Here is a 115,343-nt window from a genome sequence, read left to right as displayed (position 1 = left end):
GGTATGCCAATTTTTGCAAAATTAAAATGGTCAGATCTAAAGAAGTAGCCTTTTTCAGCTTCAGGATCTGGAATAATGTATCTGCCTTGTTTAGTGGCTGCTTCTTTGGCATATTCATCCATTTCAGATTGACCATAACCTGTAATGGTTAAATCTTTCATTTTTCCAGGACTATCAAGTGCATCGATATTAATATTCGCCACTGTTTTTTTAGGATCGAAAATAGGATTTTCAGCATAAAAAGCAGAGCCTAACAACCCTTGTTCTTCAGCAGTTACAGCAATAAAAGCAATAGAGCGTTTTGTTGGATTATCTTTCTTAAATGCTTCAGCAATAGCTAATAATCCTGCGGTTCCAGAAGCATTATCTACAGCACCATTGTAGATGGAATCACCTTCTATAGCTTTACCAACACCAAAATGGTCCCAATGTCCTGAATAAATAATAACTTCGTCTTTTCTGTCTGTACCAGGAATCATGGCAACTACATTCTTAGACACATCTTTTTTAATACTATTACTAATACTTACTGAAACGTTTAATCCTAATGGAACAGGCTTGAAGTCTTTATTTCTAGCTAAAGTTTTATAATCTTGCCCTTTCATAGATGAAATTCCAAACATTTTATTGGCACTTTCACCACTTATCCAAGATTCAACATTTAGCTGAGGTAAATCACTTTCTATAATTAATCGAGCACCACTCCAACCAGATTCTACAACATTCCAACCATAAGACGCTGGTTCAGTATCATGTATAATAATAAGTCCATCTGCACCTTGCTTTGCTGCTTCTTCGTATTTGTAAGTCCAACGACCATAATAGGTCATTTCGTTTCCTTTAAATAATGTTGAGTCTCCCGATTTAAAACCTGGATCGTTTATTAAAACGACTGCTGTTTTTCCTTTCCAATCTATACCTTCATAATCATTCCAATCATATTCTGGTGCTACTACACCATAACCTGCAAAAACAAGTTCGGAGTTTTCAAGACCAACATCAGTTACTACCTTGTTAGTTGTAGCTACAAAATCTTTTAAGGATTCTAAATTAAAATTTCCATTGTCTCCAGAAATCACCATGTTTTCTGAAGGTGTTCCAGTAATTTCTACCATAGGCACATTTTGAAAAAAACTATCGCCATTTCCTGGTAAAAGCCCTAATTTTTCAAACTCATCTTTTAAATAGTTTATGGTTTTTACTTCGCCCTCTGTAAATGGTTTTCTTCCTAGAAATTCATCAGATGCTAAACGTTTAATATGGTTACTGATAGTTGTTTGTTCAACTTCAACTAAGTTTGTGGCGTCTTTTTTGTCGTTTTCACAACTAATGAATAGTATAATTACTAAGATTTTTAAGAAATTCTTCATGAATAGTGTTTTAATAAGTATTGTAATGAAACGAAGTTCGACAATTTTTTATTCAATGTCAAATAAGAACTTTGTTTTAAAAGCTTCTATTTTCTATTCATGAAATAATTTAATGTGGTTGATCTATAATATTATAGCTTTACCATTTTTTTAGTTTCTATTCCTAAAGATGTTTTAATTTGTAAATTATAAATTCCAGAATTAAGATTAGAAACATCAAGATTATATTTGGTAACTTGATTTGAAAGGGACATTTCTACTATAAGTTTTCCTAACATATCATACACAGAAATTTTTTCAATATTATGATTTGAGTTAATGGTTACGTTTTTTAATGTTGGATTTGGAAAAACCTTGTTACTCATTGTAGTTTCTTTTTTAAGTGAAAGTAAAGGATGATTTAAGTCTACTCTTAATATTCTTCCACCATCATTATAACTTGTGATAAATAAATACTTTTCGCCAGTGTCATAAGATTTTACTTGTATTTTGCCTAGACTTTCATAATCTGAATCAGAAACTAAAAGCTCCGAAGTTGGTACAGCCTCTATTGGATTTATACGTTTTAATCCTTCATCATCAGTAAAGTATAGTAGGCCTTCAAACAGTAGTAAATCGTTAATAACACCAACACCTGTGAATTTCGACACTTCTGGTGTTCCTAAAAACAAGTTTTTAAAAAATATTTCTCCGTCTGTAATAGGTCCTGTATATATTGATTCTGAAAAATACATAGTGCCACCAGATATGGTTAACGCAGTAGTTTCTCTTTCTTCAAAAACTGAAAGAGTAGTGGGAAAAGTAGCTAAGGTATTTAGCCTGCTTAGATCTGGATACCCTCCAAAATAGCCTAGTCTAGTTAGATATAGCCATGCACCCGAAAAATCTATATCTAATATCCAGTGACCATAGTCTGTATAAGCCAAAACAGGGTCTAAGTCTAAATCAGTTAAATCAATTTTATAAACTCTACTATTGGTTAAAAACCACCCTACCGAAAAATATAAGTTATCATCTGTAACCCCTAAAGATGTTACCGATTCGCCACCATCAAAACCAGGTTCGTCCGCATCAAAAATTAAAGTGGAAGGAGGAGCAACAAATAATGGACTGGAAATATCTGCTCGTTTTATTTTGTAATTAGAATCCAAAAAATATAAATAATCATTATCTATTACAATATCTAATTGATTTACACTTGGATAGAAAATTTCAACTTGTGAGTATGTTAAATTAAAGCATACAAAAAATACTGTAATAAATAGATACTGTTTTCTCATGATTATATAGGTTTTATAGTAGATTTATTATTAAAATCGAAAGTATAAAAATGAAAAAATGCGATGTCCTGATTCTTTAACTACTTAATAAATCAGGATATATTATGTTGTTTTTTATACTCTAAAGGTGAGATACCAGCTGATTTTTTAAATGCAGAATAAAAGGCAGATTTTGAGTTGAAACCAGACTCCAAAGCAATGGCAACTATTGTGTAATTTTTATAATTAACATTAGTTAAAATACGTTGCGCTTCAACAATTCTTAAACTGTTAATGTAAGTTGAAAAATTGGTATTGGTGTGCTTATTTACAAGTTGAGATACATACCCTTCACTAATATTAAAACGTAGCGCTATGGTTTGTAAACTAATAGATGGATTTGTATATAATCTTTCTTTTTTAATAGCGCTATCTATGTCATTAAATTTATCAATACTTCCATTATAGGGCTTGAAATTTAGTGTTATTTTTTCAGAAACAAGTTTAACTCTTAGATCTTGTCTTTGATTAAATATTCCTACATGATAAATTCCTGCGTAGCATAGCCAATAAACAAATATGGAAAGAATAGCCCACATAAAATCATCATTTATTGGTGAATCGATATAGATTGAGCTCTTGGTGTTTGCTGTTTTATATATTAAAATAATCATAGATAATAAGCTAAACGCAAGGGAAGCTATTAACAGTTGTTTAAGCCATTTGGTCTTTGCAGTGATAGTATTTTTACTATTATTCTTTATCTCTTTTTCATAATCAAAAATTAGTTTAAAAATTTTATAAACCACAAAAACAGCAAATAGGAGAGAGAAGTAATTTGTGAGTAGATCGTATATATAAATTACTTTGCCATAATCTTTAAAGAAACTCTCATTCGTAAAATCGCCAACTACAATAAAAACATGAACGATAACTGTGATAAAAAAGGGGTATTTATAATATTTGGCATTTTTTAGGCTCTTGCCAAAGTATGAAGCAACAAAGTACATGTACATTGGAAGTATTAATAAATCCCAAGAAATAAATAGTGATTTATAACACTTCCAACCTAATGCAACCCATAAATTTGTGCTAATAAACCAATAGTAAAGATTGTTTATTGATATCAATAGTATGGTATAGTTTAAGTACTTGCTAGGTTTGTTTTTAAACCTTTTTGAGCATAACAAAACACTACTGAATAGTAGCCCCAATACTGTAGCACTAATCATGAAAATATTAAAAACGTTAAAGTTTAAAATAGTGGTCATCTACTATAATCTCAAAATAGATACTTTTTTCTAGGCTTAAATATTTAATATAATAAGAAGTGATAAAACTAGGTCATATATATTAAATAGGAAATAGATTTTAACAAATTTTATCACAAAATCAATCAAAGTCAAGGACGTAGCATAAATTAGGCTTAACTTTGCAGCTTAATAGAAAAATGACGCTATAAATAAGAATGTCATTTGTACAATAATTTATATGTCATTTAATTCTCTAGGCTTATCTAATGGCTTATTAAAAGCCATCGATAAACAAGGCTATATAACACCATCACCAATACAGCAAAAAGCAATTCCTTTAATTTTAGAGGGAAAAGATGTTTTAGCATCAGCTCAAACAGGAACAGGTAAAACAGCAGGTTTTACATTGCCAATGCTTCAAAAACTATCTCAAGGACAGCAAATGCGCAAACGACCTATTCGCGCTTTGGTATTAACACCAACACGAGAATTGGCAGCGCAAGTACATAACAATGTAAAAGCGTATAGTGAGTTTTTAGATATTCGTTCGGCAGTTATTTTTGGAGGTGTTAATCAACGACCACAAGTAGCTACTATTAGAAATGGTGTGGATATTCTTATAGCAACTCCAGGGCGTCTTATAGATTTACAGAGTCAAGGTTTATTATCGCTCGCTAAAATTGAAATTTTGGTATTGGATGAAGCTGATAGAATGCTCGATATGGGCTTTTTAAGAGATATTAAAAAGATTATTAGTTTGATACCATCAAGAAGACAGAATCTATTGTTTTCGGCAACATTCTCTAAAGAAATAAAGAAGCTGGCAGGGGAGTTTTTACATCATCCAGTTTTGGTGGAAGCAACTCCTGAGAATTCTACGATTGATGCCATTGAACAAAAAGTATATCGTGTAGCAAAGGCAAAAAAAACCGATTTAATTATTAAATTAATTTCTGATGGTAATTGGAAACAAGTTTTAGTGTTTACAAGAACAAAACATGGTGCCAATAAATTGTGCAAAAAAATGGTGAGTACAGGAATTTCGGCAGCTGCTATTCATGGCAATAAGAGTCAAGGAGCTCGTACAAAAGCCTTAGCTGGATTTAAAAGTAACTCTGTTAGAGTGTTAGTGGCAACTGATATTGCAGCTAGAGGATTGGATATTCCCTTATTGCCTCATGTAGTGAATTTTGAATTGCCTAATATTTCGGAAGATTATGTACATAGAATAGGACGAACAGGTAGAGCAGGAGCAAGTGGAGAAGCTGTATCGTTAGTTTGTGGTGAAGAACGAGGTTATTTGCACGATATTGAAAAACTAGTTGGTTTAAAAATTCCAGTAGAAATAGTAGAAGGTTTTGAACCTGACCCAAATGCGCCAAGTGCGCCACCAAAAAAGAAACAGCAAAATTCGCGTAATTCTAGAGGTTCGAATTCTAGGAGGTCTAGTAGTACAAGGAACGACGCTAGCAAAGGAGGAAACCAATCTGGAAGACAACCTAAACGTAATAGAAATAAAAATAGACGTTAATTATGACTGCCGAATTACGAAACAAAATTATTGACGTTTGTAATAAGAAAATAGCTCAAAAAGGGGACAATGTAGGTGTGTCCTTCTATGCGTTTTTTGCAAATAAAAATGATAATCCAAAGCTATTGATGGAAGCCGCTACATGGTGGATACAAACGCATCAGTTAGACCATTTTGAAAAAGCTGTAAAAATAAAATCGCTTGCACAATAATGTCATCTCAACCTAATAACCCTTTGCATGGTATAAAACTCGAACAAATCATTAATGATTTGGTAGATCGCTATGGTTGGGAATATTTAGGCTATAATATAAACATACGTTGTTTTACTCACGACCCTTCCGTAAAATCGAGTTTAAAATTTTTACGTCGTACACCTTGGGCACGAACTAAGGTTGAAAACATGTATTTAGAGATGTTGAAGAAGCTGCGAGATAGAGAGTGATTTTTTGAGTTTCGTTTAACGTCCACTGTGTATGGCGTAGTGAGGCGCGCCTCACGGAGAGCCATAAATGCGCCTCATTCGCTATACACGCTGATGTGTGTAGTTTCGTGAGGAGTTCTCGTAGACTCGAATAAATATACAATTAATTTGGCGAGGTGCAATTAACAGTGGACGATGGTATGTAATTAGTAGAAAGGAAGCGTTTGCAAAACGCGATTCTACGTGCCGCAGGCAATTACATACCATTATTTTTACGGATATGCGTCGTTTTAATGACTCATATCCGACGTTAAACGAAGTTCGACAATTTTTCTTACAAAGTCAAATATGGTGTTTATCAATTAGCATTAAAGCTCACAAGCATCAGCTCGTAGTTTAACTTCATTTAGCGTTTCCCAAACAGCATTATCAAATGGTTTTGGCGAATATCTAAAAACCATAATCGTTTTCTTTTGAGTCTCACAGTAGTGGTATTCAACAAGTACATTTAAGGTCATTGGTAGTTTGGTGTAGCGTGTATCAATAGTCTTAACTTTGCCTATATATTGTGTGCTTCCTTTTTTGATAAAAACGGCGTTTGTTTTGGGTGTTTTAACGTCATTAATTTTGTAAAAATCAAGACCTAATAAACCGTCAAAATAGAGTTGCACATTTTTTTCTAAGTCACTTTCAGATGGCTTTTCTGTACTATTAATACTCCAAGCCCAAACATAAGACCAAAAGTTTGGACTCTTTTGATTTGACCATCCTTGAGGAAATCTTAAATCTTCAAAACCTTCATAGTTGATGTCTTGAGCAAAATTAATTGGGAATTTTATAATTTCTTTTACCCAGGTGCTATCTGTTGTAAATATTTCAAGACTTTCCTCTTCTTGACTATATGATAGCATGCAAAAAAATAGCAGCAAAATTGTAACTATATGTTTCTTCATAAGTTTTAGTCTAATAATTTGTACTTAATATTAAGGCTTAACAACCCATTAATCCAAAGGAAACCACAAGTTCTTGATCTACTTTTTTACCTTCAAAATTTTCAGCAGGTTTCCATGTTCCTGGTGAATTTTTTATTAACTCAATCATAGTTTTATCAACTAAAGGGTAGTTTGAGGTTCTATCTAACCTAATATTTTCAATAGTGCCTTTTTTAGTTACCGTAAAAAGCAATTTGGCTGCTTGTAGTTTTTCAGGATTTATATTTGCTTTATCTCTAGCTGCTTTGCTATTTTCTTTAAGATATTTTTTAAGTGCATCTTTACCTTCTGAATATTCAGCTTGTTTTTCAGGAACAACTGTAAAGTAAGGACTCCAATGCGTATTTTCTATAGCTCCAGTTTCTGGATTCTTCTCTGTTAAATATGCCGAAAACGTTAGATTGGTTGAATAATTTGAAGCCTGTATAAATTCTAATTGTATGTTAGTTAATGTGTTACTGTTTCCGGTTTCACGAATATTAGATTCTTTATCATCAATAATTTTAATAACACTTATAGATTTGTAGTCAACAATTCGTTGTACATGCTCCAAGTCTATAAGGTCATTAAATGATCTTATAGCATCTAAGTCTGTTTTTTTAATAGGATTAAACCTTGGACCTACATCGTAGATAAAATCAGTAAAGATTCTATTTGCCATGTTATTATTGACCTCCGTATTCATGACAACTGGATTGTTTTCTATTAGTGTTGTTTCGTTGCTTTTTAAATTATTAAAAGACATAACACTAAATACTGTTATGCTTATTGTAATAACTGCTGCTGAAATAATTAAAACTTTCTTTTTCATTTTGTTTGTTTTATGATTAATAATATACTTCATGTAAATTGATGATGCTAAACTAGAGCTAGATTATCTTAAAAATGTCAAAAGAATGTAAAAGAAGTGTCAACAGTTGTAAAAAGTCATGAAATTGTATGTTATTTACAAAAGTTATGAGTAGAAAAAAGATTTATTTATATAGTGGGTTAGCAATTATTGCTTTTTTTGCGTGGATATTTTCAGGCTCTAATGAGCAAGATGTAGCCTTTTCAGAAACTGCAAAAATTGCATTACGAGAGGTTGGACACAAATTATTACTTACAGAAAAAGATTCAACGTCTTTAGTACTACCAGTGATTAAATTAGACGAATCAAAGTATAAACTGTCATTTCAAAATCAATTTTCAATCAATCCAGACAGTTTAGTTTCAATTGTAAAAAAAAGTTTAAAAAAAGCAGTTTTATCAGAGTTTTATATAGTAGAAGTGATTCAATGTTCCGACGGAGAAGTGGCTTATAGTTATAAAATGAGAAATGAAAAGGATAAGAATATTATTCCTTGTGCTGGAAGATTTTTACCAAAAAACTGTTATACCATTAATGTGCGATTTTTAAACAGAAGCACTTCTGTTAGTCAGCAAATGTTTTTATATGCGCTAATAGTCATTGTTTTAATATTTCTAACCGATTTGTTTTTTAATAAAAAGAAGCAAACTACAGCGTTACTAAAAAGCAATGAAAATGTTGCGTCTATTGGTAGTTTTCAATTTTACCCAGAGCAGAATAAATTAGTAAAGCAAGCGATAGAAATTAGCCTTTCTAAAAAGGAATGCGAATTGCTAGAAATTTTTGTTGCAAACCCAAATCAAATTATAAAACGAGAAGAATTAGAAAAACGCGTTTGGGAAGATAATGGTGTAATTGTAGGTAGAAGCTTAGATACTTATATATCAAAACTGCGTAAGAAATTAAAGGAAGACGATTCTATTAAATTAGTAAATGTTCATGGTGTTGGTTATAAGCTTGAAGTGAATTAGGAATCTTATAAATAAATGCAAAAGCACAGTTTTTAACTGTGCTTTATTATTTTTTATGTTTTAGTTTAACGGTCTCAGTCATTGATTAATACTTTTATTTTATGAGGTACAAAACCACAATGAATTATAGCCATTGTTATGGTACATTATTTTATGAATTCTGAAAGATCTTCGTTTATCATATTTAAATATGATTTATAAATCTTTTTTTGCTTTTGGTGATTAGATTTTAAATTCGTCAATAAATTCCGCCCCTCATTTAATTTGTCATTGATGCTTTCTGTCGAATCTGATTCTAAGATTTCAATTTTTTCTAACTCTTGAATGATATTAAAAGATTCAGTGTTCAGTTGATCTAACACTTCAGTGTCAAAATCATAAAACATATGAATATGGTGGTGTTCAAATGAGATCGGATTAACTGTTCTCTGAGATATTACTTCTATTGTCTTTTGGATAGTTTCATATAGAGTCCCAGGTCCGTCTTGGCGCAAAACGACATCAATTTTATGGATCATCAAACTAAGTAACTCCTGATGGTCATAATAATATTCTGACGCTTTTTTGGCAGCATTAATTCGTTCAGTCCAATAGATTTTTTTAATTTCTTTTTTAAATCTCTTACCTTCTAAAATAGCGTCTATCCATGTTTTGAAAATAAAACCTATTGCAGTAAAAGTAGTAGCAATAAAGAGAGCGCCTATCTCAGGATTTTCTCGTAATATTTTAAATATGAATTCCAAATGCTAATGTTTATTTGTAATGTACGACAACTTTTAGTGTGTGCAAAATCGTTTTAATACTGAAACTAATTTAGCGAAAGTAAACGAAGGTAGTTGTTTTTTCTTGTAAAGTCAAGCAAGGTTTTTAAAATACCAACCCTCTTTTTTGTTTATTCTATTTACCTTTGTATTTAGAAAAATAGTTGATTAATGCAGTTAAACTTAACAAAGCCTATTTGTTTTTTCGATCTTGAAACAACAGGTGTAAATATTTCTAAAGATCGTGTTGTTGAAATTTCAATTCTAAAAGTATATCCAAACGGAACAGAAGAAAGTAAAACGTGGTTAGTAAATCCAGAAATGGTTATTCCTAACGAGGTGATTGCAATTCACGGTATTACTAATGAGAAAGTAGCCAACGAACCAACTTTTAAAGAAATTGCCAAGGATGTACATAACATGATTAAAGATTCTGATTTAGGAGGCTTTAATTCTAACCGTTTTGATATTCCGTTATTAGCCGAAGAAATGTTAAGAGCAGAGGTCGATTTCGATATGAAAAATCGTGTGGCTATTGATGTGCAAACCATTTTTCATAAAATGGAACAACGTACTTTAAGTGCTGCGTATAAGTTTTATTGCAATGAGAGCTTAGACGATGCGCACAGTGCCGAAGCAGATACCAAAGCGACTTATGAAGTGCTTAAATCTCAATTAGATAAATACGATACGCTAGAAAACGATACTAAGTTTTTAGCAGAGTTTAGCTCTAGGAAAAAGTTTGCTGATTTTGCAGGTTTTATCAATTATAACAAAAAAGGAGAAGAATGCTTTTCTTTTGGAAAACATAAAGGGAAACTTGTGGTTGATGTATTGAATGAAGAGCCAGGGTATTTTGGATGGTTGTTAAATGCCGATTTTCCGCTATACACAAAAAAAGTATTGACAGCAATTAAGTTGCGTAGCTTTAATAATAAACTATTCTAGACAATAGAAAATAGAAACGAGAATATAGATTAAAAATGTTAACAAAAAAGTCTAGCATCTAAAAGCAGAGCGATTTATATACTAATATCTTATAAAAAATATGAAACTCATTTGCATAGGTAGAAATTACACCAAACATATAGAGGAATTAGAAAACGAAAAGCCTAAAGACCCAGTGGTGTTTTTAAAACCAGATACGTCTATCCTTTTAAAAAAGCAACCCTTTTTTATTCCTGATTTTTCAAACGATGTACATCACGAAGTTGAAATACTAGTTAAAATAAATAAAGTAGGGAAGTACATAGACAGAAAATTTGCTCATAAATATTATGACGACATTGGTTTAGGTATAGACTTTACAGCAAGAGACTTACAAAGTCAACTAAAAGCTAAAGGCTTGCCATGGGAAAAGGCAAAAGCCTTTGATGGTGCAGCAGTAATAGGGAAGTGGCTGCCAAAATCTGGGTTTAATGATGTTAATAATATAAGGTTTAGTTTATATAAAAATGATGCCATAGTTCAAGATGGAAATACCAACCTAATGCTTTGGAAGATAGATGAGTTAATCGAATATGTGTCAAAATATTTTACTTTAAAGATTGGAGATATTATCTTTACAGGCACGCCAGCAGGAGTTGGCAAGGTAGTTGCTAACGATAAACTAAAAGGATTTATAGAAAACGAAGAAATGTTTTCAATAACAGTTAAATAAATGGAACAATATTACAAACTCGATAGAGTAAGAGAATTGGCTGATAATGATGCTGAATTTATTAAAACTTTGGCTATGACATTTTTAGAAGAAGTGCCAGAAGACGCACGTCTTTTGCAAACAGCTGTTGTAAGTAAAGACTATTTGGCTGCCTACAAATCTGCCCACAAAATGAAACCTACTATAGACTTATTTGAACTTGGTGTTCTAGATGACCTTATAGAAGTACAGGATTGGGGTAAATTGGAGCAGCGAGATAAGGATGTTTCTGAGAAATTAGAGATTGTACTTAACGCAGTTGAAAGAGCAGTAGAAGAGATTAGGTCAGACTTCAATTTATAATGCAAGCAGAAATAATTACTATTGGTGATGAGATTCTCATTGGTCAAGTAGTTGATACCAATTCAGCATTTATTTCTAAAGAGCTGAACAAAATTGGAGTGTCTGTATATCAAATTACGTCTGTTCAAGATGATAAAGAGCATATTTTAAAATCTTTAAAAGAAGCCGAAGAAAACGCTGATATCATTATCATTACAGGAGGATTAGGGCCTACAAAAGATGATATTACTAAAAATACTCTTGCCGAATATTTTAATGATACTTTAGTACAAAGTGATGCTGTTTTACAAAACATTAAAGAGCTTTGGAAAAAATATATCAAGCAGTCATTATCGCAAGTTAATATCGATCAAGCTTTAGTCCCTTCAAAAGCAACCGTTTTAATGAACCATTTTGGAAGTGCTCCAGGAATGTGGTTAGAAAAGGAAAACAAAGTATTTATATCGCTTCCAGGTGTGCCTTTTGAAATGAAGGCTTTAATGAATCATGAGGTATTGCCACGACTTCAAAAAGAATTTGTGCTGCCTTTTATACTGCACAAAACACTATTGGTCTATGGAGTAGGCGAAAGCAAGTTAGCCGAAAGAATTGAAGATTGGGAAGATAATCTTCCAGATTTTGTAAAACTTGCCTACCTTCCTAATCTAGGCATGGTAAGATTACGTTTATCTGCAAAAGGGACTAGTGAGGAACTTGTCATTGCTGAAATGAATAAGCAAATAGAGTTATTACTCCCTCAAATAGAAAAAGAGTTTGCTGGTTTTGAAGAAAATGGCGCACTTGAAGTTTTAATTGGGAAAAGACTCACAAATCTTGGTAAAACATTGGCAACAGCAGAAAGTTGTACAGGAGGAAAGATTGCAGAAAGGATAACAGTAAATTCGGGAGCATCAGTATATTTTAAAGGTGGTGTAGTGAGTTATGCAACCGAAGCAAAAATAGAAGTATTGAATATTGATGAATCTGTTATCAAAGAATATTCAGTAGTGAGTACTCAAGTAGCTGAAGCTATGGCTAAAAGTGTGCAAAAATTGTTTAAAACAGACTATGCGATTGCTACCACTGGAAACGCAGGACCAACAAGGGGAGATGAAAATGTTGAAGTTGGTACTGTATGCATTGCTATAGCTACGCCTAATAGGGTTTTTTCAGAAATATTTAATCTAGGAAACCATCGTACAAAAGTGATTAATAAAGCTGTAAATAAAGCTTTTGAAATGATTCAGAAAGAAATTTTTAAAAATTGATAAAATAAAGTTTGTCAAACACTAAAGAATTCGTAAATTTGCACCTCGTTTTAAAATAAACAATTTTTTAAAGTTAGATATCATGTCAAGAGTTTGTGAACTTACTGGAAAAAAAGCGATGGTTGGGAACAACGTTTCGCATGCAATGAATAAAACTAAACGTAAGTTTAATGCTAACTTACTTAAAAAACGTTTTTACATTCCTGAAGAAGATAAGTGGGTAACTTTAAAAGTTTCTGCTGCTGCATTAAAAACTATCAATAGAGTTGGTATTTCTGCTGCAATTAAAGACGCTAAATCTAAAGGATTTTTAAAATAATAGCCTCATAGTTTAAATAGTAGTACAATGGCAAAAAAAGGAAATAGAATTCAAGTAATATTAGAGTGTACAGAGCATAAAGAATCTGGACAACCTGGAACTTCTAGATATATTACAACAAAAAATAAAAAGAACACGCCTGATAGAATGGAGATTAAGAAATTTAATCCAATCTTAAAGCGTATGACAGTTCATAAAGAAATTAAATAATTTAGAGATTTTACGTAAGTAAAATTTCAAATGTAACACATTTGAATCATGGCAAAGAAATCAGTAGCATCATTACAAACTGGATCTAAAAGATTAACAAAAGCTATTAAAATGGTAAAGTCTCCAAAATCTGGAGCCTATATGTTTGTTGAATCAATTATGGCACCAGAACAGGTAAACGACTTTTTGAATAAAAAATAAGTTCTATTTTTTATTATCAAGATATTTAAAGCTGCTTTCTTTTAGAGAGCAGCTTTTATTTTATATTTACATGAGTTTTTATGACATTTCTTCAGACTTTCTTAAAAGGCAAGGATTTTGCTAACATGAAGATAGTTGAGTGTTCATTAAAGCACTAAAAAATAAGTAGAGTAGATGAGTTTTTTTAAAAAAATATTTTCTTCAGAAAAGAAAGAAACACTAGATAAGGGTTTAGAGAAATCTAAAACATCATTTTTAAATAAATTAAATAAAGCAGTCGCTGGAAAATCTAAAGTTGATGACGATGTTCTCGATAATTTAGAAGAAGTTTTAGTAACGAGTGATGTTGGTGTTAATACAACCTTAAAAGTTATTGATCGCATTGAGGCTAGAGTTGCAAAAGATAAATATCTAGGAACATCAGAATTAAATCAAATTTTAAGAGAAGAAATTGCAGGTTTATTATCCGAAACAAATTCTGGTGAAGCCACCGAGTTTACAATTCCAGATACTCAAAAACCATATGTAATTATGGTTGTTGGTGTTAATGGCGTCGGAAAAACTACAACCATTGGTAAATTGGCATATCAATTTAAAAAACAAGGACTGAATGTTGTTTTAGGAGCAGCAGATACCTTTAGAGCTGCAGCGATAGACCAATTACAAGTTTGGGCAGATCGTGTGGATATTCCTATTGTAAAACAATCTATGGGAAGTGATCCTGCGTCTGTGGCGTTTGACGCATTAGAATCTGGAGTGTCGCAAAAAGCCGATGTGGTTATTATTGATACAGCTGGACGCTTACATAATAAAGTTAACTTAATGAATGAGCTAACCAAGGTAAAACGAGTGATGCAAAAAGTGGTTGACGACGCGCCTCATGATGTATTATTGGTTCTTGATGGTTCAACTGGTCAGAACGCTTTCGAACAAGCAAAGCAATTTACTGCAGCAACTGAAGTAACATCGTTGGCAGTCACTAAATTGGATGGTACAGCCAAAGGAGGTGTAGTTATTGGTATTAGTGACGAGTTTCAAATTCCTGTAAAATATATAGGCGTTGGTGAAGGTATTGAAGATTTACAAGTGTTTAATAAATACGAGTTTGTAGATTCCTTTTTTAAATAATATATTTTCCTACTGATAAGGCAGTAATCCACTTTGAGATGAGTTATAACATCTATCATAATCTAACAATAAATGCTTCTCCAAAAGAAGTCTTTGATGCGGTATCTTTGCCGCAACATTTAGATAATTGGTGGACCTTAAAAAGTTCTGGTAAGCCAGAATTACATACTGAATACAACTTAAATTTTACCGATGAATATGATTGGTATTGCAAAGTATCTAAAGTAGAACCAAACAAATCCTTTCATTTAAAAATGACAAAATCTGATGACGATTGGAATCCTACTACATTTGGTTTTGATTTGGAAGAAACAAAGAATGGTACGTTGCTAAAGTTTAGTCATATAAATTGGCCAAAGGAGAACCATCACTTTAAACATTCATCGTTTTGTTGGGCTTTACTACTTAACGGCTTAAAAAACTATCTTGAAAAGGGAGAGATTATTCCTTTTGATAATAGGGATTAAACTTTTCATTATTCCTGAATAGGCAGGAAGCAACTATTATTACTTACACAATTTCATTTAAATTTTTACTATTTTAGTGGAAAACACTAACCATGCGTAACATCTTATTTTTTCTTGTAATTGCCCTTGTATTTTCTTGTAAAAATGACACATCTTCAACTGTAATAACAGAGAGGGAAATTCCTCCAGTTGTTAGAGACTCAACCGATTTTAGAGAGTTTCGAGTTTTAGATTCTAGATACATTAGTAAAGACGAGTTATGGAAATCTTTCAATAAGGATTTAGAAGATTTTTCGGAAGAGACTTATAATAATTTAAAATCTCTAATAATAGAGCAAGATATTCCAACGCTTCAAAAGCATATTGCTAATGGTGATTTATCTTATGAAACACTTACTAAGTTTTATTTGTATCGTATTAGAAAGTTTGACAGAGAAAATGAGTTGTCGTTAAATTCTGTTATATCATTAAATCCAAACGTGATTGAAGAAGCTAAAAAAGCGGATAATACTAGATTTGTAGCACCACCACATCCAATTTTTGGAATGCCAATTTTGTTAAAGGATAATATTAATACTTCAGGAATGAGAACAACTGCTGGTGCAGTAGCATTACAAGATAATAATGCGCAAGACGCTTTTATTACCGAACGCTTAAAAAGTAATGGCGCACTTATTTTAGGAAAAGCCAATTTAAGTGAATGGGCTTATTTTTTCTGTGGCGATTGTCCAAGTGGGTATAGTGCCATTGGTGGACAAACATTAAATCCTTATGGAAGGCGAACTATGGATACTGGAGGATCAAGTTCAGGAAGTGGCGTGTCTGTCGCTGCTAATTTCAGTGTTGGTGCTGTTGGCAGTGAAACGTCAGGTTCTATTTTGTCACCTTCCAGTTCTAATTCTATAGTTGGGTTAAAACCTACTATTGGTTTGTTGAGTAGAAGTGGAATTGTGCCTATTTCGTCAACTTTAGATACACCAGGACCAATGACTAAAAATGTGATTGATAATGCTATACTTTTGGATGCTATGAGTGGTTTTGACGATTTAGATTCAAAAGCAATTAAAAGTCAGGTTTTGAGTTATTCTGAATCACTTACTGAAAGTAGTATTAAGGGAAAACGATTTGGTGCTTTTAAGAGACTTATGGAAGATTCTTTATATGTGAATGCAATTAAAGTGTTACGTGACAATGGTGCTGAAGTTGTTGAAGTTGATGAAATTGATGTACAACGTTCAGGATTTATTAGCTTGTTAAATCTAGATATGAAAAAGGATTTGCCAGAGTATCTAGCTAATCATGCTGCAAAGGTTGTAGAAGTTACATCTGTTCAGGATGTGATAGATTTTAATAATTTAGATTCCTTAGATCGCGCACCTTACGGACAAAGACTCTTTAAGGGTATTGTAGACGACTCAGGAAGTTTGCAATATCTAGATTCAATTAAAACCGATTTAAAGACAAAGAGTAGATTGTATTTTGATACACCTATTGAGAAGCAAAATATTGACGGATTTTTATCAATCAATAATTTTCACGCAGGTTGGGCAGCCACAGCTGAATATCCAGCGTTAACGGTTCCAATGGGTTATCAAGAAAGTGGGCGCCCTAGAGGGTTAACGTTTATTTCTAAACCTTTGAGTGAAAAAACGTTATTGGAATGGGCTTATGTGTACGAACAAGCATCGAAGAAGCGAGTACCTCCAGTAAATTATAACTAGTTAACTAAGGTGCTTATCTTTTCCCAAAGGTCATTGTCAAAAGAAGAAAGCGCAAAATTTACATTATCAGCGGAGTTTCCCATTCTAATAATGACTAATTTCTTGCTAGGTACGATGTATATTTTCTGATCGTTTTTCCCCAAAGCACTATACATGTCGTTTGGAGCATTAGGTATTAATTTACCGGAAAACTCTAATTGACTTTGTGGTAAATGATATGTTGATTTTCCATTAAGCCACCATAAATACCCATATGCTTCATTAATATTTTGAGAAGTATTTATAGCGTCATTCAAATAATCTTCAGGGATTATTTGTTCATTTTCCCATTTCCCTTTAGCGTAGATTAAAAGTCCAAAACGAGCCATACTTTTTGCATTACTCCAATAGACATTAAAATCGTTATTCTGTACCCAAAATCCAGACATGCCAATTTTATTCTTTAGTTTAGAATTAAAGTAGTTCGTCCAAGTTTGATTGCTAGTTTGGGCGATCACATCTTGCAGCTTTACATATACATTATGGTATGCCCAACGGCTTCCAGCATCAGCTATATATTGTAAATCTTCAGGAGATGTACTATCACCTAAACTGTCATCTAAGCCAGAAGTCATAGATAGAAGGTTTTTGCAAGTAATAAGGTTTTCTTTATCTAGCGGAGCACTTGTCCACCCAGTTCCTATATAGTCTGATACTTTATTGTCAATATTTATTAAACCTTCCTCTTCAGCAATGCCAACAATAGCAGTGGTAAGTGTTTTTCCTGCACTAGCCCAATACCATGGTAAAGTTGAATTATGATCATTAAAATATTCTTCTACTACTATTTTGCCGTCGTGAAGTATTATAAAACTTTTAGTGTTTTTTTGTTCTAAAAAATCAAGAAGTGATTGTAAATTAGCTTCATTCCAATCTAATTCTTCTAAAGGCGTTGTTTCCCATTCATTTGATGTAATCGATGGAAAATAAATTTCAGAATTCGTTATTAAGTCTTCATTAATTATATCAGAATCATTGCTTGAAGAGCAATTAAATAATAGTACAGAACAAATAATAAATAGATAAAACTGCATATTTTTCATAAGTAGGGTTTTTAATAAGACTCTCAAATATATGAAAGGTTTAAATTAGATTGTATCTTTGCAAACCAAAATTAAGGCATGAGGACAAAGTCACTTAAAAAGAATAAAATCAACGTTGTAACATTAGGATGCTCTAAAAATGTTTACGACAGTGAGGTGTTGATGGGACAACTTAAAGCAAACAATAAAGACGTTGTACATGAAGAAGAAGGCAATATTGTAGTGATAAACACCTGTGGTTTTATTAATAATGCCAAGGAGGAAAGTGTAAATACCATCCTTGAATATCTTCAAAAAAAGGAGGAAGGCGATGTAGATAAAGTGTTTGTAACAGGTTGTTTAAGCGAGCGTTATAAGCCAGATTTGGAAAAAGAAATTCCTGATGTCGATCAATATTTTGGAACTACCGAATTACCTAGTTTATTAAAAGCTCTCGGTGCAGACTATAAGCACGAACTTATAGGTGAGCGTTTAACAACTACACCAAAAAATTACGCTTATTTAAAGATAGCTGAAGGTTGTGATAGACCTTGTAGTTTTTGTGCGATTCCTTTAATGCGAGGAAAACATAAATCTACACCTATTGAAGAGGTTGTAATTGAAGCTGAAAAACTAGCAGCCAAGGGTGTTAAAGAACTAATACTTATTGCTCAAGATTTAACCTATTATGGACTTGATTTATATAAGAAACGTAATTTAGCCGAACTTCTTGAAGCTTTAGTAAAAGTTGATGGTATCGAGTGGATTCGTTTGCATTATGCATTTCCAACTGGTTTCCCAATGGATGTGTTAGATGTGATGAATAGAGAGCCTAAAATTTGTAATTATTTAGACATACCATTACAACATATTTCCGATAGTATTTTAAAAAGCATGCGTCGTGGAACGACTCAAGAAAAAACGACAAAGCTGTTAAAGGAATTTAGAGCAAAAGTTCCTAATATGACGATTAGAACCACACTTATTGTTGGGTATCCTGGAGAAACCGAAGAAGATTACCAAAAGCTTAAAGATTGGGTAATCGATATGCGTTTTGAACGCTTAGGTTGTTTTACTTATTCACATGAAGAAAATACACACGCTTATAATCTAGAAGATGATGTGCCACAAGAGGTGAAGCAAGAGAGAGCAAATGAAATCATGGAAATACAGTCTCAAATTTCTTGGGAATTAAATCAAGAAAAAATAGGACAGGAATTTAAAGTAGTTATCGACAGAAAAGAAGGTGATTACTTTGTAGGTCGTACAGAATTTGATTCACCAGATGTAGATAATGAAGTCCTTATTGATGCTTCAAAAACATATCTAAAAACAGGAGAGTTTGCAACGGTAAAAATTACTGATGCTGCCGATTTTGACTTGTATGCAGATGTTGTTTAAACTATCTCTCTTTCTTTTTGTCAATTTTTTCAAGCTGCTTTGAAATCTTGAGAATTGCAGATTGAATTGATTTTTCAGGTTCAATAATATTGTATTCTCCCCAAAATTCTGGATCTGAAAATCCTGAAGCTTCATCAGTTAAAATAATTGTTGGCCTAATTTTATTATCTCTGTTTAGAGCAGTAGTAATGTTTTTTGTCCAATCGGTCACTGCCATTTCAATATTCAAAGTATAAATACTGCTAAATAGTTTTTTTCGCCATTTTACCCTAAAAGCCAATTGTACGTTGCTATAACTATAATACCACTTCCCATCAGGTGTCGTTTTATAATCAACACGATATGAAGCCTCTTCAGCTTCTACTCTAACCAATCTAGGTTTTTTTCTAAGAAATAGCTTTACTGCTTCATCTTTGTTTTCAACATTTAAGCTATAATTGGCACTTACTAAAGCAAAAGTTTCAGCATCAATATAAAGTTTGCCTCTATATAATGGTGTTACTATATTTGGTTGTTGCTCAAAATTCACAACATATACTTGACGGTCATTTATTTGAGTTGAATTACCAAAACTAAAATTGTAGTAATCAAATAATTCTTCATCAAATATATAATCTTGGTATTTAACTATGTCGGAATACAAAGCACTATAAGGACCTCCTTGTAGCTTTACAGCTAAAGTATCTAATCTAGAATAATTTGTGTTTTTTCTTGACTTTACTAACTCTACAGCATCTCTTTTAGAAGTTGAGTAAGGCTCTTTATAAATTTTAACAACAGCTTCGGCCAAAGAAGCATTTTTGTTGCGTTTTTTTATAGTCTCTCTATAAAAAGCAGTCATGAGAGTTTTGTTGTTTACATATTTTTCTTCACGATTTTCTAAGGTAGCTTTTACTAATGCACGAGCATCTTTTGGCACATTTATATTTACTTGTGATAGCTGTGTAGTAATAACATTTAAGGCAATAATAGTATTATCGCCTTTAAGACTTTGCAGTGATACTTCTTTAGTTTCATATCCAAGGAAAGATATTTTAACATTCTTTTCAGATAATGACTTAGGTACTTTTAAAGTAAATTCACCTTCTTTATTTGTTATAGTGCTAATATTTGAGTCCGTAACTGAAATATCAGCAAAAACTAAAGGGTCTTTAGTGTCGTTGCCAATAATACGACCTTTATACTCATCGAAAGACTGCGAGGTGTCTTGAAAATTTAAAGCATAAGAATTTTGATTAAAAACCAAAAAAACTAAAAGTATTAGTGATGAAGCGAGGCTTGTTTTACGTAGTTTTAAGTATCCTTTTTTCATGATAACTTTATTTAAATTTATTGTGAGAAGTAATAACTTATAAGTTACTAATTTTTAAATTTTTAACCTAATACATTCAAAAAATTAACACCTTAAAATTTAAAAGCTAACCCAATTTGTAGTGTGTTAAATTTTCTGTAGCCAGAATCATCTTCAAGAAACTTCGATAAGGCAAAATATGGTCTACCTTCAATATAAAAATTTGGAGTGATTTGATACCTTGCTCCAAACGTAAACCCAAACATAAACGAGTTATATAAATCGCTGTTTTCTGCCTCATCTAAATCTAATAAAACTTGACCTTCTGGACCAACAAAACCTGTAAAATCATTTCCTAAATCGAAATTTAATAATACAGGAAGGTGTAATAAATTTATGTTGTTTCTGCCTTGAAATTCAGTTGAAGAATAAATAATTTCTGGTTGTACACTAAAAATATCTGAGGTTGGAATGTTTACAAAAGCGCCAATATAGACACCAGATTTTTTTTGAACATTATCACTGGATTCATTGACCGTTTTATTATGCATAGAGTTTAAGCCTGCTTTTAGCCCAAATCCTATTTCTGGTATAATTATCTCTTCGTCTTGTGCAGAAATGTGTCCAACAAAAAACACTAAAACTGTTGCGAGTATTATTTTTTTCATAATTATCATTTTCAAGTTGAGTAAAGTTATACCATTAATTATTTTCTACAATGGTTCTAAAAGTTAAATTAACTCTTGGGTCTTTAATTTTTTTTGTTGGAGGTAATCGATGTAGCCAATGTTCTTGAGTTTTTCCTGTCATCACTAGTAGACTCCCATGTTCTAATAAAAACTCACATTTTTCTTTAGTTTCTTTATGTTTAAAAGCAAATTTACGTTCTGCACCAAAGCTTAATGAGGCTATAGCTCCATATTTTTTTAAATCTTTTTCGGCATCACTATGCCAACCCATTGTTTCTTCTCCATTATGGTATAGATTACATAGGCATGAGTTAAAAGTTTCCCCAGTTTTTAATTCAATTAGTTGTTTTAATTTTGATAACCCAGGTGTAAATGGTAAGGCTTTTTTAGTTTTTCCTGAATAGGTGTATTCAAACATTTTGTCTCCATACCAAGCGACTTTACGTTTGGTTATATAGTGTTTACCATAAACTGTAGCTTCGTCATGTTTCCAGTCTAAATTCTCTAGAAGATTAAAAAAAATGGTGTTAGCCAATTCTTCTGGAATAATTTGTCCATAATAATTAACCACACCATCTTTTGGTAGTAAGTTTTTTGTTTCGTCTATTGTATCATTAAAAAGTTTCACAGTTATTACTATTATATATTTGCTGGTAACGTATTTCTTATTTTAAATTTTCAATAAACAATAATGTAGATAATCGGTAATATTCTAATTCAAAGTCTTCTGCTGTTAAGTACTTGGTTGTTGTAATTGCAATCATTGTAGGAGTAACTCTATGGCTTCTTAAGGATTGTGACTCTTGATTGAATTTATAGAGTTTGGATTTTAAATACTTTTCAGTTTGAAAAACTTCATTATGGCAATCGAAAAAAATGTTATTATCCTCAGGATTTTCTCTATTTAAAAAACTAATTTTTTCTGAAAAATTGAATTCATTTGAGAAGTCATAAGTTCCTGTATCAGCTATTTTTTTGTAAAAATTCCAATAACCTTCTGGACTTGATGATTCTAAAATTCCTTTATCTATTAAATGCTGCTCAAAGTCTGAAAAAATTGGGTTTACTTTTTCTTTTTCCTCATCTGATAAGGAAATAATTAAACAATTATATAAATCTTTTTCTACTCTATCATATTTACTTAGGCAAGAATTTACCATAAGTCCAATAATTAATAATAGTAGCTTTTTCATAGATTAACTAACTACTGCTCAATATTAGTTTTATCTTCAACGTCATTTAAAAGAATTGGTTTTCCAAAACCTAATGCTTCCAGTTTTTCCATTTGGGTTTTAGCATCACCAACAACCATGTAATTCATTTTATTTACATCTAAATATTTATCAGCAAGTTGCTTAATATCTTCAACAGTCATTGCTTTTACAATAGCCTCTCGTTGTTTTGCATAATCATCTGGGAGATTGTAATTACTAATATTACTTAGCATACCTAATTTAGACCCTAAAGTTTCAAAAGCTCTAGCATTACTTTTAATCATAAATCCTTTGGTAACCTCTAAATCTTTTTCGGTATAATTTTTACCGTAATTTTCTACAATCTCTTTAACTAAACTAGCTGATTCTAATGTTACATTAGATCGAACTCCACTACTAATAGTAAAAGCACCTTTAATATTTGAACCAGAAAAACCAGAACCAATACCATAGGTATATCCTTTGCTTTCTCTAAGTTCTTGTGTTAATTGTGATGCAAATCCACCACCACCAAGGCGATAATTTAAAACACTGGCAGGGTAATAATCGGCATCGGTTGCCGCAAGAGCGGGATAACCAAATCTAATTATTGATTGTTTTGCATTTGGCACATCGTAAAAATATACTTTAGAAACTGTTGGGGCTTCAGGTGATGTAACCTCTGGAATAATTACCTCTTTAGCTTCCCATTTTTTGTTTAGATTTTTTAAAGATGTAACAACATTTTTTTGAGAAATATCTCCTACTATTTGAAAATTTGTAATAGTTGGAGAGATGTTGTTAGAGTAATATGTTTGCAGGTCTTCTATGGTAATGGTATTTACTGATGCTTCGGTACCAATATTATTTTTAGATAAAATATGATTGTCACCATACGTTAATTTTGCATATTCGATTGCAGCAATGCTATTTGGGTCTCCTTTTTGGCGTTGAATTTGGCTAAGTGTACTTTGTTTTAACAAAGCAAACTCATCAATATCCCAGCGAGGTTCTAATAACATTTCTTCCACCAAAACCATTGTCGCTTTATAATTTTTAGCAAGCGAATTACCTGAAATTGTAATAGCTTCATCAGATGCAAATGCGTTAATGGAGGCACCTAGGCTTTCAATAGCATTTTCTAATTCTTCTGGCGTTTTGCTTTTTGTTCCTTTAGTAAGCATGTCGGCCAATAAATTAGATACACCAATTTTATTAATATCTTCTAACAACATACCACCTTTAATTTGCATTCTGAATTGAACCAAGGGTACTTCATTATTTTCAATACCAAACAATTTCATACCAGATGATAAAGATTCTTTCCATACGTCTGGAACTTTTACATCTGGGCTCTCGCCATAAGCTGGTTCTACAGATCTATCAAAGCTTGAGGGTGTTCTTTCATAAGTTGCTACAATGCTTGGATCGAACTCTTCCTCAGCACCATCTACAATTTGTTCTTCAACAACTTCAGCTAAATCAGAACCTGCAAGTGCTAAATCTACTTGCCCTTTTGGTACAAAACTTGTCGCTACATAGTTTTGATTTTTAATATAGGCGTTATAAACACGCATCACATCATCTGCTGTAACTGCTAGTATTTTTTTAACATCTTCATTAATATATGATGGGTCTTCAGCAAATATTTTATATTGTGCCAATTGGAATCCTTTTCCTAAAACACTAGATAAGCCATTATAAAAGGTAGTTTCTTGACCAGCTTTAATTCTATCAAGATCTTTTTGAGGAATTCCTTCAGTTTCAAACTTTGCAAATGCTTCATTGATGGCGCTTTGTACATTATCTAATTTTATGCCATTATATGCAGTTACACGTAAAATGAATTGACCAGCTATTTCAGAATTATATTGAGACATTCGAACGTTACTTGTTAACTGATGTTCTTCAACTAGGGTTTTATAAAAAGGTGCTGATTTCCCTTCTGATAAATAACTTGCCAAAACACTCAATGCGTAAGAATCATCATGGTATTGGTGTACTGCAGGCCAAGTTAAAGTAAGCTGTGGCAATCTAGCAAAGTTATCTTCGTAATATAGTTTTTTAGTTTTTGATAGCTCTACAGGTTGTTTTGCCATTTTAGGAATATCTTCACCGCGTTTTATTTCGTTAAAATACTTCTCAACCCATTGTTTTGCTTGAGCAGTATCAAAATCACCTGCAATTGTTAAAGTAACATTATTAGGGACATACCATCGATTGTAAAAATCTTTCACATCTTGAAGCGTCGCATTTTGAAGATCTTCTAACGAACCAATAACTTGCCAACTGTATGGATGACCTTCAGGATATAAATTTTTATCAATAACGTATTGTGTGTGTCCATAAGGATTATTGTCTACACCTTGTCGCTTTTCATTTTTTACTACTTGTTTTTCTTTAGCTAATACAGGTTCAGTAACTGTATTAATAAAGTAACCTAGTTTATCTGCTTCAGCCCAAATCATTTTTTCAAGTGCATCTTTTGGTACTGTTTGAAAATAATTTGTGCGATCTCTACTAGTAGAACCATTTGCTCCAGAACCTCCAATTCGTGCACTCATTTTGTCTAAGCCGCCTTTTCCTAAGTTTTCCGATTCTAAAAAGAGTAGATGCTCAAATAAATGTGCAAACCCTGTACGTCCTTCAATCTCTCTAGCAGAACCAACATGACTTGTAAGTGCAACTGCAACTACAGGATCAGATCTATCAACATGGAAAATAACGGATAATCCATTATCTAAAGTGAATTCTTCAAATTCTACTTTAAATTCTTTGGTTTCTTCGGAATTATTTTCGTTAGCACAGGATGCAACGAATAAAACGAATATGATTAATAGTGTTTTAATTGATTTCATTTTGATTGATTTTTATTAATTATTTGCAAAGAAAACGGCGTTTACAAAAAATAGTTTTCCGTTTTCCCAGAAACTTCTAAAAAGTGTATTGTCTACCATATATACAATGCTTCCTCTTCCTTGGCGTTCTTCACCAAAAACTAGAGAATTTTTAAGTCCTTTTAAGGCATCCACACCAGCAAAACCAGAAACTTTGGTTACATTATCTCCAATATGAGCAACATTTGTACCTCCATCTAGTAAGCTATAAGATGTTGCGCCTAACTTCAAAGTAAAGTAATCATTAGAGTAACCATAAGCCATTGGATGTGTGTTATCTACTTTGGTTTTAAAAATAGCACCAGTAATCATATTTTTGGCAGATTCACGTTGTCTTTCAGCATAAGGAATTAAGTTGTTTGATTCTTTGTCATCGTCATCATTTTCATTGTATTCTAAACCAAAGCCTTTTTTACCTGCGAAAGTACTTAAAGCTCTTTCAATTGCTATTACTTTTCCACCAGCTCGCATCCAATCTTGTAATTTACTCATGCCACTGTCGTTAAGCATACTTCTGTAGCTCCCACTTGGTAGTATTAGCACATCGTATTCAGCAAGATTTACTCTGCCAAAATCTTCTGAATTAATAGACGTTACAGGATATTGTAATTGTTGCTCAAAGAAATGCCACGTAGCACCATAACTTAACGATGATGTGGCTTCACCAGAAATCATGGCGATTCTAGTTTTATTAATAAGTCTAACAGATGATGAACCCATATCTGGAAATGTATCAGAAAATCCAGTAGTAATTGCTGTTAATGGTTGCTTTTTATTTTGCGCAATAGTATTTAAAACGGATGTAAAATTGTCTATATGCGTATTATCTCGTTGAAGAATAATCAATGAACCTCTGTTAAATGTGTTCCCTTTTTGCGAAAAAGGTTTGTGGTTAAAGCGTACTTTGACGTTTTTATTCAATAAAGCAGTTAAAAATTTAGCGTCTTTTAATGAGTTCCAATCACTTACATAGCCATAAGCATTTGTTAAAGGAACAACTGTTGTTTTATTTATAGTATTAGTAGTATTTACTAAACTAGTACTTGCAATAGTCTCCAGCCCATAAGCATAAGGTAAACTCCATGCAGTAATATCATAAGTTAATGAATCACTTAATTTCGCATTTGGTTCAAATAATGCTTTTATCATTTTCCCTTTTGGTTGATTGGTGCTTACCACCAAATCGTTAGAAGATGTATTCATACTTCCAGAGGTATTAGTAGAATATTTATGTCCAGATATTTTTTTACTTGTTGCATAGCCATAAGCAATTTCATGTTTATCTAGTAAAGATTTTAAGGCACCTATTTTATCTGGATTTCCAGACATCACATAGCTTTTGTATTTTAAACCAGAATTGTCAAAGAATTTTTTAAATTCCTGAGTTAATCTTGTAGCATTTTTAGACGATATTTCTACAGTAGAAAGACCAGTTGTTGTATGATGGGCAACTCTATCCTTTAAAGTTAGTACATGGCCTTCAGCTGTTTTAATACCTAAACCACCACGACCATGACCAGCTTGTTCATATGTCATACCTATAGCTCCCATATATGTTGGATACGTATCTCCATAACTTGGGTATAATAAATCAAAGCTTTCACGTGTAAAATATAACCAGCCTTCGGCATCAAAATATTTAGCATGATTCTTTCCTATTTGTACTTGGAAATCTCTTTGCCAATCACTAATAATTTCATGAAATGGTTCTGCAGCAGGCGCAAAATAATAAGGATTGTTTATTCCTTGTTCATGGAAGTCTACATGAATATGCGGCATCCATTTATTATATACTTTTAATCTAGATTGAGATTCTATTTGAGAAGCCCAAGCCCAATCACGATTTAAGTCAAAAAGGTAGTGGTTTGGTCTTCCTCCAGGCCAAGGTTCAGAATGCTCGCTTGACTGCGGATCGATATCAAAAGGTGTACTTTTAGTTTCATTAAACCAATTAGCATAACGATCACGACCATCTGGATTAATACATGGGTCTATAATAACCACAGTATTTTTAAGCCACTCTTGTTTTTCAGTAAGTAATTTATAAATAGTACTCATAGAAGCTTCCGTACTTGAAGCTTCGTTACCATGTACATTATAGCTCAACCATACAATTGCAATATCATTAGAAGTAGCATTACCAGATAATAACCCAGTGCTTTTTAAATTGTTTTCTCTAATGGTTTCAAGGTTTTTCATATTCTCCTCAGAGGATATATAGGCAACAACTAGAGGTCTACGCTCATAGGTTTTGCCATAGTGTTCTAGCTTTACCTGATTTGGCATAGTAGAAGCAACATGTTTAAAATAATCTACAACTTGATGATTTCTTGAAAATTGAGTTCCTAATTCATAACCTAAAAACTCACTTGGCGTTTTTATTTGTTGAGCCATTGTAATGGAAACAGAACATAAAACGACTAATACGATTCTATAAAATTTTTGCATTATTGGTTGATTTTTAATAATAGTAACTATAAAGATATAAACACAAAGTGAACATTAGTGGTTTTAAGCATTTTTTTTACAAAAAATTAGCGTTTGCTCATGACAATTAAATTTTAGTCTTTTTTTAACCAATTGAAAATTTCAAATAGATGAAAGAGCAGTATATTTACAAAAGATTTGAAAGCTAACTATGCCAACCGATTGTATTCCGTTTAGAGACACTGACTATTTTTCTTCCTTAATATGTGATTACCTTGATGAACATCAAGAATTACAACCTTTTTATAATCGTTTTCCTAAAATAGAAAGTTTTAAAGACCAAATTGATGAGAAAGAAGCTAACTACGGTAATTCGAATCGAGATGTATTAGTTGCCACATTAAAAAAGCAATATAAGGGTGTTGAAGCATCAAAAGCTACACTTGATAATATTGAGTTATTACAACTATCAAATAGTTTTACAATAACTACAGGTCATCAACTCAATTTGTTTACAGGTCCTTTGTATTTTTTATATAAAATTATTTCAACAATAAACCTCACCAAAGAATTAAAAGCTAAATATCCAACATATAATTTTGTTCCAATCTATTGGATGGCGACTGAAGATCACGACTTTGATGAGATTAACTATTTTAATTTTAAAGGCAAAAAAGTTAAATGGCATAAAGAAGCTTCGGGAGGTGTTGGAGAGTTAGATATCAAAGGTTTAGATAAAGTATTTGAAACATATTCTAAAGAATTAGGTCAAGGCAAAAAGGCTGCTTTTCTAAAAGAATTATTTAAAAATGCCTATCTAAATCATCAAAATCTTGCTGAGGCTACAAGATATATAGCTAACGAGTTATTTAAAGATTTAGGATTGGTAATTATTGATGCTAATGACCAAGATTTAAAAAGACTTTTTGCACCTTATGTTAAAGAAGAGCTTTTAAATCAAACTTCTTATAAAGCTGTTTCTCAAACGAATTTAGAAATAAACGAATTATCAAATAACTATAAAATTCAAGTTAACCCTAGAGAGATAAATTTATTCTATTTAAAAGATGGTTTGCGTGAGCGTATTGTTGAGCAGAATGGTAATTATAATGTAAACGACACAGATATTTCTTTTACTGAACCTAAAATTTTAGAAGAACTAGATAAATATCCTGAGCGATTTAGCCCAAATGTGATTATGCGTCCATTGTACCAAGAAGTCATTTTGCCAAATCTCTGTTATATTGGAGGAGGAGGAGAACTCGCTTACTGGTTCCAATTAAAGGCTTATTTTAAAGAAGTTAAAGTTCCTTTTCCAATGTTATTATTGCGTAATTCAGCATTGATAAAAACTAAAAAGCAAACTGAAAAACTAGAAAAATTAGGAGTGTCGCTAAATGAATTGTTTTCTAAGCAAAATGATTTAATTAACCAACAAGTAAAACGATTATCGACTATAGATATTGATTTTTCAACTCAAAAAGAACATCTACAAAATCAGTTTAAAGCACTCTATAAGTTAGCAGAAGAAACCGATAAGTCATTTCTTGGAGCAGTTGCAGCACAAGAAAAAAAACAAATAAAAGGCTTATTTAATCTTGAGAAGCGATTGTTAAAGGCGCAAAAGCGAAAACTAGACAACCAAATTTCTCGAATAACCGAGGTTCAAAACCAATTATTTCCAGGTCAAAGTTTGCAAGAACGAAATTTAAATTTTTCTGAACTTTATCTTGAGTTTGGAGACCAATTAATCCAACAGTTAGTATTAAATTTGCAACCTCTAAGAAGTGAATTTTTAATATTAGAACTGTAACACATGCATAAGATAGATATTGAGCTTGTTGAAATGACCATGGATGTCATGAAATATGCTATCGATAGAATTTCTCACACTAAACAAAAAATAGGTAAACCACAAAAAGCAGAAGAGCTTAAGGCTTTGGTAGGAGAAACTATTACTAAGGAAGGAATTGGAGGAGAATATGCTTTTAATTTATGGAAGCAACATTTAGCTAAAGCCAATGTTCCTGTAGATCATCCACGTAATTTAGCTTTCGTTCCTGCTGCACCTACACGAGCAGCTGTGATGTTTGATTTGGTGACATCGGTTTCCAGTATTCATGGTGCTTATTGGATGGAAGGAGCAGGAGGTATTTTTTGCGAAAATGAAGCTATGAAATGGATAGTTTCATTAACAGGATTACCAGAAGGTGCTTTTGGAGTATTTACAAGCGGAGGAACTGCGGCAAACCTTTCTGCAATAGTAACAGCTAGAGAACATTGGAGAGAAGACGATACTTATAAAAGAGAAAAAGGATTAATTATCACGTCTATAGGAGCACACTCTTCAATAAAAGCAATGGCTAAAGTTGCTGATGTAGATATTCTATTAGTTGATACAGAAGAAAAGTTAACAGGAGCTGCGCTTCGCGAAACCATAGATAATTTAAACTTCCATCAACGTAAGCGTCTCTTTGCAGTAGTGGCAACAGGAGGGACTACTAATGCAGGAATTATAGATGACTTAGAAGGTATAGCTGAAGTTTGCGACACTGAAAGAATTTGGTTTCATGTAGATGCAGCATATGGAGGAGGAGCTTTGGCTGCCGATTCTGTTCGCCATTTGTTTAACGGTATAGAAAGAGCAGATAGTATTACAATAGATCCGCATAAATGGATGTTTTCACCTTACGATTGTGGTGCAGTAATATACAGACGTCCTGAATTTGCAAAAAGAGCACATTCACAAGAAGGATCTTATTTAGATATTTTTAAAGACGAAGGAGCACATGGTTTTAATCCAACCGATTATCAAATACAATTAACGCGTCGTGTACGTGGTTTACCGTTATGGTTTTCTTTGGCTTCTCATGGAACAGATCGTTACAAAGAAGCTGTAGAAAGAGGTATTGAGTTGGCACAAATTGCAGGAAGAATGATTGAGGAAGATCCAAATCTTGAATTGGTTAGGGAGCCAAGTTTGTCTTGTGTGCTTTACAGAAGAATAGGTTGGAAACCAGAAGACTATACGCATTGGACATATAAAAATCATAATAAAGGTTTTGCTTTGGTAACTCCAACAAAATGGAAAAACGGCAATACTTTTGAGACTGTTTCACGTTTTTGCTTTATAAATCCAGATACTACTGAAGAAGATATCCGAATGATTTTAGAGACTATGGCTGAAAATTAATTTTTAGTTCTTGATCATCAGTTAAAGCTAACCATTGATTGTATAGCTTATGGTAAGTTGTTCTTATTTGCTTTAATGTATTCTCATTTAAATTATTTGGAAATTCCAAATTATTGACTTTTAAAATATTTTTAAGAGCTTCAATAAAATGATCATTAAAACCACTATTCAATAATTCAACTTCTAGCATATTTACAATATGTTCGGTAATAATTGCGTCAGGATGTAAATTTTCTACTCTTACTGCAAAAGGACGTTGTTCTTTTGGTAATTCAAAATCTGCAACTGTATAACCATCATTTATGATTCCATAGAAAGCTTTATTGAATTTTAACGTAGACTCAACTGCATAATGAGCTAAATCGTGCGTTTCTAATCCACGATGTAATTTAGACCAAGTTGATGAGCCATCACTTCTAACGATGGTTAAAATAGAAGATTTAGTTGTGCTTTTTTTTAGTGTGATAGTCATCAATTCGTTTGTTAAAAACTTGTAGAAAAGTAATAAAAAATTCCAATTTAAAAGTTGCTAAAAAACAGCAAATGATTACTTTTGCACATGCAACACGACAAGGTATTAATTTTAGACTTCGGATCGCAATATACACAGCTTATTGCACGTCGAGTTAGAGAACTCAACATTTACTCCGAGATACATCCATTCAACAAAGTTCCAACAAACATAGACGATTATAAAGCGGTCATCTTATCTGGAAGTCCATTTTCAGTTAGAGGAGATGAAGCTTTACACCCCGATCTTTCAAATATAAGAGGCAAAAAACCCTTATTAGGTGTTTGCTATGGTGCTCAATATTTAGCGCATTTTTCTGGCGGTAATGTAGCGCCTTCTAATACACGCGAGTATGGTCGTGCAAATTTATCTTATGTAAAAGAAAATGAAGATTTCTTTAAGGGGATTTCTCAAGGTTCGCAAGTTTGGATGAGTCATAGTGATACTATAAAGGAATTGCCTACCAATGGTGAATTGCTAGCAAGTACACACGATGTGCAAAATGCTGCATATAAAATAAATGGAGAAACAACCTTTGCTATTCAATTTCATCCAGAAGTATATCATTCAAAAGATGGAAAACAATTATTAGAAAACTTTTTAGTAAATATAGCTAATGTCAATCCAGATTGGACACCAGATTCATTTGTAGAAGAAACCGTCGAAGCCTTAAAAGCTAAGATAGGCAACGATAAAGTGGTTCTTGGTTTATCAGGTGGTGTTGACTCCACAGTTGCTGCAGTTTTGCTAAACAAAGCAATTGGAAAGAATTTGTATTGTGTGTTTGTAAACAACGGATTACTTCGTAAAAATGAGTTTGAAAATGTATTGAGTCAATATGAAGGCATGGGACTTAATGTAAAAGGTGTTGATGCTTCGGCACGCTTTTTGGATGCCTTAGCTGGAGAAAGCGACCCAGAGAAAAAGCGTAAAGCAATAGGTCGCGCGTTCATTGAAGTATTTGATGATGAAGCGCATTTAATTGAGGATGTTACTTGGTTAGCCCAAGGCACCATTTATCCTGATGTGATTGAAAGTGTTTCGGCAACAGGAGGACCAAGTGCTACTATTAAAAGTCATCATAACGTTGGTGGATTACCAGATTTTATGAAACTAAAAATAGTAGAGCCTTTAAAAGCACTATTTAAAGACGAGGTAAGACGTGTAGGTGCTTCTATGGGAATTGATCCTGAGTTATTAGGTCGCCATCCATTTCCTGGACCTGGTTTAGCGATAAGGATTCTAGGTGATATTACGGCTGAAAAAGTTCGTATATTACAAGAGGTAGATCATATATTTATTAGTGGTTTAAAGCAGTGGGATTTATATGATAAGGTTTGGCAAGCTGGAGCCATGTTGCTTCCTGTAAATAGTGTTGGCGTAATGGGTGACGAACGTACGTATGAAAAATGTGTCGCTCTTAGAGCAGTTGAAAGTACTGATGGTATGACAGCTGACTGGGTAAATTTACCTTATGAGTTTTTACAAAAAACATCAAATGATATAATAAATAAAGTGAAAGGCGTTAATAGAGTAGTATATGATATAAGCTCGAAGCCACCAGCAACTATTGAATGGGAATAAATATATGTGACTAGGGTGTGTCTAAATCTATACAAGCCATAATTAACGTATATACATTTAAAAATAACACATGAAGAAGTTTTTAATCAGTTTAAGTTTTTTAATTCTTTTTAGTATTTCTGCTAAAGCACAAGACTATAAAACACATAAAGTAAAGATTGGCGAAACTATTGAGAGTATTGCAAAAATATACAAAGTAACTCCTTACGATATTTATGCTTTAAATCCTGATGCTAAAAACAGCCTTCAACCTAACATGGTAATTATTATTCCAGAATCTAAGGTGTTAGAAAACCCAGTGGAAGCTCAAGTAACAAAACTGGTTGGTTATAAAACTCACAAAGTAAAGCGTAGAGAAACATTATACAGTATAAGTAAGATATACAATGTTACTGTTGATGATTTAAAAAAGCATAACAATAGATTATATTCTGAAAACCTAAGAAAAGGCGATAGAATCAACATTCCTAAGTACGATAAAGTTACTGCTACCACTAATTTAGAAAATACTATTAGAGGTTACAAAGTAGAACCTAAAGAAGGGAAGTGGCGAATTGCTTATAAATTTGGAATTACCGTTGACGAATTAGAACGTTTAAACCCTAAAATGGCAGATACTTTACAAGTAGGTCAAGAAATTAATGTGCCTAATATTGCTAATAACGAACAAAAGATTGTAGATGAAGAGTTTGGGTATTACACTGTTGTACCAAGAGAAGGTTTTTTTGCTTTACAACGTAAGTTAGGGTTAACTCGAGAAGAAATTGAAATTTTAAACCCTGAGTTAAAGGAGGGAGGTTTAAAAGCAGGTATGATTATTAAAGTACCAAAAGATGTTGATGATAATAGTGGAGAAGAAGATGTAACTCGTTCAGTGTTAATTGATAAAATTAATAATTACGAAACAAAAAATTTAGCGGTAATGCTACCTTTTAGGTTGGATCGTGTTGATATGAATGCTACTGAAGATATAAAGAATATGTTAAGTAACGAAAATTCGTTAACAACCATAACAGTAGATTTTCATACAGGTGTTTTAATGGCTATAGATTCTCTTAAACAGTTAGGTATATCTACCAAGTTGGATGTGTATGACACTAAAAATAGAGAAAGTGAAGTAGCCAATATTTTAAACAGCAAAGATTTTTCAAATTATCATGCTGTAATTGGGCCTTTTTTTCCTAATAATTTTGATCGCGCAGCTGGAATGTTGCGTCGCGATAATGTACCAATCGTGTCTCCAGTAATGCAAGCTAGTAATTTGTATAATAATGTATTTCAAACTGTTCCAGCAAATGAATTAAAACGCAAGCGCATTGTGGAATTTGTAAAGAAATTAGATACAGTACCTAGTCGTATTTTAATTATTTCTGATCAAAAACATCGCCATGAAAACAATCTCTTAGCGCAAGAATTTCCAGGAGCTAAACAAGTTTTTTCTCGTGTTGATGAAGAAACTAAAAAAGACCAATTCTATATTTTGAAGGATGATATAGAGAAAGAATTTAGAGAAGGTCTTAATATGGTATTTCTTGAATCTGATAACGAAGGGTTTATATCTAACGTAACAAGTATGTTATCTGGATTTATTGGCTTTGATGAAGAGTTAGAAATAGAGCGTGAAGTTGTGTTATTAACAAGTGATAAGAGTGGAGCTTTTGACCGTGATAACGTATCTAATATTACTTTATCTAAACTTAAGTTTCATTACCCATCGCCTAATAGACCAATAAATCAAGATCAAACAGATAGTTTTGTAAAAGCATATCAAAAAAAGTTTTACACCACTCCAAATCGTTATGCTATTAGAGGGTTCGATTTGACTATGGATGTGCTTTTGCGTTTGGCAACTGCCGACGATTTATATGATGCGTCTTCCAATGATATTGAAACCGAATATGTCGAGAACAAATTCCGTTATGGTAAAAAAATGTTTGGAGGTTATTATAATGAAGCTATTTATATTGTAAAGTTTGATAATCTTAGAATTGTTGAGGTAAAACAATAATAGTAATTATTCTTGCGTTTTTTCTGTAATTGATTACTATTCTATGTACAAATTATTAATTGCTTGTTTAGTTTCTGTAACTTTGTTTCAAGATAGTCCTACCATTAGTTGGGATTTAGATAACCGATTAGAGTGGAGTGATTTTAGGGGCGAACCAAGACCTAGTAATAATTCAGTGGCTGTTACAGCTTCAGGAATCACTTTTAGTTACTCTACAAAGAAATCAGATACACGATTAGTAGACTATAATTATAATATACGTGCCGATTTCTACCCAAACAGATCTTGGTATTTAAAAGAAAAAGCAGATAATAATATTTTGAATCACGAGCGATTACATTTTGATATTACCGAACTTCATGCACGTATGTTTAGACAGCGTATTGAAAAAATGAAGTTTACAATGGATATTGATAATCAAATGAATCGTTTACATAAGACCATTAACAAAGAATTGGAAGCATTGCAAAATAAGTATGATGCAGAAACAAGACATTCTCAAGACCTCGAAAAACAACAAGAATGGCAAATAAAAATTATTGAAGCACTTAATAAGTTGTCTCGATACAGTTCATAATGCTTAACCAAAACCAAAGCAAACAATTTCTAGTAAAACTAGCCAACACCAAGATGCCTTATGGTAAATATAAGGGTAAGTTCATGATAGATTTACCCGAGTATTATGTGGTTTGGTATAGAAACAAAGGTTTTCCAAAAGGGCAAATAGGTGAGATGTTAGCAACTGTTTATGAACTAAAAGCTAATGGACTAGAAGAGTTGGTAAGAAACATTAGAAGAACGTCTTAATTATCTATAGAGTGTTTAATACTTGGCTTGTTGGTAGAAGCAACATGGTCTATTTTCCATTCGTCGCCATATTTTTTATAAATAGCTGTCCACGAAAAATGGGTTTCTTCCTCAATTATATTTTCAGTTGAATCTTTAAAAGTAACAGTGACTATTTTATCTACAATGGTATATGCCATACTACCATCATCTGAAAATTTAATAATAGGCTCGGACACATCATCCCATTTTACAAACTCTACCGACGAAAAATAACTATTGTATCTAGCAATAGTAGCATCTTTTGTTGGCTTACTGATCTCACCTCTATTAACCGAAATAAAATTTTTAGAGAGCTGATTTGCAAACGCCATAGAATCTTTATTAAAGTGATACTCTCTTTGCGCATGGTGCAACTTTAATATGCTAGCTGTTTCTTTTTCAATAGAGAAGGGTTGCTGCTTGTTACAAGAAACACATACAATAATTACAAGGCTTAATAGATAGGGTTTTGTCATAGCTATGATTTAACTATAAAGTTAATTAATTTAAGTGAATGCAATTTTTGGCGGTTAGTTTAACGTCTATGCATAAATGTAGTAGCAGTTTTAGAAACCATTACTTTCAGCTAATTTATAACTTTTATTATATGTAAGTTTTTTGTTTGTAGCACTTTGTCTGCTATTACATTTATACCTTGTTGGCAACTGGCTTTTTATTATTTTTCTTTCCAATAATCAATTAAGGCATCAATAGACTCTTCTTCATTTTTTTTGTCGTAAAAAATCGTATTATCAAGGACTTTTACTTTTTGAGCATAAATTACGGCTTGGTTGAAGTTTTTACTTTGAGCTAATAACTTAGCCTTGGTCCAATACAAATGCCCTTTAATGTAATCCCTTGGATAGAATTGCTCATTCCATTCAGATCTAGAGTTCATTATTTTTTCAGCTTGATTTATCCAGGACATAGCTAAACTATCATTTGAGCGTATTTGTAACAAATGTTCTGCGCCTTGTAAATATACTATCCATTTGATATATTCGGATTGTTTGCTCGCTCTTAATTCCACTTCTTGCTGAAACTGAATAAGGTAATTAGTTTCAAATGGAATTTCTATTTCTAGATACTCCCAATTTAAAATTATGCTCCCAAATTTAAATCCAACTTGATTAATAGAATAAGTTAAATTTTCTGTTTGATTAGTATTTCTTTTTGGCAAAATATCTATTCTTAAAGCATCTTCATCCTTATTGTATTTAAATGCTCCCCATTGTTTGTGGATTTTATTGAATATTATAGTCCATCTATCGTTTTCTTTTGGAATTTAAAAAATGCATATTTTCCACTATCCAGTGATGTATTATTAATTGTAATGGATGAACTAAACTCAACAGTAGTAGCATTGTTGGCACCAGCTCTCCATACTTTGTTATAAGGAACTAATTCTCCCCAAATCTGTCTATTTTTTAAAGCCGGACTACCATACTTAATGTTCACTTCAGTATAACCTATTTTTTGATATATTGCTTTGTCAGGACTTACTCTTGGTACCAATCCAATTTGATACTGTCCAAACGCTATCTGTGATATAAACATCAGAATTAGGGTTGAAGTAAATTTGTTCATATGTATCTAATAGTTTTTAAGAATATACATACCAGTTATTGCTCAAAATTACGTAATTAAATTATTCTTATCTCTAGAAATTGGTCTGAAAGGATTAAAATTGAGCTTACAATCATAATGATTAGATATGTTGCCAATTGAAATTTCCAACGGAGTGAATACTTTTTTGAAATTTTATATACCAAAAAGAATAAAAGTCCACTAACTATTATTGATAGTGTAAAGGTTCCAATTCCTAAATACTGACTTACACGTCCTTCATCATTCGCGTTTATAAAATTCATTAGTCCCGCTAAAACCCTCATATAAAATGCTGTGAAAAGAAATGGATAAAGGTATTTGTTCCAGTCTCGCTTTTCCAGAATAATAAAGACTACAAGCGCTTGTATTATTGTAATTATTGGGCCTGATATTGAAATGAAAGCCTGATGTAGTTCGATTGGGGTTTCACTTTCTATTGGGTAAGTTACATTTAGTTGCATTATTGTTTTATATCCTAATAATTCACTTGTAAGCCAATGAGTAAATTCGTGAATTAACCATGTAAACATAACAGCTACAATTCCTGCGGCTAGGTATTTTCCATTTATTTTTTGGTTGTTCATCCGTCAAATATTGAAGATTCATTTTTGTGTACATCAATACTCGGACAAATTATGTAAAGTTTAAAAAGTATGATGCCGACAATGTTACGTCAATAATGTGACAATGATTATAACAGGTTGATTTTTAGCTTTATATCTAATTCTGATTTATTTGTTAGACTTATTGCATTTTTAATGGTAATAAAGACATTGATACAAATTAAAGTAATTAAAAGAAAAATAAGTAAAGGAATATTAGTTTGTAGCCAATTTTGTATAAAAGGACTAATTATCAATAGAATACAAGTGACAACAGTCCAAATTACTTGAATACTTAGTATATCTCTTCCAAGTGACTTTGTTTTTTTATTTTTGCTTTTGAACGTTAAAATTGCAGGTAAAATTATGTTTCCAAAAGGAATGATGAAAAATGATAGTGTAGCTATATTGATGATTTTGATTTCAGGTAAATTTAGCTCATTCTTTAGAAGAGTTTCAGGTTTAATATTAAATGCTTTTGCTATAGCTTCTAGAGTAAAACCTTTTAAGCTATTTCCGTTTTCGATTCTTTGGATGGTTCGCAATGATAAACCTGACTTTTCAGCAAGTTGAGTCTGAGTCAAATTATTTTTTTCTCTATAAAATTGAACCTTGTTTTGCATTAGTTAAACTTTGTTTTAGCTTGTTGCCAATGTTTTTTACAGATATGCGCGTTTTAATGACTTATATCCGACGTTAAACGAAGTTAGCTATTTTTTGTCAGAAAATCAATACGTTCACCTGCTTATATATGCCAGTAGAAAAGGTTATTAACAATAGCTTATAAATAACCTAAAGCAAAGCCTAAATAAGTGTAGAAATTTTGTAAATTTGCCTGCGTTTAAAAGCGCAACATGACTACAGCAACTAAATATATTTTTGTAACAGGAGGTGTAACCTCATCACTCGGTAAAGGTATTATCGCAGCATCTTTAGCCAAATTACTTCAGGCTCAGGGTTACAGGACTACCATTCAAAAATTAGATCCATACATAAATGTAGATCCAGGAACATTAAACCCATACGAACATGGAGAATGTTATGTCACTGATGATGGCGCCGAAACCGATTTAGATTTAGGTCATTACGAACGCTTTTTAAACGTACCAACCTCACAAGCTAACAATGTTACCACAGGACGTATTTACCAAAGCGTGATAGAAAAAGAGCGTCGTGGTGAATTTTTAGGAAGAACAGTACAAGTGATTCCGCATATTACAGACGAAATTAAAAATCGAGTTCAAATATTAGGTAATTCTGGCGATTACGATATCGTTATTACCGAAATTGGTGGAACTGTTGGTGATATAGAATCTTTACCTTATGTTGAAGCTGTACGTCAGTTAAAATGGGACTTAGGAGAACATAATGCTATTGTGATTCATTTAACCTTAGTACCATTTTTATCGGCAGCAGGTGAGCTAAAAACAAAACCAACACAACACAGTGTAAAAACTTTGATGGAAAGTGGAGTGATGGCAGATATTTTGGTATGTAGAACAGAACACGAATTGCCTGAAGATTTACGTCGTAAATTAGCATTGTTTTGTAATGTTAGGGAAGAAGCAGTTATACAATCTATTGATGCATCAACCATTTATGATGTACCAAATTTAATGTTAGAACAAGGATTAGATAAAGTTGTCCTTAAAAAATTAGAATTAAAAAGTGATACACCAGACCTAACTCAATGGAATGAGTTTTTATCGCGCCATAAAAATCCAAAAGGCGAAGTTACTATTGGCTTAATTGGTAAATATGTTGAGCTTCAAGACTCATACAAATCAATTTTAGAAGCCTTTATTCATGCAGGAGCCGCAAACGAAGTAAAGGTAAATGTAGAGTCTGTACATAGCGAGTATTTAAATGCTGAAAATATAAAACTTAAGCTATCACATTTAGATGGTATTTTGGTAGCTCCTGGTTTTGGGGAACGTGGTATAGAAGGTAAAATTGCAGCTGTAAAATTTGTTCGTGAGCAAAATATCCCATTTTTAGGGATTTGTTTAGGAATGCAAATGGCAGTCATAGAGTATTCTAGAAACGTTTTAGGTATTGCTGATGCCAATTCAACCGAAATGGAAGAAGCAACTACCAACCCTGTAATTGACCTTATGGAAGAACAAAAAAATGTAACCCATAAAGGTGGCACTATGCGTTTAGGAGCTTGGGACTGTCAGTTACATGAGGGTAGTATAGCAGCTAAAGTGTATGGTACTAACATGATTGAAGAACGTCATAGACATAGATACGAATTTAATAGCGACTACCGAGAGCAAATAGAAGCAGCAGGTATGAAAGCTACTGGTGTAAATCCAGAAACTGGCTTGGTAGAAATTGTTGAAATCCCAACACATCCTTGGTTTGTTGGTGTTCAATACCATCCAGAATATAAGAGTACAGTTGCTAGTCCACACCCTTTATTTGTGGCATTTGTAAAAGCGGCACTTAAATATTCTAAGGCTAAAAACAATGTCAGTATGGCATAATTAAAACAATGGATAGCTTTTTGTTAGGTAAAAACTATATTTGTCCTTCCTTAAAAAAGAAGGAATCTTTTTAAAAAGACAACAGTAATACATGGAAGAAAAAAAATTAGACATTAATTCAATCATAGGTTTTGTACTTATTGCATTGATATTGATATACATGCTCTATCAAAATCAACCTACTCCTGAAGAATTGCAAGCACAGGAAGAAGCAAAACAAGCACAAATTGATGCTCAGAAAAAAGCGGAAGAGGTTAAAGATGAATTTCAAGCAACACCATCCGACTTTACAGCAACGCAAACAAGTGATTCTACAAAACTAGCAGATTTACAAAATAAAATAGGGTCATTTGCTTATTCGGCTTCTTTACCATCTGCTCAAGATGCAACAACTGTTTTTGAGAATGAAGTATTAAAAATTATAGTTAATAATAAAGGAGGCTATTTTGAAGAAGTAAAACTTAAAAAGTTTACAAACTACGATTCTGTTCCTGTATATTTAATAAAGGATAAGAATGCGTTATTCAATCTTAATTTTGGAACGACAGATAACAGAACTTTAAACACTCAAGATCTTTATTTTCAACCAACCCTAACTAAAAATGGTGATAACCAAATACTCTCAATGAAATTGAAAGTATCTGAAACACAATTTTTAGAGTATAGATATGAGCTTAAACCTAACGATTATATGTTAGGTTTTTCTGTTAGATCACAAGGGTTGAGTAATGTAATTAATGGGTCTCAAGATGTTCGTTTAGATTGGAAACTAAAAGGAAGACGACATGCTAAAAGCGGTTCTTATGAAAATCGTTACACACGTTTAACATATCAATATGAAAATGGTGATAAAATAAGTAAGTTATCACAAGCTGGAAATGACGAAGAGGTTGAAGAAGATGTAAACTGGCTATCATACAGACAACATTTTTTTAGCTCAATTTTATTAGCAGATAAACCATTTAAAACAGCATCTTTAAAATCTGAAACGTTGCTATTAGATGAAGAAGTTGATACGCTTTACACTAAAAGTTATGCAGCATCTATTCCATTACAATTAAATGGAGGTGAGTTAAATGAATCTATGAATATGTATTATGGACCAACAGATGGTACCATTTTAAAAACATATGATAGAGACTTAGAAGATAGTATTCCTTATGGATGGGGAATTTTTGGATGGATTAACAAAAACTTATTTATTCCTTTATTTGGCTTTTTAAGCGGTCTTTTTCCTTACGGAATCGCTATTATTATTATGACCATTGTGGTTAAATTAGTTTTATCTCCAGTACTATATAAATCGTATTTATCGCAGGCTAAAATGAAAATTTTAAAGCCTGAGATTACTGAGCTTAGCTTAAAGTACAAGGACAATCCAATGAAAAAGCAAAAAGAAACAATGGCGCTCTATAGTAAAGCAGGAGCAAGCCCAATGAGTGGTTGTTTACCTGCACTATTGCAACTACCAGTTTTATATGCCTTGTTTATGTTTTTTCCAACTGCGATTGAGTTACGTCAAAAAAGTTTCCTTTGGGCAGAAGATTTGGCATCGTATGATACAATTGCTGAATTGCCATTTAGAATTCCATTATATGGAGATCACGTAAGTTTATTTCCAATATTAGCATCTGTAGCTATTTTCTTTTATATGAAAATGACTACTGGGCAACAAGCTGCATCGCAACCAACACAAGAAGGTATGCCAGATATGCAGAAAATGATGAAGTATATGATTTATCTCTCACCAATTATGATGTTGGTGTTCTTTAATAACTATGCAAGTGGATTGAGTTTGTATTACTTTATCTCTAACTTAATTACCATTGGTATTATGTTAGTTATTAAGAATTACATCTTAGATGAAGATAAGATTCATGCTCAAATTCAGGTAAATAAACAAAAACCTAAGAAACAAGGAAAGTTCCAAAAGCGAATGGCAGAAATGATGGAGAAAGCAGAGGAACAAAAACGACAACAACAAAACCGAAAAAAATAAGGTTAATAACTATTGAAAAAGCTACCATATTGGTAGCTTTTTTATGTCTACAATTTTCGTAAAATTGTAACGTTAAACACTTATAAAATCTATGTAAATGTATATAAGATTCACATTTCTACTAATTATTCTTAGCTCTTTTGTATTTGGTCAAGAGGTTAATCAATTTGACTCTGAAGGAAAGCGCCATGGTATTTGGAAAAAGAATTTTGAAGGTACAAATCAAATTCGCTATCAAGGCACCTTTGATCACGGAAAAGAAGTTGGAGAGTTTAAGTTTTATAAACTTGTTAAAAAGAAAAGCGTTTTAACTGCTACTAAGATGTTTAATACTAATGACGATACTGCTGAAGTTAAGTTTTTGGCATCCAATGGAAAGGTGATTAGTGAAGGGATAATGAAAGGGAAGCTATATATAGGTAAATGGGTGTATTATCATAACAAGTCTGATAAGATAATGACTTTAGAAAATTACAATGATAATGGAGAATTAGAAGGAGAAAAGTTGGTGTATTATAAAGAAGGTACAGTTGCTGAGCGTGCTAATTTTGTTGCAGGGAAACAACATGGAAAATCACTTTGGTATTCAGTTAAAGATGTTATTTTAAAAGAGTTTATGTATGATAAAGGGGAACTTCATGGAATTGCTAAATATTATAGCCCAAAAGCAGAATTGCTTGCTGAAGGTAGATATGAGCGTGGTAAAAAAGTAGGAGTATGGAAGTATTATGAAGAAGGAAAGCTTACAAAAGAAACTAATTTTAGCGCTCCCAAAAAGAAAGAAAAACAATAAAAAAAGCTCCTTTATAAAGGAGCTTTTTTCGTAAACCTGACTAGGGCTTACTTCTAACTAAACTAAACTTTGTTTATTCAAATCAATTATAATGTTTTAATCTAAGTTTGGTAATACAACTTTGTCAATTACATGAATGACACCATTTGCAGCTTGTACATTCACTTTAACAATATTGCTAACTCTACCGTTAGAATCGGTTAGAGTAGCTCCTCCTGTAACATTAGCCGTAATGTCACCGCCTAATGTTCCAACAGTCATGTCATCCATTAAATCTTCTGCACGTACATTAGCCGTAGCTACTGCATGATGGTCTAAAGTTGCTTTTAATGTTGGTTCATCGATATCACCTAAACTAGTAGCTCCAAGTTCTGTTAATAAAGACCCGAACGCATCATTTGTTGGAGCAAATACTGTAAAAGGTGCTGGACTTGTACCAATATTAGTTGAAAGCGTTGATACGTAATCAAATGTTAAATCATCTCTTGTTAATGCTGCAACCAAAGTTGTAAATGTTGGATCTGCTACTGCAAAATCAACTACTGTCGGTAAATCTATTACAGCATCTACTGCATGAATTACACCATTTGAAGCAACTACATCTGCAGCTGTTACGCTTGAGTTTCCATTTATAGATACACCACTATCTGTATTAATGTACATACTTAAGTAGTCCATTGTACCATTAAATGTTGCGGCTGTATTTATGTACATGTTTTCTAATCCTGAAGACATTGCTGTGGCACCAGGAATAACATGGTTAGATAATATTTGGTCTAAGCTATTTGAATTTGGATTTGTAAATGCACCAAAGGCTGTGTTGTCTGGAGCAAATACAGTGAAATCTCCTGGAGTTGATAGTAAATCTGTAAACGTTGTACCATAAGAAGTCAATGAACCTACTAAACTTGAAAAGTTAGGATTTGCCACAGCATGATCAACAATAGTAGGTAAGCCTATTACAGCATCTACAATATGAATAATACCATTGGTAGCTTCAATGTCTGGAGTCGATACATTTGATACACCGTTTAAAGTAACTCCTGATGACGTATCAACAAACATGCTTAAATTTAAATTGCTTCCTGATTTTGTTGCTAAAGTATTTATATACGTTGTAGTAAGTTCAGTAGACATTACGCCACCTGAAACTACGTGATTTAATAATACCTGAGTTAATACATTTACAGGAACATCATCTAAACTAGCAAATCCGTTAGCAGATAAAAAGTTCATAAATGCTGTATTTGTTGGTGCAAAAACAGTATAATCTCCAGGATAACTCATAGTTTGTACTAAACCAGCCTTACTTAATGCATCTACTAAAATGCTCAGTTCAGGTGTATCTATAGCAATTCCAGCAATGCTAGGTTGTTGGGGCAATATAACTTTATCAATAACATGAATTACACCATTTGCTGCTTGTACATCAACTACAACTATATTACTTACTCTACCATTCACATCAGTAATAGTAGCACCTCCAGTTACATTTCCAGTCACATCACCACCAAGAGTACTAATTGTCATATTATCTGTTAGAGCTGAGGAACGAACATTAGCACCTGCAATAGCATGCAAGTTTAAAGTTGCTTTTAAAGTTGGTTCGTCAATATCTCCAAGTCCAGAAGCTCCAAGTTCTGTTAATAAATCTCCAAAAGCATTATTTGTTGGAGCAAAAACTGTAAATGGTGCAGGAGCAGTTCCTGCAGGTGTTGAAAGTGTCCCAACAAAGTCAAAAGTTAAATCGTCTCTAGTTAGAGCTGATACTAGTGTAGAAAAAGTTTGATCTGCTAAGGCGAAATCAACAACAGTTGGTAAGCCTATTACTGCATCTACTATATGTATAACACCGTTTGATGCCTCAACATTAGCAGTAGTTACATCTGATACACCATTTAAAGTTACACCTGCTGAAGTATCAATATATATACTAATGTTTTCTCCAGTAGTAGTTTCTCTAGCCATAGTTTTACTGTAAGAAGTAGATAAATCTGATGATCTTAATTCACCTTGAATTACATGGTTTAATAATATTTGAGTCAATACGTCAGTAGGAACATCGCTTAAGCTTGAAAAGCCGTTGGCAGATAAAAATGCCGCAAATGCATCGTTTGTTGGAGCAAAAACTGTAAATGGTCCGCCTGAAAGTGCTTCAGGTAAGTTTCCGTCTGCAGCTAGTAATGCATCTACTAGGATACTTAGTTCTGGTGTTTCACTAGCAATGCCTACTATGTTAAGTGTTCTAATAACCTCTGGATTGTCATCATCTTTGTTACAAGATGTAAATATTATTGACGCAAAAAGGGCAATAAGTAATACGTTGATTTTTTTAAATGTTTTCATTTTATAATTATTTTCATAGTTTTGTTTTACAAATATATAAAAAGATTAAACAAAATATTAATATTGTTTCAAAAAAATAACAAAACTTTAAACAAAATACATTTTATAAATTATTTCCTATAAATCTAATTTGCTTGTGTTTCATTACAATAGTTGTAAATTTGCAGTTCAATTTATTGTGATGAAAAGAGTAATTGTAGGCCTTTCGGGTGGTGTGGATTCTAGCGTTGCAGCTTATGTTCTTAAAGAACAAGGCTACGAGGTCATAGGTCTATTTATGAAAAATTGGCATGATGATTCGGTTACCATTTCTGATGAATGTCCTTGGTTGGATGATAGCAACGATGCAATGCTTGTCGCGGAAAAACTTGGGATTCCTTTTCAGACTGTTGACTTAAGTGAACAATATAAAGAGCGTATAGTAGATTATATGTTTAATGAGTATGAAAGAGGTCGTACACCAAATCCAGATGTTTTATGTAATCGAGAGATAAAGTTTGATGTCTTTATGAAAATAGCCATGGAGCTTGGAGCAGATTATGTAGCTACTGGACATTATTGTAGAAAAGGAACAATAACCAAAGACGGAAAGGAAATTTATCAATTACTTTCTGGAAAAGATAATAATAAAGACCAATCCTATTTTTTATGCCAATTATCGCAAGAGCAATTAGCTAAGACATTATTTCCTATAGGAGAATTAACAAAACCAGAAGTAAGAGCTATTGCTTCGAAACTAGATTTAGTAACTGCCGAGAAAAAAGATTCTCAAGGTCTATGTTTCATAGGTAAGGTTAGATTGCCAGATTTTTTGCAGCAACAGTTAAAACCCAAAGAAGGTATTATTGTTGAAATCCCAGAATCACAAGGCGTTTATTATAAAAATAAACCACAATTCAATTCAAAAGAAGAAGAATTAGCTTATCTATCTCGAAAAATTGAGTATTCAATAAGCGATGGTAAAGTGGTCGGCAAGCATCAAGGCGCACATTATTTTACCAAAGGACAGCGAAAAGGATTGGCAGTTGGCGGCACAGTAGAGCCATTATTTGTGATTGATACAGATGTTGAAGACAACATCATTTATACAGGGCAAGGAAAATCGCATCCTGGACTTTATAAAAAGGCGTTATTTGTCTCAAATGATGAATTGCACTGGATTCGTGAAGATTTAAAACTGGAAGTTGATGAAACAATGGAAGTTTTGGCTCGTATCCGTTATAGGCAACCTCTAGAAAAAGCAATGCTTTATAAAGTAGATAGTGGATTATATGTAGCTTTTGAAAATCCACAGTCAGCCATAACCGAAGGACAATTTGTAGCCTGGTATTTAGATGATGAATTAGTAGGTTCTGGAGTTATTTCTTAAATTGCATAAACCAAATCTCTATATTATATGAAAAAGAGAATATTAATTTTTACTTTTTTATGGCTGCCTTTTATTGTTTCAGCACAAATTGAAGATGCTTGGGTTTATTTTACCGATAAAGAAGATGTTGCTACTAAAATAGCCAACCCACTTACCATTCTTACTCAAAAAGCCATAGACAGAAAAAACAAACATGGTGTTGCAATTGATGCCAGAGATGTTGAAGTAAATGAAAGCTATATTACCAGTTTAAAAAACGCTACAGGAATAACTGTATATGCCAAATCTAAATGGTTTAATGCAGTACATGTTCGTGGAACCGAAACGGATATTGATAATTTAGAAACTACATTTAGTTTTGTAGACCATATAGAGTTTGCAGATAAAAGTTTAAATACTACAAGAGTTTCTATACCTAATAAAAAAGCAAAAGATAAGTTTTCCGTCGAAAACACAAGAGTGGTTTTTAATTATGGAAACACGCAAAATCAGGTAGAAATGATTAATGCTGATGATTTGCACGTAGCAGATTATACAGGAGAAGGTGTTACTGTGGCTGTGATTGATGCTGGATTTCCAAACGTAAATACTATGGGAGCTTTTCAACGCTTAAGAGATAATAGTGATTTATTGGGTGGCTACGATTTTGTAAACAGAACAAGTGATGTATATGCATCAACTGTGAGTGATCATGGTACTAAAGTACTAAGTACCATGGCTGGTTTTATTGAAAATCAATATGTTGGTACAGCACCAGATGCGTCTTATTATTTATTTTTAACAGAAGATGGTCTGGACGAAAACCCTGTAGAAGAAAGCTATTGGGTAGAAGCAGCCGAAAGAGCAGATAGTTTGGGTGTGGATATTTTAAATACATCTTTAGGTTATAAAGATTTCCCAACGTATCCGAGATATGATTATACTTCAGCAGATATGGATGGAAATACTGCTTTTATCACAAGAGGTGCCAATATTGCTTATGAAAAAGGAATGCTTGTAGTGAATTCAGCAGGAAACTCTGGAGTAAATGGCGTGAATGCTCCAGCAGATGCAATAGGTGTATTTACCATTGGAGCTGTTGATGGTAATGGTGATTATGTATCGTTTAGCTCAAAAGGGAGTGTCATTCAACCAACACACAAACCAGACGTTGTTGCTAGAGGAGGTGCAGCTTATGTGATCGATTCTAATAATAATATTGTACAAAATAATGGCACATCATTTAGTTCGCCAATAATGACAGGAGGATTGGCAAGTTTAATACAGGCTTTACCAAACTTTACCAATGCCGAAATTATGCAATTAGTACGTGAGTCTGCATCGATATACAATACACCTAATTTCGAAATTGGTTATGGTATTCCAGATTTGCAACAAGCACTTGGTGCTGTTCTCAACAAAGGTGGAGATATTCTAGGTAAAGAATTTAAAATCTTTCCTAATCCAGCTAAGAGCTTATTATTTGTAAATTTTCCAGAAAATGTAAATTCAGCCGATATAGCCATATTTGATGTTTTGGGTAAGTTGGTTATCAACACCACCATATATCAAAATAATAAGGCTCTTAATATAGAGGCTTTATCTAAAGGTATCTATATAGCTAGGTTGAAAGGCGATAACAAAAAAACAAATACATTTAAGCTCATAAAAGAGTAAATGAATAGAATAACACATCTTTTTAATATTCAATATCCAATTGTTCAAGCAGGAATGATTTGGAATAGTGGTTGGCGATTAGCCTCTGCTGCAAGTAATTCAGGAATTTTAGGACTCATTGGCGCTGGAAGTATGTATCCAGAGGTGTTAAGAGAACACATTCAAAAATGTAAAAAAGCCACTGAGAAACCGTTTGGTGTAAATGTCCCTATGTTATACCCAAACATTGAAGACATCATGAACATTATTGTGGAAGAAGGTGTAGAAATCGTTTTTACTTCTGCTGGAAATCCAAAAACCTGGACCAAATGGTTGCAAGACAAAGGCATTACGGTTGTGCATGTAGTGAGTAGTGTAAAGTTTGCGTTAAAAGCACAAGAAGCTGGAGTAGATGCTATTGTTGCTGAGGGTTTTGAAGCTGGAGGACATAATGGTAGAGATGAAACCACCACGCTTACATTAATTCCAATGGTGAAAGAGCAAATTACAATTCCATTAATAGCAGCTGGAGGCATTGCAACTGGAAGAGCCATGTTAGCAACTATGATTTTAGGAGCCGATGGTGTCCAAATTGGGAGTCGTTTTGTAGCTAGTGAAGAAAGCTCTGCGCATCAAGCGTTTAAGCAAGTTGTGGTTGATGCTAAAGAAGGTGATACACAGTTAACTTTAAAAGAATTAGCACCAGTAAGATTGATTAAAAATAAATTCTTTAACGAGGTACAAGAATTGTATAAAACGTCGCCAACACCAGAACAACTTAAAGAATTATTGGGTAGAGCTAGAGCTAAGCGAGGCATGTTTGAAGGCGATTTGAACGATGGTGAACTCGAAATAGGGCAAATAGCTGGATTGATACACGATATAAAACCTGTTGCAGACATTGTTAATGAAATTGTTGCTGAGTTTGAAACTGCCAAAAAAGAAGTGACGAGTTTATAATTACTTAATAAATTTGCTTTAAAGTAGTTTCTATAATGTCAGTTCGAGTGATTTTTGATAAAAAAAATCGTATCGAGAACTAATTTATATGCTAAATTCTTATTCTCGATACAAATTTCACTCATTTTAATCGTAAAATTTACTCGAATTGACAGAATTTATCAAAATGCACAACGGGTTGCTTAATAAGTTTTGTTTAAAATAAATTGACTTTATAGTAGGAAAATTCTAACTTCGCTTATCACTTGATACAAAACTGTTACTGAGCTTGCCGAAGTATTAAAACGACGTCATATCAATAAAGTTGGCAATAATATAAAATAGATGAAGTTCTCAGAAAGAATAGGGATTATAAAAGCTAAAGATTCAATTCAAATTGATTCTATTGATAGTGAATTAAAAAATGGATTGTGGAATGTATTTCACACTTATTATCTTAAAAATTTAAAAGAACGGTATATTCAATACTGTAATGAACACGAGTTTATTTTAGATATTTGGCACAACTTTTTTAAAAAGACAATTGATGAAATCCCTCCTGAAACAAGAAACGTCAAAAACGAATTAAGAACTTGGTTTTTTCAATGTGAATGGTATGAAACATATGACTTTATTGAGTTTTGTACTAAAAACAATTTATTCGATATTGATTCAATAACATCTTTTTACAATAATATTTTAGAGCGTGAAGTTTCTGGTTATAGGTTTGTTAATGGCCTAATAAGTCCAATTACTAATGAATCTGAAATTAACGAAATTGACCAAGCTATTGAGGATTCTAAAAATAAAAGTTTAATTGGAGTAAAAACTCATTTAGAAAACTCTTTAAGAATGCTTTCGGACAGAAATTCTCCCGATTATAGAAATTCAATAAAAGAATCAATTTCTGCTGTTGAATCTATTTGTAAAGTTTTATCTTCTACATCCAAAAACAGTTTAGGAAGTGCTCTTGATAAAATAAAAGGAAAACTAAATTTACACCCAGCACTTGAAAGAGGTTTTAAACAAATTTATGGTTATACGAGCGATGGAGATGGAATAAGACACGCTCTAATGGAGGAATCTAACTGTGATTTTGAAGATGCTAAATATATGTTAGTTTCTTGCAGTGCATTTGTTAATTACCTAATCGCAAAAGGCATAAAATCTGAATTATTAGAATAAAAATACTATTGCCAACACCGTATAAAAAATGTTATTTTGGCTTAATCTAAAGGACATTGCTTGTTTGTTAGCTTCTGATTTTCCATAGGAAAATCCTCGCGCGTAAACCCGCAACTATTCTTATACGAGACCGATAGCGTAACTTCAATTTAAACCTCAATTTTCTGTTAATAACAATTCTCTAAAACCTCACTCAAATCTGTTATTTTTGTTCAAACTTTAATGCATGAATTCCCGAAAAGATCAACTAAAAGCTTTTGATAGATTGTTAACCATTATGGACGAATTGCGTGAGCAATGTCCTTGGGATAAAAAGCAAACCATGCAAACCTTACGTCACTTAACTATTGAAGAGACTTACGAGTTAGGCGATGCAATTTTAGATAACAACTTACAAGAAATAAAAGGCGAATTAGGGGATTTATTGTTACACATTGTGTTTTATGCAAAAATAGGTAGCGAAACCAAGGATTTCGATATTGCTGATGTGACTAATGCTATTTGTGAAAAGTTGATTAATAGACATCCACATATTTACGGCGATGTGAAAGTGACAAATGAAGAAGAAGTCAAACAAAATTGGGAAAATCTAAAACTGAAAGAAGGAAAAACAAGTGTGTTGCAAGGTGTGCCGAAAAGTTTGCCAGCTCTTGTAAAGGCTAATCGCATACAAGATAAAGTAGCTGGTGTTGGATTTGATTGGGAAGAACCAAACCAAGTTTGGGAAAAAGTAGAGGAGGAGCTAGAAGAGTTCAAAGCGGAGGTTGCCAATGGTAATCAAGATACGATTGAAAGTGAGTTTGGCGATGTGCTTTTCTCTATGATTAATTATGCACGTTTCTTAAAAATAAACCCTGAAAATGCTTTAGAAAAAACAAATAAGAAATTTGCGAAACGATTTCAGTATCTTGAAAAGAAATCAAAAGAATTAAACAAACCATTAAAAGACATGACTTTGGCAGAAATGGATGTATTTTGGGAAGAAGCTAAAACCCTATAATTTGAAAGAAACAGCAATTATTATTGGTGCAGGACCAGCAGGATTAACAGCAGCTTATGAGTTGGTGACTAGAACAAATGTTAAACCTGTAGTTTTAGAGCAATCCGATAAAATTGGTGGAATTTCGAGAACAGAAGTTTATAAAGGGAATCGAATTGATATAGGTGGGCATCGCTTTTTTTCAAAATCTAAAGTGGTTATGGATTGGTGGCAACATATTTTACCAGTTCAAGGATATCCTTCTAAAGACGAGTTGGATATTAAAGACCCAAATTCACAAAAACAAGTTACGCAAAGACTTAGTGCTTCTGGTCCAAATCCTGAGCATACAGATCGAGTGATGCTTATTAGAAATAGGTTATCTAGGATTTTCTTTATGCGCAAATTTTTTAACTATCCTATTACTCTTAATTGGGAAACGATTGCATCATTAGGTTTTTTTAAGATTGTTAAAATTGGTTGGACGTATTTTTATATTCAAATAGTTCCTCCAAAAAACATAGATTCCTTAGAAGATTTTCTTATTAGCCGATTTGGAAAAGAGTTGTATGAAACGTTCTTTAAGGATTATACAGAAAAGGTTTGGGGTGTACCATGCTCAAAAATATCAGCAGAATGGGGCGCACAACGCATAAAAGGACTGTCCGTTACCAAGACCATATTACACGCCATTAAAGCCATATTTGTAAAAGATAAATCAATTAATCAAGAAAGTACTGAAACAAGCTTGATTGAGCAATTTATGTATCCAAAACTAGGTCCGGGACAATTATGGGAAACGGTTACTAAAATAATTGAAGAAAAGGGAGGGGAAGTTGTTTTTAATGCTAAAGTTGACAAATTAAAAACAAAAGATCATCTAATAACTGAAGTGAGTTATGTAAATCAAAGCACAAACAGCCGTAAAATTATAAATGGCGATTATGTGTTTTCTAGTATGCCAGTAAGACATCTTGTTGGGTCTTTAGGTAGTATTGTGCCAGAAAATGTTAAACAAGTTGGTGAAGGCTTATTGTATAGAGATTTTATTACTGTTGGTTTATTGCTTGACAAATTAAAAATAACGGATGCTAACAATAAATTAATTTCAGATAATTGGATATATATTCAAGAGAATGATGTAAAACTAGGTAGAGTACAAATTTTTAATAATTGGTCGCCTTACCTTTTAGAAGATTATAAAAAAGTATGGATTGGATTGGAATATTTCTGTAATAAAGGTGACTTTTTATGGGAAATGGATGATGAGAAATTCATACAATTCGCAATTGAGGAACTACATAAGATTGATATTATAAACAAAGAAGATGTCTTAGATAGTACCATCATAAAAGTGCCTAAAGCATATCCAGCTTATTTTGGAACCTATTCGAGGTTTGAGGAAATAAAAGCGTATACCAATTCTTTTGAAAACTTATTTTTAGTTGGAAGAAATGGAATGCACAAGTACAACAATCAAGACCATTCTATGTTAACAGCTATTACTGCTGTTAATAATATTATTTCGGGGACAACATCCAAAGACAATATTTGGAACATTAATGTTGAAGAAGAATACCATGAAGAAAAGTGATACTTTTTCATTAATTAAGAATTTTAAATTTGCAATTTTATTTGTTGCTGGAGTTTTTATTCTTGCATCTGCATTCCCTTTTAAACTATATGATGAGTCTATATGGAGTTATATTGGATGGCTTTGGAGTAATCAAGGAATTCCACCATATATTGGAATTGTTGAAAACAAAACTCCAGGAATATTTATGCTGTTTGCATTAGCTAATAAATTTAGTGTTGACACTATTTTTATTGTTAGAACCCTTGGTGTATTATTTAGTTTGGGCACTACTATTTTAGTTTATGAAATTGGTAAAAGGTTGGTTGATAAAGCAACTGGAATAATAAGTATTTATATATTTGGATTAACTTATAGTTGGTCTTTGCTTGATGGTTTTGCTTTTGCACAAACAGAAATATTTATGATATTTTTTTCAACATTAGCTTTTTATTTTCTTATCAATAAAAGCAATAGTTTTAGCTATAAATGGCTGATTTTATCAGGACTAAGTTTAGGGTTAGCTATAATGTTTAAGCAAATTGCTATTACAACTGCCTTAGCATTGGTAATTGTTTTTCTTATTTTGAATACAAATTATACCAATAGACAAAGAATCAAAGGTATTGGTTTTATAGGTATTGGTGTATTATTATCAACTCTTTTTTCTTATTCTATACTCTATATGTTTGATGTTACTTTTTTAGAGTATATAAATGGTGCTTGGAAAATTTTACTTAATTCTGGTTCGAAAATTGAAAGTGTAAACACTCATTTTTCTAATTTTATTAAAGTGTTTTTCTATTCGAAATTTATTTTGTTTTTACCAATTTTGGTATTGTTTTTTATGAATAAGAAAATATGTTCTAAAACAATGTATTTGTTTTTAGGAACGTGGTTTATTTTTGATTTTATAGGTGTTAACGCTTCAGGATATTATTATGGACATCAAATAAAGCAATTATTACCATCATTATCTTTAATTATTGCCATTGTAGTTTCTTTCCATATCAATAAGTATTCAGCCAACTTGAAGAAGTATGCTAGTCATCAAAGTAGTTTGTCTATATTAGTTTTAATTATTTTTCTATTTCCTTACAAGCAGTTATATGTTAACGCCAATTCATTGATAAATTATTCAACATATAATAAGGTTTATATTAATGAAGCTAGTAATTGGCTTAAGAGTAATACTGATAATGATGATTTTATTTATGCTTTAGGGGCAGATCAAGAGTTGATTTTTATTTTAGACCAAACACAAAGAAAATCTTCTAGTAAATATTTTAACTCAATTTTTATTAAGGAAGATTTGCAAAGAAATTTGGTACTAAATGATATCAAGCAAAACTCTCCAAAATTTATTTTAAAGCATGGTTCTTTAAAAAATGTAGAAGAAATCTATGGGCTAGAGTTTAATATGTATATGAAATCTAATTACACTTTCCTAAAGAGTTTCGATGATGTCGAAATTTATAAAATTAAGTAAAAGCTATTTTTTACTTTAAAAAAAACATCCAAAACCACATTTTTCTCGTATATAGTATAACTCTATAAATAGAGTGATAAAATTGCTCGGATTAATAGCATAAATCTTTTCTTTTAAACAGAAAAGATTTAAAAAAATCAATTTTATTTAGTTTAGTTAGAAGTTTACATCCTATTTGTTTTGCAAGTAGGATGTGCTTTTTTAGTAGAATTGCTTAATTCTTTTAAGTTTTTCTTTCCAAGTACTTAAGTCGCTTTTGTGCTTGTCTATATTTTTATAGACATCTTTCACTAAAGGGTTGTCATCATCAACATTAGAGAAAAATTGTAAGTTATTTTCTAACTGATTAATTTCTCCTTTAATGTCTCCAATTTTCTTTCTAATAAAATTATGTTCATTATCTAGAGAGCGCTTATCATTAGAATTAGCCATGGTAGCTAATTTGTTATCATATTTTAATAATTCAGTATCCGTTTTGTTCATATTAAGTTTACTATATAAAGCATCAATCGCTTTATTGAATTTCCCATCAATAGAACGCTTGTTATATGGTACACGACCAATGACTTTCCATTCAGCAATTTTTTCTTGTATGATGGCTAAACTTGCGTCAACATCATCTGTAAACTTTAAAGAACTTATACTTTCTAAAAGTTTTGTTTTCTTTTCTAATGCCTCAACTTCTTCTTTATTGGCTGCGTTTTTATTTTCGTGAAATCTATCAAAAAAATGGTTGCAAGCTGTTTTAAATTGTTTCCAGATTTTATCGCTATCTTTTCTAGGGACATGACCAATTTTTTTCCAATCACTTTGAATTTTTTTCATTAAGGAAGTGGTGGTTTCAAAATCATCACTGTCTTTATTGTCTTCAGCAATTTTAATAAGTTCCATTTTTTTCTGAAGATTCTCATATTGGTCCTTCTTTAAACTTTTATAGAAGGCATTTTTTTTACGATTAAAATTTCTAACAGTAGTTTTAAACTTTGCCCAAGTTTCTTCATTTACTTTAATTGGAACTTTACCAGCTTTAAAAAATTCCTCACGTAAAAGCTCAATTGCTTTTATCTTCTTTTGCCATGCACTATGGTTATTGGCTTCATCTTCAGCTATGGTATTTATTTTAGAAATTATTTCATGCTTTACCTCTAAGTTTTTCTCATAGGCTTTGTCCATTTCTTCAAAAAACACTTGTCGTTTTTCATGAATGGTTTTTGTTGCTGCACTAAAGCGTTGCCAAATATCTTCTCTAAACTCTTTATCTACAGGGCCTAACTCTTCTTTCCAAATTTTATGTAGTACTTGTAATTCTCTAAAAGCCCTATTACTATCATTATCTTGAGCCAATTCTTCTGCACGAGCAATTATTTTTTGTTTTTGTTCTAGGTTGTGCTTAAAATCTAAATCTCTTAAATCGCGATTTAGATGTAAGAAATCATAAAAAATTTCTACGTGATGGTGGTAGTTATTCCACACATTATTGTATTTGTCTCTTGGAATAGGTCCAGCATTTCTCCAACTTTCTTGAAGTTCTTTAAAATGCTTGTATGTTGTGTTTATATTCTCTTCAACATTGATTAGTCCTTTAATTTCTTCAATAATCTCTAGTCGTTGTTCAAGATTGGCTTTTAAATTCTTTTCTAAGTTTTTATAATAATCTTGTCGCTTATCACGATATTCTCTATAAATATCATTGAAACGAGTTTTTTCTGGACTTTTAAAATGAAAATCAATGGAGTTGCCTCCACCAGCTATAAATTCTTCTTTTTTCTCTTCTAATAATGCACTAAACTTAGTGCTAAACTCATTTTTTATAGTATCAAAATGAGATTTAATAGTCTGAATCTTTTCATTCCTTACAAGATGTTCTAACTCATCAACTAATTCATTAAGCGACATGGTATGATAATCTTTTTCTTCAATATCATGACGTTTACTATTAGACTCGTCTTCAGCGTCTTCAGCGTTTGAAGCATCTATTTCTTCTAATACTTCATCAGTTTTTTCAGACGAATCATTACTAGTTGAAGGTTCTTCTGTGGTCTCAACTTCTGCATTTATTTCTTCTTTTGAAGATTCTTCTGCTACTTCGGAATCTTTTTTTACTTCATCAATAACTGGAGTATCAGTGGAAGATTCTTCAACAGATTTAGAATCTGCATTTACAGATGCATTGTCAATTTGAGGTACAATTTCTTCTTTAATTCCATCTGCTTCTGGCAGGTTATCTTTCTCAGACATATCTTTCAATGTTTAGGTTCTTAAAGTTTAAAGATACTATTAACACAGGGAATTACAAAGTTATGACCTCTATTTAGACTGGTTTTAGCGTTTTTGCCAAATCTTCCAAGCCTTTTCTGCTTGGAGTTCTAACATTTTAGAGCCATTACTTATTGTGGCTCCTTTTATTTTTGCAATAGTTAAAAACTTTGTTTCTTCTGGGTTATAAATTAGGTCGAAAACTAAATGTGTGTTATCAATAGCATCATAAGGAATATCTACACACTCATTGGTTTTTGGATAGGTGCCAAGAGGCGTACAATTAATAATAATTTGATGTGTTTTTATGTCTGCCTCAGTTAGAGAATCGTAAGTAATTGACTTATTTTCTGTTGCTTTTCTTGAAACATATTTATACTTAATGTCTAACTTATTTAAAGCATAAGCAATAGCTTTCGAAGCACCACCAGTTCCTAAAATAAGTGCTTTTTTATGATGCGATTTTAAATAAGGTTCTATTGATTTTTTAAAACCATAATAATCGGTGTTGTAGCCTATAAACTTCCCTTTTTTTGTTATTTTAATAGTGTTTACAGCACCAATCTTTTTAGCGGTTTTATGTAGTTTGGTGAGATAAGGAATTACAGCTTCTTTGTATGGAATTGTAACGTTTAGGCCTCTAAGTTTTTTTGTTGAACTTATAATTTCTGGAAATAACTCAATAGTATCAATATCAAAGTTTACATAAGTGTGGTGTAAACCTTCATTTTTAAATTTTTCACTGAAATACGATCTTGAAAAGGAGTAGTCAATACCCTTTCCTATAAGTCCAAATTTAGCCATTTATTTTTCTTGTTTTTTTACCATACCATTCTAAAGCTAGAACGATTAATATTCCAAGTAAGATGTACGCTATTGCAATATATGTTTCGCTTTGCATTTCTGGCATAAAGCGACTGTAATTTTCAATAATTTTCTCTCCTCTAGAATCTAGGATTAGCGACCCATTCTCTGCAGACTTATAGATGGTTTCTTTCCATGGCCACACTACGCCTAAAGAGCCAATAATAAATCCCATTAACAAAGAAAGTGTAATGTTTCTATAATGCTTAAGTACATAATTAATTATATGTGAAAAAGTCACTAATCCAGCAACTGAACCTAAAGTAAACACCCCTAAAACTTTTAACATTCTAATACGTTCGGGATTACTTGCAAACGAAAAATCGCCAGTAAACACATCAAATATAGTATCATAGAGCGCATTTACCGAATCTACTAATAACAAAACATAATTACCTAAAAGAATTAATATAAATGAGCCTGAAAACCCTGGAAGAGTCATTCCAGTTATGCTAATCATTCCACAGAAAAACACAAACCATAGGTTGTCATTTTCGGTGGCAGGATCTAAAAAACTAATACTTAAGCCAACAATTATTCCAATGCAAACCGAAATAATTGTTTTGTTGCACCAAGCGTCAAAATCTTTGCTTATATAATAGATGGAGCCTATGATCATTCCAAAAAACACACTCCATACATACAGCTCGTAATGAACAATTAAATAATCTAGTATTTTAGAAACACTAAAGTAACTTACGATCATTCCTAAAAATAATAGGCTTAGAAAACGACCATTTATATATCGATAAAAACTTTTAAAACGACCATTAATTAATAACTTAAAAGCTTTTCCATTTACTTTTTGTAGTGAATAAATAAACTCTTCATAAAAACCAGCAACAAAAGCAACCACACCTCCAGACACTCCTGGAACTTTATTTGCAGCGCCCATACCTAGTCCTTTAATGACTAAGAACAATTTATCTGTAAATGTTCTTGTGTTTTGCATTAACTTAATTTTTTTGACCTATTTTCTCTAAAAGAATTATTGTTAAAAAGCCTATAAACATTAATCCAATTGCAAATATAACTTGTGGTTCTCCTTCAAAAGAAAACGGTGAAATACTTTGCTCTAAAAGAGGTACTTCATCGCCTTTAGAATTTGTTCTCCAGCTTAATACTTTTTTCCAAGGCCAAACTTTGTTTAATGAACCTAAAATAAACCCAGTTAAAATAGCAAGTGTTAGGTTATGATAGGTTTTGAATAACCATTTTAAAACATGACTAAAGCTTAGTAATCCAACAATAGCACCACCAACAAACAATGCTAGTTTTTTAATATCTATATCATTTATTGCATTACTTAATGTTTTGTAAGCCCCCAGAATTACAAGGATAAAAGAACCTGAAATTCCAGGTAAAATCATAGCGCATATTGCCAATGCTCCAGCAAAAAATAAAAAATAAGGACTGTCATTTACATCAGAAGCAGGAATAATAGTAATATAATAAGCTATGGCTGTACCAATAAGAATCATTAAAACAGTAGCTATATTCCAATTGGTAATTTGTTTTCCGACAAAATAAATACTAGCTACAATGAGGCCAAAAAAGAACGACCAAATTAATATTGGATGATATTCTATTAGATATTTTGCAAGTTTCATAAATGAGACAAAACTTATAACAATACCTATGAGCAATGCTGTAATGAAATTACCATTGAGTTGTTTCCAAAAAGCTTTAAATCCTTGTTTTCTGAGTGTTGTTATTAGCGAGAAATTCACACCACTTATGGTGTTTATTAATTCTTCATAAATACCAGAAATAAATGCTATTGTGCCTCCTGAAACCCCAGGAACAGCGTCAGCAGCTCCCATTGCCAATCCTTTTAAAGAAATAATGAGGTAATCTAAAAAGCGTCTTTGCATTACTCTAAATTTTTAAGAAATGTAAAGTTAGGCAATTTTAGCTGGAAGGGTTTCTATATTTTTCTATAATTTCTTGTACTTTATTCAAAGAATAAATTGCAGGAAAAAGTTCTTCAATAATGAAATAGAATTCTGGGTTTATACGTAATGAATTGTTTAAATAAACCTGAGCATCATTTTCTTTGCCTATCATAAAATGTAGACCAGCCAAACGGTATTGTACTTCTTCATTTTCTTGATAAAACTCTAAAGATTGATCTAGATTTAATATGGCTGCTTCATACTCACCAAGTTGTATTAAAATATCAGCTCTCGACAGCCATGTCTTTAATTCGTAATTACCAAGTTCTAGTGTTTTTTTATAACCACGTTCTGCTTCCTCTAAAAAGTTTAGGCGTTGGTTTATTTGCGCATAAAGCTTCCAATAAATGACATTTTCAGTGTCAATATTTATGGCTTTGTTGATATAATAAAGTGCTTTAGGGTAGTTTTGATCCTTGTTATAGAAGCTAGTAATGGCAATCCAACCTTTATCCAATAAAGGGTCTTCTTCAACTGTTTTATAGTAGTGTTGTACAGCTAATTTTTTTTGGTCTAACTTTTCATAGCATTTACCAATTCTGAGTAATGCAAAAGATGTTGGGTCGTCTATAGCTAATGTAATTTTATAATTTTCAATAGCTTCTTCGTAGCGTATTAATTTTTCTAGAACTTTTCCTTTTTCTAGATAAGCTCCTACAAACATATCATCAGAAATAATTGCAAAATCAAATGCTGCTAATGCCTTTTCATAGTCTTTAACTGAAAAGTATTGTTTACCTAATTGATGCCATGCGACTTGGCAATATGGGTTGGTATCTAGGTATGAGTTTAAATAATCTATTGCTTCATTATTTTGTTCTAAAAAGTCGAAACAATAAATAACATTGTATAGTGCCGAATAATCTTCGGTGTCACATTCTAAACACTTCATAAAATAGAATTTGGCATCTTCAAACTTATCTAAAAAAAGATATTCCATCCCTAAAAGAGAATAAATGTCGGCAGAGTCTTCAGTAAGCTCAAGTGCTTTCTTTAAAATGTGAATTGCTTTTAAGTGCTTATCCTTTTTTGAAAAAATATTGGCTTTTTGAATATATATTTCTTCATTATTAGGTTCTATTTCGTATAAATCGTTTAAAATTCCATCTGCTTTATCTAGCTTATTTTCAAACACATAGACTTCAACCTGAAACAATTTTAAATTTATAGAAGCTGGATGTTGTTGTAACCCAAGATTTATAGCCTTTTTTGCTAAAGCTATTTTTCCATTGTCCAGATAATGATGAATAATATTCTCGAATTCATTTGAGTCGAAAAACAACACGTTATTGGTTTTTAACATGGACTCAAATTTTGTGAGTGATAGATTATTGTTGTCGTCGTATTGACTAAACTCCATAGGTGGCATTAAAAGTTCACAAAATAAATTTAATATTCTATTGCTTAGATTTTAGAAAGAGTAATCATTGTTTTCAACAAAGTAATTAACAGCAATTTTCCTACTAAAAAGAAGCTTTTTAGGCTATTTTATTTAATGTCTTTTTTATGATTTCACAACCTATAATTAACTCACTGTCAGATATAGTAAGAGGAGGAGTGACACGAATAGCACAAGGTTCAAAAAGTAACCAGAATAGTATTAATCCTTCTTCTTGACATTGCAAAATAACACGATTTACTATGTCGACAGATGGTAAAATGGCAGCTAACATCAATCCTTTTCCTCTAATTTCTTTAATAAGAGGGTGCTGAAGATGTTCTTTGATTAGTGTTTCTTTTCTTAAAGTTTCAGAAATTAAATTAGTAGATGTAATTTCTTTGAGCGTTGCTAATGCAGCTGAAGCTATTAAAGGGTGGCCACCAAAAGTGGTAATGTGACCAAGTTTTGGATTATCCTTTAGACAATCCATCATAGCTTTTGAGGCTGTAAATGCCCCAATGGGTAAACCACCTCCAAGACCTTTTCCAGTAACCACAATATCTGGAATACAATTGTAGTTTTCGAAACCAAAGAGTGTTCCTGTACGACCAATTCCTGGTTGAATTTCATCTAAAATCAATAAGGCTCCAACTTCGTTACAGCGTTGCCTCACTTTATTTAAGTAGTCATTAATAGGCTCAATAAATCCCGCACCTCCTTGAATAGTTTCTAAAATTACTGCTGCAGTTTTTGTAGTGATTTTTTCAAGCTCATCAGTATTATTAAAAGTAATAAATCGCACATCAGGAACTAATGGTCTAAATGGTTGTTTACGTTCTTCAAATCCCATGACACTTAAAGCTCCCATAGTATTTCCATGATAGGCTTTTTTTGCTGTAATAATTTCTGAACGCCCAGTATAACGACGTGCTAATTTAAGTGCGCCTTCTATTGCTTCGGTACCAGAATTGGTTAAATACGTACTTTCTAATGGCTGAGGTAAATGTTTTGCTAAAAGTTTAGTTAATTCAACTGCTGGTTGCTGGATGTATTCGCCATACACCATAACGTGTAAATACTTATCGGCTTGTTCTTTTATAGCCGAAATAACCTTTGGATGTCCATGACCTAAAGGACAAGCAGACACACCTGCAACAAAATCTAAATAGGCTTTATTATTGGTATCATAAATATAACTTCCTTTAGCATGAGAAATTTCCATAGCCAATGGATGTGGAGTAGTTTGTGCTTGATATTTAAAAAAATCAGTTTTAATATTATTGCTGTTTTGTGATTTTTTTAGAGGGCTTGTTGCCAGTTTTTGGAATCTTCCTTGACGCTTTACTTTCTTCTTTCTTGTTGTTGCGATTTTTATCGGATGCTTCCACACGTTTCATAAGTGCTTCATCAAAAAACTCATCTTGAGGCACATAATCTTCTAACCCTTTAATAATAGGTAGCTCAAGTGGTGGGTCATCTTTAAAAAGATCGTCTACACTTTTTGGTCGTTCATCATCCCTCCATACAAAACCTCTTAATAAACTTTCTTTTTCTGGAAAATCACCTTCTGGAAATACATTGCCATCTACATCTTTAATTTTTCGTACTTCATCAATGGCATTATCGGTAATCCATATTTTAATAATTCCAGATTTCGATTTATCTGTTCCTACAAGTTCATTTTTATCATTTCTCATATAATAAATGGACTCGGCATTCTTTATGATATCTATGGTGCTAAGTTTATTATCTTTAAAAAAACCAAACAGTTGTTTTCCAGACATTTGATGATAACCATCTCCAATAGTATCATTACTTATAATAAAAGCGTTATCGAATACTTTTAAAGAATCTAGTTTTTTAGTTTCTGGATTTGAAATAAGATGTATTGTATCTCCAGTCATTTGGTTGCCAATATTCCATAAAACAGGTGTGCGTTTTTTTGCAAAATTATCGTTAGATGAAAAACGGCCTAGATTAATAAGTTTTGTCAATCCAGTTTTATGATTTACATGAATAGAATCTGCTTTTCCGCTAATATCCGATTTATATATTTTTGCGTTATAATAAGCTCTTGTAATTCTGTTCTCAGGTTTACCTGTCACCATTAAAGTGTCGCTATGTATATAAATAGAATCATTTTCTTGAACAGAAATTGCTAAAGCACGTTTGGTAATAAATACGGAATCTTTTTCTCTAAACACTTCGGCATAATGTCCTTTTATAATAGCCTTGTTTATGGTGTCGGTAATTTTTATATTGTTTGTTGCAGAAGCAAATTTTCTATTTCTATCAAAATATAGACTATCGCCTTCTATAACTCGGTCGTCATAATCAATACGTGACTTTTTTAGAAAATAACCTGTATCGTTTTTAGTATCATAAAACCCCCGTTCACAATAAATTGTACTCGTTTCTCCAGTAATGGTTGTTGGGCCAAAAAGATACGCTCTTCCAGTTTCAGAATAGTAATCTAATTGATCAGAATCTATAACATATTCTGGGTTTACCAATTTTACATTTTGGACAAATTGATATTTTTTATTAGACATATAATAGCGTCCTATTTGACTGGTAATTGTACCTGACGAATCTTTAACAACAGTTCCTCCACTTCTATAATAAGCTTGCTGTTTTACACGATCCATGTAAAGCGTGTCTGTTTTGATGGTTGAAGTAGGGTCGGTTAAAACAACGTCGCCACTAGCATAAGCGAGTTTTGTGATTCCGCTATACTCAACATAGTTAGAGTTCATGTTAATAGAATCTCCTTGCTTTACAATAACATTGCCGTAAGCTTCTACAAAATTTTCATTTTCATAATGTATTGCTTGGTCACACCACATATCAATCCCATCATGTATAATGTGTATTTGCTGAGAATCATCTCTCGTTAGGATTTTGGCTCCAGGGTATTTTTCTTCATTAATTTCTAAATCTCCAGCATATTTGACGTCTATTTTTCGCTTTTGCTGAGCAAATAAACAAGTGGAAATAAAAAAAGTAACTATTACAAGTAGATATGTGAATTTATAAAACTTCAAGGCTTCAATTATTTATGGTAAAAATAACTATTATATTAGTTCTTTATTGCTAGTTAATAAATTTTTAGCATAAAAAAACCTGTAAACAACTAGGTTGATAACAGGTTTTATTTATTGGGTTACTTTAATTTACCTAAAAATAGTTTGTTTTCTATCTGGTCCAACAGATACTATTTTTATAGGTGTTTCTAGTTCTTTTTCTAAAAAGTCTATATAGTCGTTTAATTCTTTAGGTATTTGAGAATCATTTTCCATAGCTGTCAAATCTTCCTTCCAACCTTTAAACTCTTTATAAATAGGCGTTACGTTATGCGCTTCAATATTAAATGGTAAATGAGTGATTTCTTCTCCTTTATATTTATAAGCGGTACATACTTTTAAGTTTTTAAAACCTGATAGCACATCTGCTTTCATCATCATTAATTGCGTCACACCATTTACTTGGCAGGCATATTTTAAAGCCACTAAATCCAGCCATCCACATCGACGACTACGTCCAGTTGTTGCGCCAAATTCATGACCAACACGTCCCATAGTTTCTCCAATTTCGTCAAACAATTCGGTTGGGAATGGTCCAGACCCTACACGTGTTGTATAGGCTTTAAAGATGCCAAATACATCACCAATTTGATTAGGAGCTACACCTAAACCTGTACAAGCTCCTGCAGCTGTGGTATTTGATGATGTTACAAATGGATATGTTCCAAAATCTATATCTAGTAAAGAGCCTTGAGCTCCTTCAGCTAAAATAGATTTGCCATTTTTTTGAGCTTGGAAAATATATTCTTCAGAATCTATGAAAGTCAATGATTTTAAAACGTCTATAGCTTTAAAAAACTCAACTTCTAATTCAGCTAAATTATATTGAATATTTACATCGTAAAAAGCAATCATTGCTTCATGTTTGTCTGCTAAAGTACGATACTTTTCTTTCCAGCCATCTAATTCTATATCTCCAACACGAATACCATTACGACCAGTTTTATCCATATATGTTGGGCCAATACCTTTTAGCGTAGATCCAATTTTAGCTTTACCTTTTGCAGCTTCACTTGCAGCGTCTAATAAACGGTGTGTTGGTAAAATTAAATGTGCCTTTCTTGATATTAATAATGACTTTCTATAATTTACATTTTGTTCCGCTAGTTTATCTAACTCTTTTTTAAATATTACAGGATCAATTACAACACCATTACCTACAAGGTTGGTTGCATCTTCATGAAAAATACCTGAAGGAATTGTGTGTAAAACATGCTTCATGCCATTAAAAACAAGCGTATGTCCTGCATTTGGACCACCTTGAAATCGTGCAATAATATTGTAGTTAGAGGTAAGTACATCAACAATTTTTCCTTTGCCTTCGTCTCCCCATTGTAATCCTAGTAGTAAATCTACTGCCATTATGTAATTAGTTTGTTGGTTGTTTTTTTGTTCCGTAAAAGTAGAGTGAATGATTATGAATATCTATGTCAAAAACTTCTTCGATTGTTTTTTTTATGGACTGAATTCTTGGATCGCAAAATTCGATGACTTCACCTGTATCGGTTAAAATAACGTGATCATGTTGTTTGTCGAAGTACGATTTCTCGTAATGTGCTTGATTTTGCCCAAATTGATGTTTTCTAACTAATGCACAATCTAATAAAAGTTCAATAGTATTGTATAGCGTAGCACGTGACACACGATAGTTTTTGTTTTTCATTTTGATGTATAGAGATTCTATATCAAAATGGTCGTTGCTATCGTAAATTTCTTGAAGAATGGCATAACGTTCTGGCGTTTTTCTGTGCCCATTTTCTTCTAAAAATTTAGTGAATACATTTTTTACAATGTCTTGGTTTTTATTTTCGGTTTTTGCACTCATAAATCCGTAGCAAATTTAAACTATTTTTTAAACTCTAGATACTTTTTCTATACCATTAATTTTTTTAAGTCTGTCCATTAATTTCTTAACCAAATTATTGTTTTTTACAACCACCGTAATTTTTCCATTAAACACACCATGGTCAGTATCAAAACTAATGCTCTTCATATTTACATGCATGTTACTTGAAATTATTTTTGTGATTTCATTAACCAATCCAAGGTTATCAATACCGTTTAATTTAATAATGGCAGTAAATTCTTGTTGCGAAGAATCAATCCATTTTGCAGAAATGATTCTGTAGGCATAATTGGATTGTAAGCTGAGGGCGTTTGGGCAGTTCTTTTTATGAACCTTTATGCCTTCATTTATGGTTAAAAATCCAAAAACTGGATCACCAGGAATAGGATTGCAACAATTTGAAAGTTTATAGTTTAATTTTTCTTCTTCTTTACCAAAAACTAACATATCGTATTTGGCAGTTATTTCATCCTTATCTATATCCTCTTTAGAAGACGAAGGCTTACGCGTAATTTTATTTTTAATATAGCTTACTAAAGCATTACTTCTTGAAGAGGCAAAATCTTTAAGCATTTTACTGTCAATAGCACCAATGCCAACTCGATAGAAAAGGTCGAGACTAGTTTTTAAATTATAATAATTTACAAGTTCATTGATTGATTTCTCATTAAGCGTAATTTTAAGCTGCTTTAGTTTTCGGCGTAGTATTTCCTTACCATCTTCTGCAATAACTTTGGTTTCAGCATTTAAAGATGATTTTATTTTACTTCTTGCTCTTGCTGTTGTGGCATAATCTAACCAGTTGGTATTTGGTTTAGCATTTTCTGAAGTCATTATTTCTACTTGGTCTCCACTTTGTAATTCATGACTTAGAGGTACTAGTTTACCGTTTACTTTTGCACCACGAGTTTTCATGCCTACTTCGGTATGAATACTAAAAGCAAAGTCTAATGGTGTTGCACCTTTAGGTAAAGATTTTAAATCACCTGTCGGTGTAAAAACAAATATTTCTTTTGAATATAAATTGAGTTTAAACTGTTCAACAAAATCTACAGCGTTTCCGTCAGGATTTTCTAGAGCTTCTTGAAGTTTACCAATCCAAACATCAAGTGAATCTTCTTTTTGAGTTCCTTCCTTATATTTATAATGCGCAGCATAGCCTTTTTCGGCTATTTCATTCATGCGTTCACTACGAATTTGTACTTCTACCCAACGTCCTTTAGGTCCCATTACGGTAATGTGTAATGCTTCATAGCCAGTTGATTTAGGAGAAGAAATCCAGTCACGTAATCGAATAGGATTTGGTCTAAAATGATCTGTAACTATCGAGTAAATTTTCCAAGCTAAAAATTTTTCGTTTTCAATATCGGATTTGTAAATAATTCTTACCGCAAATTTGTCATAAACTTCATCAAACGATACTCCTTGCTTGAGCATTTTTCTGCGAATAGAAAAAATAGATTTTGGTCTCCCTTTTATATCGTAGTTTAAGCCTTCTTTGTCTAGCGACGTTTTTAAAATATCACTAATATCCTTTATGTAGGCATCTTGCTGCTCTTTACTTTCTTTAATTTTATGTAAAATATCATTATAGACTTCAGGTTCAGTATATTTTAAACTAAGATCTTCAAGCTCAGTTTTAATATTATAAAGGCCAATTCTGTGTGCTAATGGCGCATAAATGTAAAGGGTTTCCGAAGCAATTTTTACTTGCTTATCCATTCGCATAGATTCCATAGTTTGCATATTATGTAATCTATCAGCAATTTTTATAATAATTACTCGAACATCGTCATGTAGAGTAAGCAGCATTTTTCGGAAATTTTCTGCTTGCATTGACACGTTCATATCCTTTTTTAATGAGGATATTTTTGTAAGCCCATCTACAATTTTTGCAACGGCTTCTCCAAACATTTGTTGAATATCATCAATGGTGAAGTCGGGACTGTCTTCAACGACATCATGAAGTAACGCTGCAGCAATAGACGTAGCGTCTAAACCTATTTCTTGGGCAACAATTTTTGCCACAGCCAAAGGATGGAAGATATAGGCTTCTCCGGATTTTCTACGCTGATTTTTGTGCGCATCAAGAGCCACTTCAAAAGCACTTCTAATAAGCGTTTTGTCGTCTTTAGTAAGGGTTCTGTAGCTAACTTTTAGAAGCTCTTTGTAGGCTTTAGCAATGGCTGCATTTTCTTTTTCAATCTCAACATCTGTCATAGATTAAAAATAGCACAAAGTAAATTAATGAGCAATATGTTTTTAGGATTTAATTTTTGTTGGTCTAATAACTTTGTTGGAAAGTTGCAATGTTTGAAAATACTTTGTTTATGCTTCGAGATTGTGGCTCACCATTAATTTCAAAACTTATATTAATTGAAACCAGCCAATCATCAGCATTTATTTTTGTTCCTTGAATAGTTCCAGCAGTAATTGGTATGCTACCTATGTTTGCACAAAAACAGTATTGATTAAAATATGCATTTGCTTGAATTATATCTTCGGCATTATAAGTAAATTCCGTTACAGAAGGATCAATTTCAAAAATAAGTCTTTCAGAATATTCATCGTCTTGAATATTTGGATTATCAGCTTTAATCAAATTGTATTTAAAAACAAGGTTTTCACCATATACTATATTAGCAAACGTATTTGTGTCTTCTGTTGTCAATGCAATTTTAGATTGTTTAGCAAAGTAATAAGTAGTAATATCATAGCGCTCATCATTATCTGTACTACAAGAAGCTAACAATACTAGAAAAATTAAAGAAAGAGTAAATTGTTTCATAGCGTTATTTATTTTATAGATGCTGCGAGTATTAAAAAGTTGCGTAAAAAATATTTTTTTTTGACTTTGTTTAAGGTTAATTTAATGTCCAATTTGGTATTGTTTTAGTGATTCATATTAGAATTTACTTAAGTAAATTCAGCGCAGGTAAATGAATTTTCAACTACTTTTTTAGAAAGCCAAGTAACTTAAATTTATCTTATTAAGAATTGTTGTTATTTTGCCTCATTGGCCTTTAAAACTCTTAAGAAATTGCTTCCTAGAATTTTAATAATATCTTCCTCACTATAGCCTTTTTCTACTAATGCTTTAGTGATTAATGGGTAGGTTGTAACATCGTCTAATTGTTGTGGTGTAAGATTGATGCCATCAAAGTCAGAGCCTAAACCTACATAATCAATACCTACCAGATTAACAATGTAATCTATATGATCCATGAGCATAGATAATGGTGGTCTCATGGCTGCTGTCTCACTGCTATATTTATTGTATAGATAATCTAAAGTGTACCATTCATCCATTCCACTTTTTATTAGAGAATCACTTTCTGCTGAGTGTTTTTCAAGAAAGGCAGCTTCTTTTCCATCAAAACTACTATCAATAAATCCAGGATGAAAATTCACCATAATCACGCCTTCGTTTTTAGCTATTGCTTTAATTTGCTCATCCTTTAAATTTCTACGACTTGCTACAAGGCTATACACTGAACTGTGAGATGCTATGATTGGTTTGGTAGTGATTTCAATGACATCTTTAAAGGTTTGTTCGCCAACATGACTTATATCTACCATCATGCCCAGTTCATTCATGCGTTTCACTACCTGTTTTCCAAAATCGGTTAGTCCTTTTTGTTCTAAGTTTGGATTGGTTGTTTCATCGGCTGCACTTGTAGCCCAAGATGGCGCAACATTATGTGTTAAGGTTAAATACCTTGCACCACGATTATAAAGTGCTTCTAATTTAGCAAGATCATCCTCAATCATGTGTCCTCCTTCTACACCAAACATGGCAGCGATTTTATTGTCATTCACTGCGGCCATCATTTCTTTATAGTTTGCCACTTTAGCAATCTTATCTGGATTTCGCGATACAACAGCATCTAAACTATCCATTTCTCTGTTAGCATAGGCATAGGCGTTTTCGGCACCACCATCACAATACACAGAAAATATTTGAACATCCAGACCTCCTTTTTTCCAGCGATCTAAATCGCTATGTGTTTTTCCAGTGAGATCTTGATCAAAAATAATCCCATTGTCTGCAGCTTTCATCAGAATATCATTATGAGTATCAACCACGATAGCTTCAGCGTGAATTTCAGCGTAGGTTTTGACCTTAGAGGCTTTCTCAGGTGCAGGTTTACAGGATGCAATAACAATACATAATAGGATTATTTTTTTCATATTCTTGGTGTAAGATGTTTTTAATAATGTCAGTAAAATTTATCCAGCTATTGCTTCTAAAGCGTCTACTAAATAATCGATATCTTTTTTGGTAATAAATATGGCAAACGAAATACGCACACCATTTAAACCATAGCTACTCATTGGTCGTGTGTCGATACCATAATCGTCCGTGAGTTTGCTTTTTACATCTCTCACATTTTTACCAACAACTTCTAATGTTTGAATAGCACACGATAAACCATCATGTCCTGGTGTTTTTAATTTAAATTTTGGATTGTCTTTTACTTTATTTCTAAAGTAATGTTTCAATTCGTATGAACGCTTCGATACTTTTTCCTTGCCAATACTATTTATAAAATCGACTGCACTACCAAAGCCTAATAATTCTGGTAAGTTTCTAGTGTTATAATTCTCTAAACGTCTTATGCTTTTATCGGTATGTCCATTCGCAACTATTAAAGGTTTTAAATGATGTTGACTTTCTTTTTTAGCATAAAACATGGCAATGCCCTTAGGAGCAAACAACCATTTATGAGCGCTTACTGTATAAAAATCGCAACCTAAATCTTTTAAATCTATATCAAACATACCTGCTGCTTGAGCACCATCAACTGCGACTAGAATACCTTTTTTATGCGCCATTTTCGATACTTCTTTTACAGGAAGCACCATACCATTTGTATTGACTGCGTGACACATCGAGATTATTTTGGTGCGTGGCGTAATAGCATCTTCATACACCTTTACAATATCTTCAACAGTTTTTGGAAGTATTGGAATTACTGGGCGCACTAATTTCACACCTCTCTCTTCTTGCCAAACGGTAAAAGGAATCACACTGCTTTTATGTTCGTGGTCTATTAAAATGATCTCATCACCTTCTTTTAAATTGAAACTTCTAGCGATGAGGTTCATCCCTTCAGTGGTGTTGTGTGTTAAAGCAATTTCTTCTTTTGACACTGAAAACAAATCGGCTACTTTTTGTCTTACTTCTTCTTTTTCGTTATACCAACCTCCCCACATATATTTTGATGGAAATGCATCTAAAGTCGCTCTAAATTCATTGGTTGCTTTTTGCACAGCTACTGGACATGACCCTAATGACCCATTATTAAAATATCGCAAATTTGGTGCAAATTTGAACTGAGCTTTTATGTTCTCCCAAAAGGTTTCACTATTATCATTTGTATCTAAAAGTTCTATGGAAAAATCTATATCACTTGGCTTATAAGACGATAATAAAACGGTCCCTGCAACGCCTGTGAAAAGCTGTTTTACGAAGTTTCTGCGATATAAATTTCTCATAAATAGTGTTCTAGTTGGATGCTATTTTCTTTGGTTTTAATTCTTCAAAAAAGAAGTCATCGTTTGGTACATCAAAATCAAATCCAGTTACTTTTAAATTGTTATCTGTATTTATTTTAATCGTGCCAAAACTAAACCATGCATGAGGATGGTCCCAATTGATTTTCCATACATCATGATTCCAATGCGTTAAGGTTGCTGATAGTAATGGTGAATGAGAGAACTGTAGTTTCAGCTCATTATCTTTTTCTACAATACTTATTTTACCATACATATCTGAGTTGTAATCGCCAACAAAATCTTTAGGTTGGGTTATTGGTTTAGTGTTTAAAACTCTAGCTTTTATTCTATCAGAAATTCGTGTGTCATTTTTTGCATTTTTGTTGGTATTATTTAAAAAATCTGTTGACCAATCTTTATTGTTTTCAACACCTAAAAATTTATCTAAGGCATAATATGTTGCAGCCATAATTGGACTTTTTGGTCCATTAGTTAATACAACAACGCCTAAATTTTCATCTGGAATAAGTGTTACAGCTGTAATCATCCCATCGTAACCTCCAGTATGACCAACTCTCATGCGTCCATGATAATCGCTTAATCCCCAACCTAAACCATACGAATTGAAATGCCTATTAAAATCATTTTTAGTGGTGTGGTCTACATAATGATTATTATGAGGTGTCCATACTAAATTTCTAGTTTGTTTAGATAACAATGTATCTTTTTCATGGATGCCATTATTTAAATTAAAAATCATCCACTTAGCAATATCAGATACACTTGAAATTAATCCACCAGTAGCTGCAACATTATCCCATTTTGCCCAAGGAATTGGATAGTTTTTCTCATCTTTTCTAGCGTGTGGTGTAGCGTAATTCCCTTTCTTTTCTAAATCATAAACAGTTGAAATTGTACGATCCATTCCTAAAGGATTTAGGATGCGCTCTTGTACATTATCTGCCCAACTTTTGCCTGTAACTTTCTCAATAATTTCGCCTGCAGCAATAAACATCAAATTGGAATAACCATATCCTGCCCTAAAGTCGTAGGCTTGAGGAACGTATTTTATACGTTTGATGATATCTTCAGCTGGAAGATCTGATTTATACCAAATATTATCACCACTAAATGTGCCTAAGCCAACGCGATGACTCAAAAGGTCTCGAATAGTGACATTATTACTTACCCAAGTATCATAGACCTCAAAATAGGGCAAATGTTTTTTTACTTTATCATTCCAATTAAGCCTTCCTTCTTGAACCAACATACCAATCATTGCTGAGGTAAACGCTTTGGAATTGGATGCAATGGCATATAATGTATGCTCGTTAGGTTTTTGGTTTTTACCAACTTCCATGGTACCATAATTTCCAGTAAAAATGAGTTTTCCATCTTTTACAATACCAATGGTTGTGCTAGGGATATCCCAATCCTTCACCATTTTCTCGTAATAATTATCAAGTTCTTTAAGATCAACTTTTGTTTGTTGTGCTTGTATTTCAGTGGAGATAAGAGAGCACAGAATAATGAGAAAAATAATTCGCTTCATTGGTTGGTTTTTATGTTTTTAATGTTAAAATTAATTATCTTCTATAGAATGACCTTCTTCGCTATATAAATCAACTTTACCGTCTAAAAGTACTGCAATAACGGTAACGTCTTTATCTTGAACATGATTAGGGAGATCGATATATAGTAAACCAGGAACATTACTCCAGTACTGTTTTCCAATAACTTTATGTTCTAGTTTTGTACCATTACCTACAACCCAAATTCTATTAACTTTATTTTTTAAGCCTTTTATTAGTAATGACCCATTAGGATTATTATCAACATATAAATATAAGATATTGCCTTCTTTGTTTAAAGCTGTGTAACCGTTAAAATGTCCATGAGGAATACCAGCACGAGTACCATAAATAGCAGTTTTGTGTTTATTAGTCCAACGACCTAAATCTTTTAAAATAGAGACTTGTTCTTCTGGGATAGTACCATCTGGTTTAGGAGCAATATCTAAGAGTAAATTTCCACCCATACTAATACAGTCTACTAAAATTCTAATAACTTGATTTGATGTTTTATATGCAGTGTCGTTAGGTTGATATCCCCAAGAATTATTCATGGTCATACACAATTCCCAATAGTTGTTTTTTGGTTTTGCCACTGGCACACCTTGTTCTGGTGTTGCATAATCACCATATCCTTGTAATCTGGAATTAATTATGGTATGAGGTGTTTTACTTAGGAGTAAATCTCTAATGTCTTTGGCTTTCCATTTTTCAGCGCTTTGTTCCCAATCACCATCAAACCAATATAAATCTGGATTAAACTTGGTGAGCTCTTCTAGTTGTCCAAAATTGAATTTTGTAAACCTTCGCCATTTTATGCTATCATTTTCATAACGTTTTTTGTCTCTAGTAAAATTTGGATAATCTTCGTGAGACCAATCTAATAATGAATAATAAAGCCCTAATTTTAAACCTTCTTTTCTAACAGCTTCAGCAAATGGTGTTATTAGGTCACGCTTTGCTTTTGTTTTTTTAATAACATTTAGATTACTTTGTTTGGTATTCCATAAAGCAACACCATCATGGTGTTTGGTAGTTATAACTGTATATTTTGCACCACTTTCCTTTATGAGTTTTGCCCAATATTCTGGATTGTATTTTTTTGCATTAAACCCATTGAGCTGTTTCATATATTCATTGTAAGGAATATAACCATTGTAGAAGGACCAAGATTCATCTATACCATTTACACTGTAAATTCCCCAATGAATAAAAATGCCTAATTTGGCATCTTTAAACCACTCTAATCGTTCTTCTTTCGGGATTTCTTTAGTTTGAGAATAAATTTTTATTGAAAAACTTACGAATAGCAGTACTATAAATATTCTAGTGATATTTTTTTTCATTTTATGATTTAGAGGTTGGTTTTTACTCTTCTGCAACAGACGTTCCTTTTTCAACAAAATTTTTAAAATCAATCATATATTTTTTAGATTGTTTTTTAAATGCTCCAGGCATTAAAAACACCATGACTTTCATCATGAAGCCTGAGGGTTGAAATTCACATTTAGATTCCCATTTAGTAAGTCCTTCTGGTGTTTCTTCAAAAAAGTTTTCCTGTATATTATACATACCTTTAGTGCTGTATGTAGCATGAAACTCTTTAGGAAAATTACGTTTGGTAATAGTTTCTATAAGTGATAATTCACGTTTACCCATTTTGTAATTCAAACACATTTTAGCACCAACTTCACCTGGAGTGCCTGAAATATGCTCGCTAGATATAAGCCCCTTTTGCCAATGCCTCATATTGTCTACATTGTCCATTTTTTTAATGACTTCGTTTCGAGGCTTTTCAATAGTGACGTTTACAGAATATTTCATAATATTTTTGTATTTGTGTTTTTAAAGATAGAGTACATTTTTAATAAATAAAAATAATATACCTAAGGAGTACGAATCCTAGTTATGTATCGTTAAGTTATTACTTGTTTAATCTTTTAAATATATTATTTTTGCTACAATTCAATAAAAGCCCATATCTTATGAGAACATACATTTTTTATACGTGTGTTATTTTATTCTCAGCACTTTTTACTAATGCACAATCTAAAAACGAGGATATTCTTTTTACAGTTGGAGATAGTCCTGTACTAGCTTCGGATTTTCTACGAGTTTATAATAAAAACTTAAATTTAGTTAAAGATGAATCTCAAAAAGATGTAGATCAATATTTGTCATTATTTGTTAATTATAAATTAAAACTTGCCGAAGCTAAAGCACTAGATTTTCATAAAAAACCACAATACATTAGAGAGTTAGATGGTTATAAAAAGCAATTAGCAAAAAACTACTTAGTTGATAGTGAGGTGACTGACGCCTTAGTGACAGAGGCTTACGACAGAATTTTATACGATATTAATGCTAAGCATATTTTATTTAGGTTAGATCCATCAAGAAAAGACACTTTAGAAGTCTATAATAGGTTGATAAATCTTAGAGAACGTTTTAAAAATGAAGATTATGATACACTAAAAAAAGAACTTCATAATGGAAACACCATTTTAGTTGAAGATTTAGGATATTTCTCGGCATTTAAAATGGTATATGATTTTGAAAATGAAGCGTTCAATACAAATGTTGGAGAAGTGTCCATGCCTTTTAGAACACAATTTGGTTATCATATAGTTAAGGTGCTAGATAAGCGTAAATCTAGAGGCGAAATTACTGCTGGACATATTATGATTTCTAAGAATCAAGTAGATTCAAGTGAAAATCCTGAAACTAGAATTAAAGAAATATATAAACTTATTGAACAAGGGCAAGAATTTGAATTATTAGCAAAACAATTTTCTCAAGATAAGAGTTCATCTAGTAAAGGAGGAAAATTAGCACCTTTTAAAAGCGGACAATTAAGTTCTACTATTTTTGAAGACATAGCTTTTAATTTACAAGAAGATGAAGCAATTTCTAAGCCTTTTGAGTCGGAATATGGATGGCATATTGTTAAACGTTATAGTCTCAAACCTATTGGTAGTTTTGAGGATATGAAATACGAACTTGAAAATAAAGTAAGTAGAGATTCGCGTTCAAAACTTATTAATGCTTCAATGCAAAATAAGTTAAGGAAACAATATAATGTTAATAGCGAAAATTCTGCAAAGAAGTATTTCGTATCTATATTAAATGACGATTTTTACGCAAGAAAATGGCAGCTTCCTGAAGATTTTGATAAGGCTAAAACAATTTTAACTATTGGTGATAAACAATGGATTTATAAAGATTTTGTAAGCGTTTTAAGATCACAGCAAAAAGGAAATACACATGGTAAAACTTTTGAAGACATTGTAGATGAAGCTTACGAGATATTTTTAAATACTTGTGTTTTAAATTATCATGAAGAAAATCTAGAAAATGTAAATCAAGAATTTGCTCAAATTTTAAACGAATATAGAGAAGGACTGTTATTATTCGATTTAATGGAAACAAAAATATGGAACGCTGCAAAAAGTGATACCTTGGGTATTGAATCTTATTACAATCAAAATAAACAAAAATATAAACAAAGTACTCAAGTAGAAGCAGTGGTAGCAACAGCATCTCAAGAAAAAGATATAAAGATTGTTGCAAGTTTGCTTAAAAATAATGAGACAGTTGAAAGTATTAAAGAAAAGCTCAACACAAATGGCAAGCAAAATGTAATATTTACCTCTGGAACTATGGAGGCAAATCATCAAGCATTACCAAAAGGATTTCAATTTAAAGAAGGTATTTCAAAAATTTATGTTCAAAATAATATGTATTATGTTGTGAAGGTTAGCAAAGTAAAACCAGAATTTTTTAGAACTCTTGATGAAGCTAGAGGTATGGTTATTAACGATTACCAACAACAAGTAGAGCAAAATTGGATAGAAGACTTAAAAAACAAATATGAGGTCACAATCAATCAAGACGTTTTAAGTAAAGTTAAAACACAAATTAATAACTAATTGACAGTTAAAAAACTTATATCGACCTTGTTACTTGTAATGATTATATACTCATGCGATTTTTTTAAAAAATCTCAAGATGAAGACGTAATTGCAAGAGTAAATGATACGTATTTATACAAAAGCGATATAGAAAACTTAGTTACCGAAACTACCTCAAAGGAAGATAGCACTATTCGCGTTAATAATTATATTAACCATTGGGCAACACAGCAGTTGTTAATGGATGGAGCACAATTAAACTTAACTCAAGAAAAACAAGAAGAATTTAATCAACTTGTAGAGCAGTATAAAAACGATTTATTTATTAAAGCTTATTTAGAAGCATTAGTAACCAGAAGTATTGATACCACAGTTACCGAGCAAGAAGCTAAAGAAGTTTACGATAGAAATCAAGAAACATTTAAACTTAACGAAGAGCTAATTAAGTTTAGATATATAAATGTAAACGAAAATATTGTAAATCTAGAGGAGATTGAAAAGCAATTTAAACGATTTAATGATGAAGATAAGAAGGTGTTGGATTCAATCGCAATTCAGTTTAAATCCTATTCATTAAACGATTCTATTTGGATTAGAGCAAATCAAGCTATTTTAAAAATCCCAGCTTTAAATGCAGAAAATAAAAAAGAACTGTTAAAAAAATCTAATTTTATACAACTCAAAGATTCATTAGGTTTATATTTGATGCATACAAATGAAGTGCTATTGCGTAACGAAAATGCACCTATAGAATTTGTAATGCCAACAATTAAGCAAATCGTTATAAACAAACGAAAGTTGGAGTTTATTAAAGAATTAGAAAAAGACATCACAAAAGATGCTATTAAAAACAAACAATTTGAAATTTTTAACTAAAGTGAAATATTTTGTATTAAGCATGTTAATGCTATCGTCATTTATAACAATGGCACAAGAGATTATTGAGGAAAAGAAGGAGGAGGAAAAAGTTAAGAAAAATATAGATCCTTCACAACGAATTAAACTAGATGGTGTTGCAGCTGTAATTGGTGATTATGTTGTATTAGATTCTGATATTGATAAACGCATAGAACAAGCTCGAGCAGCAGGTCAATCTTTAGAAGGACAATCAAGATGCGAAATTTTTGGATCTCTATTAGAAGAAAAATTATATATGCATCATTCTGTCCAAGATAGTATTGTGATTAACGATGCCGAAATTAGTGCAAACGTCGACCAGCAAATAAATGCTATGTCTCAACAAATTGGAAGTCTTGAAAAGTTAATTGCTTTTTATAAGAAAGAGACTGAGCAAGAACTGAGAGACGAAATGTACACGCTTAATAGAAATCAGAGAATGGTTCAGTTAATGCAACAAGATATTATTGACAAAATTGAAGTAACACCAGAAGAAGTAAGACAGTTTTATAATAGAGAGCTAAAAGCTGACCCTCCACAATTTGGCACCGAATTGCGATTGGCACAAATAGTTGTTATTCCTGAGACCACTCCTGAAGAAGAACAAAAAGTTATAGACAGGTTAAATGAATTTAGAACAGACGTTTTAGAAAATGGAGCAAGCTTTACCACAAAAGCAGTACTATACTCTGAAGATGGAGGATCTAAAGGTTCAGGTGGGAAATATACTTTAAACAGAAAGCGTCCCCTAATGGTTAAAGAATTTAGAGAGGTTGCTTTTTCACTTGAAGAAGGCGAAATTTCTGCACCATTTAAAAGCGTTTATGGATATCATATTATCCAGTTAGAAAAAATTAGAGGGCAAGAGTATGATACAAGACACATTTTACTTAAGCCTAAATTAACTAATGCAGACATAGCTAAGGCAAAAGAGGAAATAGAAAATGTTAGAGAGAAAATAATTGCTGGCGAAATTTCGTTTGCAGATGCTGCATTAGAAGTGAGTGATGAAGAAGAAACAAAGTTTGAGGGCGGACAGTTAATTAACCCAGAAACTAGAGATTATGTTTTTCCTCTAACAAAAATAGACCCAGAACTTTACGTTCAAGTACAAGATTTAAAAAATGGAGAAGTAAGTCCGGTTTATACTGAAAGTGATCTTGTAAATCAAGTGAAATTTAAAATTTTAACTGTTACAGATAGGATTGATGAACATAAAGCAGATTTTGCAAAAGATTACCTAAAAATTAAAGAATTAGCCTTATATAATAAACAGTTAGAGATAATTGGAAAATGGCAAAAAGAAAAAATCATGGAAACGTACATAAAAATAAATGGTGAGCATCGTGAATGTGATTTTAAAGCAAATTGGTTAAAAAAAGAAGAAAGATAATTTATGTCTGATGTTGCTGCTATTGAACAACTTGTATCTAGATACAAGGATTTAAAAAAAGAGATTGGTAAGGTAATTGTCGGTCAGGAAGAAGTCGTAAATCAAATACTTATTTCTGTATTTTCAGGAGGTCACTCTTTATTAATAGGAGTTCCAGGATTAGCAAAAACCTTAATGGTAAATACCATTGCACAAGCTTTAGGGTTAGATTTTAAGCGTATTCAATTTACACCAGATTTAATGCCAAGTGATATTCTTGGGAGTGAAATATTAGATGAAGACCGTCATTTTAAATTCATAAAAGGACCAATTTTTGCTAATATTATTTTAGCAGATGAGATTAACAGAACACCTCCAAAAACGCAAGCAGCATTATTAGAAGCGATGCAAGAACGTGCTGTGACAGTTGCAGGACACCATTACAAATTAGATTTACCATACTTTGTGTTAGCAACCCAAAATCCAATTGAACAAGAAGGAACATATCCTTTACCTGAAGCACAATTAGATCGTTTTATGTTTGCTATTAATTTAAAATATCCAACGTTCGAAGAAGAAGTGCAAGTTGTAAAAACAACAACTTCAGATGAAACTGCTACGGTAAACCCACTTTTTTCTGCTAAAGAGATTATAGATTTTCAGCATGTACTGCGTCGTATTCCTGTAGCAGATAATGTTATTGAGTATGCAGTAAGAATGGTTGGTAAAACTAGACCAGATAGTGATTCTGCTTCTGATTTGGTGAAACAATATATTGATTGGGGAGCAGGACCTAGAGCGTCTCAAAATTTAATCCTAGCTGCAAAAACACATGCTGCCATTAATGGAAAGTTTTCACCAGATATTGAAAATGTACAAGCAGTTGCAAACAGTATTCTTCGTCACAGAATTATAAAAAACTACAAAGCCGAAGCAGAAGGTATTTCCGAAGAACAAATTATTAAAAGCCTGTTTTAGTAGGTTTTTTTTATTTTCTAGAGACTTTTACTATTGTTAATTTAATATTTTTTCAACATCAAAATTATTGATTTGATAAAATATTAATTAAAAAACATTGATTTATTGAATAATATTTAGTTTTTGCTCTATATTGTTGTGTATTTTTTAAAATATATTAATATTTTGTACTTTTGCATAAGATTAAAATAGTATAAAAATTTAAAATTAAAGTATATGGCATTCGATATAGGCATGATAAAAAAAGTGTATAGTCAAATGGCTGAACGTGTTGATGCAGCACGTAAAGTTGCAGGTAAACCACTAACACTTTCTGAGAAAATTTTATACAGCCATTTGTGGGATGGAAACCCTACAAAGGTTTTCGCTAGAGGTAAAGATTATGTCGATTTCGCTCCAGATAGAATTGCATTGCAAGATGCTACTGCACAAATGGCATTATTACAGTTTATGCAAGCAGGAAAAAAGAAGGTTGCTGTGCCAACAACTACCCATTGTGATCATTTAATTCAAGCTAAAAACGGTGCTAGTATAGATTTGCAAAGTGCCTTAAACACAAGTAACGAGGTATTTAATTTTTTAGAGTCCGTATCTAATAAATATGGGTTGGGATTTTGGAAACCAGGAGCTGGAATTATACACCAAGTAGTTTTAGAGAATTATGCTTTCCCTGGTGGAATGATGATTGGTACCGATTCGCATACAGTAAATGCTGGTGGATTAGGTATGGTTGCTATTGGAGTTGGAGGTGCTGATGCTGTAGATGTAATGGCAGGAATGGCTTGGGAATTAAAGTTTCCAAAACTAATAGGTGTAAGGTTGATAGGAAAACTATCAGGTTGGACGGCACCAAAAGATGTAATTTTAAAAGTTGCTGAAATATTAACTGTAAAAGGAGGTACTGGAGCTATTGTAGAATATTTTGGACCAGGAGCGACTTCTATGTCTTGTACAGGAAAAGGGACTATTTGTAATATGGGAGCTGAAATTGGAGCAACAACATCAACGTTTGGTTATGACGACTCTATGGAGCGTTATTTACGTGCTACTGATAGAGCAGATGTTGCAGATGCAGCAAATAAAGTGAAAGATTATTTAACAGGAGATGTCGAAGTATATGCAAATCCAGAGCAATATTTTGATCAGGTTATTGATATTAATTTATCTGAGTTAGGACCATTATTAAATGGGCCTTTTACACCAGATTTATCAACACCAGTTGGAAAGGAGATGACAGAAAAGGCAAAAGCTAACGATTGGCCGATGAAAGTAGAATGGGGATTGATTGGTTCTTGTACCAATTCATCTTACGAAGATTTATCTCGTGCTTCATCTATTGCGCAACAAGCTTTGGATAAAGGCGTGAAAATGAAATCTGAGTTAGGAATTAATCCAGGTTCAGAACAAGTACGTTTTACTGCTGAACGCGATGGAATTATCCAGATATTTGAAAAATTAGACGCTAAAATATTCACTAATGCTTGTGGACCATGTATTGGTCAATGGGCTAGATATGAAGATCCAAAAAATGCACCAAAAAATAGTATAGTGCATTCTTTTAATAGAAACTTTGCTAAGCGTGCAGACGGAAATCCAAATACACATGCATTTGTTGCTTCACCTGAATTAACGGCTGCAATTGCTATTGCTGGGCGATTAGACTTTAACCCATTAACAGATAAGTTGATAAATGAAGACGGTCAAGAAGTTATGTTGGATGAGCCAACTGGATGGGAGTTACCTCCTAAAGGTTTCGCAGTTGATGATAATGGCTATTTAGAACCAAAAGAAGACGGTAGTGGTGTTGAAGTAAAAGTGGCATCTAATTCTGAGAGATTACAACTATTAGAACCTTTTACTCCTATAGGAGATTCAATAACTGGAGCTAAACTCTTAATAAAGGCTTTTGGTAAATGTACTACAGACCATATTAGTATGGCTGGACCTTGGTTACGTTTTAGAGGGCATTTAGATAACATTGCAAATAATACATTAATTGGAGCTGTGAATGCTTTTGGAAAAAAAACAAACTTTGTTAAAAATCAATTAACAGGTGAATATGGAGGTGTTCCAGATACTGCAAGAGCTTATAAAACTGCTGGAGTTAAATCTATTGTAGTTGGGGATCATAATTACGGTGAAGGATCGTCTCGTGAACATGCTGCTATGCAACCTCGTCACTTAGGTGTTGCTGCTGTAATTGTAAAATCTTTTGCTAGAATCCATGAAACAAATCTTAAAAAACAAGGTATGTTAGGATTGACATTTGATAATGAAAGCGATTATGATTTAATACAAGAAGATGATACTTTTAACTTCTTAGATTTAAATGAATTTGCACCTGGAAAACAGCTAACAATTGAATTAGCACATGCTGATGGTACTAAAGACACTATTAAAGTAAATCATACTTATAATCAATCACAAATAGATTGGTTTAATGAAGGATCTGCTTTAAATTTAATTAAAAAAGAAAATGCTGCTTAATAATTTGTAGCATATGTTATAAATGAGCCTTTGATATATCAAAGGCTTTTTTATTGAATACATGTAAGGATTTTGAATCTAAAACGACTGCATGAAAATATAATTTAAAACTCCCAAATAGTATGCAGTCAATGTGGTTCTTTGATGATGTTAACCTTTTTAAGGTTTTATGTCCTCATAAGTTTAAAGCTTATAAGAAAGATCATGATTTTGATGCTTATAAGAAAAAAGATTACATCTACTTTGAAGAAGACTCTGCAAACAAAGTATATCTAATTGAAAAAGGAAAAGTAAAGATTGGGTACTATAATGAAAATGGTGATGAAATTGTAAAAGCTATTTTATCTAGAGGCGAACTATTTGGAGAAAAAGCTATCCTTGGAGATAATAAACGTGATGAGTTTGCACAATCAATAGATAACGCGACATCAATTTGCCCTATTGGAGTAGCAACTATGCATGAACTAATGAGAGATAACCAAACCTTTAGTTTTAAGATTTACAAATTTATTGGTTTTAAGTTCAAAAGATTAGAACGTAGATTACAATTACTCTTATTTAAAGACACGAAAACACGTTTAGTAGAATTTTTGGATGAGCTTTGTGTGGATTTTGGTTACGACTGCCCTAAAACAGGTGATCATGTTATAAAGCATCCATATACACAAAAAGATATTGCTTCATTAATAGGTACTTCAAGACCAACTCTTAATATTCTTCTTAATGAACTTAAAGAAGAAAATTATATTAATTTCAATAGAAAAGAGATAAGAATTATAAAAAAAACAGCTTAGTGTTAGATAGCTAACATTTTAAGTGTCATAGGCTTAATACTTTTGAATTATAATAATTTAAAAAAATAAGCGATGATTAAAAAAATGTTTTTAGCGGTTTTAACATTTGGAATGTTAACCACTTCATGTAGTAATGATGATGACAATGCCTTATCAACAAGTGATTTAGTATTGAATTTAAACGGGTTAGAGGACTTAGGAGATGACTTTGTCTATGAGGGCTGGCTAATCGTAGGCGGTAATCCAGTGTCAACTGGAACATTTTCAAGTGTTACCTTTCCACAATCTTTTATAGTAAATACCGATCAACTTAATAATGCAACTACTTTTGTGTTATCTATAGAACCTGCTATTGATAATGACCCAACTCCAGCAGCTACAAAAATATTAGCTGGAGATTTTAATGGAAATTCCGCAAGTATCAGTTCTAATGGTATCGTTGGAGACTTTTCAACTTCTACGGGAAATTACATATTAGCAACACCAACAGATTCTGATAACATGAATGAAGAAAGCGGTGTTTGGTTTTTAGATAATTCTAGTGGCTCTGCAGTCGACGGTTTAAATTTACCTGTTTTGCCTGAAGGATGGAAGTATGAAGGTTGGGTCGTTATGAATGGAATGCCTATAAGCACAGGAACATTTACTGATGTTAGCGATTTTGACGATAATGCTACAAGTTCATCATTTAAAGGAGCCGCAGGAAATGGTCCAGCTTATCCTGGTGAAGACTATTTGCAAAATGCGCCAGCAGGATTAAATTTTCCAACAGATTTAAGAGGCGCAACAATTGTAATATCAGTTGAGCCTAGTCCAGATAATAGTCTAGCACCATTTACATTAAAACCATTAGCACATATGGTTCCAGCGGCGGCAATGACACATACAACAATTGCTATGGGGACAGGACCAGTTACTTCGCTTACTGGTACAGTAACAAGATAATTTAGAATTTATATACTTTATTTTGTTAGATTTGAAGCATAGTTTCTATATAGAAACTATGCTTTTTTTTTATATTTAAGATTGATAAGTATATTTTTTGTATTAGAAATATATATCTTTTTTAAATTATTAAATATCAATATATTAAAGTTATTAATCCATCTGTGCTAAACTAACTATAATGAAAAAAAAATACAATATTCTTGCAATTACCCTTTTATTAATTGTAGGAACACAGTCATTATTCTCTCAAAATAAAGAAAAACCTTGGGTTTTAAACGCTGAAATCAATGCTGTTGATGTATATCCAGTTGGAGAAAATGCGCCTCAAGGTGAATACTTTGATGAGTTTTTTAATGTATCAGATCATTGGAATATTAGTTTCCCTAAAATTACTTTAACCAAATACTTATCTGATAATTTATCAGCAAATTTTTCTGGTTCTTATAATAAGTTAAAGAAATGGGGAGAATTCTCTGGATCACCTAAGCTCAAAGTAAATAATCTTACTTATGTAAGTATTGATGGAATGTTTAATTATTATTTTTCAGGATTATCTAAACAAAGTAAATTAAAACCATTTATAGGTATTGGTGGAGGTTATACTTGGATAGAACAAGGAAGATTCAATACTTTTACTAATGGAATAAATAAAGATAAATTAGTAGGAGCGGGAATAGTTAATGGTGCTATTGGTGCTAATTATTGGATTGATAATAGAATTGGATTAAATATTCAGAGCACTTATAAGCATTCATTTAAAGAGTATTTAGCGAGGCATTGGCAACATAGTTTTGGAGTGGTAATTAAGCTTACGAAAAATGATAATAAGAAAAAGGAAGAAGAGGAAGTAAAGGATAAAGATGGTGATGGCGTTCCAGACGAAACCGATTTATGTCCAGATGTTTCAGGGTTAGAGGAGTTAAATGGATGTCCAGATAGCGATGGTGACGGAATAGCTGATAAAGATGATGTGTGCCCAACAATTTTCGGGTTTAAAGAATTTAATGGCTGTAAAGACTCTGATGGAGATGGATATCCAGATAACATAGATGAATGCCCAGAAGTAAAAGGAACGAGTATGGGATGTCCAGAAATTGAAGAACCAGTAGTAGAATCTAAATATTGTTTTGAAGATTTAGATGACATTAATGCCTACTTTGCTTCATTGCAACGTGATGGGCATATAGAAGTAGAAGGGTTAAAGTTTAAGGTTCAAATAGGAGCCTTTCGTAATCCGCCTAAGGCAACATATTTTGACTTCCTTAAAAATGTTGGAGATATTAATTTGATCAAAGAAGATGCGCTTACAAAGTACAGATTAGGAGATTTTATAACGCTTGTAGAGACTGAAATTATTCGTTTAAGTGTCATTGAGCAAGGTATTAATGATGCTTTTGTTATTGCCTATTTTAAAAATGTTCAAATACCTATGAGACAAGCTATTGAAATGCTTTGTAGTGGAGAATAAGAATAATTCAAAATATTATTTTAGTATATTCTAACTTATACATGTCGCAATAATATACTATTTTAGACCTTAATTAATCTATGTAAAACTAATAACTATGAAAAAGAGTTACAATATTCTTGCAATTACCCTTTTATTGATTGTTGGAACACAATCATTATTTTCTCAAGATAAAAGTAAACCTTGGGTATTAACTGTTGAAGCTAATGCTATTGACGTATATCCAGTTGGTGAAAATGCTCCACAAGGAGAGTACTTTGATGAGTTTTTTAATTTAACAGATCATTGGAGTCTAAGTCTTCCAAAAATCACAATTTCTAAGTATTTATCAGATAATATTTCAGTTAATTTATCTGGATCTTTTAATAAGATAAAGAAATGGGGAGAATTTCCTGGATCTCCAAAAGTTGATGTAGATAAGCTTACTTATTTAGGTGTAGATGGAATGTTCAATTATTATTTTACAGGACTATCTAAACGAAGTAAGCTAAAGCCATTTGTTGGTGTTGGAGGAGGCTATTCATGGATAGAGCAAGGTTTGTTTAATACATTTTCTAATGGAATAAATAAGGATGAATTAGTAGGAGCCGGAACACTTAACGGTGCGGTTGGTGCTAATTATTGGATTAGTAAAAGAATAGGATTAAATATTCAGAGCACATATAAACATTCATTCAAAGAGTATTTAGTTAAGCATTGGCAGCATAGTTTTGGGGTGGTAATTAACCTTACAAAAACGGAGAACAAGAAAAAAGTAGAGGAAAAAATAAATGATAGAGATGGCGATGGCGTTCCAGACGAAACTGATTTATGTCCAGACGAACCTGGTTTAAAAGCATTAGATGGATGTCCAGATGCTGATGGAGATGGTATTGCAGATAAAGATGATGTTTGCCCTGAAATTTATGGATTTAAGGAGTTTTCTGGTTGTAAAGATTCTGATGGAGATGGTTATGCCGATAATATAGATGACTGCCCAGATGTAAAAGGAACAAATAAAGGATGTCCTGAGGTTGAGGAAAAGGTTGCTGAACCAGTAGTGACCAAAAAAACTGTATATTTTGGTTTTGACAAATATAGCATCAGCTCTGAAGCTCAAGCAGATTTAGATGAGGTGGTAAGTATTGCTCAAAATACAGATTATAATATTTCTATAGAAGGTCATGGAGATCATATTGGCACTAAAGAGTATAACTATAAACTTTCAGTAGAGAGAGCCGAAGCAGTTAAAAACTATTTAATATCTAAGGGGTTATCTAGAATATTAATTACTACAAAAGGTGAAGGAGAAAATAAACCAGTTACTTCTAATGAAACTGAATCTGGAAGAGCTAAAAATAGAAGAGCCGAATTAACAATAACAATAATCTCTCAATAGGATTATAAAGTAATAATGTAAGGCGTTATCATTTCTAATGATAGCGCCTTCTTTTTTTGTAAGGTTTAATTAAGTTATCGAACTTAAAGTTATCTACCTTTAGAATTATGAAATTTAGAAAACCCAAAAAAAGCGATATTATATTTTTAGTAATTATTGCATTATTTATTATTCCACAAACACGACAGTCTATTCAAATTGCTTTGCATTCTGTACTGTCAAAATTTGGACCCTCAGTAATTGATAAAGAAGATCAGAAATTGGTATCGTATGCATCTTGGAAATTACGCGATTTAGATGGTAATGAATTAAATTACAAAGACACTAAAGGTAAAGTTGTATTTGTAAATTTATGGGCAACGTGGTGCCCACCTTGTATTGCAGAGTTTCAAAGCATTCAAGATTTATACAATGATTATAAGGATGATGTTTTGTTTTTGTTAGTTTCGGATGAATCTCCAGAAACAGTTGAAAAATTCTTAAATAAAAAAGGATACCATATTACAGTATTTAATCCACTAACCAATTATCCTGATGATTTTAATCCTAGAAGTATACCTAGAACTTATATTGTAGATAAAGAAGGTCGTATTGTAGTCGATAAAAAAGGAGCAGCTAATTGGAATAGTGATAAAATTAGGGCTCAATTAGATATTCTCCTTTCGGAATAATCTCGTTTGAAAAAAATCTATTAAGACTAAATTTGTTAGAATTAAAGTAAAGGCATAAATGCTATCTTCTATTGGAATCGTAAATAGGCGAATTCCAAGATTTTCCTGATTATTATACCAAACCACTTCATTTTCAATGAAACTTCCTGTAAGTAGTCCATTCACAATAAAAAAAGGAATGAGCATGATTAAAAAGGTAATAAAATAGGTTTGTAGTAATACTATTTTAATTTTTAAAACAATGATTATTAGTAGAATGGCATATGTAAAATTAACTAAAGTGTACCATTTATCGTAGTTAAAGGTAGTTACTAATATTAGTATGGTTATTAAGAAATAACATATCTGTTTAACATTTTTTATACTAATTTTTGTATTTGGAAAATAGTACAATAAAGCATAATGTGTAAATACACAAGCATAAGGAATACAAATAAAGAATAGCCATTCCTCAATAGGTAAGCCAAGAATTTTTGTTCCTAAAAAATAAGTATCATTAAACCCCCAAAAGCCATTATTTGTAAAAATTACATCCCACGGAATAAAGATACACATGGTAATAACTATTGCTAAAAAAAGTGATTTCCAATATTTATAAAATTGAAATTTTGGATGAAAACTAAATATAAGCGGAATTGATAATGAACCTAAATTGAGTAATAAATACAAATAGTTCATAACTATTTTTTAAAGTATTTAAAAGGTACTAAAAGCATTCCAAAACATTCACCCTTGTCTTTTCCTAGATGTTTATGATGAATTTTATGTGCTCTTCTTACACCTTTTGCATACCAATTATTTGCATTTCTAAATAGTTTGAAGCGTTGATGAATAAATATATCATGTACTGTAAAATAGGCTATACCATAGGCTAAGATGCCAAGTCCAATTGGTAAACAATACCAAATATCCTCATAGCTAGATAAGTAAAAACAGGTCATACTTACAATAGCATAAAATATGAAGAAGAAATCGTTTCGTTCAAACCAACTGTCGTGATCTTTTTTATGGTGATCCTTATGTAAATGCCATAAAAAACCATGCATTACATATTTATGCGTAAACCAAGCCATAAATTCCATGATGGAAAATGTGCCAAAAAATATTAATATCCAGAAAACTGTTTGCATAATTTAGTTCACAATAAATTTAGTTGAAATTTCACATAACTCCGAGTAAGAAGTTCAATTTTTTTATAATTAGGCACTCTAATTCTCGCACTTTTAATTTCTAAAGCTGGAGTTCGCTTTAGCTTTTTAAGTAGTTGCCTGTAATATCTATATGCCATAAAAACACCAAACTTAGCTTCCATTGGTAGTTTTTTTATACCTTCTAAACCTTCGGCAAAATCTTTTTCAATGTCGTTTATTATATCTTGTTTTGAGATTTCATCTAGATTTTCTAAATCAGTATTGGGGAAATACGTTCGATTTAAATCATCATAATCTGCTTTTAAATCTCTTAAAAAGTTCACTTTTTGAAATGCAGAACCTAATGCCATGGCTGTTTTTGTCAATTCGGTGTATTTTTTTTCGTCACCTTTAACAAAAACCTTTAAACACATTAAGCCAACAACATCTGCAGAGCCATAAATGTACGCTTTGTATTCTTCTTTAGTTAGGTATTTAGACTTATGTAAATCCATTCGCATAGATGTCATAAACGCATCAACCAATGATTTATCAATGTTGTAGCGATGGAATGTATGCTGAAAGGCATTTAAAATTGGGTTTAGGCTAATTTTATATTCTAAAGCTAACTCTAAATCATATTCAAATTTGTTAAACAAATCTGCTTTGTTGTAATCATGAAAAGAATCTACAATTTCATCTGCGAATCTTACAAATCCGTAAATATTATAAATATCTTGTCTTATCGAATTAGAGAGCATTTTTGTAGCTAACGAAAAGGAAGTGCTATACGTTTTAGTAACAATTTTGCTACAATCATAAGATACGTTATCAAAAATTGATTTCATTTTAGTGCTGTGGTTGTAATGTTGTTTTGACTTTGTTTGTTGTAACATGCTTTACAATGAGTTCTGAAGCCAATTTTCCAGAAATTAACGAAGGAGGTACTCCAGGTCCTGGAACTGTAAGTTGTCCTGTAAAGTATAAATTCTTCACTTTTTTGCTTTTTAATTTTGGTCTTAAAAAGGCTGTTTGCAATAGTGTATTTGCCATTCCGTAAGCGTTGCCTTTATATGAGTTGTAATCTTTAACAAAGTCATTTACGCAGAAGGATTCTCTAAAAATAACATCGTCAATGACTTTTTGTGAAGTAACTGCTTCAAATCGTTTAATAATTTTTGTAAAGTATGTTTCTCTTAATTCTGGAGTGTCTTCAAGTCCAGGTGCTAATGGAATTAAAAATATTCCAGCTTCTTTTCCTTCAGGAGCAGAAGACTCATCTGTAATACTTGGAAAACTGGCATAAAACAAAGGGTCTTCTGGCCATTTAGGATTATCATAAATATCTTGAGCATGTATATCAAAATCAACATCAAAAAATAAGGTATGATGATTAACGTTTTTTAGTTTTTTATTGAAGCCAACATAAAAAAGTAAAGAGGAAGGCGCAAAGGTTTTTGCTTCCCAATATGCTTCTGAATATTGTCTAAAGCTTTTGTCCAACAAAGTTTCTGTATGATGGTAATCTGCACCACTTAACACATAATCACTATAATAATTAATTCCTTTTGACCTTAAACCATAAGCTTCCTTATTTTTATTTACTAATATTTTTTCTATTGGTGAGTTGGTTTTAATGGTAACACCTAATGAAGTTGCTAAGTTTTCCATAGCAAGAATTACTTCATACATTCCTTTTTTTGGATGAAAAGTTCCTAAGCCAAAATCGGCATAGTTCATAAAACTATAAAATGAAGGTGTAGCACTAGGTTTAGCACCAAGAAAGAGTACTGGAAATTCAAGGATTTGTGCTAAACGGTTATTATTAAATTCTTTACGTACATCTTTCTTAATAGTGCTAAAAAACTGATTTAACTTACCAATAGTTTTGGCAGTAACAAGTTCTAAAGGTGATACTCCTGGATTATAAACCAAGTCCTTTATAGCAATGTCATAATTGCTTTTGGCTTGGTTTATAAACTTCATGAGTTTTTTAGAGCTTCCTTCTTCTTCTTTTTCAAATGTGTTACAAATTTTTTCCAGTGTATCTTCTATTGTGATACTATCATCTTTTCCAAAATATACACTGTATGCTGGATTTAATTTTTCGAGTGTGTAATAATTTGATGGTTTTTTATTAAAATCTGAAAAGAATCTTTCAAATACATCAGGCATCCAGTACCATGTTGGTCCAATATCAAAAGTAAAACCATCACGTTTTAATTGTCTTGCACGACCACCAATAGTACTGTTTTTTTCAAAAATAGTTACCTCATAACCAGCTTTTGCTAGGTAGCAGGAAGCGGCTAATGAGGAGAATCCTGAGCCAATTATATGTATAGTAGTTTTCATTTTGTTTAACAAATATACTAAAAAAATAAACAAAACAAACAAAAAAATAAAATTTTATAATTCTTTAACTAAATCTTTAATAGAGTTAAATCCTAATATTTCATTTGAATAGCTTGATATATCTACATTTTCAAGCTTTTTTCCTAGTAACCAAAGCTTAGTAGAAGCTTTATTAATTATCTCTTTTTTGAAATCTTCAATGTATTTGATGACATCATCGTTTTCTTCAGGTTTTACAGTAAAATATGAAATAAATGTGACTTCATCAAAGAATTGTAATAAGTCATTAAGGCTATTCATAGGGACACTTTCACCTAGAAAAATAGTATGATAGCCTCTACTTCTAAGTTCATAATTAACAAAAAGAAGTCCAATATCATGAATCTCGTTTTCAGGTAAATAAAGTACAAATGTTCTTGTAGTTGGTTTAGGTTCTAGGTTCTGAAGTTTTTCAATATTCAGTAGTATTTTTTGCTTGATATGTATTGATAAAAAATGCTCATGAGCAGGACTAATGGTATTTGTTTGCCATAGCAACCCAATTTCATTTAATAATGGAAGAAAAACATCATAAAAAATTTCTCTAAAAGTATGACCTTCTAGTAAATTCATATAAGTATTATAAAAAAGTACTTGATCAAAATTGAGCATTGACATTTTAAATGCGTTAATTGCATGATGCTCAACATTACCTCTTGATGCTATTTCTCTAACATTTGCTGGAATTTCATCGTTTGATAGCTTTGCTATTTTAGATATTTTATAACCGTTATTATTTAAATAAGCTACGTTAAGAAGCTTTTGAAGGCTTGTAATGCTGTAATGCCTTATATTAGTATCTGTTCTTTCGGGCTTTAAAAGATTGTATCTTTTTTCCCAAATTCTAATGGTATGTGCTTTAATACCTGAAAGGTTTTCTAAATCCTTTATACTAAAATCAGTTTTAATATTGTTCATTTATAATTAAATTATCTTAAACAAAATTAAGTATAAAAATTTTGAAAATAAAAATAAACGTAAAAAATTAAGAAAATTTTGTGCGCACGAGAAGACTCGAACTTCCACGACCTAATGGTCACTAGCCCCTCAAGCTAGCGCGTCTACCAATTCCGCCACGTGCGCAAAATTTTGAAGTTATCAAAAATAAAAAAAGTTAAGCAATAGGCTTAACTTTTTTTGGTGACCAGTCTGGGGCTCGAACCCAGGACCCTCTCCTTAAAAGGGAGATGCTCTACCAACTGAGCTAACTGGTCATAATGTTTTTCTCTAACGAGGGTGCAAATATAAAATGTTTAATTAATAAAACAATACTTTTTGTATATAAATTTCGTTTTTTTGTAATACAAAAATCTAGTGTTTTAATAATCAATGTAAACATAGAAAATGATTATAGTTTTAATGGGGTATATGGCTTCTGGTAAGTCTTTTATAGGAAAGGTTTTAGCTAAAAAAGTGGGTTATGATTTTATTGATCTTGATGATTATATAGAAGAGCAAGAAGGTAAAACTATTAGCGATATTTTTGAGACTTCAGGGGAAATATATTTTAGAAAAATTGAATCTACTTATTTAAGTCAAGTATTGGAAACAAAAACGAATATTGTTTTATCTCTAGGCGGAGGTACACCTTGTTATGGAAATAATATTAGTTTAATTAAAAACAATCCTAGGATAGTTTCCTTCTATTTAAGTACCAATATTAATACAATTGTTTCGCGTCTTGAAAACGAAAAATCTAAACGCCCTTTGGTTTCTAGGTTCAAATCTAAAGACGAATTACAAGAATTTATTGGTAAGCATCTTTTTGAGCGTAATCATTTTTATAATCAAGCTAATTACGTTATTAAAAATGACGATGTATTAATTGGTGACATAGTTGAAGACATTGTTGTAAAACTATTTTAAAACAGCTTCAAATACTTTTCCTTCGAAGCTTATTTGTACATGCTCATGTAAAGATGTTGATAATGAAATTCCTTTAAAATCTGCTTTTACAGGATATTTTTTATGATTTCTATTTATTAAAACGGCTGTTTTAAACTGCTTAAGAGGGACATTTAAAAAATGCTTAACACCATATATTAAAGTAGTTCCTGAATTTAAAACATCATCGATAAGAACTATAGACTTATTTTTATAGTCTTCAGGTGAAATAGAAGTTTTAATTTCGTTTAGAGGATTTTTTTTATCAATAATCACTTTACACAATAATGGTTCTATGTTCGATATCTTTTTTAGAGCAATTTTTAATTTTTTAGCCAAAATGTAACCATTACTATCTATTCCAGCTAGAATAACTTCCTTTTCATTAGCGTTATATTCGTAGATTTGATATGCAATACGCTTTATTTTATGGTTAATTTCTTTATGTGACAGAATATTGTTTTGCTCTAGCGCCATTATTAGTTATTTTTTTCAAAGATAAAAAACAGTTCTTTACCTTCTCTTGGTTTTATTGAGTTATATGCATTTTCTAAAGTTACAATATTGAAAACAGGAGAAAAAAGATTTAAATATTCAGTTTTGCTTCCTCCAAAAGGAGGCCCTTCGATTGTTAGCTCAAAATCAAAAAGCAATCCAATGAGTTTTCCATTCTTCTTAAGTAATTCATTCATTTTCTTTGAATAGTTTTCTCTCAGACTTGGATTGATAGCACAAAAAAATGTTTGCTCAATTATTAAATCAAATGAATCTTTTAATTTAAAAAAATCTTGATTTATTAGCTGTTTACTTGGGAAGTTTGCCGCTCTTTTTTTAAAGCTAGAAAGAGGCTGATTTGCAATGTCTAAAACGAACACATTTTTAAAACCATTATCCCATAAATACTCAGCTTCATAACTATTACCAGCACCTGGGATTAATATTTTTAAATCTTTATTGTTTAATTGGTCTATATAAGTTTTTATTGGTCTAGAAACGTAACCAATATCCCAACCTGTTTTATTTTCACGGTAGCGGCCTTCCCAGAATATTTTATTCAGCTTCATCATCTAAATAGTCATCAATATTTCTTCTATCTTTTTTAGTAGGTCTCCCAATTCCTTTTTTTCTATAATAATCTTTAGAATATTTTAGTAATTCTTGAGCTTCAAAAGCTTCTTTTGGAGTGGTGTCTGTTCTGTAAATATCTACAAGTTTTGCGCCAACTCTATTTGGAGGAATATCATTAACTGTTAGTTTATAGTTAATTTGGTTTTTCCTTAACTCAATAATATCAGTAGCATATACTTCCCGACTTGGTTTTATTACTTGACCATTAACTTTAACATGTCCTTTTTTACAAGCCGTTGTGGCTATATTTCTTGTTTTATAATATCTAACACACCAAAGGTATTTGTCAATTCGCATAAAAATGTAAAAACTACGTTAATGTTATGATACAAAAATATTATAAAATTGTATCTTGCAGCACAAAAAAAATAGCAATATGAAATTTAGATATTATCTGTTAGCACTTTTAGGTTTATCGCTAATGTTTAATGCTTGTAATAAATCGGATGATGACACGCCAAAAGAACCTGTTGATGTCGTTGATAGAGGAGAGCAACAGATTAAGGATAATGACTCTATTATTGGGTATTTAGAAACCCATTATTATAATTCTGGTGACTTTGTTAGCAACCCTAATCCGTCAATGAACGATTTAGTTATTACGAAACTTGAAGATGGAGAAACAGTTCCAGTTGAGCATACATTATTGATAGATGCTGTTGATACGAAAACGACTGTTTTTTCGGAAACAAACTACGAATATTATGTATTAAAGCTTAATCAAGGTGCAGGAGACACACCAAATTTTTCTGATACTGTTAGATTAAATTACTCTGGTAATTTATTAGATGAAAGCGTATTTGATAACTCTGTCAACCCTGTAGACTTTGACTTAACTAGTTTAATTAGAGGTTGGGCTTTGGCAATTCCAGAGTTTAGTACTTCGGAGTCGTTTGTAGAAAATGGTGATGGTACAGTTAGTTATTATAATCCTGGTGTTGGTGTTATGTTTTTGCCTTCTGGATTGGGGTATTTTTCAGGAGTAAGTCCAGGAATTCCAATTTATTCACCTTTAATTTTTAGGTTTGAACTTTTCCAAACTAGGGTTAATGACCATGATGGGGATGGGGTTCCTTCGTATTTAGAAGATATTGATGGTGATTTGAATGTTGCTAATGATGATACAAATGATAATACAGTACCTGATTATAATGATCCTGATGATGACGGTGATGGGGTATCGACTTTTAATGAGTTAGAGCCAAAAGAATATACAGTAGATACAAATAACGGAGAACAAGAACCTATTTTAGGAAGTAAAGAATTTGAGTATTTTAGATCTGAAAATAATGGCGTTATTACGATTAAAACAGTAACGATCATGGATTCTAATAATGATGGTATAGGTGATTATTTGCAAGAAGGAATTAAGATAGATTATTCGGAAGAATGATAATATTAAAGAATTATATAAATAAAAAGCCGCTTCATTTAGAAGCGGCTTTTTATTTATTTATAATGCTATTGCAAGACTTAGTATTAATTGATCTGGGCGTGTATCAATTCTACTTGTACTAGCGAGCCCATTATTATTAATAAAGGATGCTTCGTTATCGTTAAAACCTCTTTCATAGCGTAAATCTACACCAAAATTATTAAGGTTTAAACCAATTCCAAAGTTAAGTCCAACGGTAAAATCGTTCTTTACATCGTTAATAGCAATACCATCAAATTCAGTATCTAATATGTATTGCAAAGACGGACCACCAAAAACGGATATTGGACCTAAAACTTTAACACCTACTAATAGTGGTGCGTCAATTTTTTGCATCGTAAAATCATCACTATCATAATCACTTTTAGTTTTAGTATATACTAATTCTGGTCTAAAATAAAGTTCATTTCCTATTTTTCCAAAAACACCAATATGATAGCCAATATTTCTATCAGGATGTTTTGCATTATCACCAATTGACTCAAAATAATCACCATTGGCATTGTAATTTAAACCTCCTTTAATACCAAAAGAAGAGCCATTTTGTGCAAATGCAAAAGTGCATGTGGTTGTTAGCGCTACTAATAAAATTAGTTTTTTCATAATTGTTTTCGTTTTAAGATTTGAATGTGTATGTATCAAAAACGTTGCCAAAAGCATATTATTTTTTAATGGTTAAATTAATTTATAAAAAAAAGGTTCTTTTAAATTAATAGAAGAACCTTTTTTAAATATTTTGTCAATTACTATTTTCTGGCAATTACTGCTTTTACTTTTTTAATAATAGCTGCACTATCAAGACCATATTTTTCCATAAGTTGAGCAGGAGTTCCTGACTCTCCAAAAGTATCGTTAGTAGCTACAAATTCCTGTGGTGTAGGATTGTTTAGAGTTAAAACACGCGATACGCTTTCACCCAACCCTCCAAGGTAGTTGTGCTCCTCGGCAGTAACAATACATCCAGTTTTAGCAACTGAATTTAATATAGCTTCTTCATCTAAAGGTTTAATAGTATGTATATTAATTACTTCGGCAGATATACCTTGTTCATGCAAAGCTTTTGAAGCTTCAAGCGCTTCCCAAACCAAATGCCCTGTTGCAACGATAGTTACATCATTACCATCAGTCATTTTAATAGCTTTGCCTATTTCAAATTTTTGATTTTCAGGAGTAAAGATTGGAACAGATGGTCTTCCAAAACGTAAGTATACAGGGCCATTATGTTCAGCTATAGCAAGAGTTGCTGCTTTTGTTTGGTTGTAATCACAAGGGTTAATAACAACCATTCCTGGTAACATTTTCATTAATCCAATGTCTTCAAGTATTTGGTGTGTTGCTCCATCTTCTCCCAAAGTTAAGCCAGCATGTGAAGCACAAATCTTTACATTTTTTCCTGAATAAGCAATGGATTGACGAATTTGATCATAAACACGACCTGTTGAGAAGTTTGCAAAAGTTCCAGTAAATGGAATTTTTCCGCCTATGGTTAATCCTGCAGCAATTCCCATCATATTCGCTTCTGCAATTCCAATTTGGAAAAAACGTTCAGGATTCTCTTCAATAAATTTATCCATTTTTAACGACCCAATTAAATCGGCACATAGAGCCACAACGTTTGGGTTTGTTCTTCCTAATTCAGCTAAACCAGCTCCAAAACCAGAGCGTGTATCTTTTTTTTCTGTATATGTATAAGTTTTCATTTTCGAGTTTATTGAATTAGTAATCTCCTAAGGTTTCAGGATTTTGGTTTAATGCTGATGCTAACTGCTCATCATTTGGTGCTTTACCATGCCATGCATGTGTATACATCATAAAATCAACACCATTACCCATCATGGTTTCTAATAATACGCAAACTGGTTTTCCTTGCCCTGTTTTAGATTTTGCTTCAGCCATTCCTTTTAAAATAGCATCAATATCATTTCCTTCTTTTATCTCCACAACTATCCAATCAAAAGCTTGAAATTTAGCCTTTACATCTCCCATAGCTAATACATCGTCAGTAGCGCCATCAATCTGCTTACCATTTAAATCAATAGTAGCAATTAAATTATCAACTTTTTTAGCTGAAGCATACATAATGGCTTCCCAGTTTTGACCTTCTTGCAACTCACCATCACCATGTAAACTATATACTAAATGATTATCGTTGTTTAGTTTTTTTGCTTGGGCAGCACCAATAGCGACGGACATTCCTTGACCTAAAGAACCAGAAGCAATTCTAATTCCTGGTAACCCTTCATGCGTTGTTGGGTGACCTTGTAATCTAGAATTAATAAGTCTAAAAGTGTTTAGTTCTTCAACTGGGAAATAACCAGATCTAGCTAAAACACTATAATAAACTGGTGATATATGACCGTTTGAAAGGAAGAAAAGGTCTTCACCAATTCCGTCCATATCAAATCCTTCATTTCTATCCATGATTTCATTATAGAGTGTTACAAAAAATTCAGCACATCCAAGAGAACCTCCTGGGTGTCCAGAATTTACCTTATGTACCATCCTCAAAATATCTCTACGAACCTGTACGGTTAAATCCTTTAAATGTTGTGTATTTGGCATGTTAAGTTAGTTACTTTTTAAGGCGCAAAAATAGGTGTTTAATGAGTTTAAAAAAAGCGAAATGGTTTCATTGTTAAAAAGCCATTGCTATTGTTAATAAGTTAATTTAATAACAAATATATCTGTTAGAAATTTGAGTTAATTATCTTTGCTCGTTGTTAAATGAAACGCATGATTTTTAAATTAGAAGGAAAAGATTCTCTGAGTAAAGCAAGAGCTGGAAGGATTACAACAGATCACGGTGTTATTGAAACACCAATTTTTATGCCTGTTGGTACAGTGGCATCGGTTAAAGGTGTGCATCAAAGAGAACTGAAGGATGATATTAATCCTGATATTATATTAGGAAACACCTATCATTTATATCTAAGACCTCAAACATCTATTTTAGAGAAAGCGGGAGGCTTACACAAGTTTATGAATTGGGACAGAAATATTTTAACTGACTCGGGTGGTTATCAAGTGTATTCGCTTTCTAATAATAGAAAAATTAAAGAAGAAGGCGTTAAATTTAAGAGCCATATAGATGGTAGTTACCATACATTTACACCTGAAAATGTTATGGAAATTCAGCGAACAATAGGCGCGGATATTATTATGGCTTTTGATGAGTGTACACCATACCCCTGTGATTATAATTATGCTAAGCGTTCTATGCACATGACACATCGTTGGTTAGATAGATGTATTAATCATTTAGAGAAAGTACCTTATAAGTATGGCTATAGTCAAGCATTTTTTCCAATTGTACAAGGCAGTACATATAAAGATTTAAGAATGCAGTCTGCTGAATATATTGCAAACTCTGGAGCTGTAGGAAACGCCATTGGAGGCTTATCGGTTGGGGAGCCTGCAGAAGAAATGTATGCAATGACCGATGTTGTTTGTAGTATACTTCCAGAAGATAAACCACGTTATTTAATGGGAGTTGGAACACCAATTAATATTTTAGAAAATATTGCTTTAGGTGTCGATATGTTTGATTGTGTTATGCCAACTCGAAATGCCAGAAACGGGATGCTTTTTACAGCACATGGCACTATTAATATTAAAAACAAAAAGTGGGAAGACGATTTTTCGCCTGTCGATGATATGGGAATAACATTTGTAGATACAGATTATACTAAGGCTTATTTAAAGCACCTTTTTAGTGTTAATGAAAGACTAGGTGCGCAAATAGCAACCATACATAACCTAGGATTTTATTTATGGTTGGTGCGTGAAGCCAGAAAACATATATTAGCAGGAGATTTTAGAGAATGGAAAGACAAAATGGTAAAACAAATGGATAAACGTCTGTAGTTAAGTGAAAATACTAGATTGGTACATATTAAAGCGCTACTTAGTAACATTTTTAATGATGTTGCTCTTGTTTATTCCTATTGGAATTACGGTGCATTTGTCTGAAAAAATTGATAAGATACTTGCAAATAATGTTCCTTTTCCTGAAGTAGCTCAATATTTTTTAGATTTCACAATCTATTTTGCTAACCTTTTATTTCCCTTGTTTCTTTTTTTATCAGTAATATTTTTTACATCTAAACTTGCAAATAATACAGAGGTTATAGCCTTTTTAAGTTCGGGTGTTTCTTTTACTAGGTTTTTAAGGCCTTATATTATTGGAGGAATAATAGTAGCTCTTTTTGCTTTAATTTTAGGAATGTATTTAGCACCTAAAGCTAGTAGTGGATACAATGAGTTTATTTATAAATACTTAAGTGGGAATAAAAAAGCTGTTGATGAAGACCAACTTTATAGGCAGATTAATGAGAATGATGTTATTTATGTACAATCTTTTGATGTAAAAAATAATGCTGGGAAGCTATTTACCTTAGAGCATTTTGAAGAAAATAAACTTGTTTATAAAATTGAGGCAAATAGTATTAGATATATTAAAAGAGATAGTACCTATAGAATGAATCAATACGTAAAAAGAATTATTGGAGAAAATGACGATGAAATAATTCAAAAACGAAGGTTAGATACTCTATTTGCATTTGATTTAGAAGATTTAATGCCAGTAAAGTATATAGCAGAAACACTTAGTTATGGTGAACTTACTTCATTTATAGAAAAAGAAGAATCCCGTGGTTCATCTAATATAGGAAGGTATAAAGTGGTACTTTACAAAAAGTGGAGTTTACCAGTCTCAATTTTTATTCTTACCATTATTGCTGTTGCAGTGTCTTCCAAAAAGAGAAGAGGAGGTATGGGAGTAAACTTGGCATTTGGAATCTTTATAGCCATGATTTACGTGTTCTTCGATAAGGTTTTTGGTGTTATGGCAGAACAATCTAACTTCTCTCCAGCCATAGCAGTGTGGTTTCCTAATATACTTTTTGGTATTTTAGCGATCTATCTACTATATAATGCTAAGCGATAAACTAAAAAATTATTTACACCTTCACTTACTTGTTTTTATAGCTGGCTTCACAGCAATTTTAGGAGAACTTATTTCGATTGGCTCTATTCCTTTAGTGTGGTTTAGAATGCTAATCGCTACAGTTTTAATGGTTATTTATATAAAGTTTAGAAAAATTAAACTAACTCTCGATTTTAAAACCATTTTCAAATTCTTTTTAGCAGGAATCATTATTGCTTTACATTGGATTACATTTTTCGAATCTATTGAGCAATCAAATATTTCAATTGCCTTAGCAATGTTTTCAACAGGCGCTTTTTTTGCATCATTTATTGAACCTCTTTTTTTTAAAAGAAGAATTATCTGGTACGAAATAGTATTTGGAGTTATGGTTATTATTGGTGTTTGGCTAATCACTAAAACAGAAATAAGATATACTAATGGAATAATACTTGGAATAATTTCCGCTTTTTTATCCACACTATTTGCTGTTATTAATGGACAATTTGTTAAGCGCTATAGTGCTTCGGTGATTTCGTTTTATGAATTTTTTAGTGGTGTTTTATTTATATCTCTGTTTATTATACTTTTTGGAGATGGATTTAGTTTTGAATTCTTTAATTTAAGTAATTCAGATTGGTTCTACCTTATTATTCTTGGGTCAATATGTACAGCTTATGCTTTTATGGCTGCTGTATATATAATGAAGCACATTAGGCCATACACACTAGTGCTTACCTATAATTTAGAACCAATTTACGGAATAGTATTGGCAATTATTTTATTCCCAATTAAAGAAAAAATGAGTTTAGAATTCTATGTTGGAGCGACCATCATCATTAGTGTTGTCATACTCAATGGAATACTAAAAAACTCTAAGTCATTAAAAAGTAACCTTACTACATAAGCTAAGCCAATTAAAGTTTTTATATTTGTAAGCTAACTAACAAACTTAAATTTCTGTGGAATATTTAGAATTTGAGCTCCCAATTAAGGAGTTGGAAGAACAACTACAAAAGTGCCAACTCATAGGAGAGGAGAGTGATGTTGATGTTACTGAAACGTGTAAGCAAATTGAAAAAAAATTAGCTGAAGCAAAAAAAGACATTTATAAAAACCTTTCTGCTTGGCAACGTGTTCAATTATCTAGACATCCAAACAGACCTTATACTTTAGATTATATTAAAGCTATATGTGGTGATACATATTTAGAATTGCATGGAGATAGAAATGTAAAAGACGATAAGGCAATGGTTGGTGGACTAGGTAAAATTGGTAATCAAACCTTTATGTTTATTGGGCAACAAAAGGGATACAATACCAAAACGAGACAATATAGAAACTTTGGTATGGCTAACCCTGAAGGTTATAGAAAAGCTCTTAGATTAATGAAATCTGCTGAAAAATTCGGAATTCCTGTAGTAACGTTTATTGATACTCCTGGAGCTTATCCTGGACTTGAAGCCGAAGAACGTGGGCAAGGAGAAGCTATTGCTAGAAATATTTTGGAAATGACACGTTTAAAAGTGCCTATTATGTGTATAGTTATTGGAGAGGGTGCTTCAGGTGGTGCTTTGGGAATAGGTGTTGGCGATAAAATTTTAATGCTTGAAAATACTTGGTATTCGGTAATTTCTCCCGAAAACTGTTCTTCAATTCTGTGGAGAAGTTGGGAATTTAAAGAGCAAGCTGCTGAAGCTTTAAAATTAACAGCTAAAGACGGAAAGCGTCTAAAAGTGATAGATGAAATTATTAAAGAACCGCTAGGTGGTGCTCATAAAGATAGAGAATCAACATTTGTTGCTGTTCGTGATGCTATTGTAAAATCGTATGATGAGTTTAAAAACTTATCACCAAAAGATTTAGTAAAACAACGCATGGATAAGTATTCTCAAATGGGTGTTTATAAAGACTAATCCCTTACAAATCATATAATAATCTAAATCCGAAGTTTATCACTTCGGATTTTTTATCGCTATTAACAATATTTAAAACTTATTAACAGTTAAAATGTTGACTTGTAGTGAACAATGTTGTAACTTATATAGCTCAATAAGCCCACAATTTGGTTACTTTCGTTTTAGTAAATAAATTGAATAATTAATCCAAAAATGAGTGTTTCGCAAACCTCAAAGTAATAGAAATACTAATGAAACAACCTAATCAACTTCAAGGCTATAAAGTAGATAAAAGCACTTTAATAAGCTTAGAAAAAGGTAAAATCCCTCCACAAGCCCTCGATTTAGAGGAAGTTGTTTTAGGAGCAATGATGATTGATAAGAAAGGTGTTGATGAGGTTATCGACATTTTAAGTTCTGATGCTTTTTACAAAGAAGCGCATCAATATATTTTTGAAGCCATTTTTAAATTATTTGAAAATAGCGAACCTATAGATTTGTTAACAGTATCTAGTCAGCTTAAAAAAGATAGTAGACTAGAAATGGTTGGAGGTGATTTTTACTTAATTTCTCTAACACAAAAGGTATCATCTTCTGCACATATTGAATTTCACGCGCGTATTATTTTACAGAAATTCATTCAACGTAGTTTAATAAAAATTTCAAGTGAAATTATTGAAGAATCTTATGATGAGACTAAAGATGTATTCGATCTTTTAGATAAAGCTGAATCTAAGCTTTATGAAGTTACTCAGGGAAATATCAAAAAATCTTCCGAAACCGCTCAAGAATTAGTAATTCAAGCCAAAAAGAAGATTGAAGAAATTTCTAACAAAGAAGGGTTAAGTGGTATTCCATCTGGTTTTGATAAATTAGATAAACTAACTTCTGGTTGGCAAGAGAGCGACTTAATCATTGTAGCAGCGCGTCCAGGTATGGGTAAAACGGCATTAACGCTTACTATGGCGAGAAATATTGCTGTAAATCAAAATATTCCAGTTGCTTTTTTCTCGTTAGAGATGGCATCAGTACAATTAATAACAAGATTAATTTCATCTGAAACTGGATTGTCTTCGGAAAAATTAAGAACAGGTCGTCTTGAAAAACACGAATGGGAACAGCTTAATGTAAAGGTAAAAGCATTAGAAAAAGCACCTTTGTTTATTGATGATACTCCATCATTATCTATTTTCGATCTTCGGGCCAAAGCAAGACGTTTATCGTCACAACATGGTATAAAGTTGATCGTGATTGATTACTTGCAGTTGATGACAGGAGGAGGCTCACATGGAGGAAATAGAGAACAAGAAATATCGATGATTTCTCGTAATCTAAAAGCATTGGCAAAAGAATTAAGTATTCCAGTGATTGCTTTGTCTCAGTTATCGCGTGCGGTTGAAACTCGTGGAGGAAGCAAAAGACCATTACTATCTGACCTTCGTGAGTCTGGTGCTATTGAGCAAGATGCAGATATTGTTTCGTTTATTTACCGCCCAGAGTATTATAAAATTGATGAATGGGATGATGAAGAGCGTACTCCAACCGATGGACAAGCAGAATTTATTGTAGCAAAGCATAGAAATGGTGGTTTAGATAATATTCGATTAAAGTTTATTGGTCACTTAGGTAAGTTCGATAACTTAGATGACTTCGATTCGCCTTTTGGCACTGAGTTTCATTCTAAAATGAATGCTGCTGCGAATGACGATACTTTTAAGGCAGATGATTTTAAACAAAATCCTAATGACGCATTTGGACTTAGTGAAGAAGATAATGATGTGCCGTTTTAGGTGATTAAACTAAAATTGTCTTAAATCTTTTAGCTCAGAATATTTTTTAAGTATCTTTCCATTATGAAATGAGCCATTTCTGAATGTTTAGACTAACTATATTCATTATTGGCGAATTACATTTGACCAAATAGTCAAATAAAATTGTACAAATGAAAAAGATAGTTGCCTCATTATTTTTCCTATTTATGGTTGCAAATTCTTATGCATCCTATATTCTTATCCCAATGGATGCCGAAGGACAAAGAAATCATTTAAAAGCTTATGGAATTACTTTTTGGACACTTGAAAAGCAGCAAAAAGTAAAATGGCTACTTAATTATAAAGGCGGCTCATTTCTATTGCCAGATTTTGAAGAAATAAGAAAAGAATGCCAAATTAGAGGTGTGTCTTTTGAAGTGATTAGTGATTCTAAAGCTGAAAGTATTTTACAGGAAATTAGTAGTCCTAGTCAAAACATGGAAGCCGTTGTGTTAGAAAAAGCACCAAAAATTGCAGTATATACACCTTATGGAAAACAACCTTGGGACGATGCTGTAACTATGGTGTTAACGTATGCTGAAATTCCTTACGATACAATTTATGATGAGGAAGTATTAAATGATGCACTAGTATTATACGATTGGTTGCATTTACATCACGAAGATTTTACAGGACAGTACGGAAAGTTTTACAGAAGTTATAGAAGCGCACCTTGGTATATAAATGAAAAAAAGGCAGCTGAAGAATTAGCGACTAGGTTAGGCTATAGCAAAGTTTCTGAAGCTAAGTTAGATGTCGCTCTAAAAATTAGAGACTATGTAGTTGGTGGAGGCTTTATGTTTGCAATGTGTAGTGCAACGGATAGTTTTGATATCGCCTTATCAGCCGAAGGAATTGATATTTGTGAACCTATGTTTGATGGTGATGGGAGTGATGCAAATTATCAGAATAAAATAGATTATAATAAGACTTTTGCGTTTACTGATTATATTTTAGAACGTAGCCCAAATGTATATGAATTCTCATCTATAGATATGTCTCAAAAAAGACGTATTCCAAAAACAACCGATTATTTTTCATTGATGGAATTTTCTGCTAAATGGGATCCAATTCCAACAATGCTAAATCAAAACCATACTGCTTTGGTTAAAGGATTTATGGGACAAACAACATCTTTTACAAGAGATGAGATAAAATCCAAAGTGTTGGTGCTTGGTGAAAATAAAACCAATGGAGAAGCCAAATATATTCATGGTATTAAAGGAAAAGGCTTTTTTACATTCTATGGAGGACATGACCCTGAAGACTATACACATAGAGTAGGAGACCCTAAAACCGAATTAGATTTACATCCTACCTCACCAGGATATAGACTCATTTTAAACAATGTGTTGTTTCCTGCTGCTAGAAAGAAAAAGCAGAAAACTTAAATTAAACCGATTCCTAGGGCAATTGATACTATAATTAGAAATACTGCGACAAATTTTTGAATAAACTTCAAAGTTACTTTCTTTAATAACTTATGCCCAAAAAAAGCGCCAGCAATTGCTGAAAGTGTTGCGCTAACAATTAAAGGTATATTTTCGTATAAGCCAGACTCTAACATTCTTGTTGAATACATAGAGATTCTAGTAAAATCTACTAAGCAAGAAATAACAACAGCTGTACCAATAAATGCTTCTTTAGTTAGACCAGCTTTAATAAGAAATGCTGTTCTAAGTACACCTTGATGTCCAGAAAGTCCTCCAAAAAAACCGCTTAAAAACCCTCCAAAAGGCAATTGTTTTTTGGTGAATTGTAACTTATCAAAAAAAGGTAATAACTCAATGACAGAGAATACGATTAACAGTAGTGAAATAACCAATTTAACTGGAGTGATTTCAAAAGATTTGTTACCAATTTGATAAGTATAAATTGTAGGTAGGTCGGTAATATTCAAAAGCATCCAAGCACCAATAAATGCTGCAATAATGGCTGGAATTCCAAATCGTATTAGTACACTTTTGTTGGCTTTGTTACCAACAAGAATCAATTTAAAGACATTATTAAAAAAATGAACAACTCCAGTTAATGCTATTGCTAGTTCTATTGGAAAGAATAGTGCAAAAACAGGCATTAAGATTGTACCTAGTCCAAATCCAGAAAAAAAAGTTAGAATAGCCGTTAAAAAAGCTACAAGGCAAATTACAAAATAGTCCACTATTCCATTTTAATGAGTCCCTATAATACAACCACAGGTTTCTCTAGTAAAACTTTGACTTTCTTCATGCCAAGGAAAAGCAGCATTATATTTACTATTTTCCCAATAGAATTTACCTCTAGTATTTTCATGATTTCCAATTTCGTTCATGGTTTCAGTATCGTATAAACGTCCATTAACCATTGTATAAAGAATACTTTCGGTGTTTCTAATATTCTCCAATGGATTTTTATCCAATACAATTAAATCGGCAAGCTTTCCGACTTCTAAAGAGCCTATATCGTTTCCAGCGCCAATATATTCTGCACCATTAAGTGTTGCAGCTCTTAAAGCTTCCATATTGGTCATTCCGCCTTGTTGTAACATCCAAAGCTCCCAATGAGCTCCTAAGCCTTGCAGCTGTCCATGAGCACCAAGATTTACTTTAACACCAACATCTGTCAACGCTTTTGCAATTTTTGAAGTTTGAATATGCCCATTTTCATACTCTTCTTGAGGCACCATAACACGATGTCTTGAACGCGCATCTACAATCCCTCTAGGTATATACTTTAACAATTTTTTATTTTCCCAAACATTGGTGTTTTGGTACCAATAATATTCACCACTCATACCTGCATAATTTACTACTAGTGTTGGTGTATAACCAGTGTTACTGTTTTCCCAAAGAGTTAAAACGTCTTTGTAAACAGGTGAAATTGGAATGTTGTGTTCCACACCAGTATGACCATCAATAACCATAGTCATATTATGGTAGAATGTTGAGCCACCTTCTGGAACAACGAAAATACTTTCTTCACGGGCAGCTTGCAAAACTTGTTGACGTTGCTCGCGACGTGGCTGATTATAACTTTTTACCGATAAAGCGCCAAAAGCTTTGGTACGTTTTATGGACGAACGTGCATCATCAAGACTATTAATTACAGCCTTAAAATCGCCTTCTGCTCCATAGAGAATATGTCCAGTAGAGTAGAGACGAGGACCAACCATTTGACCACTTTTTAGTAATTCTGATAAAGCAAAAACAGCTTGAGTATTAGCTGAAGGGTCGTGTGCAGTAGTCACCCCAAATGCTAAATTGGCATAAAATTGCCAATGCTTTTGAGTTGTTAAGCCATCACGAAACCCACCAATATGTGCATGAGCATCTACAATTCCAGGCATAATTGTTTTTCCAGATAGGTCATAAACTTTCGCGTTAGACGGAATTGAAACTTCCGAAGCTTTTCCTATTGCTTCAATTTTATTTTGATTAACGATGATTGTTCCGTTTTCAATAACTTTATCACCTTGCATAGTAATTATTCGTGCATTTTTAAATGCAATTTTACCATTAGGTTTATCAGTTTTTATTTCAAGTTCTATTCTAGCTTTGGGTTTGGCAACCAATTTAGTATCTAATGAAGCAGGAGCAGAATAATAATCATTTCCTAAAGACCAGTGAATAGTTTTACTGTCTTTAGACCAATGAAGATTTATTCCTGCATCTTCAGTAAGTTGTGTCACTGGAACAAAATTTGTCTTATCAGTTAAATCTATTGTTGCACCAGCTTGCGGCATTGGAGCCATATAGACTTTGAATAGATGAATAAAAGCCACCCATTTACCATCTGGACTAGGCAATAATCTATTTCCATTCTTTGATTTAATATGTGTTCTTTCGTTATTACCATTTAAATCAACACTTTTTAATTCTTTTGTAAGTGCTCCACCAAATGTGCCTCCATTTTGATAAATGATTCGTTTATCATCTTTAGAGAACAAGGGGTAATCACCTTGTTGAGTTAAGAATTTGTTATTCTTACCGTTGGCATCCATAATATATAATCCAGTTTTTTTACTGAATGTTCTGCCTTGGTCTCCATTACCACCTTCTTTTCTATAAACAACTTTAGAACCATTATTGGAATAGGCAGGATTTCTATAAATACCTTTTTGAGCGCTTAATTTTTTGGGAGTTCCTTCTTTTAAAGAAATCGAATAAATACTTCCTAAGTTTTCATCATTCCAAGTTACATATACTATCTGCGAACCATCAGGAGAGAATGAAGGTTCAAATTCAAAATCGGTTCCTTGAGTCAAACGCTTTGGTTTTCCTTTAGGAAGTTCCATAGAATATAAATATCCTAAGGCGTTAAATACAATGCTTTTTCCATTAGGTGAGGTTTTAACATCTCGAATAACTTTGGCATTAAATGTATTTGGAGCGACTGGTGTGTCAAACTCAATAGCTTTAGCAATTTTTATACTAGTATTTACCTTAAAAGGAATATTGGTTACTTGAAGTGTATTAACATTTACTTTGTTTATTTTTCCACCAGACCAGAATACAATACTATCGTCATTTGGTGTCCAACTATAATTACTATATACGCCAAAAATAGCCCAAGCTTCTTGTTGGTCTTTATTTAGTCCATCAAAAATTGGCCATTCTTCACCTGTTTCTAAATCATGAATGTAAAGTACAGTTTTAGTTCTAACACGTTTAACAAAAGCTAGTTTTTTTCCATCATTAGATATTTGTGGACGAGCAGCTCCTCCAGGACCACCTGTAATACGTTCGGTTTTTCCTGTTTCAAAATCGTATCGATTAATCACATAAATTTGACTATTTGGATCTTTATTATATTGAAAAAATCCTCCTGGATAAACATCTTCGCTATAATACATATAGCGCCCATCTTTGGAAATATTAGGTTCGTTTACATCTTGTTGGTCGTTTTTACGTTTAGTAATTTGTATACCACTTTTTCCAGTTAAGTGATACATCCACATTTCTCCAGCACCTAACGAGCGAGTAGAAGAAAAGTGCTTTCTAGCAACAATGTATTCGCCATCAGGTGTCCAGACAGCGTTATTAAGAAGTCTAAAATTTTCTTTTGTAATTTGTTTTGCGTCACTTCCATCAATGTTCATTGTCCATATATTATCACCCCCTCCTGCATCACTTGTAAATGAAATAGTATTTCCATCTGGACTGAAACGAGGTTGAACTTCAAAGGGTAAACCTGTTCTTAATGCAGTAGCTTTTCCACCATTGGCATTCATAATAAAGATGTCACCTAGTAAGTCAAAAACTATTTTACTTCCATCTGGACTTACATCTACATTCATCCAAGTGCCTTCATTGGTATTGAGAGAGACTTCTTTCCAGTTCCAGTCACCTTCTGGATTTGAGATATCCCAAGATGTCTTTTTTTCTTGAGCAGTTACAGCAGATGAGACTAAAAATAGGGCAATTAATAATTGTGGAATTCGATTCATCTTTATGTGAAATTTTATGAATCTGAAAGATAATAAAAATGAATCTGGCTTTTTTAATTAGTTATTCACAATAGCCATGAAATAAAAAAGTCCGATTCGTAAGAATCGGACTTTTATAAGCGAAATATATTATACAATAGGCGAAACGCCTTATTTAACTTTATTTACAATTGCTTCAAAAGCATCTGGATTATTCATAGCTAAATCGGCTAGAACCTTACGGTTTAATTCGATGTTGTTAGCTTTTAATTTCCCCATAAATTGCGAATACGACAATCCGTGTTGTCTAGCTCCTGCGTTAATACGCATAATCCATAATGCACGGAAAGTTCTTTTTTTGTTTCTACGGTCTCTATACGAATATTGCATCGCTTTATCAACCGCATTTTTTGCTACTGTCCAAACGTTTTTACGTCTTCCAAAGTAACCTTTTGCTTGCTTAAGAACCTTTTTTCTTCTGGCTCTCTTCGCTACTGAATTTACTGATCTTGGCATAATTTTAAATTTTTTTGTAGTAGGCGATCGATAATTGATACTTGTAAAAGCCTAACTCCATGGTTTATAAATAATTTTAACCTAAGCATTAATTACTTTAAACGTAATTGTTGCTTAATGTTTGCTTCATCGCTCTCATGTACTAATGTACTGTGAGTTAAAGCTAGCTTACGCTTTTTAGATTTTTTTGTCAAAATATGACTCTTAAAAGCATGCTTTCTTTTGATCTTTCCAGAACCAGTTAACTTAAAACGTTTCTTGGCACTAGATTTTGTTTTCATTTTAGGCATTGTTCTCCTCTTTATTTAAATTCACTTCGCTTATTCTCTTTTGATTAAATTATTTTGCTTTTTTAGGAGCAATAAACATAATCATTCTTTTTCCTTCTAATTTTGGCATTTGTTCAACCTTTCCATGCTCTTCCAAATCTTGTGCTAAACGCAATAATAAAATTTGACCTTGCTCTTTAAATATGATTGAACGTCCTTTAAAAAAGACAAAAGCTTTAAGTTTTGCTCCTTCTTTTAAGAACTTTTCTGCATGTTTCTTTTTAAATTCGTAATCATGATCATCAGTTTGAGGGCCAAAACGAATTTCTTTTACAACTACTTTCGTAGCTTTAGATTTTAAAGCCTTATCACGTTTCTTTTGTTCATAAAGAAACTTTTTGTAGTCCATAACTTTACATACAGGAGGTACAGCTTTTGGTGATATTTCAACAAGATCTAATCCTTGTTCATCAGCTATTGCCAATGCTTGCGATGTTTTATAAACACCTATTTCAACATTATCACCAACCAGACGAACTTCTGGTGATGTGATTTTTCTGTTTATCCTGTGTTGATCTTCTTTTATTATTCTTGCAGGACCTCTATTTCTTCTTCTACGTATTGCTATGGCTATATAATTTTAATTAAACTTTAAATTGTTTTAATGTTTTGTTTATTTCTGTTTCAACAATTTTCGAGAAGTCTTCTACATTTATCATGCCTAAATCTTCTCCTCCATGTTGGCGAACGCTAATTTTATTTTCGTTCTCTTCGTTCTCACCAACAATAATCATATATGGAATTTTATTCATTTCGGCTTCCCGAATTTTTTTACCCATAGTCTCATTCCTATTGTCAATAAGGGCGCGAATTTCGTCATTTTCTAACAAATTTAAAACTTTTTCGGCGTATTTTTCATATTTCTCACTAATTGATAGGATAATTACCTGCTCTGGCATTAACCATAAAGGGAAATTTCCGCCAGTATGCTCCAATAAAATTGCCACAAAACGTTCCATACTCCCAAAAGGAGCTCTATGAATCATTACAGGTCTGTGTAACTCATTATCACTACCTTTATAAGTTAAATCAAACCGCTCTGGCAAGTTATAATCTACTTGAATCGTTCCAAGTTGCCATTGTCTTCCCAACGCATCCTTTACCATAAAATCGAGTTTTGGACCATAAAAAGCAGCCTCACCAGTTTCAATTACATAATTTAGACCTTTATCATTAGCAGCATTAATAATTGCTTGCTCAGCTTTTTCCCAATTTTCAGGGCTTCCTATATATTTGTCTAGGTTATTCATATCCCTTAAAGAGACTTGAGCTGTAAAGTTTTCAAAACCTAAAGAGCCAAACACATATAATACTAGGTCAATTACTTCTTTAAATTCTGTATCTAATTGATCAGGAGTACAAAATATGTGTGCATCGTCTTGAGTAAAACCTCTTACCCTTGTTAAACCATGCAGCTCTCCACTTTGTTCATATCTATATACTGTGCCAAATTCAGCATACCTTTTAGGGAGCTCTTTATAACTGAAAGGTTTAGCATTATATATTTCGCAATGATGCGGACAATTCATAGGTTTTAGTAAGAATTCTTCATCATCTTTTGGTGTTTTTATTGGTTGAAAACTATCCTCTCCATATTTTGCATAATGCCCAGAAGTAACATAAAGTTCTTTTTGACCAATATGAGGTGTTACTACCATTTCGTAACCAGCTTTTTGTTGTGCTTTTTTAAGGAAATCTTCTAACCTAGCTCTTAAAGCTGCTCCTTTAGGTAACCATAAAGGAAGTCCTTGTCCAACTTTTTGTGAAAAAGTAAAAAGTTCAAGCTGCTTACCTAATTTTCTATGGTCACGTTTTTTTGCTTCTTCTAATAGTTCTAAATATTCTGTTAGCTCTTTTTGCTTTGGGAAAGAAGTTCCATATACACGAGTGAGTTGTTTATTGTTTTCATCACCTCTCCAATACGCACCAGCTACGCTCAAAATTTTTACAGCTTTAACAATTCCTGTATTAGGAATGTGTCCTCCACGGCATAAATCTGTAAATGTAGAATGGTCACAAAACGTAATATCTCCATCTTCAAGATTTTCAATAAGCTCTACTTTGTACTCGTTATTTTGCTCTTTATATAATGATAATGCATCAGCTTTAGAAACCGATTTAAGTTTAAACTCATGTTTCCCACGAGCAATTTCTAGCATTTTGTCTTCAATTGTTTTGAAATCTTTATCAGAAATACTTCTGTCCTCAAGATCTATATCATAATAAAAACCATTATCAATAGCTGGTCCTATAGATAATTTAACTCCTGGGTAAAGTTCTTCTAATGCTTGAGCCAATATATGTGCAGACGAATGCCAAAAAGCTTTTTTTCCCTCATCATCTCTCCATGTATATAAAACAAGATTACCATTGGTTGTTAATGTCGTTGAAGCTTCAATAGTTTTGTCATTGAATTTAGCAGATATAACATTTCTTGCGAAACCTTCGCTAATATCTTTTGCAACATCCATTGCAGTAATGTTGTTCTCATAACTTCTTACACTGCCATCTGGTAAAGTAATTTCGATCATATGTGAATTAAAATTTAAAGCGCAAAGATAATAGTATATTAAATCACATACAATATATATATAAGGTATATTTTGATTAGTACTTTTAATACTATTCACCGAGATTTGGGGATACGATTTGGTTTGGTATGGAATTTTTTCATGTGATAATATATTGGTTTATAGTGTTTAGGGTTTTTGGGTAATAAAAAGTTAAAAAATAGTTTAAAAAACATTTGGTAGGATTGTATAAGGTTGTATGTTTGCAGCCGCAAAAAACGGTAATTTTTTTTGTGGTGTTCATATAAGTAAAGTTGATTTGGATTAAGTTAGAAAAAATAATTTAAAAAAAAATCAAAAAGCATTGTAGGAATAAAAAAAGGGTTTTATATTTGCACCCGCTTAAGGAGGAAAGACTTTAAGTAAAGAAGAAAAAAGTTCATTAAACATATTGATTGACAGCGTAAGGATTTTATTGGAAACGATAAAATTCATTACAGAGAATAAACCATTTTGAGTACAAATTAATATCCTTTGGTTGTTAATAATATAGTCGTAAGACTTAAAATTTAACGATGAAGAGTTTGATCCTGGCTCAGGATGAACGCTAGCGGCAGGCCTAACACATGCAAGTCGAGGGGTAACAGGGATTGCTTGCAATCCGCTGACGACCGGCGCACGGGTGCGTAACGCGTATAGAATCTACCTTTTACAGTGGGATAGCCTTTAGAAATGAAGATTAATACCTCATAGTATTATTGATTGGCATCGATTGATAATTAAAGTTTCGGCGGTAAAAGATGACTATGCGTCCTATTAGCTAGATGGTGTGGTAACGGCACACCATGGCAACGATAGGTAGGGGCCCTGAGAGGGGGATCCCCCACACTGGTACTGAGACACGGACCAGACTCCTACGGGAGGCAGCAGTGAGGAATATTGGGCAATGGAGGCAACTCTGACCCAGCCATGCCGCGTGCAGGAAGACTGCCCTATGGGTTGTAAACTGCTTTTATACAGGAAGAAACATCTCTACGTGTAGAGACTTGACGGTACTGTAAGAATAAGGATCGGCTAACTCCGTGCCAGCAGCCGCGGTAATACGGAGGATCCAAGCGTTATCCGGAATCATTGGGTTTAAAGGGTCCGTAGGTGGATAATTAAGTCAGAGGTGAAATCCTGCAGCTCAACTGTAGAATTGCCTTTGATACTGGTTATCTTGAGTTATTATGAAGTAGTTAGAATATGTAGTGTAGCGGTGAAATGCATAGATATTACATAGAATACCAATTGCGAAGGCAGATTACTAATAATCAACTGACACTGATGGACGAAAGCGTGGGGAGCGAACAGGATTAGATACCCTGGTAGTCCACGCCGTAAACGATGGTCACTAGCTGTTTGGACTTCGGTCTGAGTGGCTAAGCGAAAGTGATAAGTGACCCACCTGGGGAGTACGTTCGCAAGAATGAAACTCAAAGGAATTGACGGGGGCCCGCACAAGCGGTGGAGCATGTGGTTTAATTCGATGATACGCGAGGAACCTTACCAGGGCTTAAATGTAAGTTGCATTAGTTAGAGATAGCTATTTCTTCGGACTACTTACAAGGTGCTGCATGGTTGTCGTCAGCTCGTGCCGTGAGGTGTCAGGTTAAGTCCTATAACGAGCGCAACCCCTGTTGTTAGTTGCCAGCGATTCAAGTCGGGAACTCTAACAAGACTGCCAGTGCAAACTGTGAGGAAGGTGGGGATGACGTCAAATCATCACGGCCCTTACGTCCTGGGCTACACACGTGCTACAATGGTAGGTACAGAGAGCAGCCACTGCG

General features: G+C 32.3%; 100 protein-coding genes, 2 tRNA genes, 1 rRNA gene and 1 pseudogene (2 of these 104 running past the window's edge). 50 read left to right on the top strand and 54 right to left on the bottom strand.

The annotated features are described in order from the left end of the window. The 3 genes from ABGB03_RS09970 to ABGB03_RS09960 form a co-directional block, all read right to left on the bottom strand. Positions 1-1,370 carry the 5' portion of a M28 family metallopeptidase gene (locus ABGB03_RS09970; protein ID WP_347922365.1) on the bottom strand. It extends 247 nt beyond the left edge of the window, so 1,370 of the gene's 1,617 nt are visible here — the first part of the coding sequence; its start codon is at positions 1,368-1,370; its stop codon lies beyond the left edge, outside the window. A 131-nt stretch (positions 1,371-1,501) separates the two neighbouring features. Continuing rightward, positions 1,502-2,650: a T9SS type A sorting domain-containing protein gene (locus tag ABGB03_RS09965; protein ID WP_347922364.1), complete on the bottom strand. Its 1,149-nt coding sequence runs from the start codon at positions 2,648-2,650 to the stop codon at positions 1,502-1,504. Between the two features lie 92 nt (positions 2,651-2,742). Next, positions 2,743-3,900, bottom strand: a complete 1,158-nt coding sequence (locus tag ABGB03_RS09960) for an AraC family transcriptional regulator (RefSeq protein WP_347922363.1) — start codon at positions 3,898-3,900, stop codon at positions 2,743-2,745. A 220-nt stretch (positions 3,901-4,120) separates the two neighbouring features. Between ABGB03_RS09960 and ABGB03_RS09955 the strand changes: the two genes are divergently transcribed. Genes ABGB03_RS09955 through ABGB03_RS09945 form a run of 3 tightly spaced genes read left to right on the top strand, consistent with a single transcriptional unit; the run spans position 4,121 to position 5,858 of the window. After that, positions 4,121-5,413 carry a DEAD/DEAH box helicase gene (locus ABGB03_RS09955; RefSeq protein WP_347922362.1) on the top strand — a complete coding sequence of 431 codons (1,293 nt, stop codon included), beginning with the start codon at positions 4,121-4,123 and terminating at the stop codon, positions 5,411-5,413. Between the two features lie 2 nt (positions 5,414-5,415). After that, positions 5,416-5,625: a DUF6500 family protein gene (locus ABGB03_RS09950; protein WP_347922361.1), complete on the top strand. Its 210-nt coding sequence runs from the start codon at positions 5,416-5,418 to the stop codon at positions 5,623-5,625. Beyond that, positions 5,625-5,858 carry a VF530 family protein gene (locus tag ABGB03_RS09945; RefSeq protein WP_347922360.1) on the top strand — a complete coding sequence of 78 codons (234 nt, stop codon included), beginning with the start codon at positions 5,625-5,627 and terminating at the stop codon, positions 5,856-5,858. The genes ABGB03_RS09950 and ABGB03_RS09945 overlap by 1 nt, the downstream gene beginning before the upstream one ends. Before the next feature lie 347 nt (positions 5,859-6,205). Here the strand turns inward: ABGB03_RS09945 and ABGB03_RS09940 are convergent, their stop codons facing one another. Both ABGB03_RS09940 and ABGB03_RS09935 read right to left on the bottom strand, forming a co-directional pair. Next, positions 6,206-6,790, bottom strand: coding sequence for a hypothetical protein (locus ABGB03_RS09940; protein WP_347922359.1), 585 nt, complete (start codon positions 6,788-6,790; stop codon positions 6,206-6,208). A 37-nt stretch (positions 6,791-6,827) separates the two neighbouring features. Next, positions 6,828-7,640 (bottom strand): hypothetical protein, encoded by an 813-nt coding sequence (locus tag ABGB03_RS09935; RefSeq protein WP_347922358.1) that lies wholly within the window; start codon positions 7,638-7,640, stop codon positions 6,828-6,830. Between the two features lie 146 nt (positions 7,641-7,786). Here ABGB03_RS09935 and ABGB03_RS09930 point away from each other — a divergent pair, with 146 nt between their 5' ends. Further along, positions 7,787-8,650, top strand: coding sequence for a winged helix-turn-helix domain-containing protein (locus ABGB03_RS09930; RefSeq protein WP_347922357.1), 864 nt, complete (start codon positions 7,787-7,789; stop codon positions 8,648-8,650). A gap of 146 nt (positions 8,651-8,796) precedes the next feature. Here ABGB03_RS09930 and ABGB03_RS09925 read toward each other — a convergent pair whose 3' ends face one another. Beyond that, positions 8,797-9,393, bottom strand: a complete 597-nt coding sequence (locus ABGB03_RS09925; RefSeq protein ID WP_347922356.1) for a hypothetical protein — start codon at positions 9,391-9,393, stop codon at positions 8,797-8,799. A gap of 189 nt (positions 9,394-9,582) precedes the next feature. On the opposite strand from ABGB03_RS09925, the gene ABGB03_RS09920 reads away from it, so the two are divergent. The 10 genes from ABGB03_RS09920 to ABGB03_RS09875 all read left to right on the top strand — a co-directional run bounded on the left by ABGB03_RS09920 (position 9,583) and on the right by ABGB03_RS09875 (position 16,706). Continuing rightward, positions 9,583-10,359 carry a 3'-5' exonuclease gene (locus ABGB03_RS09920; RefSeq protein WP_347922355.1) on the top strand — a complete coding sequence of 259 codons (777 nt, stop codon included), beginning with the start codon at positions 9,583-9,585 and terminating at the stop codon, positions 10,357-10,359. Between the two features lie 100 nt (positions 10,360-10,459). Further along, positions 10,460-11,071 (top strand): fumarylacetoacetate hydrolase family protein, encoded by a 612-nt coding sequence (locus ABGB03_RS09915; RefSeq protein ID WP_347922354.1) that lies wholly within the window; start codon positions 10,460-10,462, stop codon positions 11,069-11,071. Continuing rightward, the gene (locus ABGB03_RS09910) at positions 11,072-11,413 is read left to right on the top strand and encodes an Hpt domain-containing protein (RefSeq protein ID WP_347922353.1); all 342 of its coding nucleotides are present in this window, start codon (positions 11,072-11,074) and stop codon (positions 11,411-11,413) included. It begins immediately after the preceding gene. Beyond that, a complete protein-coding gene (locus tag ABGB03_RS09905; protein WP_347922352.1) occupies positions 11,413-12,660 on the top strand; it encodes a competence/damage-inducible protein A in 1,248 nt (415 codons plus the stop codon). The genes ABGB03_RS09910 and ABGB03_RS09905 overlap by 1 nt, the downstream gene beginning before the upstream one ends. A gap of 82 nt (positions 12,661-12,742) precedes the next feature. After that, entirely contained in the window at positions 12,743-12,979 is a 237-nt protein-coding gene (gene rpmB, locus ABGB03_RS09900) for a 50S ribosomal protein L28 (RefSeq protein ID WP_347922351.1), read from the top strand. A gap of 27 nt (positions 12,980-13,006) precedes the next feature. Beyond that, positions 13,007-13,189 carry a 50S ribosomal protein L33 gene (rpmG, locus tag ABGB03_RS09895; RefSeq protein ID WP_007648529.1) on the top strand — a complete coding sequence of 61 codons (183 nt, stop codon included), beginning with the start codon at positions 13,007-13,009 and terminating at the stop codon, positions 13,187-13,189. 48 nt (positions 13,190-13,237) lie between these two features. Then, positions 13,238-13,390: a DUF4295 domain-containing protein gene (locus ABGB03_RS09890; protein ID WP_167769898.1), complete on the top strand. Its 153-nt coding sequence runs from the start codon at positions 13,238-13,240 to the stop codon at positions 13,388-13,390. A 174-nt stretch (positions 13,391-13,564) separates the two neighbouring features. Further along, complete coding sequence (ftsY, locus tag ABGB03_RS09885; protein ID WP_347922350.1) at positions 13,565-14,518, top strand: signal recognition particle-docking protein FtsY; 954 nt, start codon at positions 13,565-13,567, stop codon at positions 14,516-14,518. Between the two features lie 38 nt (positions 14,519-14,556). Beyond that, positions 14,557-14,985 (top strand): SRPBCC domain-containing protein, encoded by a 429-nt coding sequence (locus ABGB03_RS09880; protein WP_347922349.1) that lies wholly within the window; start codon positions 14,557-14,559, stop codon positions 14,983-14,985. Between the two features lie 92 nt (positions 14,986-15,077). Next, a complete protein-coding gene (locus tag ABGB03_RS09875) occupies positions 15,078-16,706 on the top strand; it encodes an amidase family protein (protein ID WP_347922348.1) in 1,629 nt (542 codons plus the stop codon). On the opposite strand, the gene ABGB03_RS09870 is transcribed toward ABGB03_RS09875, so the two are convergent. Beyond that, positions 16,703-17,788: a serine hydrolase gene (locus ABGB03_RS09870; RefSeq protein ID WP_347922347.1), complete on the bottom strand. Its 1,086-nt coding sequence runs from the start codon at positions 17,786-17,788 to the stop codon at positions 16,703-16,705. The genes ABGB03_RS09875 and ABGB03_RS09870 overlap by 4 nt on opposite strands. A gap of 78 nt (positions 17,789-17,866) precedes the next feature. On the opposite strand from ABGB03_RS09870, the gene rimO reads away from it, so the two are divergent. Then, entirely contained in the window at positions 17,867-19,168 is a 1,302-nt protein-coding gene (gene rimO / locus ABGB03_RS09865) for a 30S ribosomal protein S12 methylthiotransferase RimO (protein ID WP_347922346.1), read from the top strand. Position 19,169: 1 nt separating this feature from the next. Here the strand turns inward: rimO and ABGB03_RS09860 are convergent, their stop codons facing one another. The 6 genes from ABGB03_RS09860 to ABGB03_RS09835 all read right to left on the bottom strand — a co-directional run bounded on the left by ABGB03_RS09860 (position 19,170) and on the right by ABGB03_RS09835 (position 27,686). Beyond that, positions 19,170-20,480, bottom strand: coding sequence for a carboxypeptidase-like regulatory domain-containing protein (locus tag ABGB03_RS09860; protein ID WP_347922345.1), 1,311 nt, complete (start codon positions 20,478-20,480; stop codon positions 19,170-19,172). A gap of 92 nt (positions 20,481-20,572) precedes the next feature. Next, positions 20,573-21,127 carry a porin family protein gene (locus tag ABGB03_RS09855; protein WP_347922344.1) on the bottom strand — a complete coding sequence of 185 codons (555 nt, stop codon included), beginning with the start codon at positions 21,125-21,127 and terminating at the stop codon, positions 20,573-20,575. Positions 21,128-21,161: 34 nt separating this feature from the next. Further along, entirely contained in the window at positions 21,162-21,776 is a 615-nt protein-coding gene (locus tag ABGB03_RS09850) for an alpha-ketoglutarate-dependent dioxygenase AlkB (RefSeq protein ID WP_347922343.1), read from the bottom strand. Between the two features lie 37 nt (positions 21,777-21,813). Beyond that, positions 21,814-22,341 carry a hypothetical protein gene (locus tag ABGB03_RS09845; RefSeq protein ID WP_347922342.1) on the bottom strand — a complete coding sequence of 176 codons (528 nt, stop codon included), beginning with the start codon at positions 22,339-22,341 and terminating at the stop codon, positions 21,814-21,816. An 11-nt stretch (positions 22,342-22,352) separates the two neighbouring features. Then, the gene (locus ABGB03_RS09840) at positions 22,353-25,199 is read right to left on the bottom strand and encodes a pitrilysin family protein (RefSeq protein ID WP_347922341.1); all 2,847 of its coding nucleotides are present in this window, start codon (positions 25,197-25,199) and stop codon (positions 22,353-22,355) included. Positions 25,200-25,214: 15 nt separating this feature from the next. After that, positions 25,215-27,686, bottom strand: coding sequence for a M14 metallopeptidase family protein (locus ABGB03_RS09835; RefSeq protein ID WP_347922340.1), 2,472 nt, complete (start codon positions 27,684-27,686; stop codon positions 25,215-25,217). Positions 27,687-27,876: 190 nt separating this feature from the next. Here ABGB03_RS09835 and bshC point away from each other — a divergent pair, with 190 nt between their 5' ends. Together bshC and ABGB03_RS09825 are read left to right on the top strand one after the other, a co-directional pair. Then, a complete protein-coding gene (bshC, locus tag ABGB03_RS09830) occupies positions 27,877-29,478 on the top strand; it encodes a bacillithiol biosynthesis cysteine-adding enzyme BshC (protein ID WP_347922339.1) in 1,602 nt (533 codons plus the stop codon). Between the two features lie 3 nt (positions 29,479-29,481). Then, positions 29,482-30,858, top strand: coding sequence for an aminotransferase class V-fold PLP-dependent enzyme (locus ABGB03_RS09825; protein WP_347922338.1), 1,377 nt, complete (start codon positions 29,482-29,484; stop codon positions 30,856-30,858). Here the strand turns inward: ABGB03_RS09825 and ABGB03_RS09820 are convergent. Further along, on the bottom strand, positions 30,842-31,330 hold the full coding sequence (locus tag ABGB03_RS09820; protein ID WP_347922337.1) for a hypothetical protein: 489 nt from the start codon (positions 31,328-31,330) through the stop codon (positions 30,842-30,844). The genes ABGB03_RS09825 and ABGB03_RS09820 overlap by 17 nt on opposite strands. Before the next feature lie 87 nt (positions 31,331-31,417). Between ABGB03_RS09820 and guaA the strand changes: the two genes are divergently transcribed. From guaA to ABGB03_RS09800, 4 genes are all read left to right on the top strand, one after another. Continuing rightward, positions 31,418-32,953 carry a glutamine-hydrolyzing GMP synthase gene (gene guaA / locus ABGB03_RS09815; protein ID WP_347922336.1) on the top strand — a complete coding sequence of 512 codons (1,536 nt, stop codon included), beginning with the start codon at positions 31,418-31,420 and terminating at the stop codon, positions 32,951-32,953. A 70-nt stretch (positions 32,954-33,023) separates the two neighbouring features. After that, positions 33,024-34,961 carry a LysM peptidoglycan-binding domain-containing protein gene (locus ABGB03_RS09810; RefSeq protein ID WP_347922335.1) on the top strand — a complete coding sequence of 646 codons (1,938 nt, stop codon included), beginning with the start codon at positions 33,024-33,026 and terminating at the stop codon, positions 34,959-34,961. A 43-nt stretch (positions 34,962-35,004) separates the two neighbouring features. Next, complete coding sequence (locus ABGB03_RS09805; protein WP_347922334.1) at positions 35,005-35,538, top strand: DUF922 domain-containing protein; 534 nt, start codon at positions 35,005-35,007, stop codon at positions 35,536-35,538. Beyond that, positions 35,538-35,768 carry a DUF3820 family protein gene (locus ABGB03_RS09800; RefSeq protein WP_347922333.1) on the top strand — a complete coding sequence of 77 codons (231 nt, stop codon included), beginning with the start codon at positions 35,538-35,540 and terminating at the stop codon, positions 35,766-35,768. The genes ABGB03_RS09805 and ABGB03_RS09800 overlap by 1 nt, the downstream gene beginning before the upstream one ends. Here ABGB03_RS09800 and ABGB03_RS09795 read toward each other — a convergent pair. The 4 genes and pseudogenes from ABGB03_RS09795 to ABGB03_RS09780 form a co-directional block, all read right to left on the bottom strand. After that, the gene (locus ABGB03_RS09795) at positions 35,765-36,265 is read right to left on the bottom strand and encodes a nuclear transport factor 2 family protein (RefSeq protein ID WP_347922332.1); all 501 of its coding nucleotides are present in this window, start codon (positions 36,263-36,265) and stop codon (positions 35,765-35,767) included. The genes ABGB03_RS09800 and ABGB03_RS09795 overlap by 4 nt on opposite strands. A gap of 200 nt (positions 36,266-36,465) precedes the next feature. Then, a pseudogene (locus tag ABGB03_RS09790) lies at positions 36,466-37,346 on the bottom strand (DUF2911 domain-containing protein). A gap of 86 nt (positions 37,347-37,432) precedes the next feature. Then, complete coding sequence (locus tag ABGB03_RS09785; protein WP_347922331.1) at positions 37,433-37,981, bottom strand: hypothetical protein; 549 nt, start codon at positions 37,979-37,981, stop codon at positions 37,433-37,435. Positions 37,982-38,088: 107 nt separating this feature from the next. Further along, positions 38,089-38,622, bottom strand: coding sequence for a helix-turn-helix domain-containing protein (locus ABGB03_RS09780; RefSeq protein ID WP_347922330.1), 534 nt, complete (start codon positions 38,620-38,622; stop codon positions 38,089-38,091). Positions 38,623-38,853: 231 nt separating this feature from the next. Between ABGB03_RS09780 and ABGB03_RS09775 the strand changes: the two genes are divergently transcribed. The 3 genes from ABGB03_RS09775 to ABGB03_RS09765 all read left to right on the top strand — a co-directional run bounded on the left by ABGB03_RS09775 (position 38,854) and on the right by ABGB03_RS09765 (position 43,280). Further along, complete coding sequence (locus ABGB03_RS09775) at positions 38,854-40,488, top strand: CTP synthase (protein WP_347922329.1); 1,635 nt, start codon at positions 38,854-38,856, stop codon at positions 40,486-40,488. A gap of 91 nt (positions 40,489-40,579) precedes the next feature. After that, the gene (gene yidC / locus ABGB03_RS09770) at positions 40,580-42,487 is read left to right on the top strand and encodes a membrane protein insertase YidC (protein ID WP_347922328.1); all 1,908 of its coding nucleotides are present in this window, start codon (positions 40,580-40,582) and stop codon (positions 42,485-42,487) included. 97 nt (positions 42,488-42,584) lie between these two features. Then, entirely contained in the window at positions 42,585-43,280 is a 696-nt protein-coding gene (locus ABGB03_RS09765; RefSeq protein WP_347922327.1) for a toxin-antitoxin system YwqK family antitoxin, read from the top strand. 96 nt (positions 43,281-43,376) lie between these two features. Here ABGB03_RS09765 and ABGB03_RS09760 read toward each other — a convergent pair whose 3' ends face one another. Then, complete coding sequence (locus ABGB03_RS09760; RefSeq protein ID WP_347922326.1) at positions 43,377-45,626, bottom strand: fasciclin domain-containing protein; 2,250 nt, start codon at positions 45,624-45,626, stop codon at positions 43,377-43,379. A 178-nt stretch (positions 45,627-45,804) separates the two neighbouring features. Here ABGB03_RS09760 and mnmA point away from each other — a divergent pair, with 178 nt between their 5' ends. From mnmA to ABGB03_RS09725, 7 genes are all read left to right on the top strand, one after another. Further along, on the top strand, positions 45,805-46,995 hold the full coding sequence (gene mnmA, locus ABGB03_RS09755; protein WP_347922325.1) for a tRNA 2-thiouridine(34) synthase MnmA: 1,191 nt from the start codon (positions 45,805-45,807) through the stop codon (positions 46,993-46,995). 27 nt (positions 46,996-47,022) lie between these two features. After that, positions 47,023-48,651: a S8 family serine peptidase gene (locus tag ABGB03_RS09750; RefSeq protein ID WP_347922324.1), complete on the top strand. Its 1,629-nt coding sequence runs from the start codon at positions 47,023-47,025 to the stop codon at positions 48,649-48,651. Further along, the gene (locus tag ABGB03_RS09745; protein ID WP_347922323.1) at positions 48,652-49,590 is read left to right on the top strand and encodes a nitronate monooxygenase; all 939 of its coding nucleotides are present in this window, start codon (positions 48,652-48,654) and stop codon (positions 49,588-49,590) included. 324 nt (positions 49,591-49,914) lie between these two features. Then, entirely contained in the window at positions 49,915-50,754 is an 840-nt protein-coding gene (locus tag ABGB03_RS09740) for a hypothetical protein (protein WP_347922322.1), read from the top strand. A 226-nt stretch (positions 50,755-50,980) separates the two neighbouring features. Then, complete coding sequence (gene mazG, locus ABGB03_RS09735) at positions 50,981-51,754, top strand: nucleoside triphosphate pyrophosphohydrolase (protein WP_347922321.1); 774 nt, start codon at positions 50,981-50,983, stop codon at positions 51,752-51,754. A 1-nt stretch (position 51,755) separates the two neighbouring features. Continuing rightward, a complete protein-coding gene (locus ABGB03_RS09730; RefSeq protein ID WP_347922320.1) occupies positions 51,756-53,327 on the top strand; it encodes an NAD(P)/FAD-dependent oxidoreductase in 1,572 nt (523 codons plus the stop codon). Next, on the top strand, positions 53,314-54,795 hold the full coding sequence (locus ABGB03_RS09725) for a glycosyltransferase family 39 protein (RefSeq protein ID WP_347922319.1): 1,482 nt from the start codon (positions 53,314-53,316) through the stop codon (positions 54,793-54,795). The genes ABGB03_RS09730 and ABGB03_RS09725 overlap by 14 nt, the downstream gene beginning before the upstream one ends. A gap of 201 nt (positions 54,796-54,996) precedes the next feature. On the opposite strand, the gene ABGB03_RS09720 is transcribed toward ABGB03_RS09725, so the two are convergent. The 16 genes from ABGB03_RS09720 to ABGB03_RS09645 form a co-directional block, all read right to left on the bottom strand. Beyond that, positions 54,997-57,033: a DUF349 domain-containing protein gene (locus ABGB03_RS09720; protein ID WP_347922318.1), complete on the bottom strand. Its 2,037-nt coding sequence runs from the start codon at positions 57,031-57,033 to the stop codon at positions 54,997-54,999. A gap of 84 nt (positions 57,034-57,117) precedes the next feature. Then, positions 57,118-57,855 (bottom strand): shikimate dehydrogenase, encoded by a 738-nt coding sequence (locus tag ABGB03_RS09715; protein WP_347922317.1) that lies wholly within the window; start codon positions 57,853-57,855, stop codon positions 57,118-57,120. Then, positions 57,848-58,867, bottom strand: a complete 1,020-nt coding sequence (locus ABGB03_RS09710; RefSeq protein WP_347922316.1) for a DUF368 domain-containing protein — start codon at positions 58,865-58,867, stop codon at positions 57,848-57,850. The genes ABGB03_RS09715 and ABGB03_RS09710 overlap by 8 nt, the downstream gene beginning before the upstream one ends. A gap of 4 nt (positions 58,868-58,871) precedes the next feature. Then, entirely contained in the window at positions 58,872-59,789 is a 918-nt protein-coding gene (locus tag ABGB03_RS09705) for a DUF368 domain-containing protein (protein WP_347922315.1), read from the bottom strand. Between the two features lie 37 nt (positions 59,790-59,826). After that, the gene (locus ABGB03_RS09700) at positions 59,827-61,230 is read right to left on the bottom strand and encodes a tetratricopeptide repeat protein (protein WP_347922314.1); all 1,404 of its coding nucleotides are present in this window, start codon (positions 61,228-61,230) and stop codon (positions 59,827-59,829) included. Between the two features lie 118 nt (positions 61,231-61,348). Continuing rightward, on the bottom strand, positions 61,349-62,527 hold the full coding sequence (locus ABGB03_RS09695) for an aspartate aminotransferase family protein (protein ID WP_347926412.1): 1,179 nt from the start codon (positions 62,525-62,527) through the stop codon (positions 61,349-61,351). A gap of 1 nt (position 62,528) precedes the next feature. Next, positions 62,529-64,295, bottom strand: coding sequence for an OstA-like protein (locus ABGB03_RS09690; protein WP_347922313.1), 1,767 nt, complete (start codon positions 64,293-64,295; stop codon positions 62,529-62,531). 129 nt (positions 64,296-64,424) lie between these two features. Then, positions 64,425-65,696, bottom strand: a complete 1,272-nt coding sequence (locus ABGB03_RS09685; RefSeq protein WP_347922312.1) for an adenylosuccinate synthase — start codon at positions 65,694-65,696, stop codon at positions 64,425-64,427. Positions 65,697-65,703: 7 nt separating this feature from the next. Beyond that, positions 65,704-66,159, bottom strand: coding sequence for a transcriptional repressor (locus ABGB03_RS09680; protein ID WP_347922311.1), 456 nt, complete (start codon positions 66,157-66,159; stop codon positions 65,704-65,706). Positions 66,160-66,186: 27 nt separating this feature from the next. Next, on the bottom strand, positions 66,187-68,400 hold the full coding sequence (locus ABGB03_RS09675) for a RelA/SpoT family protein (protein ID WP_347922310.1): 2,214 nt from the start codon (positions 68,398-68,400) through the stop codon (positions 66,187-66,189). A 64-nt stretch (positions 68,401-68,464) separates the two neighbouring features. Then, complete coding sequence (locus tag ABGB03_RS09670; RefSeq protein WP_347922309.1) at positions 68,465-68,968, bottom strand: hypothetical protein; 504 nt, start codon at positions 68,966-68,968, stop codon at positions 68,465-68,467. 215 nt (positions 68,969-69,183) lie between these two features. Then, on the bottom strand, positions 69,184-70,371 hold the full coding sequence (locus tag ABGB03_RS09665; protein WP_347922308.1) for a dipeptidase: 1,188 nt from the start codon (positions 70,369-70,371) through the stop codon (positions 69,184-69,186). Positions 70,372-70,410: 39 nt separating this feature from the next. Then, entirely contained in the window at positions 70,411-71,679 is a 1,269-nt protein-coding gene (locus ABGB03_RS09660) for an aminotransferase class V-fold PLP-dependent enzyme (RefSeq protein WP_347922307.1), read from the bottom strand. Positions 71,680-71,689: 10 nt separating this feature from the next. Then, a complete protein-coding gene (locus ABGB03_RS09655; protein WP_347922306.1) occupies positions 71,690-73,231 on the bottom strand; it encodes a serine hydrolase in 1,542 nt (513 codons plus the stop codon). 30 nt (positions 73,232-73,261) lie between these two features. Then, positions 73,262-74,596 carry an alpha-L-fucosidase gene (locus ABGB03_RS09650; protein WP_347922305.1) on the bottom strand — a complete coding sequence of 445 codons (1,335 nt, stop codon included), beginning with the start codon at positions 74,594-74,596 and terminating at the stop codon, positions 73,262-73,264. Between the two features lie 22 nt (positions 74,597-74,618). Next, positions 74,619-75,074, bottom strand: a complete 456-nt coding sequence (locus ABGB03_RS09645; protein WP_347922304.1) for an SRPBCC family protein — start codon at positions 75,072-75,074, stop codon at positions 74,619-74,621. 161 nt (positions 75,075-75,235) lie between these two features. Here ABGB03_RS09645 and ABGB03_RS09640 point away from each other — a divergent pair, with 161 nt between their 5' ends. From ABGB03_RS09640 to ABGB03_RS09595, 10 genes are all read left to right on the top strand, one after another. Then, positions 75,236-77,179, top strand: a complete 1,944-nt coding sequence (locus ABGB03_RS09640; RefSeq protein WP_347922303.1) for a peptidylprolyl isomerase — start codon at positions 75,236-75,238, stop codon at positions 77,177-77,179. Between the two features lie 39 nt (positions 77,180-77,218). Beyond that, entirely contained in the window at positions 77,219-78,037 is an 819-nt protein-coding gene (locus tag ABGB03_RS09635) for a peptidyl-prolyl cis-trans isomerase (protein ID WP_347922302.1), read from the top strand. After that, the gene (locus ABGB03_RS09630) at positions 78,021-79,451 is read left to right on the top strand and encodes a peptidylprolyl isomerase (RefSeq protein WP_347922301.1); all 1,431 of its coding nucleotides are present in this window, start codon (positions 78,021-78,023) and stop codon (positions 79,449-79,451) included. The genes ABGB03_RS09635 and ABGB03_RS09630 overlap by 17 nt, the downstream gene beginning before the upstream one ends. A gap of 3 nt (positions 79,452-79,454) precedes the next feature. Next, positions 79,455-80,408: a MoxR family ATPase gene (locus ABGB03_RS09625; RefSeq protein WP_347922300.1), complete on the top strand. Its 954-nt coding sequence runs from the start codon at positions 79,455-79,457 to the stop codon at positions 80,406-80,408. A gap of 216 nt (positions 80,409-80,624) precedes the next feature. Further along, complete coding sequence (locus ABGB03_RS09620; RefSeq protein WP_347922299.1) at positions 80,625-82,895, top strand: aconitate hydratase; 2,271 nt, start codon at positions 80,625-80,627, stop codon at positions 82,893-82,895. Between the two features lie 122 nt (positions 82,896-83,017). Then, on the top strand, positions 83,018-83,689 hold the full coding sequence (locus ABGB03_RS09615) for a Crp/Fnr family transcriptional regulator (RefSeq protein ID WP_347922298.1): 672 nt from the start codon (positions 83,018-83,020) through the stop codon (positions 83,687-83,689). Positions 83,690-83,761: 72 nt separating this feature from the next. Continuing rightward, positions 83,762-84,634, top strand: a complete 873-nt coding sequence (locus ABGB03_RS09610; RefSeq protein WP_347922297.1) for an anti-sigma factor — start codon at positions 83,762-83,764, stop codon at positions 84,632-84,634. Positions 84,635-84,815: 181 nt separating this feature from the next. Continuing rightward, positions 84,816-86,105 carry an OmpW family outer membrane protein gene (locus ABGB03_RS09605; RefSeq protein WP_347922296.1) on the top strand — a complete coding sequence of 430 codons (1,290 nt, stop codon included), beginning with the start codon at positions 84,816-84,818 and terminating at the stop codon, positions 86,103-86,105. A 97-nt stretch (positions 86,106-86,202) separates the two neighbouring features. Further along, positions 86,203-87,483, top strand: a complete 1,281-nt coding sequence (locus tag ABGB03_RS09600) for an OmpW family outer membrane protein (protein WP_347922294.1) — start codon at positions 86,203-86,205, stop codon at positions 87,481-87,483. Between the two features lie 107 nt (positions 87,484-87,590). Continuing rightward, positions 87,591-88,154 (top strand): TlpA disulfide reductase family protein, encoded by a 564-nt coding sequence (locus ABGB03_RS09595; protein WP_347922292.1) that lies wholly within the window; start codon positions 87,591-87,593, stop codon positions 88,152-88,154. On the opposite strand, the gene ABGB03_RS09590 is transcribed toward ABGB03_RS09595, so the two are convergent. From ABGB03_RS09590 to ABGB03_RS09560, 7 genes are all read right to left on the bottom strand, one after another. Further along, complete coding sequence (locus tag ABGB03_RS09590; RefSeq protein WP_347922290.1) at positions 88,131-88,832, bottom strand: lycopene cyclase domain-containing protein; 702 nt, start codon at positions 88,830-88,832, stop codon at positions 88,131-88,133. The two genes, ABGB03_RS09595 and ABGB03_RS09590, sit on opposite strands and share 24 nt — an antisense overlap. A 2-nt stretch (positions 88,833-88,834) precedes the next feature. Beyond that, positions 88,835-89,284 (bottom strand): beta-carotene hydroxylase, encoded by a 450-nt coding sequence (locus ABGB03_RS09585; RefSeq protein WP_347922288.1) that lies wholly within the window; start codon positions 89,282-89,284, stop codon positions 88,835-88,837. A gap of 8 nt (positions 89,285-89,292) precedes the next feature. Then, the gene (locus ABGB03_RS09580; protein WP_347922286.1) at positions 89,293-90,132 is read right to left on the bottom strand and encodes a phytoene/squalene synthase family protein; all 840 of its coding nucleotides are present in this window, start codon (positions 90,130-90,132) and stop codon (positions 89,293-89,295) included. Between the two features lies 1 nt (position 90,133). After that, positions 90,134-91,636, bottom strand: coding sequence for a phytoene desaturase family protein (gene crtI / locus ABGB03_RS09575; protein ID WP_347922284.1), 1,503 nt, complete (start codon positions 91,634-91,636; stop codon positions 90,134-90,136). Between the two features lie 54 nt (positions 91,637-91,690). Further along, complete coding sequence (locus tag ABGB03_RS09570) at positions 91,691-92,593, bottom strand: MerR family transcriptional regulator (RefSeq protein ID WP_347922282.1); 903 nt, start codon at positions 92,591-92,593, stop codon at positions 91,691-91,693. Between the two features lie 81 nt (positions 92,594-92,674). Next, a tRNA-Leu gene (locus tag ABGB03_RS09565) sits at positions 92,675-92,758 on the bottom strand. A gap of 55 nt (positions 92,759-92,813) precedes the next feature. Then, positions 92,814-92,889, bottom strand: a tRNA-Lys gene (locus tag ABGB03_RS09560). Positions 92,890-93,019: 130 nt separating this feature from the next. Between ABGB03_RS09560 and ABGB03_RS09555 the strand changes: the two genes are divergently transcribed. Beyond that, a complete protein-coding gene (locus ABGB03_RS09555; protein WP_347922280.1) occupies positions 93,020-93,541 on the top strand; it encodes a shikimate kinase in 522 nt (173 codons plus the stop codon). Here the strand turns inward: ABGB03_RS09555 and ABGB03_RS09550 are convergent. The 3 genes from ABGB03_RS09550 to ABGB03_RS09540 are packed head-to-tail and all read right to left on the bottom strand — an operon-like array spanning position 93,533 to position 94,984. After that, complete coding sequence (locus ABGB03_RS09550; RefSeq protein WP_347922278.1) at positions 93,533-94,036, bottom strand: phosphoribosyltransferase family protein; 504 nt, start codon at positions 94,034-94,036, stop codon at positions 93,533-93,535. The genes ABGB03_RS09555 and ABGB03_RS09550 overlap by 9 nt on opposite strands. Before the next feature lie 2 nt (positions 94,037-94,038). Then, positions 94,039-94,626: a methyltransferase domain-containing protein gene (locus tag ABGB03_RS09545; RefSeq protein ID WP_347922276.1), complete on the bottom strand. Its 588-nt coding sequence runs from the start codon at positions 94,624-94,626 to the stop codon at positions 94,039-94,041. After that, positions 94,610-94,984: an RNA-binding S4 domain-containing protein gene (locus ABGB03_RS09540; RefSeq protein ID WP_347922274.1), complete on the bottom strand. Its 375-nt coding sequence runs from the start codon at positions 94,982-94,984 to the stop codon at positions 94,610-94,612. The genes ABGB03_RS09545 and ABGB03_RS09540 overlap by 17 nt, the downstream gene beginning before the upstream one ends. Positions 94,985-95,063: 79 nt before the next feature. On the opposite strand from ABGB03_RS09540, the gene ABGB03_RS09535 reads away from it, so the two are divergent. Further along, on the top strand, positions 95,064-96,080 hold the full coding sequence (locus tag ABGB03_RS09535) for an FKBP-type peptidyl-prolyl cis-trans isomerase (protein ID WP_347922272.1): 1,017 nt from the start codon (positions 95,064-95,066) through the stop codon (positions 96,078-96,080). A gap of 60 nt (positions 96,081-96,140) precedes the next feature. Here the strand turns inward: ABGB03_RS09535 and ABGB03_RS09530 are convergent, their stop codons facing one another. The 3 genes from ABGB03_RS09530 to ABGB03_RS09520 form a co-directional block, all read right to left on the bottom strand. Further along, positions 96,141-96,725 carry a porin family protein gene (locus ABGB03_RS09530; RefSeq protein WP_347922271.1) on the bottom strand — a complete coding sequence of 195 codons (585 nt, stop codon included), beginning with the start codon at positions 96,723-96,725 and terminating at the stop codon, positions 96,141-96,143. A 143-nt stretch (positions 96,726-96,868) separates the two neighbouring features. Next, a complete protein-coding gene (locus ABGB03_RS09525) occupies positions 96,869-97,822 on the bottom strand; it encodes a transketolase family protein (RefSeq protein ID WP_347922269.1) in 954 nt (317 codons plus the stop codon). Between the two features lie 16 nt (positions 97,823-97,838). Beyond that, positions 97,839-98,684, bottom strand: coding sequence for a transketolase (locus ABGB03_RS09520; RefSeq protein WP_347922268.1), 846 nt, complete (start codon positions 98,682-98,684; stop codon positions 97,839-97,841). A 171-nt stretch (positions 98,685-98,855) separates the two neighbouring features. Between ABGB03_RS09520 and tgt the strand changes: the two genes are divergently transcribed. The 6 genes from tgt to ABGB03_RS09490 all read left to right on the top strand — a co-directional run bounded on the left by tgt (position 98,856) and on the right by ABGB03_RS09490 (position 106,146). Beyond that, entirely contained in the window at positions 98,856-99,986 is a 1,131-nt protein-coding gene (gene tgt, locus ABGB03_RS09515) for a tRNA guanosine(34) transglycosylase Tgt (RefSeq protein ID WP_347922266.1), read from the top strand. 4 nt (positions 99,987-99,990) lie between these two features. Further along, the gene (locus ABGB03_RS09510; RefSeq protein ID WP_347922264.1) at positions 99,991-101,067 is read left to right on the top strand and encodes an LptF/LptG family permease; all 1,077 of its coding nucleotides are present in this window, start codon (positions 99,991-99,993) and stop codon (positions 101,065-101,067) included. Continuing rightward, complete coding sequence (locus ABGB03_RS09505) at positions 101,054-101,953, top strand: DMT family transporter (protein ID WP_347922262.1); 900 nt, start codon at positions 101,054-101,056, stop codon at positions 101,951-101,953. The genes ABGB03_RS09510 and ABGB03_RS09505 overlap by 14 nt, the downstream gene beginning before the upstream one ends. 55 nt (positions 101,954-102,008) lie before the next feature. Next, entirely contained in the window at positions 102,009-102,962 is a 954-nt protein-coding gene (locus ABGB03_RS09500; RefSeq protein ID WP_347922261.1) for an acetyl-CoA carboxylase carboxyltransferase subunit alpha, read from the top strand. A 233-nt stretch (positions 102,963-103,195) separates the two neighbouring features. Next, positions 103,196-104,734 (top strand): replicative DNA helicase, encoded by a 1,539-nt coding sequence (gene dnaB, locus ABGB03_RS09495; RefSeq protein ID WP_347922260.1) that lies wholly within the window; start codon positions 103,196-103,198, stop codon positions 104,732-104,734. A 227-nt stretch (positions 104,735-104,961) separates the two neighbouring features. Next, positions 104,962-106,146: an asparagine synthetase B gene (locus tag ABGB03_RS09490; RefSeq protein ID WP_347926410.1), complete on the top strand. Its 1,185-nt coding sequence runs from the start codon at positions 104,962-104,964 to the stop codon at positions 106,144-106,146. Here ABGB03_RS09490 and ABGB03_RS09485 read toward each other — a convergent pair. The 6 genes from ABGB03_RS09485 to thrS all read right to left on the bottom strand — a co-directional run bounded on the left by ABGB03_RS09485 (position 106,143) and on the right by thrS (position 113,535). After that, positions 106,143-106,916, bottom strand: coding sequence for a sulfite exporter TauE/SafE family protein (locus ABGB03_RS09485; RefSeq protein ID WP_347922259.1), 774 nt, complete (start codon positions 106,914-106,916; stop codon positions 106,143-106,145). The genes ABGB03_RS09490 and ABGB03_RS09485 overlap by 4 nt on opposite strands. A gap of 9 nt (positions 106,917-106,925) precedes the next feature. Beyond that, positions 106,926-110,180 carry an amidohydrolase family protein gene (locus tag ABGB03_RS09480; RefSeq protein ID WP_347922257.1) on the bottom strand — a complete coding sequence of 1,085 codons (3,255 nt, stop codon included), beginning with the start codon at positions 110,178-110,180 and terminating at the stop codon, positions 106,926-106,928. Between the two features lie 150 nt (positions 110,181-110,330). Continuing rightward, positions 110,331-110,675, bottom strand: a complete 345-nt coding sequence (rplT, locus tag ABGB03_RS09475) for a 50S ribosomal protein L20 (RefSeq protein ID WP_167610125.1) — start codon at positions 110,673-110,675, stop codon at positions 110,331-110,333. A 92-nt stretch (positions 110,676-110,767) separates the two neighbouring features. Then, positions 110,768-110,965, bottom strand: a complete 198-nt coding sequence (gene rpmI / locus ABGB03_RS09470; protein ID WP_069674221.1) for a 50S ribosomal protein L35 — start codon at positions 110,963-110,965, stop codon at positions 110,768-110,770. A gap of 49 nt (positions 110,966-111,014) precedes the next feature. Further along, positions 111,015-111,530 (bottom strand): translation initiation factor IF-3, encoded by a 516-nt coding sequence (gene infC, locus ABGB03_RS09465; RefSeq protein WP_347926408.1) that lies wholly within the window; start codon positions 111,528-111,530, stop codon positions 111,015-111,017. Positions 111,531-111,588: 58 nt separating this feature from the next. Beyond that, positions 111,589-113,535, bottom strand: a complete 1,947-nt coding sequence (thrS, locus tag ABGB03_RS09460; RefSeq protein ID WP_347922254.1) for a threonine--tRNA ligase — start codon at positions 113,533-113,535, stop codon at positions 111,589-111,591. Positions 113,536-114,086: 551 nt separating this feature from the next. Here thrS and ABGB03_RS09455 point away from each other — a divergent pair. Continuing rightward, positions 114,087-115,343, top strand: a 16S ribosomal RNA gene (locus ABGB03_RS09455); it runs 267 nt beyond the window's last position.

This window comes from Pontimicrobium sp. SW4 (assembly GCF_039954625.1).
Taxonomy (GTDB): Bacteria; Bacteroidota; Bacteroidia; order Flavobacteriales; family Flavobacteriaceae; genus Pontimicrobium.
This window is presented reverse-complemented; position numbering and strand designations above follow the sequence as displayed.

Excerpts from the sequence above, each read along its gene's own strand:
- ABGB03_RS09685 (WP_347922312.1), bottom strand. The coding sequence starts at position 65,696 with ATGGCAGTAGATTTACTACTAGGATTACAATGGGGAGACGAAGGCAAA.
- ABGB03_RS09720 (WP_347922318.1), bottom strand. The coding sequence starts at position 57,033 with ATGTCTGAGAAAGATAACCTGCCAGAAGCAGATGGAATTAAAGAAGAA.
- ABGB03_RS09935 (WP_347922358.1), bottom strand. The coding sequence starts at position 7,640 with ATGAAAAAGAAAGTTTTAATTATTTCAGCAGCAGTTATTACAATAAGC.
- dnaB (WP_347922260.1), top strand. The coding sequence starts at position 103,196 with ATGAAACAACCTAATCAACTTCAAGGCTATAAAGTAGATAAAAGCACT.
- rplT (WP_167610125.1), bottom strand. The coding sequence starts at position 110,675 with ATGCCAAGATCAGTAAATTCAGTAGCGAAGAGAGCCAGAAGAAAAAAG.
- ABGB03_RS09955 (WP_347922362.1), top strand. The coding sequence starts at position 4,121 with ATGTCATTTAATTCTCTAGGCTTATCTAATGGCTTATTAAAAGCCATC.
- tgt (WP_347922266.1), top strand. The coding sequence starts at position 98,856 with ATGATTTTTAAATTAGAAGGAAAAGATTCTCTGAGTAAAGCAAGAGCT.
- ABGB03_RS09740 (WP_347922322.1), top strand. The coding sequence starts at position 49,915 with ATGAAGTTCTCAGAAAGAATAGGGATTATAAAAGCTAAAGATTCAATT.
- ABGB03_RS09810 (WP_347922335.1), top strand. The coding sequence starts at position 33,024 with ATGAAGAAGTTTTTAATCAGTTTAAGTTTTTTAATTCTTTTTAGTATT.
- ABGB03_RS09845 (WP_347922342.1), bottom strand. The coding sequence starts at position 22,341 with ATGAAAAAGCTACTATTATTAATTATTGGACTTATGGTAAATTCTTGC.
- guaA (WP_347922336.1), top strand. The coding sequence starts at position 31,418 with ATGCAACACGACAAGGTATTAATTTTAGACTTCGGATCGCAATATACA.
- ABGB03_RS09880 (WP_347922349.1), top strand. The coding sequence starts at position 14,557 with ATGAGTTATAACATCTATCATAATCTAACAATAAATGCTTCTCCAAAA.
- ABGB03_RS09820 (WP_347922337.1), bottom strand. The coding sequence starts at position 31,330 with ATGACTATCACACTAAAAAAAAGCACAACTAAATCTTCTATTTTAACC.
- rpmI (WP_069674221.1), bottom strand. The coding sequence starts at position 110,965 with ATGCCTAAAATGAAAACAAAATCTAGTGCCAAGAAACGTTTTAAGTTA.
- ABGB03_RS09600 (WP_347922294.1), top strand. The coding sequence starts at position 86,203 with ATGAAAAAGAGTTACAATATTCTTGCAATTACCCTTTTATTGATTGTT.
- ABGB03_RS09525 (WP_347922269.1), bottom strand. The coding sequence starts at position 97,822 with ATGAAAACTTATACATATACAGAAAAAAAAGATACACGCTCTGGTTTT.
- ABGB03_RS09775 (WP_347922329.1), top strand. The coding sequence starts at position 38,854 with ATGACTACAGCAACTAAATATATTTTTGTAACAGGAGGTGTAACCTCA.
- ABGB03_RS09835 (WP_347922340.1), bottom strand. The coding sequence starts at position 27,686 with ATGCAAAAATTTTATAGAATCGTATTAGTCGTTTTATGTTCTGTTTCC.
- ABGB03_RS09680 (WP_347922311.1), bottom strand. The coding sequence starts at position 66,159 with ATGAGTGCAAAAACCGAAAATAAAAACCAAGACATTGTAAAAAATGTA.
- ABGB03_RS09930 (WP_347922357.1), top strand. The coding sequence starts at position 7,787 with ATGAGTAGAAAAAAGATTTATTTATATAGTGGGTTAGCAATTATTGCT.
- ABGB03_RS09760 (WP_347922326.1), bottom strand. The coding sequence starts at position 45,626 with ATGAAAACATTTAAAAAAATCAACGTATTACTTATTGCCCTTTTTGCG.
- ABGB03_RS09580 (WP_347922286.1), bottom strand. The coding sequence starts at position 90,132 with ATGAAATCAATTTTTGATAACGTATCTTATGATTGTAGCAAAATTGTT.
- ABGB03_RS09615 (WP_347922298.1), top strand. The coding sequence starts at position 83,018 with ATGCAGTCAATGTGGTTCTTTGATGATGTTAACCTTTTTAAGGTTTTA.
- ABGB03_RS09950 (WP_347922361.1), top strand. The coding sequence starts at position 5,416 with ATGACTGCCGAATTACGAAACAAAATTATTGACGTTTGTAATAAGAAA.
- ftsY (WP_347922350.1), top strand. The coding sequence starts at position 13,565 with ATGAGTTTTTTTAAAAAAATATTTTCTTCAGAAAAGAAAGAAACACTA.
- ABGB03_RS09625 (WP_347922300.1), top strand. The coding sequence starts at position 79,455 with ATGTCTGATGTTGCTGCTATTGAACAACTTGTATCTAGATACAAGGAT.
- ABGB03_RS09785 (WP_347922331.1), bottom strand. The coding sequence starts at position 37,981 with ATGAACAACCAAAAAATAAATGGAAAATACCTAGCCGCAGGAATTGTA.
- ABGB03_RS09890 (WP_167769898.1), top strand. The coding sequence starts at position 13,238 with ATGGCAAAGAAATCAGTAGCATCATTACAAACTGGATCTAAAAGATTA.
- ABGB03_RS09780 (WP_347922330.1), bottom strand. The coding sequence starts at position 38,622 with ATGCAAAACAAGGTTCAATTTTATAGAGAAAAAAATAATTTGACTCAG.
- ABGB03_RS09545 (WP_347922276.1), bottom strand. The coding sequence starts at position 94,626 with ATGATGAAGCTGAATAAAATATTCTGGGAAGGCCGCTACCGTGAAAAT.
- ABGB03_RS09805 (WP_347922334.1), top strand. The coding sequence starts at position 35,005 with ATGTACAAATTATTAATTGCTTGTTTAGTTTCTGTAACTTTGTTTCAA.
- ABGB03_RS09590 (WP_347922290.1), bottom strand. The coding sequence starts at position 88,832 with ATGAACTATTTGTATTTATTACTCAATTTAGGTTCATTATCAATTCCG.
- ABGB03_RS09945 (WP_347922360.1), top strand. The coding sequence starts at position 5,625 with ATGTCATCTCAACCTAATAACCCTTTGCATGGTATAAAACTCGAACAA.
- ABGB03_RS09700 (WP_347922314.1), bottom strand. The coding sequence starts at position 61,230 with ATGGAGTTTAGTCAATACGACGACAACAATAATCTATCACTCACAAAA.
- ABGB03_RS09585 (WP_347922288.1), bottom strand. The coding sequence starts at position 89,284 with ATGCAAACAGTTTTCTGGATATTAATATTTTTTGGCACATTTTCCATC.
- ABGB03_RS09875 (WP_347922348.1), top strand. The coding sequence starts at position 15,078 with ATGCGTAACATCTTATTTTTTCTTGTAATTGCCCTTGTATTTTCTTGT.
- ABGB03_RS09940 (WP_347922359.1), bottom strand. The coding sequence starts at position 6,790 with ATGAAGAAACATATAGTTACAATTTTGCTGCTATTTTTTTGCATGCTA.
- ABGB03_RS09555 (WP_347922280.1), top strand. The coding sequence starts at position 93,020 with ATGATTATAGTTTTAATGGGGTATATGGCTTCTGGTAAGTCTTTTATA.
- ABGB03_RS09960 (WP_347922363.1), bottom strand. The coding sequence starts at position 3,900 with ATGACCACTATTTTAAACTTTAACGTTTTTAATATTTTCATGATTAGT.
- ABGB03_RS09640 (WP_347922303.1), top strand. The coding sequence starts at position 75,236 with ATGAGAACATACATTTTTTATACGTGTGTTATTTTATTCTCAGCACTT.
- ABGB03_RS09765 (WP_347922327.1), top strand. The coding sequence starts at position 42,585 with ATGTATATAAGATTCACATTTCTACTAATTATTCTTAGCTCTTTTGTA.
- ABGB03_RS09860 (WP_347922345.1), bottom strand. The coding sequence starts at position 20,480 with ATGAAAAAAGGATACTTAAAACTACGTAAAACAAGCCTCGCTTCATCA.
- ABGB03_RS09480 (WP_347922257.1), bottom strand. The coding sequence starts at position 110,180 with ATGAATCGAATTCCACAATTATTAATTGCCCTATTTTTAGTCTCATCT.
- ABGB03_RS09620 (WP_347922299.1), top strand. The coding sequence starts at position 80,625 with ATGGCATTCGATATAGGCATGATAAAAAAAGTGTATAGTCAAATGGCT.
- mazG (WP_347922321.1), top strand. The coding sequence starts at position 50,981 with ATGAATTCCCGAAAAGATCAACTAAAAGCTTTTGATAGATTGTTAACC.
- ABGB03_RS09920 (WP_347922355.1), top strand. The coding sequence starts at position 9,583 with ATGCAGTTAAACTTAACAAAGCCTATTTGTTTTTTCGATCTTGAAACA.
- ABGB03_RS09910 (WP_347922353.1), top strand. The coding sequence starts at position 11,072 with ATGGAACAATATTACAAACTCGATAGAGTAAGAGAATTGGCTGATAAT.
- ABGB03_RS09665 (WP_347922308.1), bottom strand. The coding sequence starts at position 70,371 with ATGAAAAAAATAATCCTATTATGTATTGTTATTGCATCCTGTAAACCT.
- yidC (WP_347922328.1), top strand. The coding sequence starts at position 40,580 with ATGGAAGAAAAAAAATTAGACATTAATTCAATCATAGGTTTTGTACTT.
- ABGB03_RS09505 (WP_347922262.1), top strand. The coding sequence starts at position 101,054 with ATGCTAAGCGATAAACTAAAAAATTATTTACACCTTCACTTACTTGTT.
- ABGB03_RS09870 (WP_347922347.1), bottom strand. The coding sequence starts at position 17,788 with ATGAAAAATATGCAGTTTTATCTATTTATTATTTGTTCTGTACTATTA.
- ABGB03_RS09710 (WP_347922316.1), bottom strand. The coding sequence starts at position 58,867 with ATGCAAAACACAAGAACATTTACAGATAAATTGTTCTTAGTCATTAAA.
- ABGB03_RS09800 (WP_347922333.1), top strand. The coding sequence starts at position 35,538 with ATGCTTAACCAAAACCAAAGCAAACAATTTCTAGTAAAACTAGCCAAC.
- rimO (WP_347922346.1), top strand. The coding sequence starts at position 17,867 with ATGAGGACAAAGTCACTTAAAAAGAATAAAATCAACGTTGTAACATTA.
- ABGB03_RS09550 (WP_347922278.1), bottom strand. The coding sequence starts at position 94,036 with ATGGCGCTAGAGCAAAACAATATTCTGTCACATAAAGAAATTAACCAT.
- ABGB03_RS09490 (WP_347926410.1), top strand. The coding sequence starts at position 104,962 with ATGGATGCCGAAGGACAAAGAAATCATTTAAAAGCTTATGGAATTACT.
- ABGB03_RS09660 (WP_347922307.1), bottom strand. The coding sequence starts at position 71,679 with ATGAGAAATTTATATCGCAGAAACTTCGTAAAACAGCTTTTCACAGGC.
- ABGB03_RS09650 (WP_347922305.1), bottom strand. The coding sequence starts at position 74,596 with ATGAAAAAAAATATCACTAGAATATTTATAGTACTGCTATTCGTAAGT.
- ABGB03_RS09530 (WP_347922271.1), bottom strand. The coding sequence starts at position 96,725 with ATGAAAAAACTAATTTTATTAGTAGCGCTAACAACCACATGCACTTTT.
- crtI (WP_347922284.1), bottom strand. The coding sequence starts at position 91,636 with ATGAAAACTACTATACATATAATTGGCTCAGGATTCTCCTCATTAGCC.
- ABGB03_RS09855 (WP_347922344.1), bottom strand. The coding sequence starts at position 21,127 with ATGAAAAAAATAATACTCGCAACAGTTTTAGTGTTTTTTGTTGGACAC.
- ABGB03_RS09840 (WP_347922341.1), bottom strand. The coding sequence starts at position 25,199 with ATGAAATCAATTAAAACACTATTAATCATATTCGTTTTATTCGTTGCA.
- ABGB03_RS09670 (WP_347922309.1), bottom strand. The coding sequence starts at position 68,968 with ATGAAACAATTTACTCTTTCTTTAATTTTTCTAGTATTGTTAGCTTCT.
- ABGB03_RS09745 (WP_347922323.1), top strand. The coding sequence starts at position 48,652 with ATGAATAGAATAACACATCTTTTTAATATTCAATATCCAATTGTTCAA.
- ABGB03_RS09750 (WP_347922324.1), top strand. The coding sequence starts at position 47,023 with ATGAAAAAGAGAATATTAATTTTTACTTTTTTATGGCTGCCTTTTATT.
- ABGB03_RS09675 (WP_347922310.1), bottom strand. The coding sequence starts at position 68,400 with ATGACAGATGTTGAGATTGAAAAAGAAAATGCAGCCATTGCTAAAGCC.
- ABGB03_RS09540 (WP_347922274.1), bottom strand. The coding sequence starts at position 94,984 with ATGCGAATTGACAAATACCTTTGGTGTGTTAGATATTATAAAACAAGA.
- ABGB03_RS09715 (WP_347922317.1), bottom strand. The coding sequence starts at position 57,855 with ATGGCTAAATTTGGACTTATAGGAAAGGGTATTGACTACTCCTTTTCA.
- ABGB03_RS09965 (WP_347922364.1), bottom strand. The coding sequence starts at position 2,650 with ATGAGAAAACAGTATCTATTTATTACAGTATTTTTTGTATGCTTTAAT.
- rpmG (WP_007648529.1), top strand. The coding sequence starts at position 13,007 with ATGGCAAAAAAAGGAAATAGAATTCAAGTAATATTAGAGTGTACAGAG.
- ABGB03_RS09570 (WP_347922282.1), bottom strand. The coding sequence starts at position 92,593 with ATGAACAATATTAAAACTGATTTTAGTATAAAGGATTTAGAAAACCTT.
- ABGB03_RS09535 (WP_347922272.1), top strand. The coding sequence starts at position 95,064 with ATGAAATTTAGATATTATCTGTTAGCACTTTTAGGTTTATCGCTAATG.
- ABGB03_RS09595 (WP_347922292.1), top strand. The coding sequence starts at position 87,591 with ATGAAATTTAGAAAACCCAAAAAAAGCGATATTATATTTTTAGTAATT.
- rpmB (WP_347922351.1), top strand. The coding sequence starts at position 12,743 with ATGTCAAGAGTTTGTGAACTTACTGGAAAAAAAGCGATGGTTGGGAAC.
- ABGB03_RS09645 (WP_347922304.1), bottom strand. The coding sequence starts at position 75,074 with ATGAAATATTCTGTAAACGTCACTATTGAAAAGCCTCGAAACGAAGTC.
- ABGB03_RS09610 (WP_347922297.1), top strand. The coding sequence starts at position 83,762 with ATGATTAAAAAAATGTTTTTAGCGGTTTTAACATTTGGAATGTTAACC.
- ABGB03_RS09725 (WP_347922319.1), top strand. The coding sequence starts at position 53,314 with ATGAAGAAAAGTGATACTTTTTCATTAATTAAGAATTTTAAATTTGCA.
- ABGB03_RS09795 (WP_347922332.1), bottom strand. The coding sequence starts at position 36,265 with ATGACAAAACCCTATCTATTAAGCCTTGTAATTATTGTATGTGTTTCT.
- ABGB03_RS09605 (WP_347922296.1), top strand. The coding sequence starts at position 84,816 with ATGAAAAAAAAATACAATATTCTTGCAATTACCCTTTTATTAATTGTA.
- bshC (WP_347922339.1), top strand. The coding sequence starts at position 27,877 with ATGCCAACCGATTGTATTCCGTTTAGAGACACTGACTATTTTTCTTCC.
- ABGB03_RS09520 (WP_347922268.1), bottom strand. The coding sequence starts at position 98,684 with ATGCCAAATACACAACATTTAAAGGATTTAACCGTACAGGTTCGTAGA.
- thrS (WP_347922254.1), bottom strand. The coding sequence starts at position 113,535 with ATGATCGAAATTACTTTACCAGATGGCAGTGTAAGAAGTTATGAGAAC.
- ABGB03_RS09635 (WP_347922302.1), top strand. The coding sequence starts at position 77,219 with ATGATTATATACTCATGCGATTTTTTTAAAAAATCTCAAGATGAAGAC.
- ABGB03_RS09915 (WP_347922354.1), top strand. The coding sequence starts at position 10,460 with ATGAAACTCATTTGCATAGGTAGAAATTACACCAAACATATAGAGGAA.
- ABGB03_RS09825 (WP_347922338.1), top strand. The coding sequence starts at position 29,482 with ATGCATAAGATAGATATTGAGCTTGTTGAAATGACCATGGATGTCATG.
- ABGB03_RS09905 (WP_347922352.1), top strand. The coding sequence starts at position 11,413 with ATGCAAGCAGAAATAATTACTATTGGTGATGAGATTCTCATTGGTCAA.
- ABGB03_RS09705 (WP_347922315.1), bottom strand. The coding sequence starts at position 59,789 with ATGCAAAGACGCTTTTTAGATTACCTCATTATTTCTTTAAAAGGATTG.
- ABGB03_RS09655 (WP_347922306.1), bottom strand. The coding sequence starts at position 73,231 with ATGAAGCGAATTATTTTTCTCATTATTCTGTGCTCTCTTATCTCCACT.